This window comes from Paenibacillus sp. JT31N11 (assembly GCF_056269285.1).
Genome location: NZ_JBWDNQ010000005.1, coordinates 288,358 through 403,700, shown reverse-complemented (window position 1 = coordinate 403,700; position 115,343 = coordinate 288,358). Strand labels below are relative to the sequence as shown.

The 115,343-nt window shown below is 51.1% G+C and carries 97 protein-coding genes and 1 riboswitch (2 of these 98 only partly in view); of the genes, 5 read left to right on the top strand and 92 right to left on the bottom strand.

Annotated features, from left to right (window positions below; genetic code table 11):
• The 28 genes from csrA to AC0YNV_RS20235 all read right to left on the bottom strand — a co-directional run.
• Window positions 1-136, bottom strand: partial view of a carbon storage regulator CsrA gene (csrA, locus tag AC0YNV_RS20370; protein ID WP_475769649.1) — the 5' portion only. 92 nt of this gene lie to the left of the window's left edge; the window shows 136 of its 228 coding nt (coding positions 1-136); the start codon lies at window positions 134-136; its stop codon lies off the left edge, out of view.
• A gap of 16 nt (window positions 137-152) precedes the next feature.
• Window positions 153-587: a flagellar assembly protein FliW gene (gene fliW / locus AC0YNV_RS20365; protein ID WP_475769648.1), complete on the bottom strand. Its 435-nt coding sequence runs from the start codon at window positions 585-587 to the stop codon at window positions 153-155.
• Between the two features lie 116 nt (window positions 588-703).
• Window positions 704-1,273 (bottom strand): DUF6470 family protein, encoded by a 570-nt coding sequence (locus AC0YNV_RS20360; RefSeq protein WP_475769647.1) that lies wholly within the window; start codon window positions 1,271-1,273, stop codon window positions 704-706.
• Window positions 1,274-1,286: 13 nt separating this feature from the next.
• Entirely contained in the window at window positions 1,287-2,195 is a 909-nt protein-coding gene (gene flgL / locus AC0YNV_RS20355) for a flagellar hook-associated protein FlgL (RefSeq protein ID WP_475769646.1), read from the bottom strand.
• 18 nt (window positions 2,196-2,213) lie between these two features.
• Window positions 2,214-3,746: a flagellar hook-associated protein FlgK gene (gene flgK / locus AC0YNV_RS20350; protein ID WP_475769645.1), complete on the bottom strand. Its 1,533-nt coding sequence runs from the start codon at window positions 3,744-3,746 to the stop codon at window positions 2,214-2,216.
• A gap of 19 nt (window positions 3,747-3,765) precedes the next feature.
• Window positions 3,766-4,266, bottom strand: coding sequence for a flagellar protein FlgN (locus tag AC0YNV_RS20345; protein ID WP_210039011.1), 501 nt, complete (start codon window positions 4,264-4,266; stop codon window positions 3,766-3,768).
• A gap of 28 nt (window positions 4,267-4,294) precedes the next feature.
• Window positions 4,295-4,576 carry a flagellar biosynthesis anti-sigma factor FlgM gene (gene flgM, locus AC0YNV_RS20340; RefSeq protein WP_210039012.1) on the bottom strand — a complete coding sequence of 94 codons (282 nt, stop codon included), beginning with the start codon at window positions 4,574-4,576 and terminating at the stop codon, window positions 4,295-4,297.
• 174 nt (window positions 4,577-4,750) lie between these two features.
• Entirely contained in the window at window positions 4,751-5,173 is a 423-nt protein-coding gene (locus tag AC0YNV_RS20335; protein ID WP_475769644.1) for a TIGR03826 family flagellar region protein, read from the bottom strand.
• Window positions 5,174-5,293: 120 nt separating this feature from the next.
• Window positions 5,294-6,130, bottom strand: a complete 837-nt coding sequence (locus AC0YNV_RS20330) for a ComF family protein (RefSeq protein WP_475769643.1) — start codon at window positions 6,128-6,130, stop codon at window positions 5,294-5,296.
• A 12-nt stretch (window positions 6,131-6,142) separates the two neighbouring features.
• The gene (locus tag AC0YNV_RS20325) at window positions 6,143-8,233 is read right to left on the bottom strand and encodes an ATP-dependent helicase ComFA (protein WP_475769642.1); all 2,091 of its coding nucleotides are present in this window, start codon (window positions 8,231-8,233) and stop codon (window positions 6,143-6,145) included.
• A gap of 356 nt (window positions 8,234-8,589) precedes the next feature.
• Window positions 8,590-8,988, bottom strand: coding sequence for a glycosyltransferase family A protein (locus tag AC0YNV_RS20320; RefSeq protein ID WP_475769641.1), 399 nt, complete (start codon window positions 8,986-8,988; stop codon window positions 8,590-8,592).
• Between the two features lie 169 nt (window positions 8,989-9,157).
• Window positions 9,158-9,886: a response regulator gene (locus AC0YNV_RS20315; RefSeq protein ID WP_210039016.1), complete on the bottom strand. Its 729-nt coding sequence runs from the start codon at window positions 9,884-9,886 to the stop codon at window positions 9,158-9,160.
• A gap of 7 nt (window positions 9,887-9,893) precedes the next feature.
• Window positions 9,894-11,054 (bottom strand): sensor histidine kinase, encoded by a 1,161-nt coding sequence (locus tag AC0YNV_RS20310; protein ID WP_210039017.1) that lies wholly within the window; start codon window positions 11,052-11,054, stop codon window positions 9,894-9,896.
• A 73-nt stretch (window positions 11,055-11,127) separates the two neighbouring features.
• Complete coding sequence (locus AC0YNV_RS20305) at window positions 11,128-13,848, bottom strand: stalk domain-containing protein (protein WP_475769640.1); 2,721 nt, start codon at window positions 13,846-13,848, stop codon at window positions 11,128-11,130.
• A 187-nt stretch (window positions 13,849-14,035) separates the two neighbouring features.
• Complete coding sequence (locus AC0YNV_RS20300) at window positions 14,036-18,424, bottom strand: Ig-like domain-containing protein (RefSeq protein ID WP_475769639.1); 4,389 nt, start codon at window positions 18,422-18,424, stop codon at window positions 14,036-14,038.
• A 259-nt stretch (window positions 18,425-18,683) separates the two neighbouring features.
• Window positions 18,684-19,886 (bottom strand): methionine adenosyltransferase, encoded by a 1,203-nt coding sequence (gene metK / locus AC0YNV_RS20295; RefSeq protein WP_475769638.1) that lies wholly within the window; start codon window positions 19,884-19,886, stop codon window positions 18,684-18,686.
• A gap of 435 nt (window positions 19,887-20,321) precedes the next feature.
• Window positions 20,322-20,606, bottom strand: coding sequence for a small, acid-soluble spore protein, alpha/beta type (locus tag AC0YNV_RS20290; protein WP_475769637.1), 285 nt, complete (start codon window positions 20,604-20,606; stop codon window positions 20,322-20,324).
• Between the two features lie 99 nt (window positions 20,607-20,705).
• Window positions 20,706-21,260: a hypothetical protein gene (locus AC0YNV_RS20285; RefSeq protein WP_475769636.1), complete on the bottom strand. Its 555-nt coding sequence runs from the start codon at window positions 21,258-21,260 to the stop codon at window positions 20,706-20,708.
• Between the two features lie 218 nt (window positions 21,261-21,478).
• Complete coding sequence (locus AC0YNV_RS20280; RefSeq protein WP_475769635.1) at window positions 21,479-24,043, bottom strand: hypothetical protein; 2,565 nt, start codon at window positions 24,041-24,043, stop codon at window positions 21,479-21,481.
• Window positions 24,044-24,236: 193 nt separating this feature from the next.
• Window positions 24,237-27,116 carry an S-layer homology domain-containing protein gene (locus AC0YNV_RS20275; protein WP_475769634.1) on the bottom strand — a complete coding sequence of 960 codons (2,880 nt, stop codon included), beginning with the start codon at window positions 27,114-27,116 and terminating at the stop codon, window positions 24,237-24,239.
• 528 nt (window positions 27,117-27,644) lie between these two features.
• The gene (locus AC0YNV_RS20270) at window positions 27,645-31,850 is read right to left on the bottom strand and encodes an S-layer homology domain-containing protein (RefSeq protein ID WP_475769633.1); all 4,206 of its coding nucleotides are present in this window, start codon (window positions 31,848-31,850) and stop codon (window positions 27,645-27,647) included.
• 190 nt (window positions 31,851-32,040) lie between these two features.
• Window positions 32,041-33,174 carry a glycosyltransferase family 4 protein gene (locus AC0YNV_RS20265; RefSeq protein ID WP_210039277.1) on the bottom strand — a complete coding sequence of 378 codons (1,134 nt, stop codon included), beginning with the start codon at window positions 33,172-33,174 and terminating at the stop codon, window positions 32,041-32,043.
• 244 nt (window positions 33,175-33,418) lie between these two features.
• Window positions 33,419-34,192: a WecB/TagA/CpsF family glycosyltransferase gene (locus tag AC0YNV_RS20260; protein ID WP_210039026.1), complete on the bottom strand. Its 774-nt coding sequence runs from the start codon at window positions 34,190-34,192 to the stop codon at window positions 33,419-33,421.
• Window positions 34,193-34,210: 18 nt separating this feature from the next.
• Window positions 34,211-35,410, bottom strand: a complete 1,200-nt coding sequence (gene csaB, locus AC0YNV_RS20255) for a polysaccharide pyruvyl transferase CsaB (protein ID WP_475769632.1) — start codon at window positions 35,408-35,410, stop codon at window positions 34,211-34,213.
• The gene (locus AC0YNV_RS20250; RefSeq protein ID WP_475769631.1) at window positions 35,359-37,470 is read right to left on the bottom strand and encodes a DUF5693 family protein; all 2,112 of its coding nucleotides are present in this window, start codon (window positions 37,468-37,470) and stop codon (window positions 35,359-35,361) included. Before AC0YNV_RS20250 ends, csaB begins: the two co-directional genes overlap by 52 nt.
• A gap of 12 nt (window positions 37,471-37,482) precedes the next feature.
• Complete coding sequence (locus AC0YNV_RS20245) at window positions 37,483-39,195, bottom strand: phospho-sugar mutase (protein ID WP_475769630.1); 1,713 nt, start codon at window positions 39,193-39,195, stop codon at window positions 37,483-37,485.
• Between the two features lie 78 nt (window positions 39,196-39,273).
• Window positions 39,274-39,708 (bottom strand): 3-hydroxyacyl-ACP dehydratase FabZ, encoded by a 435-nt coding sequence (gene fabZ, locus AC0YNV_RS20240; RefSeq protein WP_210039279.1) that lies wholly within the window; start codon window positions 39,706-39,708, stop codon window positions 39,274-39,276.
• A 329-nt stretch (window positions 39,709-40,037) separates the two neighbouring features.
• A complete protein-coding gene (locus AC0YNV_RS20235) occupies window positions 40,038-40,565 on the bottom strand; it encodes a CDP-alcohol phosphatidyltransferase family protein (RefSeq protein WP_475769629.1) in 528 nt (175 codons plus the stop codon).
• 315 nt (window positions 40,566-40,880) lie between these two features.
• Between AC0YNV_RS20235 and AC0YNV_RS20230 the strand changes: the two genes are divergently transcribed.
• Window positions 40,881-43,226, top strand: a complete 2,346-nt coding sequence (locus tag AC0YNV_RS20230; RefSeq protein WP_475769628.1) for an Ig-like domain-containing protein — start codon at window positions 40,881-40,883, stop codon at window positions 43,224-43,226.
• Window positions 43,227-43,363: 137 nt separating this feature from the next.
• Here the strand turns inward: AC0YNV_RS20230 and AC0YNV_RS20225 are convergent, their stop codons facing one another.
• The 49 genes from AC0YNV_RS20225 to AC0YNV_RS19985 form a co-directional block, all read right to left on the bottom strand.
• A complete protein-coding gene (locus AC0YNV_RS20225) occupies window positions 43,364-43,729 on the bottom strand; it encodes a DNA-directed RNA polymerase subunit beta (RefSeq protein ID WP_210039030.1) in 366 nt (121 codons plus the stop codon).
• 16 nt (window positions 43,730-43,745) lie between these two features.
• Complete coding sequence (locus tag AC0YNV_RS20220) at window positions 43,746-44,567, bottom strand: flagellar hook-basal body protein (protein ID WP_475769627.1); 822 nt, start codon at window positions 44,565-44,567, stop codon at window positions 43,746-43,748.
• Window positions 44,568-44,639: 72 nt separating this feature from the next.
• Complete coding sequence (locus AC0YNV_RS20215) at window positions 44,640-45,710, bottom strand: flagellar hook-basal body protein (protein ID WP_475769626.1); 1,071 nt, start codon at window positions 45,708-45,710, stop codon at window positions 44,640-44,642.
• Between the two features lie 298 nt (window positions 45,711-46,008).
• Complete coding sequence (mreB, locus tag AC0YNV_RS20210) at window positions 46,009-46,998, bottom strand: rod shape-determining protein (RefSeq protein WP_210039033.1); 990 nt, start codon at window positions 46,996-46,998, stop codon at window positions 46,009-46,011.
• 103 nt (window positions 46,999-47,101) lie between these two features.
• On the bottom strand, window positions 47,102-47,389 hold the full coding sequence (gene spoIIID / locus AC0YNV_RS20205; protein ID WP_188997743.1) for a sporulation transcriptional regulator SpoIIID: 288 nt from the start codon (window positions 47,387-47,389) through the stop codon (window positions 47,102-47,104).
• A 216-nt stretch (window positions 47,390-47,605) separates the two neighbouring features.
• Window positions 47,606-48,361 (bottom strand): peptidoglycan DD-metalloendopeptidase family protein, encoded by a 756-nt coding sequence (locus AC0YNV_RS20200; RefSeq protein WP_475769625.1) that lies wholly within the window; start codon window positions 48,359-48,361, stop codon window positions 47,606-47,608.
• 135 nt (window positions 48,362-48,496) lie between these two features.
• Window positions 48,497-49,708 (bottom strand): stage II sporulation protein D, encoded by a 1,212-nt coding sequence (gene spoIID, locus AC0YNV_RS20195; protein WP_475769624.1) that lies wholly within the window; start codon window positions 49,706-49,708, stop codon window positions 48,497-48,499.
• Window positions 49,709-49,987: 279 nt separating this feature from the next.
• Window positions 49,988-51,454, bottom strand: coding sequence for a UDP-N-acetylglucosamine 1-carboxyvinyltransferase (murA, locus tag AC0YNV_RS20190; protein WP_210039035.1), 1,467 nt, complete (start codon window positions 51,452-51,454; stop codon window positions 49,988-49,990).
• A gap of 217 nt (window positions 51,455-51,671) precedes the next feature.
• Entirely contained in the window at window positions 51,672-51,923 is a 252-nt protein-coding gene (locus tag AC0YNV_RS20185; RefSeq protein ID WP_210039036.1) for a DUF1146 family protein, read from the bottom strand.
• A gap of 45 nt (window positions 51,924-51,968) precedes the next feature.
• Window positions 51,969-55,106, bottom strand: a complete 3,138-nt coding sequence (locus AC0YNV_RS20180; RefSeq protein WP_475769623.1) for a S8 family serine peptidase — start codon at window positions 55,104-55,106, stop codon at window positions 51,969-51,971.
• Between the two features lie 291 nt (window positions 55,107-55,397).
• Window positions 55,398-56,987, bottom strand: a complete 1,590-nt coding sequence (locus AC0YNV_RS20175) for an NADH-quinone oxidoreductase subunit N (protein ID WP_475769622.1) — start codon at window positions 56,985-56,987, stop codon at window positions 55,398-55,400.
• 3 nt (window positions 56,988-56,990) lie between these two features.
• Complete coding sequence (locus AC0YNV_RS20170) at window positions 56,991-58,622, bottom strand: complex I subunit 4 family protein (RefSeq protein ID WP_475769621.1); 1,632 nt, start codon at window positions 58,620-58,622, stop codon at window positions 56,991-56,993.
• Window positions 58,622-60,493 (bottom strand): NADH-quinone oxidoreductase subunit L, encoded by a 1,872-nt coding sequence (gene nuoL, locus AC0YNV_RS20165; RefSeq protein WP_475769620.1) that lies wholly within the window; start codon window positions 60,491-60,493, stop codon window positions 58,622-58,624. The genes AC0YNV_RS20170 and nuoL overlap by 1 nt, the downstream gene beginning before the upstream one ends.
• A gap of 6 nt (window positions 60,494-60,499) precedes the next feature.
• Complete coding sequence (nuoK, locus tag AC0YNV_RS20160) at window positions 60,500-60,802, bottom strand: NADH-quinone oxidoreductase subunit NuoK (protein ID WP_210039040.1); 303 nt, start codon at window positions 60,800-60,802, stop codon at window positions 60,500-60,502.
• 1 nt (window position 60,803) lies between these two features.
• On the bottom strand, window positions 60,804-61,319 hold the full coding sequence (locus AC0YNV_RS20155) for an NADH-quinone oxidoreductase subunit J (RefSeq protein ID WP_475769619.1): 516 nt from the start codon (window positions 61,317-61,319) through the stop codon (window positions 60,804-60,806).
• Between the two features lie 2 nt (window positions 61,320-61,321).
• Window positions 61,322-61,777: an NADH-quinone oxidoreductase subunit NuoI gene (gene nuoI, locus AC0YNV_RS20150; protein WP_210039042.1), complete on the bottom strand. Its 456-nt coding sequence runs from the start codon at window positions 61,775-61,777 to the stop codon at window positions 61,322-61,324.
• Window positions 61,778-61,791: 14 nt separating this feature from the next.
• Window positions 61,792-62,805: an NADH-quinone oxidoreductase subunit NuoH gene (gene nuoH, locus AC0YNV_RS20145; protein WP_210039043.1), complete on the bottom strand. Its 1,014-nt coding sequence runs from the start codon at window positions 62,803-62,805 to the stop codon at window positions 61,792-61,794.
• A complete protein-coding gene (locus tag AC0YNV_RS20140; RefSeq protein ID WP_475769618.1) occupies window positions 62,805-63,905 on the bottom strand; it encodes an NADH-quinone oxidoreductase subunit D in 1,101 nt (366 codons plus the stop codon). Before AC0YNV_RS20140 ends, nuoH begins: the two co-directional genes overlap by 1 nt.
• A gap of 6 nt (window positions 63,906-63,911) precedes the next feature.
• Window positions 63,912-64,925 (bottom strand): NADH-quinone oxidoreductase subunit C, encoded by a 1,014-nt coding sequence (locus AC0YNV_RS20135; RefSeq protein ID WP_475769617.1) that lies wholly within the window; start codon window positions 64,923-64,925, stop codon window positions 63,912-63,914.
• Window positions 64,922-65,440, bottom strand: a complete 519-nt coding sequence (locus AC0YNV_RS20130; protein ID WP_210039046.1) for a NuoB/complex I 20 kDa subunit family protein — start codon at window positions 65,438-65,440, stop codon at window positions 64,922-64,924. The genes AC0YNV_RS20135 and AC0YNV_RS20130 overlap by 4 nt, the downstream gene beginning before the upstream one ends.
• Window positions 65,425-65,796 (bottom strand): NADH-quinone oxidoreductase subunit A, encoded by a 372-nt coding sequence (locus AC0YNV_RS20125; RefSeq protein WP_210039047.1) that lies wholly within the window; start codon window positions 65,794-65,796, stop codon window positions 65,425-65,427. The genes AC0YNV_RS20130 and AC0YNV_RS20125 overlap by 16 nt, the downstream gene beginning before the upstream one ends.
• Window positions 65,797-65,939: 143 nt before the next feature.
• Window positions 65,940-67,289 carry a GerAB/ArcD/ProY family transporter gene (locus tag AC0YNV_RS20120; protein ID WP_475769616.1) on the bottom strand — a complete coding sequence of 450 codons (1,350 nt, stop codon included), beginning with the start codon at window positions 67,287-67,289 and terminating at the stop codon, window positions 65,940-65,942.
• Window positions 67,286-67,528, bottom strand: a complete 243-nt coding sequence (locus AC0YNV_RS20115; RefSeq protein ID WP_475769615.1) for a hypothetical protein — start codon at window positions 67,526-67,528, stop codon at window positions 67,286-67,288. Before AC0YNV_RS20115 ends, AC0YNV_RS20120 begins: the two co-directional genes overlap by 4 nt.
• A gap of 16 nt (window positions 67,529-67,544) precedes the next feature.
• A complete protein-coding gene (locus tag AC0YNV_RS20110; RefSeq protein WP_475769614.1) occupies window positions 67,545-68,807 on the bottom strand; it encodes a Ger(x)C family spore germination protein in 1,263 nt (420 codons plus the stop codon).
• On the bottom strand, window positions 68,807-70,414 hold the full coding sequence (locus tag AC0YNV_RS20105; RefSeq protein ID WP_475769613.1) for a spore germination protein: 1,608 nt from the start codon (window positions 70,412-70,414) through the stop codon (window positions 68,807-68,809). Before AC0YNV_RS20105 ends, AC0YNV_RS20110 begins: the two co-directional genes overlap by 1 nt.
• 245 nt (window positions 70,415-70,659) lie before the next feature.
• Complete coding sequence (locus AC0YNV_RS20100; RefSeq protein WP_475769612.1) at window positions 70,660-71,610, bottom strand: FTR1 family iron permease; 951 nt, start codon at window positions 71,608-71,610, stop codon at window positions 70,660-70,662.
• Between the two features lie 15 nt (window positions 71,611-71,625).
• Window positions 71,626-72,450 carry a hypothetical protein gene (locus AC0YNV_RS20095; RefSeq protein WP_475769611.1) on the bottom strand — a complete coding sequence of 275 codons (825 nt, stop codon included), beginning with the start codon at window positions 72,448-72,450 and terminating at the stop codon, window positions 71,626-71,628.
• A gap of 127 nt (window positions 72,451-72,577) precedes the next feature.
• Entirely contained in the window at window positions 72,578-74,410 is a 1,833-nt protein-coding gene (locus AC0YNV_RS20090) for an ArnT family glycosyltransferase (protein WP_475769610.1), read from the bottom strand.
• 41 nt (window positions 74,411-74,451) lie between these two features.
• Window positions 74,452-75,222 (bottom strand): glycosyltransferase family 2 protein, encoded by a 771-nt coding sequence (locus AC0YNV_RS20085; RefSeq protein WP_475769609.1) that lies wholly within the window; start codon window positions 75,220-75,222, stop codon window positions 74,452-74,454.
• A 139-nt stretch (window positions 75,223-75,361) separates the two neighbouring features.
• On the bottom strand, window positions 75,362-77,125 hold the full coding sequence (locus AC0YNV_RS20080) for an alkaline phosphatase family protein (protein WP_475769608.1): 1,764 nt from the start codon (window positions 77,123-77,125) through the stop codon (window positions 75,362-75,364).
• Between the two features lie 378 nt (window positions 77,126-77,503).
• Window positions 77,504-77,911 (bottom strand): F0F1 ATP synthase subunit epsilon, encoded by a 408-nt coding sequence (locus AC0YNV_RS20075; protein ID WP_210039057.1) that lies wholly within the window; start codon window positions 77,909-77,911, stop codon window positions 77,504-77,506.
• Between the two features lie 24 nt (window positions 77,912-77,935).
• Window positions 77,936-79,354 carry a F0F1 ATP synthase subunit beta gene (gene atpD / locus AC0YNV_RS20070; protein WP_210039058.1) on the bottom strand — a complete coding sequence of 473 codons (1,419 nt, stop codon included), beginning with the start codon at window positions 79,352-79,354 and terminating at the stop codon, window positions 77,936-77,938.
• A 33-nt stretch (window positions 79,355-79,387) separates the two neighbouring features.
• On the bottom strand, window positions 79,388-80,248 hold the full coding sequence (gene atpG / locus AC0YNV_RS20065; protein WP_379114452.1) for an ATP synthase F1 subunit gamma: 861 nt from the start codon (window positions 80,246-80,248) through the stop codon (window positions 79,388-79,390).
• Window positions 80,249-80,338: 90 nt separating this feature from the next.
• The gene (atpA, locus tag AC0YNV_RS20060; protein WP_475769607.1) at window positions 80,339-81,853 is read right to left on the bottom strand and encodes a F0F1 ATP synthase subunit alpha; all 1,515 of its coding nucleotides are present in this window, start codon (window positions 81,851-81,853) and stop codon (window positions 80,339-80,341) included.
• A 16-nt stretch (window positions 81,854-81,869) separates the two neighbouring features.
• Window positions 81,870-82,418, bottom strand: a complete 549-nt coding sequence (locus AC0YNV_RS20055; protein ID WP_475769606.1) for a F0F1 ATP synthase subunit delta — start codon at window positions 82,416-82,418, stop codon at window positions 81,870-81,872.
• The gene (gene atpF, locus AC0YNV_RS20050; RefSeq protein ID WP_475769605.1) at window positions 82,415-82,897 is read right to left on the bottom strand and encodes a F0F1 ATP synthase subunit B; all 483 of its coding nucleotides are present in this window, start codon (window positions 82,895-82,897) and stop codon (window positions 82,415-82,417) included. The genes AC0YNV_RS20055 and atpF overlap by 4 nt, the downstream gene beginning before the upstream one ends.
• A 101-nt stretch (window positions 82,898-82,998) precedes the next feature.
• Entirely contained in the window at window positions 82,999-83,214 is a 216-nt protein-coding gene (atpE, locus tag AC0YNV_RS20045) for a F0F1 ATP synthase subunit C (protein ID WP_036583039.1), read from the bottom strand.
• Between the two features lie 100 nt (window positions 83,215-83,314).
• Window positions 83,315-84,082 carry a F0F1 ATP synthase subunit A gene (gene atpB / locus AC0YNV_RS20040; protein ID WP_475769604.1) on the bottom strand — a complete coding sequence of 256 codons (768 nt, stop codon included), beginning with the start codon at window positions 84,080-84,082 and terminating at the stop codon, window positions 83,315-83,317.
• 10 nt (window positions 84,083-84,092) lie between these two features.
• Complete coding sequence (locus AC0YNV_RS20035) at window positions 84,093-84,470, bottom strand: ATP synthase subunit I (protein ID WP_475769603.1); 378 nt, start codon at window positions 84,468-84,470, stop codon at window positions 84,093-84,095.
• On the bottom strand, window positions 84,463-84,684 hold the full coding sequence (locus tag AC0YNV_RS20030; protein WP_210039063.1) for an AtpZ/AtpI family protein: 222 nt from the start codon (window positions 84,682-84,684) through the stop codon (window positions 84,463-84,465). The genes AC0YNV_RS20035 and AC0YNV_RS20030 overlap by 8 nt, the downstream gene beginning before the upstream one ends.
• Before the next feature lie 188 nt (window positions 84,685-84,872).
• Window positions 84,873-86,021 (bottom strand): non-hydrolyzing UDP-N-acetylglucosamine 2-epimerase, encoded by a 1,149-nt coding sequence (gene wecB, locus AC0YNV_RS20025; protein WP_379114449.1) that lies wholly within the window; start codon window positions 86,019-86,021, stop codon window positions 84,873-84,875.
• Window positions 86,022-86,104: 83 nt separating this feature from the next.
• Entirely contained in the window at window positions 86,105-86,734 is a 630-nt protein-coding gene (upp, locus tag AC0YNV_RS20020) for a uracil phosphoribosyltransferase (protein ID WP_210039064.1), read from the bottom strand.
• Window positions 86,735-86,997: 263 nt separating this feature from the next.
• On the bottom strand, window positions 86,998-88,038 hold the full coding sequence (locus AC0YNV_RS20015; RefSeq protein ID WP_475769602.1) for a glycine-rich domain-containing protein: 1,041 nt from the start codon (window positions 88,036-88,038) through the stop codon (window positions 86,998-87,000).
• A 175-nt stretch (window positions 88,039-88,213) separates the two neighbouring features.
• Window positions 88,214-89,461, bottom strand: coding sequence for a serine hydroxymethyltransferase (locus AC0YNV_RS20010; protein ID WP_475769601.1), 1,248 nt, complete (start codon window positions 89,459-89,461; stop codon window positions 88,214-88,216).
• A gap of 170 nt (window positions 89,462-89,631) precedes the next feature.
• On the bottom strand, window positions 89,632-90,279 hold the full coding sequence (locus AC0YNV_RS20005) for a TIGR01440 family protein (protein ID WP_475769600.1): 648 nt from the start codon (window positions 90,277-90,279) through the stop codon (window positions 89,632-89,634).
• Between the two features lie 107 nt (window positions 90,280-90,386).
• On the bottom strand, window positions 90,387-90,854 hold the full coding sequence (rpiB, locus tag AC0YNV_RS20000; protein WP_475769599.1) for a ribose 5-phosphate isomerase B: 468 nt from the start codon (window positions 90,852-90,854) through the stop codon (window positions 90,387-90,389).
• 131 nt (window positions 90,855-90,985) lie between these two features.
• Window positions 90,986-91,068, bottom strand: a riboswitch (ZMP/ZTP riboswitch).
• A gap of 87 nt (window positions 91,069-91,155) precedes the next feature.
• Window positions 91,156-91,737: a low molecular weight protein arginine phosphatase gene (locus AC0YNV_RS19995; RefSeq protein ID WP_475769598.1), complete on the bottom strand. Its 582-nt coding sequence runs from the start codon at window positions 91,735-91,737 to the stop codon at window positions 91,156-91,158.
• Window positions 91,738-91,766: 29 nt separating this feature from the next.
• Complete coding sequence (locus AC0YNV_RS19990) at window positions 91,767-92,327, bottom strand: manganese efflux pump MntP (RefSeq protein ID WP_210039070.1); 561 nt, start codon at window positions 92,325-92,327, stop codon at window positions 91,767-91,769.
• An 88-nt stretch (window positions 92,328-92,415) separates the two neighbouring features.
• Window positions 92,416-93,534: an L-threonylcarbamoyladenylate synthase gene (locus AC0YNV_RS19985; RefSeq protein WP_475769597.1), complete on the bottom strand. Its 1,119-nt coding sequence runs from the start codon at window positions 93,532-93,534 to the stop codon at window positions 92,416-92,418.
• A 253-nt stretch (window positions 93,535-93,787) separates the two neighbouring features.
• Here AC0YNV_RS19985 and AC0YNV_RS19980 point away from each other — a divergent pair, with 253 nt between their 5' ends.
• Window positions 93,788-95,239, top strand: a complete 1,452-nt coding sequence (locus tag AC0YNV_RS19980) for an MDR family MFS transporter (RefSeq protein ID WP_475769596.1) — start codon at window positions 93,788-93,790, stop codon at window positions 95,237-95,239.
• A gap of 123 nt (window positions 95,240-95,362) precedes the next feature.
• On the opposite strand, the gene spoIIR is transcribed toward AC0YNV_RS19980, so the two are convergent.
• The 12 genes from spoIIR to AC0YNV_RS19920 all read right to left on the bottom strand — a co-directional run bounded on the left by spoIIR (window position 95,363) and on the right by AC0YNV_RS19920 (window position 108,207).
• The gene (spoIIR, locus tag AC0YNV_RS19975; protein ID WP_210039073.1) at window positions 95,363-96,091 is read right to left on the bottom strand and encodes a stage II sporulation protein R; all 729 of its coding nucleotides are present in this window, start codon (window positions 96,089-96,091) and stop codon (window positions 95,363-95,365) included.
• Window positions 96,092-96,459: 368 nt separating this feature from the next.
• Window positions 96,460-97,647 carry a N5-glutamine methyltransferase family protein gene (locus AC0YNV_RS19970; RefSeq protein WP_475769595.1) on the bottom strand — a complete coding sequence of 396 codons (1,188 nt, stop codon included), beginning with the start codon at window positions 97,645-97,647 and terminating at the stop codon, window positions 96,460-96,462.
• Window positions 97,648-97,722: 75 nt separating this feature from the next.
• The gene (gene prfA / locus AC0YNV_RS19965) at window positions 97,723-98,790 is read right to left on the bottom strand and encodes a peptide chain release factor 1 (protein WP_210039074.1); all 1,068 of its coding nucleotides are present in this window, start codon (window positions 98,788-98,790) and stop codon (window positions 97,723-97,725) included.
• A gap of 100 nt (window positions 98,791-98,890) precedes the next feature.
• Entirely contained in the window at window positions 98,891-100,267 is a 1,377-nt protein-coding gene (locus AC0YNV_RS19960; RefSeq protein ID WP_475769594.1) for an MFS transporter, read from the bottom strand.
• 33 nt (window positions 100,268-100,300) lie between these two features.
• Window positions 100,301-101,515: an MFS transporter gene (locus AC0YNV_RS19955; RefSeq protein ID WP_210039076.1), complete on the bottom strand. Its 1,215-nt coding sequence runs from the start codon at window positions 101,513-101,515 to the stop codon at window positions 100,301-100,303.
• Window positions 101,516-101,614: 99 nt separating this feature from the next.
• Window positions 101,615-102,715 (bottom strand): redox-regulated ATPase YchF, encoded by a 1,101-nt coding sequence (gene ychF, locus AC0YNV_RS19950; protein WP_475769593.1) that lies wholly within the window; start codon window positions 102,713-102,715, stop codon window positions 101,615-101,617.
• Between the two features lie 180 nt (window positions 102,716-102,895).
• A complete protein-coding gene (locus AC0YNV_RS19945; RefSeq protein ID WP_475769592.1) occupies window positions 102,896-104,134 on the bottom strand; it encodes a molybdopterin-dependent oxidoreductase in 1,239 nt (412 codons plus the stop codon).
• Window positions 104,135-104,230: 96 nt separating this feature from the next.
• Window positions 104,231-105,283: a sensor histidine kinase gene (locus AC0YNV_RS19940; RefSeq protein ID WP_475769591.1), complete on the bottom strand. Its 1,053-nt coding sequence runs from the start codon at window positions 105,281-105,283 to the stop codon at window positions 104,231-104,233.
• Window positions 105,280-106,029: a response regulator transcription factor gene (locus AC0YNV_RS19935; protein WP_475769590.1), complete on the bottom strand. Its 750-nt coding sequence runs from the start codon at window positions 106,027-106,029 to the stop codon at window positions 105,280-105,282. Before AC0YNV_RS19935 ends, AC0YNV_RS19940 begins: the two co-directional genes overlap by 4 nt.
• Before the next feature lie 285 nt (window positions 106,030-106,314).
• Complete coding sequence (gene trxA, locus AC0YNV_RS19930; RefSeq protein ID WP_210039080.1) at window positions 106,315-106,626, bottom strand: thioredoxin; 312 nt, start codon at window positions 106,624-106,626, stop codon at window positions 106,315-106,317.
• Between the two features lie 83 nt (window positions 106,627-106,709).
• Complete coding sequence (locus AC0YNV_RS19925; protein WP_210039081.1) at window positions 106,710-107,135, bottom strand: RrF2 family transcriptional regulator; 426 nt, start codon at window positions 107,133-107,135, stop codon at window positions 106,710-106,712.
• Window positions 107,136-107,316: 181 nt separating this feature from the next.
• Complete coding sequence (locus AC0YNV_RS19920) at window positions 107,317-108,207, bottom strand: DUF72 domain-containing protein (RefSeq protein ID WP_475769589.1); 891 nt, start codon at window positions 108,205-108,207, stop codon at window positions 107,317-107,319.
• Between the two features lie 241 nt (window positions 108,208-108,448).
• On the opposite strand from AC0YNV_RS19920, the gene AC0YNV_RS19915 reads away from it, so the two are divergent.
• Together AC0YNV_RS19915 and AC0YNV_RS19910 are read left to right on the top strand one after the other, a co-directional pair.
• Window positions 108,449-109,447, top strand: coding sequence for a LacI family DNA-binding transcriptional regulator (locus AC0YNV_RS19915; protein WP_475769588.1), 999 nt, complete (start codon window positions 108,449-108,451; stop codon window positions 109,445-109,447).
• A 68-nt stretch (window positions 109,448-109,515) separates the two neighbouring features.
• Complete coding sequence (locus AC0YNV_RS19910; protein ID WP_475769587.1) at window positions 109,516-110,151, top strand: DsbA family oxidoreductase; 636 nt, start codon at window positions 109,516-109,518, stop codon at window positions 110,149-110,151.
• A 224-nt stretch (window positions 110,152-110,375) separates the two neighbouring features.
• On the opposite strand, the gene AC0YNV_RS19905 is transcribed toward AC0YNV_RS19910, so the two are convergent.
• The 3 genes from AC0YNV_RS19905 to AC0YNV_RS19895 form a co-directional block, all read right to left on the bottom strand.
• Entirely contained in the window at window positions 110,376-112,025 is a 1,650-nt protein-coding gene (locus AC0YNV_RS19905) for a copper amine oxidase N-terminal domain-containing protein (RefSeq protein ID WP_475769586.1), read from the bottom strand.
• A 273-nt stretch (window positions 112,026-112,298) separates the two neighbouring features.
• Window positions 112,299-113,648: a beta-N-acetylhexosaminidase gene (gene nagZ, locus AC0YNV_RS19900; protein WP_475769585.1), complete on the bottom strand. Its 1,350-nt coding sequence runs from the start codon at window positions 113,646-113,648 to the stop codon at window positions 112,299-112,301.
• A gap of 234 nt (window positions 113,649-113,882) precedes the next feature.
• A complete protein-coding gene (locus AC0YNV_RS19895; protein WP_475769584.1) occupies window positions 113,883-114,710 on the bottom strand; it encodes an alpha/beta hydrolase family protein in 828 nt (275 codons plus the stop codon).
• 441 nt (window positions 114,711-115,151) lie between these two features.
• Between AC0YNV_RS19895 and AC0YNV_RS19890 the strand changes: the two genes are divergently transcribed.
• Window positions 115,152-115,343, top strand: partial view of a nitrate/nitrite transporter gene (locus AC0YNV_RS19890; RefSeq protein WP_210039290.1) — the start only. It continues 1,050 nt past the right edge of the window; the window shows 192 of its 1,242 coding nt (coding positions 1-192); the start codon lies at window positions 115,152-115,154; the stop codon falls past the right edge of the window.

Genomic DNA, 115,343 nt, shown 5'->3' with positions numbered 1-115,343 from the left:
CTTTTCGTAAAATCTCCACATCCCGAGGTGCGTTAAATCCCAACTTTATCGTATCCGCATTCACTTCAAGAATCGTAATTTCAATATCATCTTGAATAATAATGGATTCACCCTTCTTACGCGAAAGAACAAGCATGAAAGCACCTCCTCTATCATTTCTCCGCAGTTGCAAATAACGGATGTCTGGTCATGTATGATGTTCTGCCCAGAACAACCTGCTTGGCAACCCGACGTCTGGTATTAAATACGACTGGTGCGACTAAATTAATTGTTGCCGAATCAAGACTGTTATCTATATTAATAATGGACCGCACCATCACCTGCTCAATGGAATCTACGTCCAGCTCCGCAAGTGCAGAACTCGGAATCTCAAAATCATATTCGGGATAAAAAAGAAACGGATCAGCAATCAGGAAGCTTAGCTTCTCATCAGTAACCGATTGTAAAAAAGCAAACGGTTGATCATCTTCTGGAGCAATAACAACAAAACCGGTATGATCCTCAAACCCTGGAATGCCTTTTGTGAAAATATAGATATCCTCTTTCGAAACGTTTATTTCGCCGAAGCGGCTCGTTCGCAGCTGCATGAATTTACTCACACTCCATTCTGATGACATCTTATCGAATTCGAAAGAAAAAAGCTATAGAATGAAACCGATTCCGGTTCTCTATAGCTTAAGCTTATTACTGATAATCACACTACCTAAACCAGCATGTCCAAATTCGCCACTTGAAAGCGTACGGATGCATACTGCTCCATATATACATTAATCTTGCCTCGCTGATATTCAATATCCGGCTTATGAGTTTGTACCTGTATATCTACACCCCCGACGTCAACCTGAACATCCGCGTAATGAGGGGTTATATATACATCTACATTTTTGTATGATGCAGGGCCGAATACTTCAACACTTGAAGGCCCTTCCAGCATACCCTCCAGTGCAATATCCGGAACAGGATCCTCCTTATTCCGCAGATCACCCATTCTGTTTCCTTTTTCCACAATGAGCGCAATTCCCTGCAGAGCGATATCCGGCATCTGCGAATATATGCGATTGATGAATTCGGTCGGCTTGCCGCCATTGAACGCCGCCCACATCCGGTCCGAGTCAATTTCTATCGAAGCCATCTGCGAATGTGTGTTCATTTGTGCGGGTGTCGAGTTTATTTGCATCTCTGCCTGCTGGGTCTGTATATCATACTGACCTGGCTGCGTCTCAATGCCAATTCGTCCTTTCACCGATTCCGCCTGGATATATGGCAGTTTCATTCAAACCCACCCTCTATCGAAGGAAATCTACCAGCGACGGCGAAATAACTTTGGCTCCAACGGACAAGGAAGCCTGATAAATATTTTCATTAACTTTAGAGTCGATCAGCAGCTTGTCGTAATCTGCATCTTCTACCTTGGATTGCATAGATGTCAGATTAAGACCCAAATCATCCAGGCGGTTTTGCATCAATTCCACACGATTGACTCTGGCGCCTATCTCGGAGGCGGCGTTGAGTACCTTGTTCGTTCTTGAATCCAGGTTATCCAATTGGGCTGATGTACCAGCGTAATCACCAGAAGACAAAGAAGAGATGATGTTATCCAGTACAGTGAACACATTGTCTGCATCGCCGGGATTACCGAAAACTTCGTTTCCTGAAACGTTAACCGGCAGTACAACTCCAACACCAATCGCATAAGAGACATCGCCGCCATCCGTAACAACAGCCTTGGCATCGAATCCTGCTGCGGTATCATCATAGGGCTTTTTATCATAGGTTTGACCATTAAAAACATATTTACCATTCACTTTGCTATTTCCGATATCAATAATCTGATCCTTTAATTGAATGACCTCATCTCTGATATTATCAAGAGCCACTTGAGGGTTCGTTCCCGTGGAACCTTGTACAACAAGCTCTTTTACCCTTTTCAGAACATCTCCCGCCTGATTCAGCACGGTATCGTTAAAATCCAGCCAAGAATGGGCGGAGTCCGCGTTCTTCTGGTATTGCTCATTAGATGCGAGCTCCCCGCGGTAACGCAATGCATAGGTGATACCGACTGGATCATCCGATGCTTTATTGATCTTACGGCCTGTTGTCAACTGATCCTGCAAACCTTCCATCTGGGAGAGGTTGCGGTTCAGGTTGCGCGAGAGCTGCATTTGCATCATGCTTTGAGTGACTCGCAGTGACATTATGATCCCCTCCTATTCTTAACGGCCGACCGTTCCGGTTCCGTTGATTAATTTTTCGAGCATTTCATCATAAGTTGTCATAAATCGCGCAGAGGCGCTGTAGGCATGCTGATATTTGATCAGGTCGGACATCTCCTCATCAAGTGAGACACCGCTGACCGACTGTCTGCTGCCTTCAACTTGATCGGTCTGTGCCTGCGCATTCTGGTATTGACGCTGGGATTCCTGCGACTGCACGCCAAGCGAACCCACCATCGAATTGTAAAAGTTGCTGATTGTCGCTTCGGAAATCCCGTTGCCCGTTGCGGACTGGTCAAATTTGAATTTTACGTCGCTCAGCTCGGACATCAAAAGAGCCATGCTGTTATTGCCCTTCACAACCGATGCAACGCCGCCTGTCGTAATCGTCCGCATGGAAGTTGCTATTTTATTGGCGTCATTGCTGATAGTCGTATTAAGCTGAATGGAGGATGCCGTTATAGCGGTCGTCCCCGCCTTGAAAGTAAAGAAATCCTGCCCTGCCGTTGCCGGCTCCTCGAGCGTATAACCCAATTTATGCAAGCCGTTGATTCCTTTAACCGTCATCACCGTATCTGCGGCAAGCGGAGTTGTCGTTCCCGGAAGAATGGAACCGGCAGGCACGGTGACATTAATATCGCCATTGGCGAGTGTATTGGCCAGCACGTCCAACTGGCGCTGATAGTCGGCCACGTAGACATCGCGGGAAACGATCATCCCAAATACTTCGCCGTTATTCAAATCTCCCGATTGATAAGCGGTTGCCACAGAAGCGGCGGTTAACGGAGTCGCTGTATCACCGGTCAATAGATTGGTAGCTCCCATAGCGATCGTGTAGCCATCGGGCGTGTTGGTCACTTGAATATTCACGATCTGCGACAGCTGATCTGTTAACAAGTCCCGCTGGTCCTGCAGATCATTGGCATTGTCGCCAAGAGATTCAATACGTTTGATTTCAGAATTGAGCGAAGAGATGGTACTGAGCAGCGTATTGGCTTGTGTTACCTTCACATCGATGCTGCTCGTTAGATCGGCGCTCAAATCGGAAAGCTGCTTGCTGGTCTGGTTGAAGGAATCCGTTAAAGCCAAAGCGGTTTCACGAACGATTTTACGTCCTGTAACATTCTCCGGGTCTTTGCTCAAATCGGACCACGATTGATAAAATTTATCCATAACCGTGCGGATCCCCGTGTCCGATGGCTCGTTGACGACAGCCTCCAGCTTGCTCAGCGTATCGGATTGGACCGACCAGCTTCCCAGATATTTGCTCTGATTGCGGAATTGATCGTCCAGATAAGCCGTACGGATCCGGTTGATTGCCGTGAACTCCACACCTGTCCCGAGCTGGCCCGGAGCCGTAGAGCGGTTCATGCCGAATGCTTCCATAGGCCGGCTCGCAACCATGGTCACTCTTTGGCGGGAGTATCCGTCCGTATTTGCATTCGAAATATTATGGCCTACCGTATTGATTGCCGCTTGTTGAGTCAATACGCTTCTTTTGGCCGTTTCAATGCCATGAAAAGTTGACGCCATTGCAGGTTGCCTCCTCTATCTACCCTCTTGTATCGAAAAAACCGTTTCGTTGATTCCCGTAGCCGGTATTCATCGGATGCTGGTAGGTAACCGAATCATTGGGATCCTCGATGACAAGATCAATTGAATAATCAATAAATTTGAGCGATTGCATCGTAAGCTCCTGGTTGAGTTTATTGACCTTCTGAAGCTCATCCAGCAATCCCGTCAGCTTTCCATGGAGCTCGGTTAATTCTTTTTTTTCCTGCGGAGATGTGATGGTTCGAATGATATCAATTATTTTGCCGCCCTTGTATCGGATCACGCCAATGCTTTGAAAATAGCTGTGCGAATACTGCATCCGCTGCAGCTCCAGCTTCTCGGCCTGCACCAGCAGCTTGCGCTCCTTTTGGATGATTGCATTCAACTGCTCCACTTCGTTCTTCACAAGCACGGGAGTTTTCAGCTTGGCCGTTTCCAAAAGCAGTGCATACAGCTCCGCCTGCTTCTCCAGCGTTTCGACGATGATTTCAACTGACACAGGGCTCACCTATTTTCATAATGGTTGTTTAGTTGTCTTTCTTCTTATCTGTCAGATACGGAAGCAGCTTCTCGGCAATTTTACCGGCGTCAACATGATAGCTCCCAGTGCTTACGGATTGCTTCAGTTCGTCGATACGCTTGCTTTGGTCGGCTTTGCTTGTGCGGCTGTATGATAGCATCTCTTGCGCCTCTGCTGAAATTTGTACCTCATCGATCTGCCGCTTGCGTCCTGCATTCTCAGTCCGCTGCTCGTTCTGCTTCTGATAAGGGTTCATTGCTCCAATTCTCTGTGTTTCATTGATTTTCATTGTAATCCCTCCAAATGTAAGGCAATCATCAGGATCGGCAGGCAGGTGCCGTCCCCTATATATTAAATCAAAGTACAGAGAAGATGTATATTTTACTACGTAAAAAAGCCGATAACTCTGTATAAGAGTATTATCGGCACTTTTGTATAAAAATTTATAGAAGAATGGATATCGTTATTTTCGATCGCGAAGACGGTCCATAATCCGGTAGGCTGCCGCTGCGGAGGAAGGCGGTTTCTCCGGCTCTTCTTTGGCTGTTTGCTGCACATTTGATTTTTTGACATCCGCCAGAAGCCGGGTCTTGCAGTCCAGACACATGTTGCTATCCCGAATGAGCGTTCCGCAAGCCTCGCATGGATAAGATAAATTAGGGGCATCGATGAGAGAGATCCGGCCCTCACGAATGAATTTGGTAATTTGTTTAATCGTAATCCCCGTCTCATCCGACAATTCGTTGATCGTTGTTCCTCTGTTTTTTCGTAAATAATCGGCGCATGTCTGGTATTCCTGATCGATGACTTTAATGCAGGCGGGACATACTTCACGAAAGTTCTTGGCAAACAATTTGCCGCATCGCGGGCAGTTGTCGAGCTCCATGCCTCTTGCCTCCTTCTACAGCACGTACACTTACCTTTATTCTAACTCATAATTTGACAATATTCATCATCTTTTTCAAATGATTGCGTCATCCCCATCTCCCATATAACGGTAATTAACTCAGGACCTGGCTAGTGTCAAAATAAAAATTTCGATTATGCCGTCTGAAGAGCTCCTGCGGTACGCGTCCTGGATCGCATGAGCACAGGCATTGACTGTGCTTCCCGTCGTATAAATATCATCAATGATCATCACCCGGGGTCTATGATTCTGTAAACTTCCCTCCGGACGAATCGATGAAAGCTGAAGCAGCATAGATGTAAAACTATCATGATCCACTGCAAATAGATTCTCGGCATCCTTTATACGGGCGCCCCTGGTTTTGAAGCTTTGCTTGCCGCTATGTCGCGTTCGTCTTAAAATATCGAATACCGGATGTCCGCTGCGTTCTGCCATAATCCTGGCGAGCCGCTCGGCCTGGTTGAACCCGCGTTCAAGAAGACGTTCTTCGCTCACCGGCACGGGAATAAATCCGTTGATGGCAAAAGCTTCCGACCTTCCTGTCATCTCTGTGACCGTCTGTGAATACGCAGTGAAGAGCATCTCTCCGAGCAGCGGCGCAATCGCTTCATGGCCGCGGTATTTATATAAAGCGAGCCATTCTCTTATGAGCGGACTATATCGAACCGCGCTGCGGTTGCATATAAATGCCGTATCCTCGCGGCGCATGCAGTCCGGACAGTGCTCGGGCCGTCCACAAACCGGGCAATGAATATGCCTGATCCACGGTATAGCCTGCTGGCAGTCTCCGCAAAGAGCGGAGAATGGGGCATCCGCCGCACGCCGTGACGCATTGCCGCACATCAGACACTGGCTGGACGATGGTGCCAACAGAGCGGTAATGCTATGAATAGCTTTCGGTAATGTTTGGTGCAGCAGGCTCCAAAAGGATGGCATGGGCTCTGATCCTTACTCCTTCCCTGGTGTAACAAGATAACCGTTTTTTCTTGCGATTCTATTCATTCCTCTGATTTGGGCAATCGCAGACTTCTGAGACTTTGTTCGTGCTGAAGCACAGAAATAGACATGACCTGCCGGGTCATCCTTGGATCGGCCTGCACGTCCTGCCATCTGTACAAGCGAAGCATCGTCGAATAATTTTCCATCGGCGTCAAGAATATAGACATCGCTTTTGGGAACGGTCACACCACGCTCCAAAATGGTCGTTGTAACCAATAAACGAATGCTGCGGTCGCGAAAATGAAGCACTTTGTCGGCACGGTCCCCGTCCTTGGAGGAGGTTCCCTCAATCGCAATGTCGGGAAATAAAGTCTGCAGCTTCCCGACAAGCGGCTGCACGTCACGGATTTGCTGGACGAACATAAAGACCTGAGCGCCCCGCCCAATTGATATTTTCAAAGCTGAGACGAGGAGGTGCGGCAAAGTTCGCTGCCGCAGCAGCTTGCTTACCGGCGGAATCCGGATTAGCTTTGGCACAGGCAGCGGATGCCGGTGAAATCTCACGGGAACACGGACATGCGCCAGGCCTCCAAGCTGTGCAGCACGTCTCAACTGCGCAGGCGGTGTGGCAGAAAGCAGGACTGTTGTTCCACCAGGCTTGCATACATGGCCTGCCGCATATTGAAGCATCGGGTCGTTATGGTAAGGAAAAGCATCGAGTTCGTCGATTACCACCAGATCAAAAGCATGAAAAAAACGAAACAGCTGATGTGTAGTGGCAATCGTCAACTCCCCATATTCCCAGCGCTGTGTACTCCCGCCATATAAGGTAACAACGGTTGTGCCTGGAAAGGCTTTGCGCAGCCTGGGATCCAGTTCAAGCACAACATCGCGCCTTGGTGTCGCAATAAGCGCCCGGCCCCCCTGCTGCAAGCAGGCTTCAATCAGCGGAAAAATCATCTCCGTCTTGCCCGCCCCCGTCACGGCCCACAGCAGGAAGCGTCGCTGCTGGCTGGCTGGCGCAGTGCCTCCAATAAGCCCGGCAATACGCTGAATCCATGTGGTCCGACCAGAAGCATCGCCGCCTTCCATATAACTTAGCGCTGCCGCAGTCGCAGCACTCTGCGCCGGACTCAGGCCCCAGCGTGCAAGCCGGTCATCCGTGCCCCGTGCTTGTGAAAGCGTATGAGGCGCGCCAAACTCAACAGCAGGCCTGACCTCGTCCTCTCTGGCCGCCCGCACCGGAGTGCCGCTGACAAGCAGGCTGCATTCGCGGCTTCGTCCCATGGTCAAGCACGCCTCGCAATAGGCGCACGACTGCCCGCATACTGCGCATGGCGTTCGTCTCATCCGGGCAGCCGTGCTGCCGCAGCGCCGGCATTGAAGCTGTACTCCCGCACCCTTACGCCGCATTGAACGCCATAACGGCTGCGAATCTGAGACTTGCTGGGAAACTGCGCTTTCCAAACCCATCAGACCTTGCAAAGCGGCCAACTGGAGTGCGGGGACAACAGCGTCCCAAGACGCCTGTACGGGCACGCCTTCAGAGATCTCACGGGCATCCGCCGCAATTAGTGCAAGGACTTCGCCGGTAAGAAGCAGCCGACCTTGCACTCTCATGGCGGCGCCGCATGCTTGCCGCGCCAATTCCCGGGCAGCCACCGCGTCCGTGGAAGTGGGGGAATCCGGTGTTCTTATCTCGACGGGTTGTGCCATTGGATGAGCGTGATCCATCTTCATGTCCATCAGCTTTGACTCGCGAATCTGACGTGTCAATTGGCTGATTATTTCCTTCTTGTTAGCCCCCTTGCGGACAGAATCCGGCCAATGTTTTGAAATCCTCTGCGCAAGACCAAGCGGCAGCATATATGGCCAAACAATCAGTTCTATGACCTTTGCCTCAAGCAAGCGCCCGTTCAATTCATTCGCGATAGTATTCATATTCCCATACCCGGAACCCAATAGAATCCCCTTGGTCTCCTGATCGGCCTCATTCCGGAAAGCGGTATCCAGCCAGTAGGCAAAATCAATCTCGGGCGCTATCGACCATGACGCACGGGATTCCTGCCCGGAACTCATTATGTATAAAGTAACTTTCAAAGGCTCCTCCTCCTCCATATCCGGTTATTCCGTGAAACAACCACTTTCAAACTGTCCTAAACCACATAAGTGGGCATCCTAACAGGCAAGCTCCTTCACCAGCCGCATGGAAAAACGATAAAAGCCGCTTGCATTCGTGGTCAGCCAGAAGATATCGCTGATACCGTCACTGATAGCGAAGCGAATCTTCCCTTCAGAATGTATAAATCGAACAAAAAAAGCACACCCGCCAGCTGCCTTGGGGCAGCGGTACGTGTGTGCTTCACTCGTCCGATAATTGTATATAGCTGATTATACCCCGCCCTCCTCTGCGTAAGCAATCCTCATGAATGGTTCTTTTCTTGTCCTCCAGGCTGTCATAGAGGAAGCTTCAACAGCTCCTCAGGTTTTCCCAGATCCACGAGCACCTGCTCTCCTTCATATGGTTCATCGTCCGATACGGCACTGGTGACGGCAGGCTGCATCCCGGCAGCTATGTCCACCTTCATCCCGCTTCTTGCAAATCTCCCCGCAATCTTCAAGGTATCGTCTTCGCTTCCCTGATTGATCACTGTAACCTTTACTTCTTCTCCTGTCCGGTGGGATAGCCGGCGGATTGACCGTATATACCATTCCATCATATGCTGTTCATTCCGGGCGAGCAGGACATAATGCCGCTCAGCTCGTCTCCTTTTCCTCGTGAAGACATAAGCCAGATGCACAGCAGCTGCCGCCAAGGCGTAACAACCGATGATTCCCAGCAAAATCGGGATCAAGGCGGCCACCTCCTTTTTGTGACATCATATGCCGCCAGCAGCCTATAAGTGCGGGACACCAACGGACAAGTCGGATAAAAAGGCCTCTGTACGGGATAGCTGATAAAAAAATGAAAAAAGCTTCCGCCTGATGCGGAAGCTCTTCTCCTTTGTATGTAAAACGTTAATGCTAGAGGGTCACCCAGCCGAACTTGATGGAGTTAATAACCGCTTGCGTCCGGTCGTCAACTTCCATTTTTTGCAAAATGCTGCTGACATGGTTTTTGACCGTCTTTTCACTGATAAACAAATATTCGCCGATCATTTTATTGCTTTTGCCCTCAGCCATCAAGCGAAGCACTTCCGCTTCACGGCGAGTCAGCGGATTATTCTCGCTGGGGACAAATTTCACACCGGCCTCACGGCTTGCCGCAGCGCCGGAAGTCGAACCGATTTCGTCCAGATAAGTCATCCGGCGCAGCTGATTGATCAGCTTGCCCGTCACTTTGGGATGAATGTATGCATAGCCGCTCACGACGGAGCGAATCGCATTCGCTAAGGCCTCCGCCTCCATGTCCTTGAGCAAATAACCGGATGCTCCCTTGCGAAGGGTCTCGAACACGTAGCTCTCATCATCATGAATGGATAAAATAATAACCTTCACATCGGGGAAAATGTCGCGCAGCCGCTCGGTTGCGACAACGCCGTTCTCGATGGGCATATTAATATCCATCAACACAACTTCCGGCTTGTTCTCGTTGCAGAACTCTAGCACCTGTATGCCATCGTTGCATTCGCCAATGACTTCCAAATCATCTTCCATATTAAGGATCCGCTTGAGTCCCTCGCGGAATAGTTGATGATCGTCTGCAATTAATACTTTAATCTTGCGTTTGGCAGTCGTTGCTCTTTGATCCATCGTCAGTTTACTCCTTTCTTTGCTCCGCGTTGATAGGGATATGAATCGTAATTCTTGTTCCCTCGTTGATTGCCGATTCGATCTCCATCCTCCCTTCCAACAGTTCCACTCTTTCACGCATTCCGATCAAACCGAAATGTGCGTTGTCCTTGGTCCGGGATTCAATCAGATCGACATGGAAACCGACGCCATTATCCTTAACGACAATCTTCACCATCTGTGCCTGAAACGTAAATTCAAGCGCGACGAAAGTAGGGTTTGCATGCTTGAAAGCATTGCTATAGGCTTCCTGAACAAGCCGGTACATGCCTGCTTCCATAGCGGAGGGCAATCGCATTTCCTTTCCGATTGTGTCGAATATCGTCCGAATCTTGGTCTTCTCTTCAAAATCCTGGACATACTTGCGAAGGGTCGGGATAAGTCCCAGGTCATCCAAGGCCATTGGGCGCAGATTAAAGATGATTTTACGGATCTCCTCAATTCCCGAGCGAACCTGTCCCTTCAAGTCTATTAATTCTTCTTGTACTAATTGAAATTCCTGCTTTCCCAGCATTCTTTCCGCAATTTCCGTCCTAAGAACTATATTTGCGAGTGATTGTGCGGGACCATCATGAATTTCCCGGGCAATCCGTTTGCGCTCTTCTTCCTGGGCCAAAATAATCTTCAGCCCGATCTGTTGGCGATTTTTGGCGGATTCCAGGATCCGGGTCACCTGATTCAGATCGCCGGACAGATACTCGAGGACGACATTGATCTGGGATCCGATCGACTCGGCCCGTTCAACAGACCGCTCGACATTGCGAACCCGCTTTTGCAAATCATCGCGACGCGCCTTCAAGTAGCTTTCTTTCTCCCGAAAAACCATAAGATCCAGCTGTAATTGGGTAGCCTTCTCATAGGCAATCTTAATGTCCTGCTCTTTAAACCTTACAAAATCACGGCTTACTTCCGTAAGCCGGATCCGGGCCCGACGATAGTCGAGCTCCAGCTTGTCCACTTTATCAATAATTTCAGCTGCTTCTTTAATGACCTGGGTAAGCTCCTGGCCGAGCGAAAAAAGCTCTTTGCGCGCGGATTCGCAAATTTCGTAAATTTGGTATTTACTGTCTTCCATCACAAGAACGGCGTTTTTGATCACGCGATCGATATCGTTAATGCGATAATCCACGTTAGACTCGGCCCACTTTCTTAAAAAATATCTACTTTCTATCATAGCACACAATTACGCAAACGCGTCACTATCATTCGACGGTAATCGTGCCCATTTTGCCATCCCAATTTACGGTAAGTCCTAGTTGTTCCGACACAAGGCGGATTGGGACCAAGGTCCGTCCTGACCGGGTAATTGGGGCTACTTCTGATTCCTTGAGCAGTCCGTTTAGCAGGAATTCCTCGCGTCCGATCCACATTTCCATCAGCTTGTCGCCGCGAAGGACGGATACCCGCTTATTCGCAGGCTCCCACACAACCTGTGCCCCCATCGCTTCGGTAACAAAGCGGAGCGGCAAATACGTGGTGCCTTTAATCACCAGAGGAGCCACATCCAGCTTCATCGCCACTCCTCCAACCTTCGCCGACTTGGAGCCGACCACCAGCTGGATTGTGGTGCGGGGGGGCTCCGCAACCAGTGCCGCATATTGGAAGCTTATATTATCGAACGCTACAGATCCTGCCAATGCCCGCTCATCCTGGCCATCCTCGAGTGAGGCCATATATATCCGTTTAAGCTTCACGGGGTACGCCATCTCGCCAGCCGGAAGATTGACTTTGAGCTGCTTCCAGCCTGTCCAGTCCACCTGTTTGGCAAGCGTCACAAGATGAGCTTTGCCCGTGTTATCAATGAATTCAGCGCGCAGCCAGTTCAGGCTGTTGTCGCCCAGGACATCCAAGGTAATGGCAGACGGTTTGCCCTCCAATGCCTTGCCGGTCGTGTTGAAGACGGCGTAGGCTGCTTTCGTGCCGCTGCCCCCTGTGAAATCATAAGTGAGCTGCAGCGCCTTCGATGCCGCATTTTCGGACAATCCGGCAACCAGGGTCGCAGACCCCACTACAGCATTCGTATTGGAGAAGGTGATTGGGTAGGTCGTCTGCTCGAAATCTTCAAATTTCTTATCCGCTCCGGCAGCCAGAACCGCTACCGAGGAGAAGCCGTCATAACGGGCGATCACATAACCTGCCTTGGCGCCTTCATCAATTGAATTTATGGTCAGTGTACCGTCGCTAATTGTGCCTTTGAAGCCACGGAGCTCCCACTTGATAGAGGAAGCGGGCACCGTCAATTTGCGACCGTCCTTAAGGACTGCCTCAACGGAAATCGTGCCGGTCTTGCCCTGCTCCAGGACCGGCGAACTCACATCGACGCTCATCTGGGCAAGCTGATCGCCGCCGACAATTTCCACTGGAAGCTCGTCGCTGCCGCTGCCGGATTTGACGGTTAATGTTGTTTTTCCCGCTTTTTGAGCTGTATACGTATTTCCCGAGAATGTACCCAGCGTATTGGATGACCTCCAGGTCGGCGTCAGCGTTCCGGGATCGATCGGATTATAGTAGGTATCGTAGGCTTTCATCTCATAGGTGGCCTGCTGACCGATAAAGAGGACGCCGCTCCCACTTGCTTTGATTCCTTTCACCTGTCCCTGCGGGGCTGTCGTAAATACACCCAAGCCGCTTGGAATCAGGCGCTGCACGGTGCCATATTCCGTAGGGAATGTGAGCCCTGCACTGAATTCACCGAGGGGCCGTGTGATCATCGTGGTCGATCCTCCGCCGTCCAGATTCACGCCCCGCCACACACCAAGCTGAACCATCAGCTTCTGAAGCTCGGCAATCGTGACCCCTTCGCTGTTATCGCTGTCTTCAACGGTGATGATATATACCTTGGTGCCATCCTTGCTGTATCCAACGGCAGTACGCGCACGATCGCCTGTGCCGCTGATCCCGCTGATGCTTCTGGAGTAAGCTGACGCTTTGCCATCATCAACCAGGATCGTATGTCCGCCAACCAGCATTTGCAGAGAACCCGGATCATATGTTTTCCCCGTTGTTTGCGAAACAAGGCCGTAAATGGAAGTAACGGGCTGACCTACTTGCAGATGATCCCGCACAAATTCTGCCGCTTTGCCGTGCGTCCGCAAAATATAGCCATTGGCCGGCGGAGTCCCCGGAATCATCGAGTTCTCGGCAATTTGAGTGACAACATTGTCCACTACCAGAACTTCCGTCGGTGTTGTGGAGCTCTCTTTGGCATCAGGGCGGGGAGCCGTCCAGGCACTCGTGTAGATATACATCGCATTCGCATGGCTGTATGTATTCTCCGGTTCGATCGTATAAGAGGCTTTATTGATGCCGGCAAGCGGAAATACCGTGCCATCCGCCGCGGTTACCGTTCCGTTGAAGTCAAACAGGTCAATCATCGGTTTGCGGTCGGCAGTCACCGCGAAGGCGTACATCCCCTTAAGCTTGGAGGGGCTTGCCACCAATGTGCCTCCGAGGACTTCAGCCCCCATGGGCACGCCTTTTCCCGACGTGTTGAAATAGTCCGCGTTCACGCCTGCGACAGCGCCGCTGTTCTTGACCATGTTTCCGGTCGAGGCATAGCCGGTAATCGCACCTGTCTTGCCGTTCATGACATCCAGTTTCACATTGGGATTGGTCAAATCCACCTCTATGACATGGACATTGGACTGCTCGGCGCCCGAGCCTGTTTTATTTGCCCATTTGTAATCCACACGCTTCGCTCCGGAGGTGATCATCTCCTCGTAGACACGCACCAGCTGCTCCTGCGTGCTCTGAGAGGCATTGGCGGACTTTGTATCGGTGGCGGCAGAGGCAACCGCTGGAATTGCTATAGAGAGCGGCTGAGCAAGTATAGAGACACCCAACGTTAAGATAAGTACCTGTTTTTTCGTCAAATTCCGTGTGTTCACGACATTTTTCTTTTTTATTCTATCAAGTTTGCGCATTTCTCCTGCAACTCTCCCATCATAAAAGTCTATTAGCTATAGACTATTACTAGTTGGAAAAAGTTACGCTTGATAGAAGAGTCCTATCAGCGGGCGAAGAACGAAAAGAAAAAGCTATCCGATTCTGGCTCTCGGATAGCTTTTCAGCAATTTTCATAGTATCACTATTATGGTAGAGAGGGTTGGATCAAAGATCCAGGAACTCGGCGTAATCCAACAGACGCTTAACCATAACGGTCGCTTGCGCCCGTGTCGCGTTGGATTTGCCGCCAAAGCTTGTGGAAGACATGCCGTTGATGATGCTTGCCTGAACGGCTTTGGCCACATCGCTTTGTGCCCAGGTGCCGATTTTGTTGGAATCGCTGAATTTCTTCAGCACGGCCGACACATCCTGCGAAAGAACCACCTGTACGCCGGCTGTATTGGATGCCCGGATCATCATCGAAGCCATCTGCTCCCGGGTCACCGGACTGTTTGGCATGAAGGTGCCATCCGGCATGCCCAGTATAATTCCGGCGTTCGCCGCTGCGCCGATATACGCCGCCAGTATCGAGGACGTGTTGACATCCTTGAACTTGGAGGCTCCCTGCTTATCGCCGGACAGACCCAGACCTTTGACGATAAGAACCGCAAACTCTCCACGGGTGATTGATTTATCCGGAGTAAAGGTAGTAGGAGAGGTCCCTTCAACCACATATTTATTCGCCATCAGCAGAATATCGTTTTGTGCCCAATGCTTGTTGATGTCTGAAAAAGCGACCGAGCCTTTTACTACAGTAAAAGCACCGTTGCTTCTGCTATTGAAGGTTACTGTAGATTGCCCATTTTCACTGGTTACTCTGGTAGGCACATAAGACAGCTTATTCGTTACCATATCCATCCAGACAACAGCCACTTCATGTCCGTTCAACGGCATAGTTGATTTCAAAGTCCGGGTTACATAACCGTTCAAGCTGTCCACTTTTTTCGTCAGGGCTCCATTGGTAACCGTAAGATCGAAGTTGACCGGACTTATCATCATCTGGGCCTTGCTCGCATTTAACGCTGTGGTAAGCGGCGAAGCCATGTTTGTGGCGCTGGTATCGATGGATATGACAAGCTGTCCTGCAGCACCGGCTGCATTCAACAATTTTGCCAGCTCTGTTAAATCCAGTGCACTAAGTGGAATCTCGTAGGTAGCACCTTTATATACAACTGCGACAGAAGCGTTGGAGGCAGCTTTTTTGGCTTCCTCCAATCCTCCCAGCGGCACAGAAACCATGGCGGCATTCTCGCTGTCCGGAACAACGAACACGACTCTTGGCGCCATTCCGCTGACTGTCCGTATCGTGGAGAAGGCTCTCGTAATCTTCTCCGATGTGATGGTATAAAGATGGGTTGATTGCCCAGCAGGAGAAACAGCGGTTGTGACGGCGGCGGCAGATGTCTTGATGGCTATTCCGCCGCCCTGGGCTTCTTCGAAATCCCCTGAAGTATTATCCGCCCAGGTTGTCTGGTTCGCTGCATTGATATCTGTAAACGATACTGCTTCCACACCGGAGGTGGAACGCAGTATCGTTCCTGTGGCCGTATAGCTTACCGTAATCGTATCGCCGATGGCCACAGGCGTGAACAGCGTAAGTGTAACAGCGGCGCCGTTTATTGCAATTGAAGATACCGGACGAGTCGTATTATTCACTTTAACCGTAAATTGAGTGGATGAAGGAAGATAAGACGCATTCAGCGTTGTCGAAAAGGTGACCGTGATCGTGCTTGCTTTGGCTAATACTCCACTAAGAGATATGGAGGCGGCCGATGACCCATTCCCTCCATTTGCAAGCTGTCCATTGAAGATGGCAGCGGCATTTCCGCTCATATCGGTTAATGCCGGTGAGCCCCCGGAGTAGGATACGTTCACATTGTCTGTTGTCTCCGTCGCAGAAGCCAAGGTGAGAACGACCTGAGGCCCTGAGATATTGATTGACGTTACCGCTCGCGCTGTCCCGTTAACCAGGACTTTAAAAGCCCTTGTCGGCGGCTTCATTGCCGGGTTCATGGTCTCATTGTAGGTCAGAGTTACGAGATTACCCGCAGCAGCTGTACTCTGCAGAACCGGAGGAAGGGTATCCTGCCCGTTCTGAATATAGAAGCTGCTAAAGGAAGGAACAGCATTCCCCGCCAAATCCTTCAACGCATAGGTTGAAGCGTAATAAGACAAAGTTACAGTCTCCGTGCTCGCTGCCGGACTGCCGTTAAACGTGATAAATACAATATTGCCGCTTCCTGATACCTGTGTAACCGTACGTGTAGAGCTTCCAATGGCTGCCGAGAACTGGCTGTAGGCGCCCGAATTAACAGCAGCCAGGTTCTCGCTGAAGGTCAGAATAATCGTATTGCCGTTAATTGTACCGCTGAGCTGTCTGGGCACGGTTGTGTCGGGATTATTGGAAACATCCCGGCCTGAGAAATTCGCAGCGGCTGTACCGCCTGTAGATTTAATCGGCCTCTCGCCTGCCGAATACGATACTTTGATCAGCTGTCCAGAGACCAGTGTCCCCTGCAGGGTCAGCACGACCGTCTGGCCGCTGACCTGTACATTCGTCACCGGTCTGGAAGCCGCGTTAACGGTAACATAGAAGTTGGCTGGAACGGGTACTGAGTTTGGATCAAGTGTATTATTGAAGGTGAGTACAATCTGATTTGTACCCAGCACCTCCGCTTTTGATACAGAGGGAGCGCCTGTAGAGGAGCTGGCTGTTTTGAATGTCCACTGATACTGATTCAGGATCCCGTCAAATTTATTTCCCGCCAAATCTGTAACCGTATCGCTTGCAATCTCCACAAAATAGTTCGTGTTAGCAGTCATTGCACTCTCTGGCGCTATAATCAGCTTCCGATTGTTTTGCGGATCAACGGATAGTTTCGTGGTTACCGTGTTTTCGTTGGCGCTGCCCGAATTGCGTTTTATCTTGACCGACGGAGCTGATCCGAGTTGAATCGGCTCGGTGAACAGCAGCTCCAGATTTACGCCGGACAAAGCTACTGCGGATTCATTATTAGGAGGAAGAAGGGTGACGATCGAAGGCTTCTCCGTATCCTGCGTCACGATAAATTGCCAATCGGTTGTTCCGCTTATTCCGGTAAAATAATTTCCTTTCAAATCGCGAAACGCCTGTCCGCCAATTTGTACATAATAAGAAGTATTATTCACAAAAACAAGACTGGTATCCTTAACCGTGATCTTGGACGTTCCTCCGCCGCTGACTTTATCTGAAGTAACCGGGATTGTTGCAAACACAGCATTGTTGGCTGCATTCTTGATGATGATGCTGCCCGAACCCTGATAGACCGGCTCACTAAAGTTCATTTCCATGTCCAGCGTGGTCGTTGTCTGCGTATTGAGAGGCTTCCGGTCTCCAACCAGCGTTGGCGGTGTCGTATCATTGCCGGCATCCGTTGTAAAGTTCCAGACTGACGCATCCGAAATGCCTTCATAAAGAAGTCCCGGATTACCGGTGTCCTTGAAGGCGCCGGAATCGATCAGCACATAATAGCCGGAACTGCCCAAGAGATCCTCCTGCGGATTAATCGTCACCGAGCCGCCGCTGACGCTTACCAGTGACGAATTGACGCTGATCGTTTGAACCGTGCTGTTATCTGAGATTTTGTTGATTCTGATATTTCCCGTATTCGCAGCTATGTTGACAGGAAAATTCATGATCAGATTACTCGCAATTCCCACAGAAAATGCGTTGTCAGCAGGCTGCAGGGAAGGAATTCCGAGAGGCGGAGCCGTCGTTGTAAATCGCCATTGTCCCGAGCTGACGCCCGCAAAACTATTGCCCGAGGCATCTTGAAAAGCACCGCTTGGAATGGTCACTTCATATGTGCTGCTTGGCCGCAGCGTAGTGCCAAGCTGCACAGTAATATTCGGGGACGCGCTTCCTGTCACGCTGCCCGAAACAACTCCAATCGATTGGCTGTCTCCGGATTGGTTGACATTGCTGATTTGAATATTGCCACTGGCCGCATAAACAGCCTTATTGAAGGATAATACAAGTGTTGTACCAATACTTGCAGATGCGCCATTTCCAGGGGATACAGACGTTAGGGCCGGAGGCGATGTGTCTGCTGTTGAAATTGTTGTGAAATTCCAGGCGGCTGTGCTTGTAAGCCCTGCAAAATTGGCATTATTGCCTTCATTCCGGAAGGCTCCTGCATCAATATACACATAATAGCTCATATTTGCCTCGAAGGATTTGCTTGGTGTTATGGTGACAACATTCCTGGACGCCCCTATTTGCACATGGCTGTCCGAAGATACGATATACGATTCAAAAAGCGTATTATCACTAAGCTTTCGAATCGATATGGCAGCCGATCCCGTTCCTTTTGCCACATTCTCATCAAAGGTCAACACCAATTTTTCACTTAACTGTACATTGGTTGCTCCGGCTGAAGGAGACTTACTCAGTACCTCCGGCCCTCCGGATGCGGCTGAAGCTGCGGATGGACCAGCCATAACCGATCCAAATCCGATTTGTACAACGAATATCATTACAGTTAAACAAAATAGCCAGCTACGATTTCGAACCAACTTTACCACTCCCCAATAGAAGACACTCGTATTATCTTTTTCGGTCAAGTACACCTTGAAATGAAGACTTTTAATGATTTTCAAGAATAAAGGGACTATACTCGCCTGCGGCAATCTCCATGTTGTTCGAATCCAGCCCTTCAAAAAAACGGATATGCCAATAAGTCAACAGAAAAAAACCGCCCCCAGCAATAAGGAGCGGCTTGTATTTGATCGATTATTTATTAAAGAGTACAGGTTGGTCCGGGAGGATAAAAATTTAAGCCAAGCCATCAGCTTTAAGCTGCTCGGCCTTGTCTACATTCTCCCACGGCAGCTCGATATCTGTACGGCCAAAATGACCGTAAGCAGCCGTTTTACCATAAATGGGACGACGAAGATCAAGCATTTTGATAATGCCTGCGGGACGAAGATCAAAATTCTTCTTGATGACTTCAACCAGCTTTTCTTCGCTGACTATACCTGTTCCATAGGTATCCACATTGATGGATACCGGGTTGGCCACGCCGATAGCATAGGCGAGTTGAATCTCGCATTTGTCCGCAAGTCCTGCAGCAACTAGATTCTTCGCTACATAACGAGCGGCGTAAGCTGCGGAACGGTCAACCTTTGTCGGATCCTTACCGGAGAACGCCCCGCCGCCATGACGAGCGTAACCGCCATACGTATCCACGATTATTTTGCGGCCTGTCAGACCGGCATCCCCTTGAGGACCGCCAATAACGAAACGGCCTGTCGGATTGATAAAATATTTGGTTTCTTCATCCAGCCACTCCACCGGCACAACCGGCTTGATGACATGCTCGCGGATATCGGATTGAATTTGTTCGAGCGAAATTTCCTCAGCATGCTGTGTCGAGACAACGATGGTATCCACTCGTTTCGGCTTGCCATCCACATATTCGATGGTAACCTGAGTTTTGCCGTCCGGACGCAGGTAGTCCAGTTTGCCATTCTTGCGCACTTCGGACAATTGACGGGCAATCCGGTGCGACAAGGCGATCGGAAGCGGCATCAGTTCCGGAGTTTCGTTAGTTGCAAAACCGAACATCAAGCCTTGATCGCCTGCGCCGATATCTTCGTTCTCCAAGAGCATATCCTTGCCGTCACGCGACTCCAGCGCAGCGTTAACGCCTTGGGCAATGTCTGCGGATTGCTCATTGAGCGAGGTTAATACGGCGCATGTACTGGCATCAAAACCATATTTGGCACGCGTGTAGCCGATATCTTTGATCGTACGGCGTACGATAGCCGGAATATCAACATAATCCGCCCTGCTGCTGATTTCACCAATTACAAGTACCAGACCGGTTGCAACCGAAACCTCACAAGCTACGCGGGCATATGGATCTACCTCCAGAAAAGCATCCAATACCGCATCCGAGATTTGATCGCAAATTTTATCGGGATGTCCTTCTGTAACGGATTCCGATGTAAACAAATGACTGCCTTTAAGCGACATTCAATATCAACCTCCTGCAACATAATAAGTTAAGTATCCATTCGAAGAAATGTTATCGTTATGCGAAAAACCGCTGACGCGGCCTTAAAATCGCGCATGGCTGAAATATTCAATTTCTTCTTTCAAAATATGAAAAGTATAAATGACTACTTTATTATATTTTGAATAAAACAGCAGTCGAATCGAGATTATAAAGAAATCAAGGTCACGTCAAATCTAACGTTGAACGTCCCGATTTAAGAAGAAATGGCTATCGGCACCATACTTCATAAGACCATCTTTCTCTAAATACTCAGAGAAAAGCCAAATGAAAATCCACACTTTCCTTTGGTTCAAAAAATGAACCTTTTCCAAGTGGAAAAGGTCTGGAATGACAAGTCTCTAGAACAGTATGATACCGAAACTGTCGCTTTGTGTCAATGGTTGTAAGTTTATTTACAATCCGTTCAGAGCTTGCTCTGCCTTCTGAATGAGCTGACGGGTCATCGAGCCTCCAACCGACCCGGCATCCCTGGTAGCCAGCTGTGACCAAGGCACGCTGTCTGAAGACGATGCCTGGCCGATACCGCCTAACTCGGTTGCAAACTCGGTATGACCCAAGCGATCCGCCGAAAGCAGGCCTATCGTTAATCCCAGCTCAGCTGCTATTTCATATTTCATTTGTTCAAGAGCAGCTCTGCTTTCTTTTACCAACACTTTATTAGAAGAACGTTTTGCCATCGTCTAAGCACCTCCAAAGTTTTAAAAAAGGATATGGCTTTATTGTGCCTCCATCCTTAAGCTTTGACGCGCTAAACAATTTGTCAGGACTTGCAAATGTTACTTGCCTTGGTCATCCAACACTTTAATTTCGTAGCCGCCCATTACCATGACCGTGAGGCTGTACTTTTGCCCTGGCTCAGGTAGTATGCCCCGTCCGCCGCGTGGAAACATAATAAGGTGATTGTTAAGTACGCGGCTGCCGCTCTTTATGTCTGCTCCGTCCGTTACATCAGCGATACCATTCGAATCAGGACTGTAAGCGATCGCTTTACCGGCCCTCACAACCATTTGTGCGCCATCCTTGGCGATGAGTGTTTTTCCAACAGGTACTGTAACAATATTGGTTGTGTTTGTGTTATTGGCTTCTCCCGGTTCTTGTTCCTCTGGAACTGGCTTATCCTCTGAAGCGGTGCCGCCACTATTTGAACTCCCACCACTTAATGCGGCAATTTTCTGATCCACGTAGCTTTTTGTTACTACCGGGTCATCCACACTGCCAGGTGTAACCGCAGTCACATCACCTTCGGCCATTGACGGCCACTGAAAACCCGCCCATAATCCGGCACCAATTACAACGGCTGCCGCTGTTAGTTTCCATCCTTTGTATCGCAATATCATTAATCTCCTTTCTACTTGAAGGTCCCCAGCTGCATTTGCATTTACAATCAATCATCTCAATTATTCTCATTTTTTCAACATCCGTGCTGCAACTAAGCTTGACTAAGCTAGTTATCTCTCATGTCAGTTTACTAGATTTCAAGTGTTTCTTCCACGCAAAAGGAAGAAAAACCCCGCACTGGTCCGTTTGACCCGTACGGGGTTCGCTGCTGTTATTCGGAAGGAGTAAACCATTTTAAATCTTTTGTTGCAATCAGCAGCTTGGTATTTTGGAAGACATCATACACATTCAGGGTATAGTCTTCATATTTCTGAACATTCGCCTGGATATCTTTATCCGCGAAAATGATGGTAAGAGGTGTGCTCTCCGCCGCTTCTTTCAGAAGCTCTTCATCGGTTCCTGCCGTTCCCAATGCAAATTGTTTAGAATAGGTCGTTTTCAACGTGTCTTTATTAACAAATTCAAACATCAATTTATGATCGCCGGCAATGTAATCATATTGCTTGTCTTTGGACAAATTATAGTCGAACATCATCTTCAAGCCCTGCACATCGTATTCACCCGCTACATTCAAGTAAGCATTAACGTGGTGAATATCCAGCGTATAGCCGCCAAACGTAATGCCTGTGAGACCTTGCTTCGTGCCTTGAGCATCCGTTCCGCTTAATGTGTAGGAGACAGGCTTCACAATAACAGGGATTTGAGTGGGCGAGCCTGTTCCGGTTCCTCCGGTGCCAGCACCCGTACCTGCGCCACCTCCCGTACCGCCTCCTGTATCCGGAGGAGATCCAGTGTCATTAGTAGCCACGAGAGACTGTCCAATAATGAATTGATAGGAAGTTGTGTCAAAATTTTTGGAAACCTGAGCCCATGCTGAGACCAGCGCTTTGCCATTTGGTGAAAGCTTCTCCTTCACCTCTGCAAACTGTACAGGTACGATGACGCCATTCTTATCCTGAATGTAACCACCCAAGTTAGCAATTAGCGCAGCTCGCGTCTCTTTATTGACAGCTTCCAGTTCTACATAGAAATTATTTTTCTGCTCACCGGCAAATACAGCCGAACGGGTAACTTTGACCGAAGCACGTTTTCCGACACTTGTGACATCATAAGGCACGTCAATATTGCGTACCGGAGTTTCGCTAAGCGTCTGGCCAGAGAATTGATAAAGCTGCTTGCCTTCTTTATCCTGTACCGGTTCTGTACTTACGAATGTAATTTTATCGATTGCGGTTGTATAAGGAATTTCTGAATATACGACTTCCTCATAGGATGCGCCTGGAGCAATTGTAACCGATTCATCAAGCCCGACAGCCTTTTGTTCAGTGCCTATTTTGACACCGTTCACCATAAAATAACCGCTAAGTGAAGGAACCTGCTTGCTTACATCGCTATTGTTTGTGATCGTCAGATTAGCCATCAGAACATCATTGTCTTCCAGCGGCGAACGTGCAACAGAATCGAGTTTAACGGTGTAATCGTTATAAGCAAATGAGCTTTGCAGCGATCCCTGCTGTGATGTCGATTTGAGATAGTAACTGCCGATAATATACGACTTTTCTTTCTCAGTGGCAGTTGTTTTTACGAGCAGCTGCGATGATTCCGGCTTGATCGTGGATGGGATTTCCCCGGTCAATGTAACCACCTTGTCGATCTTCGGCAGAAGCACACCATTTTCCTCTTTGGTAAACGTTAACGGATAGCTTGTTCCGGATGAGGTTACGAGAAAATAATCCAGATTCGGGTTGGCAATCGATGCGGTCCCCGTATTCGTCAATGTATAATCAATTGATACCTGGTTCTTATCCGATCCTTGTGTGAGAAAGGCAGAAGCTGTTTTCGTATTGATTGGTGTTCCATCCATGTAGAACATTCGAGTCGCTCCAGCGGGCGTTACAGCAGCGGCTTTGGTCGCAGGTAGAGCGAACACGCCGGAAGGCAGCTGAACCTTGGATACATCATCATTCAGTGATGCAATAAAGGAGAGCGGTTTATCAGCCACAACAAGCGGTAACGTCGCATGCAGGGTAACGATTTTGCGTTCTTTTGGCTGAATGGAGGCTCCTTCCAAGTTGGAGCTCACATTATAGACGGACATGCTATCTGTTTGAATGAAGAAATTCATTTTAGACAAATCCGCCGATTGAAGACCGACATTTTCCAGAAGGAAATTGATGGTCAAGTAAGCATTATTGGCATCCTTTGTTATGTAGGACTGTTTGATAGCGCTTCTGATTTTATTGTTGTTATAGAGCATAACCGTATCCTTGAAGGCAGGAATCTGATCGGTCGTATTCGCTGGATATTGAATCATTCCCAGTCTGCGCTCGTAATTCGCTACGGAAAAATCCCATTTGACAACTTCAAAAGTAAGATCTGAAATCTTTGTTTGGTTATCTACAACGGTGTAGTACGTCAAGTATTGCGTGGACTTCGGAGCGACCGTTGTTTTTGTTTTATCCGCTTCCGTAATGGTCGATTTAAAGGACTTGCCTGATTTTGTCTTCACTCGAAGCCAATAATCAATAAGATCCAATTGGGTGGAACCATTATTCGTAATCGCTACGGAAAAAGCCAGCACCTTTCCTTTTTCCTGCATTAAGAAATGAGCATCACGAATATTCAAATAGCTGGAGCCGGTCAGTTTTACAATTTTGGATGATATCGCCGATTGGGCTGCTGCTGATACTGAAGCCGCTGGCAATATCAGATTAGGTGTGAGTAAGGACGATGCCGTTAATGTCACGACACCATATTTGATCCATTTTGAATTCACGTTCATTCCTCCTGTTTCTGTATATTCTATTAGACGCTTGACAGCTTTACTTTGTTTCGTCCTTTCGATAAAGTTTTATAGTTTCACTATACAGAATCAAAATGAAATGAATGTGAAGCGCTTGGATCAAGTTCAAAAAAAAACAAAAAACAGGCGAGGACTTCCTCGCCTGTTTCTGTTAAAAAGGTATTAATTAAGGATTAACTACGATAGTAGCTGTGTCTTGTGTTCCGTTAGACGAAACAAAAGTCAATGTTGCGCTACCTTTTGCAATACCTTTTACATTCAAACCATCAACAGTAGCAACTTTAGTGTCACTGGAAAGGATTGAGAATGTTCCTGGTAGAACAACTCCATATTGGTCTTTTACAGTTACAGCAACTGTTGTAGTACCACCAACAGTAGTTGTGTACTCGTCAGCGCCGAATTCAACTGTTTTAACAACTGGTGCATCTTCGGAAACTGTTACTTCTTGTTCAGCAACTTTCGAGCCGTTGAAGTAAGCAGAAACTACCGATTTACCAGCTTTCAAACCGTATACGGATGATTTATCAGAGCTTACTTTAAGAATATCTTCATTAACACTGGTCACAAAGGTTGGAGTGCTTGAGAGCAATGCAACAGTTGTGCCACTAGCCGTTTTACCAATCAGTTTAACCGCTTTTTTATAAGCGTTGCCGTCGTCGGCTGCACTTGATTTACCGTATACAGTACCAACGGTATCAATTGCGTAAGTTTTGATATCGCTGGAAGCGACAACGTTCACTGTAAACGTGTATTTGCTGATTTCTTTATTACGGTTAGCAGGCACTGCATTATTGCTGTTTGCAGAGCTAGTTACTGTAATTGTTGCAGAACCAGCTTTGACGCCAACCAATTTACCATTTTCGTACTTAACAATACCTTCGTTCGAGCTCGAAACATTGTAAGTATTTGCAGTTACGTTCGAAACTCGGCCCAAGCTATCAACGATCGTGATGTTATCTGTATCAAATGCATTGCTTGCACCCTCTTCATAGGTCGTAGCAACATCTTTAATACCGTTGATTGCCGTGAAGTACGTTGGTTCTTGAATTGTTACTGGAACAGTTGTTGTTTGTGGTACTCCATTCACATAAACGATGACAGTAGAAGAACCTGATTGTGTGAATGTGAATTCCAATTCACCTTTAGCATTGATTGTTGGTTGATTGGAAGGGCTAAGACCTAAACCAGCAAATGTGATATTTGTAAGTTTAAGATCCTTACCAGCAATCGCAGCGCCGTAGGTATCAACCGCTGTGAATGGGAAAGCAATTTTCTCATTTACAACAACTGGTTTGCTAGGAAGTCCAAGTTGGAACTCTTTAGCAGTTGCAGCTGCATTAACTACAAAAGATGTTTGAGCAGTTGCGCCAGTCGCACCATTCGTTACTGTAATATATACAGTTTCAGATGGAAGTGCATTAGCTAAGTTTGCTCCAGTATTAAAGTGAATAACGCCGTCAGTGTCAACTGCCAGATTAGTAATCAGAGCTGGGTTGCTGACGAAGAAATACAATCCTTCGTATTCAAATGAAGTGCGTTTGTCAGGGTTAATATCAGTCTTATTCGGCAATTTAATTGTTTGACCATTTTGGTCAATCAACGTCAAAGGCAGAACCAAACCAGTTTGATTTACAGAAATACGAGCTGAATCTTTCAGCGGTTGTACATCAGTAAATTTAATCGACGTAGCAGCGCTGCCGTTGATAACTTTCAGGTCTTTTCTAACAGTCAATCCAGTTTGTGGATACACTGCATTAACGGAGATTGTATCGCCGATAACAGCATCGTTAGCTGATGACAGGTCTAGAGTGTTACCTGCAGGCAATGCTTTACCTTTTGTTAAGTTCCACGAAGTAATTTGTGGAGTTGCCACCATTTCTTCGTTAAACTGATTGTAGAGCTTAACGCCCAGACTTTGATTAGCTTTTGCTTGAAGAGCTGGTGCAGTGATGTCAAGTTTCGTTGCAGCCTCAGCAACTACTTTAACACTAAGTGCAGGGCTGTCTTTAACAGTCACTGTGTAATCACCAACTGGCAGATAAGCAAGAGACAGAACAACTGACTTACCATCTTCTGCGTACGTAGGTGTTACAGGGTAAGTACTCAGAGTGTTTTTCAGCTCATAAGTCAAGCTTGTTTTGTTAGCTTCTGTAACTGGTTGGTTAAAGCTAACTGTGATTTTCTTAGCGCCTGTTTGTTTTGCTTCAGTTGCTTGAAGAACATCCAGTTTAACTGTAACTTCGTAAGTTTTGCCGTTGTACTCAACGGAAACTTTCGTATCTTGACCAGCTACAAGAGCAGTATCAAGAGTTTTCTTAACAACTTGATCGTCGGAGAAGGTTACTTCAATGTTCTTGTCATCGATAACTTTCGTCGATTTAACAGTTACAAGGTTAGTACCGCTCTCTACCAGGTCGTAAGTAACGTTAACGAGCATTTCGCGCGTTGCGTTTGTTTTGTACGAAGGAAGTTCAGCAATCAGACCTGCTTGAATTGCTGCAGCTACATAGCCTTTAGCCCAAGCGGATACTGCACCGGATACTGCTGCATCGGATTGCTCCAAGCCAGCAACTTCGTCTGCTACTTTAGCAACTTGCTCGATTGTGACTTTGCCGGACGGGCCAAATTTGCCGCCGCCAAGACCTTCCATGATGCCATCAGCCGTTACAGCGCCGATAAAGCCTTTAGCCCAGTGAGTAGCGGATACATCGCTGTATACATTAGCTGCACTTGCGTTTTCTGTAAGGTTGGAGATTTTGCTAAGTACTTTTGCAAATTCTGCGCGAGTCATTTCGTTTTCAAGACCAGCGCCGCCCCCTGGATAACCTTCAAATACACCCAGTTCTTTCAGAGCGTTGAATTTCTCAAGTGCTGTCAGGTCTTTCTGCTCGTCAGCAGCAAATGCCGCGGAAGCGAACATCGAGAAAGCCATAGCACCGGCTACAATTACAGCTAAACTTTTTTTCATAACCTTTTTTTCTCCTCCTCTTAAATCCTTCGGTTGTTGAGAGTTGTGTTTGTAATATTGTTTGCCCGTTTCACTCATCTGTTGATTCACCCCCTTTCCAGAGTAGAGCACAATTCATATAAATGATGTCTGCAAGCATTAGGCGTTCCTTGTAGGAACATGTCGCAGAAACTTGTAAACTGATGAACGCAAGAAAATTTTGGTAGAGTCCCTCTGCCACTATAACATTATACAATGGGTCAATACTAGCGTAAAGAGGAATCTGTGAATATGTTCCAAAGTATTCTCCACCGGTTGTTGTCGGTGTTTGCGTCTCGTTCATGTAATTAAACGCAGCAGGTTTTAAAAAGTTGCGATACCGGAAAAAAATTTTCAAAATAATTTCATTCGGCATCTGCTTAGACATATCGTTTGGTGACGTATTATGTAGAAGTCTCCCTGCTTTCGCACATTGGTAAGTATAGCTTGAATACCCTGTTTCCGTCGATATCAAACATTTCCCATTCTAATGAGAGTTTGCCGCATACGTATTATGTCATTGTTGTAGTGGTCCTTATAACGGAATCAAGGCTGCCTGGCAATCCAGACAGCCTTGATTAGCTTTAATTAAGTTAATTTAGGTAAACGTTTCGTATCAGCAAGAAGCTTTCCGACGATAATGGATGCATCTGAGCGAAGCAGATTAGATTGCGGTTCAAATACATAACCTTTTTTCAAATCAGTTGCATCAACCGGTGAACCCTGAATATATCCTTTATTCGCCACAGCGAGCACAGACGCTTTGGCATAGTAACTGATATCGCCATAATCCTTAAATGTTTTCTGCAAAGCTTTATCGATCTTCGCTGGATCCGTTTCAAGCTTGAGATCCAGAGCGCGAGCTATAAATACAGCTGCATCTGCCCGGCTTAGATTAGCATTCGGTTCGAAGGTACGAGGCTGCGTTCCCCGGATTAACCCTTCTCTAGCCGCTGTTTCAATATAACTATAATCCCATAATGCATCCTGATTAATGATTGGCGCAACATCATCGAAATGCGGTTTGCTAAGTTCGTAGTTAAGCGGAATATCCAATGCTTTTACCATCATACGGGTAAATTCTCCGCGCGCCGTATACATGTCAGCTCCAAAGTCATCAAAATTTGCTGCGTTCATGACACCTTTGGAGAAGATAGCCTCCATATAATTTCTGGCGTATGGATGATTGGTAATGTCAGAGAATGAGTAAACCATTTTGGCAACAACATAATATCCAAACTGATCAAAAGGAACGGTAATGGTATTTTTCTTGGTATCCACAACACCGCCAAGATTCACCCAGAACTTGTTTTTCACATCATAACGGAACACCGTGATGATCGTTCCTGTTGTATCGCGAATACTTGGATCAAATGCCAATGTCAAGCTTCCGCGCTTGGATGATACAAGTTCACGATCATCCGGCCTGTCATCATAAGTTGGTATTTTAGTACCGCCTGGACCTTTGGCTCCTGGATATTGATATGGATCCACACCCATTGTTAGGGGGTCGTAGCCAGGTGTTGTCAAGTCATCCGCCAATCCGGCATCTACCCAGAAAACAGGACTTGATTTGGAGAAACGGGTTGGGAAGGAAACTTTAAATCTTGTCCCAAAGTTCTGCATAATCAAGTCAAAGTCTGCTGGCGGATTGTCATACTCGCGACGGTCAACCACGCCATCTTCCGGATTGGCAATTGCAAACAGCAGTTTATGGCCGGAGAAAACCTGGTTCTTGAAATTGCTTGGCACATTGAAATCACGTCGGATGAGGGCTGCACCTTTAGGGAAAGTAAGCGTTAAAGCTCCTTCAAAAACCTTGTTGGAGCTTTTCATATCGTCCAGAATTTCAGCACCGGGTATATTCGTTGGTGTGTATGTCACATTTATAAAGCTGGTGATTTTATCACTTGCATTCTCGATGGTGAAGCTAATTTTGTTCACACCGGCTTTGAGCCCGGTAACCGTTGATTTGAATGCATTCGGATAATCCAATTCGTCCGTGATAACGCCATCGTTATTGTAATCATATTCGAACTTCTCAGCTGCTATTTTATTAATTGTAACTTTATCAGCGCCTCTGGCATTGATAATCACATCAACAAAGTTTTTATTAACGATACCTTCAGCTGGCAGGTATGGACGTAAAACCTTGTATGGAAGCGTCGTTGGATCAACTTCCATGCGGTAGGTTGCTTTGGGACCGGTTGTACCGCTGTTATAAACATTAAACAGATAAACGCTCGAGCTGCCATCAGCATTAAGCTCCTGCCTCTTCAGAATAAAAGAGAACTGCTGGTTAGCCAGATTATACTGCACAACCAGATCGCCATTAATGGTTGCATTCGCTGGGTAGATGCCTACTGGCGTATCCCCATTAACAACCATAAAAGGGTCAGAGAGCTTCCATTGAATATCATTTGCAAGCGATGCTCCACTGATATTCAGGATATAATCGTCGGCAGGTCTATGACCATTACTATTCGGTACTCGAAGAGTATCCATCTTGCTTTTAACTGATCCCGAATTGTTTGTTGGATCATAGGTTTCACCAAGATCAATAAAATCAAAAGTTCCAAATATGTTCATATAAGGCTCTGTTGTTGTATAAATCGATCCCTGCTTAGGGAACTTCGGATCATTTGCGAGCGGTTTAGGATCTGTCACTGCACCATCGTATGTAAAAGGATAGACACCTGATGCTTGAGCCGGAATTACCGGTAAGTTGGTTGGCACGATGTTTACTTTTACAGTTTTTTCATAGTAGCTTGTTGTGCCTTGGAATACGAATTTGATTATATTTTCCCCACTGAACATTGCGTTAAATGCAGCAGTTGGATCGGAAGCCAATATAAAATGGGTGTCATGTTCCCCATCAACTGGGTCCAGAGCAAATGGAACATTATTAATGTAGAAGTAAACCGTACGTGGTCCAGTTGTTGTACCAGCTTCATATCGGATTTCATCTGTATTGTTAATATTCTGTAGCTCACCTCTAAACAATCCCAGCTTCGAATTGTCTGGATTAGCATTCGCTGTTGTACCAATAATTTCAGCTACACGATCCCCCAGCACTTTGGTGGAATCATCATAAATCGTCATTGTATCATAAATTTTGTTGTAGCTTGCGAATGGTCCGAATAACAGTGTGAATTTGGCAGTCGATTCTGCTCCTGTAGCGACTTTCATAAAGATCGTCTGAGTGCCCTCAAATGGCATTTTTGCAAACTCCAGCACAATGCGCCGGAATGAAACCGATTGCCCGTCAACCATTTTGGTGACGATCGTATTAGATTTCTCCACACCAAATGAATCTGCAGTCGGGGTCGATGATGTGTCTTTTTTGTTGCCATATAGATCCTGAATTTTCGTGATTATAAGATCATCACTATTAGCAGCATCGGGGTTCCCAATTAATACTTCCACCCCGATCGGAAGCCCGTAGATGCTTTTTCCCTCAAGAGGGACACCTTCTATTCCTTCAAAGGTTGTTGGTTTATAGCCAGGCAAATAATTGATTTGGCTGATGAATGGCGTATCTCCATTGCGGAGCGAGAAATATAAAGCGTCTGTCCCCTGCTGGATATCCGTCGACCCCACATGCCGATTGTATTCATTATCCGCAGTCAGTTTGACATTGTATAATTGGTCAAATGACATCCCTGATGCAGGGCCAAGATCAATTTGATATTCATAAATAAAGAAGCTGTCTGTTTCCAGCGGTGTGCCTACCACTGACACAGAAGATATATCACCTGTGATATCCGTATAAGTTCCTGCGGTTGTCAGCTTGATACCTGCTTTCAGTGAGCTGAGAGCATTTGGATCCCCCCCTATCGAAGCAATCGGATTCGGGTGCGGCAGCATAACTGTAGTGGGAGGGGTTCCACTAGTAACTTCGTATCGGCTGTTTGGGACTATAACCTTACCGGTAATCGTGAGCTCATTATTCTCGTCGATTACCAGATTCGGACTATATTCCATCTCTCCCGTATCAATCGTGCCCGTTGGTGAAGCGGGATCTGTCGTTTCATTGATATTTACATCGTAGAAGGTTACGTTGCCATTATAAAAGGCGATTTCACGTGTTGTCTGGATAATCTGGGTGCCATTCGCTATTTTGAAGGTAACCAGGTTTTTTCCTTTTTTAAGATTGATCGGTGCTGCGGCGAATGTATTGTCATTCGTATTATTAACCGAATAGGTTTTGCTGCTGCCATTAACAACAACCGTCACTTGCTGCGCATTTGGGGCTTTACCCGTGATGCTGATATCAGCCGTGTTGAGACCTTTTGAAGCATTGGACTGCACGACAGTCGTCCCGTTCTCGATAATCGGATACTGATTACCATCCAGACTTGCTGTTAAGTCATACAGCATTGGGCCATTGCGGTATTCAACAAAAATGGAGTTTGTTACTTCCCCGCCGCCCTGCGTACCTTTAAACGTAATCTTGTTCAGACCAGGAAAGAGTTGTACGTTGAATATCTGGATACTGAACCCGTTAAGGGAAACATTACTTGTTAAGTTTTCGCGTTCGCTGCCAACTTCTTCGGTCGAAGGATTGACAATTTGATAGACGTTATAAGAAATAGACGACGGATCTACGTTGTTAATCGTTCCTTGCAATGTGACACGCTCGTCTGTTGTAATACGCGGTGAACCGATCTGATCGCTCTCTGACGGGAATGTAAAATTCCCTGTCGCTGCTTCTGCCGTCTTAACGCTGCTCATAGGCAGTAGTGAAATGACTAAGGACAGCAACATAACCCACATGCCTAATTTCTTAATCACAGTAAGCCTCCTCACTCTTTTGCACCCAAATTTCAATTAGTTGTAATGTTGTTATCGGTGCGAAACTGGAAAAAGTTTAGACATTTCGGATAAAAAAAGCTCCTTTACAAAACAAAAAACTCCACTTCGCGATGGAAGAGGAGTTATATTTATCCAACCCTATTTTATTGGAAGCCAATTATAATTGGCATTATTTCGTTCGCGATTGCTCCGTCCGCATGAACAGGCGTTGAATGAAATTGATGAGCGGTCGCCTGGATTTGTCCACGATTCCAATCAGCTCAGCGCCTATCTGCAAGACGAAAACCAGGATCAGAATAACGACAAAGGTGATCCAGTTGGCCGCGACGGACTGTACGATCGTTGATTGAATAATCGCGCATAGCCCGAAGAAGGAGGCAATAGCATAGATAATCAGCACTGTCCGGCGGTGGCTGAATCCAAGCTCACGCAGACAATGATGCAAATGGCCTTTGTCCGGTGCGAAAATCGGTTTCTTGTTGACCCAGCGGCGCACAATGGCAAAGAAGGTGTCCGAGAGCGGCACGCCAATAATGAGAAGCGGCGTGACAAAGGAAACGACTGTCACTTGTTTAAAGCCCAGCATGGATAAGGTGGCTAAAGCGAATCCGAGGAATAAAGACCCCGTATCGCCCATGAAGATTTTGGCGGGATGAAAATTATAGACGAGGAAGCCAACTACACCGCCCAGCAATAACGCACATAACAGAATGACCGGTGCAAATCCCATGATAGCAGCCATAATCAGGATTGTGCCGATCGCAATACCTGATACGCCGGCAGCCAGCCCATCCAATCCGTCGATAAGATTAATGGCATTCGTGACGCCAACGATCCACAAAATCGTTAAGGGAATACTGATCCATGCGGCAATAGGCTGCATCGATTCACCGAATGGAATATTAAGCAGGTCGATCTTGACGCCAAAGCCAAATACAACCACACACGCTGCCGCGATTTGACCGAGAAGCTTTATTTTAGCGGAGAGCTCGAACCGGTCGTCAAGCATGCCAATTACGACAATAATGGAGCCTCCTGCGAGAAGGGCGTTGATAATATTCAAATCATAATGGCGAAGCATTCCTTCAGGAATGAATGGTTTGATGACGAAATAGGCAATTACAAAGGCCCCAAATATACCTAGTCCGCCCAAACGAGGCATTATACGCGTATGAACTTTGCGATGATTAGGCTTGTCTATAGCCCCGATCTTGAAAGCCAATTTAATAACAAACGGGGTTAACACAAGCGCTATACAAAGTGAAACTGCAAATCCGATTCCATAAAGAATGCCTTCAGCCATCTCCATCTCCCTTTCGTAAAACATAAGCATGATACAAGCTTCTGTCACGCTTACATTTGGGGCGAAGAAACAATTATCGTCGTCACTCGCAGCAGTACCGTACCGGGACAAAAGCTTTCATTATCAAGTCGGTCGTGCATGACGCCAGCCGTTTCTTCCAATACCGCCGGAATGAATTATACTCCGAATGAAAAAGAATCGCTACTCCCATTTTCAAGCGATTATAGCGATTTACTTGCGATTTCTAGGCAGCTTTGCGGTGTTTTCCAATGTTTCCTTTATCTCGCATCACTTTCACGACGAATTTCGGCAGAGCGAACATCCTCCGGTATCTTGAGGGCTGCTGCAAAAGCCGGTAGAGCCATTCCAAACGCAGCTTTTGAAAAAGCTTTGGCGCTCTTTTCAATACGCCGGCAATAACATCAAAGCTTCCTCCAACGCCCATCATAACCGGTACATGGAGTGCTCGTTTGTGTTTGGCTATCCATGGCTCCTGATTATCTACTGCCCGTGCGACAAACAGCATATCGGGCGCGCAGTCCCGGATTTGCCTAATGACCGCTTCGTCTTCATCCGGCCCGAAAAATCCGTTGCGATAACCCGCTATCGTTAGCCCCGGATATTGCTGCTGAAGAATATCGGCGGTCTTCTCAATGGTTTCTTGAGAAGTCCCCAGCAAAAACACACGCCATCCGCGAACATGTCCTTCTTCAAAAAGATGATGCATCAAATCAAAGCCCGGCACCCGCTCGGCAACCGGCTGGCCGATATGAGAGGCTGCCCATACAACACCCGTGCCATCAGGGACCACCAGGTCGGCACCCGCCATCACGTCGTGGAAATGACTTTGTTCCAATGCCGTCATCACCATAATGGGGTTCCCTGTTATAACTTGTGTCGGTTGGCGCTGTTCAATACATTCAGTTAGCAAATTTACAGTATCCTGCATATTCAGCTTGGAAAAACGGATGCCGTATAGCGAAACCGTCGGCACACTTGCCAAGGCAGACTGACTCATTTATGGTTGTCACCTCTATTAGATTAAACGCAAAAGCTCAATAATTTGTTTCGCGGGTCTGCGCGCTTCCTGTTTTAAGAGCTCAATCGCCCTGTCGTGCTTTGCATGCCAATCTTCGGGATCGTCCAGCAGATTGAGCATTCCGGCAACGAATTTCTCCGCATCCAGCTGCTCCGTTGTTCCAATCGGCTGAAGGTTGATACGGTTGAGAAATTGATCAATCTTGGGATCATAGGACAATCCCAGCATGGGCACCAATTGGTTGGCCGCGTAGATGAGCGCATGCAGGCGCATGCCAAGCAGAGCGTCGCACTGACTAACCTCCAGCAGCATCTGCTGGGGATCATCCAATGAGCCGGCGATCTCAACGGAGCTTCCGCTTCCGGTAAGATCGCCAAGCTGCTCGATCACCCGCTCTGATGCCTCTGCATCAGATGGCGTGTGAAAAGGCAGGAACCGCAGCCGCACCGGCCGGCTGCGGGCCAGCGCGCCCAGCGCGGCGCCCACGCGCGCAAGGTCGGCGCCGTCAGTGCGCCATGGGCGCACGGACACGCCGACCAGCGGCAATGCCGCCGCCGGCGCAGGGCCCGGGCTCGCGGCTCCGCCAGCGGTCCCAGGGCCGGTGGCCGCCCCGGCGCGCGAATGCGCCGCGCCGGGAAGCGGCAAGCCCATAACCGGATCGGGTACAACCTCGATCCGGTCCGCAGCCACGCCCATCCGCCCAAGCAAAGCGGCGGATTCGGCGTCCCTGACGCTGACGTATGCGCTGCGGCGCATCACGCCGCGGATCAACCGATCCATCCACCGGCGGTTGACCGGTCCGATGCCCTGGGAATAAACAAAGACCGGCTTGCGAAGCAGCTGCGCCAGGCGCATAACGCCGGTGTAATAAGGGATTGTCTTCGCGCCTGTCGCATCCTGCAGCAGGCTGCCGCCGCCGCTGATCAGCCCGTCGCTGCCGCGGAGCGCGCCCAGAACCGCGCCGGGACGCATGCGATGTACGGCTTCTACGCCGTACATCGCCGTGGTCCACGCCGGATCGACCGACAGAACGACCGGTACAATCCTGAGGCCCGCCTTGGCGCCTTCTTCTTCAAGGGCGAACAGAATCGATTTCAATACCGCTTCATCGCCGCTGTTGCGGAAGCCGTAGTAGCCGGAAACAACTATGCGCCGGGTTTGAACTTCATTTTCTCCTGCGCGGAGCGGGGTACCCATCGTTTCCAGACCCCCTCCAGAACCTGCCAGACCGCAATCATGACAAATCCGATAATAGCGCCCAGCACCAGACCAAGCAGCACGCGGATAATGGAAATATGCAGCGGCGTATGAATATGGGCGAAAGTATCGACCATAGACAGCTGCCCAACCGCTCCTATAATAAACAATACCCACGCCGCGCGATAACGAAGCGCCAGGAACAGGCCCAGGAAAAATAAGGGATGCGCAAACAGAAACTCTTTATTGCGCGGCCGCACGCCGAAGGTCGACTCCAACGTATTGCGCAGCAGCACTTCGATGGATGTCGTTTGTCCTTCATTGCCAGTCCGGGACAGATAATACATGCCGGCTGCGCCCACAATGACGGCCACAACAACGCCAAGAACCGTAATTTTCATCGTTAGCAGCCGGCGTAAATTGCTTATTACAGATTCGCCTGTGTAGAGAAATACATACAAGGCGGATAATCCGATTGGCGCCAGATGAAGCAGGCTTACGCCGCGGAACTGCTCAAGAACGAGCGAATATGTGATATTGTTCAATAAACCGGTGACAAATGGAATGCCTGCCAGAGAAATGACGGCCGTTGCGGCAAACAAAGCAATCGCCATGGCAAGACGGCGTCCGGCTCTGATACCAGGAAAAAGCCATTGTGCCTTCGCTTGCACGACGGACTCTGAAGCTCCGCCTACAGGCCTCCGGTTGCCCACCGTATGCGCCTGCACGCGCCGGATAGCCCATATTATAGCAAGCGTCGGGGCGCTGATGGCAGCTCCTAATGCCAGTCCCTGCTCCAGTGACGATTTGGAAAGAACATATAATCCTGCGCTGCCGATGAGACCCAATACGAATACCGGTATAGCAACACCCGGTATGAACGCACTGATCAGGAGCGTAATAAAGGCGATTGCGCCAAGGACGATAACGGCTTTAAGCGGTTTGTGCCAGGATGGCGTTTCATAATCGAAAGCCACTGCTTTGCCCGGTTGAAAACCAAGCTCACCGAGCTTCTTGATTGCCCCTTTTTCCTCGTCATTGCCTGCCAAAGCTGTGTACAGATTGTCCAGCGGATCCGTAATGGCGGATTTATTCGCACTGCTTATCGGCGATCCATTAATATAGAACATGCGGATGCTGCGGTCCTTCGCCGCCAGATGGAAGCGGTCGGCAATGGCCTCCGACTCCATTGAATAAGCATCACCCTCCGAAAGTGAGTATAAACGGGTTACATTATAATGCGTCAGATAGGCGAGGGTGCTCATCCCTTTTTGCTGCTTGGAGTTCTCAATTGCCGTAATGCCGATCCCGTTCTTGTTCAGAATTTCGGCAAAGGTATATAAGGTGCTCTTCTCGGCATTGTCCTCGTAACCTTTGACAGCATCTCCGTCAAACAATACACGCGTCACACCCAGTTCTTTATAACCGGCAAACAGTTTTTCAACCGCCGCGGCGTCAAAAGGCGTCCGGTCGGACAAACGCGGCAGAATTTGAAATCCGGCATCATGCAGCGTCTGCACAGCAAGCGGATCGGGATTCATTTGCTTTAACACCGCATCCTCCATCGGCGTTTCAATCACAAGCCCTTCGTGTCCTCCGTAGGACCATGGAGAAGCTTGGATATCCCAGCTTTTGAATGTACTTGTGATGAGATCCCGGTATGCCTGAACCTCCTGCGGCCCATTAAACAGAACATAGGTGAAATTCTCATCGCTTTCCGGTGCCTTGCCTTCCAATTCTCCTGCTTGGTCGGAATTATACAGGGAAAGGCGTCCAGCCCAGCGCAGTTCCTGGAGGGAGCTTTCATACAAAGCCATCGTCGTAAAGCCTGCATCTTTCATACGACCGAGCTGCTCCTGGATAAACGACTGCGGACGCGCTTTATAGGAAGCGATTTGCACCAAGTCGCGGTAGTCGAATATATATTCAACCTGCTTGGAGGTTTTCTCCATCTGCCAGCGGGTTACGCCGAGCGGCAAAGCCGCGATAATGCCAATTACAACAAGCGCCCACAAAACCGTATGCGCCTTGCGATTCCATTGCTGCCACCTTCGTTGCACGCCTTCCACTCCCTATGCCTTGTTGTCCACTCTAGCCATGACCGCTTGCGTCAAACGTTTGAGGGCATCCGTTGCTTCGTTCTGGTTATTTGACCGCACGGCAAAATATACTTTGATTTTCGGTTCTGTTCCGGAAGGACGCAGACAGAACCATGAACCGTCCTGCAGCATGTATTTCAATACATTTTCCCGGGGCAGACCGTCAATTCCAAGGGAATAATCCAGCACTTTGCCGACCGCCGTTCCGGCGATTTCCACAGGCGGATGATTACGCCAGTTTTCCATAATAGAGGTGATCTGCTGAACACCGTCGATCCCCCTCAGAGTACGTGATTCCAGGTGCTCCAGGTAAGTACCGAATTGTGCATATAATTCCAGCAGAACATCGTACAGCGTTTTGCCTTTGCTTTTATAGTAGGCAGCCGCTTCGCAAATATACAAGGATGCGATGACTGCATCCTTATCACGAGCATATGTACCTGCAAGATACCCGTAGCTTTCTTCATATCCGAACAGGAAAGAATGCTCCCCGGTTTTCTCGTATTGAGTCATTTTCTCGCCGATATATTTGAAGCCCGTGAGCGTATTAACAACGCCGGCTCCATAATGACGGGCGATATCAGCGCCCATTTCGCTCGTTACAATCGTCTTCACGACAACGCCGTTGTCAGGCAGCTGCCCGCGCTCCTTTAGGGTGCTTAGCAGATAATGAACCATGATGGCCCCCGACTGATTTCCGGATAATACCACGTACTCGCCCTCATTGTTGCGGACAACCGCGCCCATGCGGTCGCAATCCGGATCTGTTCCTACTATAATATCCGCTCCAACCTGATGAGCCAGCTCAATGGCCAGCGTGAATGCTTCACGCTCCTCCGGGTTTGGCGATTTCACTGTGCTGAAATAACCGTCCGGCTGCTCCTGCTGTGCAACCACATGAACATTGGTGAAGCCTGCTTGCGCAAGCACATGGCGAACCGGCATATTGCCTGCGCCGTGAAGCGGCGTATAGACAACCGAAAATTCTGCTCCCGCCCCGCTTTTAAGCAGATCGCTGTTCAGACTATGCGAAACGACCGTATCAACATAATCCTGATCCTCTTGATCCCCCAGCCAAATGAGCAGTCCGCTTGCCTCTGCTTCCTGCTGGCTGATACGAAGAACTTTATCAAAACCGCTCACCTGCTGGATTGCGGCGATTACCTGCTCGGCATCCTCGGGAACCAGCTGGCAGCCATCAGAACCATAGGCTTTATAACCATTATACTCCGGCGGGTTATGACTCGCCGTTACGACAATACCGCTTGTTGCACCGAGTGCTCTCACGGCAAAAGACAGCTGCGGAGTTGGACGCAATCCTTTGAACAAATAGGCCTTCACACCGTTTCCGGCGAGCACAAGCGCGGCTTCCAAGGCGAATTCCGGCGAGAAGTTGCGTGAATCGTGGGCGATAACAACAGAGGGAGTGCTGCTCTTGGCAAGCGTCCATGCTGCCAGGCCCTGTGTTGCTTTTCCAACTGTATAGGCATTCAGGCGATTCGTGCCCGCTCCCATAACACCGCGCAAACCGCCGGTTCCGAATTCAAGATCACGATAGAAGCGGTCTTCGATTTCTTTGTCGTTGCCTGCAATGCCTGCAAGCTCTTCCTTTGTCGCCGAATCGATGGCCGGATCGTTCAACCATGCCTCGTAGCGTTCCATTGCCGTTTGTACCATTCCTATCATTCCCTTCTCTCCACAAAAAATAAAGTCTCTTCTATATTATATAGTCGGAATGGACAAATCCATGGACCGTTTGACTCCTTATTCGTTGGGGTCTTTAAGGGCAAACATAATTTCGCCTTCTGCGACAATTTTCCCATCGACCTTGGCGGTAGCCTGTCCTTTGCCGATGATGCCTTTAAACCGGGTGATCTCAACCTCAAGCGTCAAGGTATCCCCTGGCGTAACCTGTCCCCGGAAACGGAAATTATCGATGCCTGCGAAAAACCCGAGTTTCCCCTTATTGGCTTCCACCATCAGAATGGCAACTGTCCCCACCTGGGCGAGCGCTTCAACGATCAGTACGCCCGGCATAACCGGATATTGGGGAAAGTGACCGGTGAAGAACGGTTCATTCATCGTTACATTTTTGATGCCTACAGCCCGTTTTCCCGGCTCCACTTCAAGAATGCGGTCAATCAGCAGAAACGGCGGACGGTGCGGAATAATCTCCTGAATTTGTCTAATATCAAGCAGCTGAAAAAACTCCTTTCGCGTTTCACGTTTAAAATCGCTCGAATTGTGCCACAATAATGTCATCCTTCATGAAACTGCAGTCGTGGAGGTTGAGATAAGGGGTTTGGCCAAATGACCGAAGTGTCATATGGCCAAGCTCCTTTTTTAATGTATAAGCAAAGTATAATTCCCATCATACTTTGCTTATAGTTCAAGGGGAAAGGCCTGCCTTCGCCAAAGGACGGCGCTTACTTATTTCTCTCTTGTAAGACGACGAGCCTCCTCAAAAGGATGGGGGCAAGAGAAGGAATGTCCATCGACACGTTTTCGGGAAGAGCCCTGAAGCCGATTTATTCGGCTTTGCCAAGTTTCTCCTCCCTGTTGAGAGCGACAAACAGGAAAATATAAATAAATGATGTGATAAACGAAAAAATAATAACAGCCCACAGATAGGCAGTGGCATATGAAAGCTCAAAGAAAATAAACATGATCGCCACGTAATAAAGCACCGTTGTCAACTTGCCCATCCAGTTGGCCGGTACCGTTTTTTTCCCCCGAAAATGAAAGAAAGCAGAACCTATGATCATCCCCAAATCTCTAATGAAGATAGCCGCACCCGCGCTCCAGGAAATAAGTTCGGTGAAGAGCAGCGACAAAATGACGGTGATCATCATCGTTTTATCTGCCAATGGATCCAGCATGGAACCCAGATTCGTCACTTGATTATTCCTGCGCGCTAAATATCCATCCAGAATATCGGTCAAACCGGCGGCCACCATGATGAAAAATGCCGTAATCATATGTCCTGCTGCAAAAATGAAGACGTAAACCGGAATTAATATAAACCGCAGCATTGTCAACATATTCGGCAGATTCAAACGCTCACGCCTCCTTATTTTTACTGGATGACGCTTCAAAGTTCCTCAACCATTATACCTCTAGCCCAGGAAAAATAAAACTACTTGGCTATGGCGCTGCCCTCGTTTCCCCACGGTTTTTATGCTTTTCATCCCATTTTCAATCCGCCCCGCCAAAGTCAATCCAAATGAAAACGTAACGCCCGTTTACAAAAAAGATACTGTCCTGGTCTAAACTTTCCTTCCATACTGACCGAAAATGATAGTACACCTAAGTGTATTACTTTGAATTCTGTCAAGAAAGCAAGCTAATTGAGTCAGGAGGATTAAAGCATTTTGAAAAAAACCATCCGTAAACTATCTGTTACCGCACTGGTCTTCGTTCTCTGCATGACCGGGCTCGCATCCGTCGTCGGTGCGGCAGCGGAAGTCACCTTGTCCAAATTATTGCTGTCCGTAAATGAGCTTTCACTGGAAGTCGGCGACAGCTCTACTTTGACAGCCACTGGGGTATATTCCGACGGAACGACCAAGAACTTGACGGCCCTCGCAGACTGGAGCGGCGAGAAGGCATCGGTAGCCACCGTATATAATGGAACCATTACCGCCAAATCCGAAGGTTCCGTAACCATAGTTGCTGCTTATGGAGACTTGGTGCAATCCGTTCAAGTTACCGTAACCAAGAAGGTTAAAGCCTTGACGAAAGATACGCAAATTCTCAATCTCCGCAAAAATGAATCGGGCGCGATCAAGTTGACCGCCACGTATAGCGACAACTCGACTCAGGATGTGGCAAGCATCGCGGATTGGTCCTCCAGCAACGAGAAGGTTGCGACCGTTCTGAACGGCAGCGTGACCGGAATCAGCTCCGGCTCGGCAACCATAAGCGCCACACTCGGCAAGAAAACGGTGACCATAGATGTCAATGTAGAGCTGGTCAATCGCATTGCCGTAAACAAATCCAAATTGTCCTTGCTGCTTAAAGGATCAGAAACCGTGGTTCTTACAGCGACATACCCGGACGGCACTACCAAAGATGTGACGGCCGATGCCAAATGGTCTTCCAGCGACGATCAGGTTGCTGATGCGCTTAAGGGCGTCATTACCGGCTATGCAGCGGGAACAGCTGTTATTACAGCCTCCTATGGCACAAAAACGACAAGCATCACTGTCGATGTCGACAAGACAATCGCATTGAATGTGGACCAGGACAGCATCTTCCTTCATATTAAAGGCACACCCCAGCAATTGAAGGTAACTGCCCAATACGCCGATGGCCGCAACTCAGATATCACCAATGACGCAGAGTGGACCTCCAGCGACGAAACGGTCGCATATGTCAGCAATGGACTGGTCACCGGTTACAAGTCGGGCTCAGCTGTCATAACGACCAAGTACAACGGCAAGTCGGTTGACATCGACGTCGATGTTGAAGTCGTCAATCATCTGGATGTCAGCCCGGTTAAAGTCGTAATGAGTGCTGGTGATACCGGCAATCTCGCACTGATTGCGACCTATGCCGATGGAAAACCCGAAGATATAACCGAAAAAGCCGATTGGAGCTCGGATAATGAGGATGTAGCCTATGCATCCAAAGGCTTGATAACGGCCTATAAGTCAGGTACCGCCCAGATTAGCGGCTCCTACGGCGGAAAAACGATCAAGGTAACCGTTTATGTTGATGTACCAAGTAAATTGACTACCAGCTCCAAGGAAGTGAATGTGGAGGTTAATGGTGAATACCAAGCTACTCTAACAGCCGTATACTCCGACGATTCGACCGCAATCATAACATCCAAAGCAAAATGGACAACATCGGACGAAGCTATTGCCGAAGTCGAGGCCGGCAAAATTACCGGACTTGCTGAAGGCACAGCTACAATAACAGCCGATTATAATGGCGTGACTGCCAAAATAACCGTCAAGGTTGGCTTAGCCAAAGAGCTTGAAGCCAATGTTACATTGGTCTCATTGGCTCTTAACGATACGGAGCAAATTACTTTGGAAGCAACCGACGCTTCCGGAAAAGTCACAGACGTTACTGCAGACGCAAAATGGAGCTCCAGCAGAGCTACGATTGCTGATGTGAAGAAAGGGCTCGTCAAAGCCATAGCGAAGGGAACAGCAACCATTACAGCCACCTACGGGGGGCAGAGCGCTGCTATCGCGGTTGAAGTCGACCAGATCACCAGAATCGAAGCATCGGTATTCAACGTTTCGCTCAAATCCGGCAAGTTCGAGCAGATTGCCGTTACAGTGACGTATAACAACGGTAAAATCAAGGATGTCACCGCACTCGCAGAATGGAAGACATCCAATTATTTGGTGGCCACCGCCAAAAGCGGTAAGATCATGGCAGTCGGCTACGGTAAAGCATCAATCTCTGCTACCTATGCGGGTAAAACGGTCAAAGTACCGATTGATGTGGACACCTTAAAATATTTTGAAACGAGCGAGGTCAGCCTGACGCTCACTCCTGGCAAGCAAGTACAGGTGATCTCAACAGCAACCTACGCCGATCAGACTGAAGCCGACGTTTCCAAAGCCGCACAGTGGGCTTCCTCCAAAGTGACGGTTGCCACCGCCAAGGACGGCATCATCAAAGCGACCGGGAAAGGGAAAGCGACCATAACCGTCAGCTTTGCAGGCAAGAAGGCCAAAATTCTCGTTACCGTCAATTAATCATATTTGACACAATTCAAAAAGCCGATCGCGGAATGCTCCGCGATCGGCTTTTCTCAGTCACCTGAGAACCTTACTCAGACATGCAAATAACCCTCTGCTCCAGGCGAGCAGAAGGAAATAAATGGGACCAAACTCTACGAATCAGCAAATATTAAATCATACATATGCTTCCAGGTGTCCCATACAAATATGTCTTCTCCAGGCCTCTTTCCGAGCATGGAATAGCCGATATACATCCCGCCGAGTATCGCAATGATACAAAGCGCGGGTACGATGCTTTTCCGCAGCAGCCAAAACAGGATGCGCAGCCCAAGATTCCTTTTGGAACGCGTATTCTTGCCCACCTGCCGCTCGTCGCCAGCCTCCTGGCCACGCTGCTTGCGCGAATCATCCTCCGCCTCCGGCGCTTTGACGTTATCCGGAGCGGCGCGGAGCAGACTTTTTCGTTCCGGCCGTGAAACACCTTCCGTTTCAATAGCCGTCTGTTTTTTTATTTCCATTTCAGTTCACTCATTTCTAAGCGCGCATGTTGTTTGCGAGTCCCATCATGGTATCACTTGAGGACAAAGCTCTAGCGCTTAACTGATAAGCGCGCTGCACGTTAATCAGTTCGGTCATCTCATCGGTTAAATCAACATTGGATGCTTCCAGATAACCCTGGTTTACAGAGATGTCAATGTCAGGAGCAGCCGTCACGGTGCGAAGAACATCCGCTACGTTTAATCCATCCGCAAGGGCGAATAGATTATCGGCAACCGGCGAGAGCAGAGCCGGTTTTACTGCTTGAACGAGCTTCAGCTGGCCAAGCGCCAATGTATTTCCGTCAGCCAATACTCCCAGTACGGAGCCATCCTTGTCAAACTTAACCGACTTCACTTCAGCCGGTATCTCAATACGCTGATCATTGGTATCCAAAACAGGATACCCTTCCTTGGTTGTTAATATATTCATGCCATTATTGTCAAATGTCAGCTGAAAAGCTCCGTTGCGCGTATACGCCAGATTACCCGCGTCATCGGCCATCACCTCAAACAATGCATCGCCTTGTATCGCCACATCGTAAGGCTGATCGGTTTGCTGCAGCTGGCCCTGCGACAGATCCGGCTGGACCATTGTAAGGCGCGAGCCCCATCCCTGGTTGAAGCCCAGCGGCGTGAGCCTGCCAGGCTGCGCGAAAGCCTCCGGCTGCTGCTTCAAGGTGGTAAGCAGATCCTCGAATGAGCCTTGCTTGCGCTTATAACCGGTTGTATTAGCATTCGCAATATTATCGGCGAGTATGTCCAGCTTCTGCTGCAATCCGTTCATGGATACCATGGCATTGATCATTGAACTGTTCATGCGCCGTCTCCTTTGTTATCCAGGCTTCCATCTGCTTGGAATGCCTGCGGGGCTTATACAATACGATAAGGTCTAAACACGGCCCACTTCGTTAACTGCTTTGTCCAAACTGCGGTCGTAGAATTGAACCACCTTCTGATTCGCCTCATAAGCCCGCATGGCTGACATGAGATCAACCATGGATTGTGCCGAGTCGACATTCGAACGCTCTATGTAGCCTTGGCGAACCTCCACACGGTCAGCCGCATTCACAGGACGCGCATTGCCGGCATTGCCATTCAACGCGAATTTGCCGTCACCGCCACGCACCAGTTCATTCGGATCGTCAACCCGTGTCAGCAGAAGCTGACCGACATTGGAATCGGGTCCATGAACAAGCTGATTCTGTCCATTCAACTCCAGCTGGTTCAATACGATTCCCTGCGGCAGCTGAATCGGCGCTCCATCGGTTCCAATCACTCTTGTTCCATTGGCTATCCGAACAAGAAATCCCTGCCCGTCCTGCCTGACCTGATTCATCGCAACACCCTGAGGAAACTCAATCGGCTCTCCACCCGCTCCCAGCACTTTTGAACCTGCCGACAGAGACAGGAAACCTTGATCCCCTAACGTCAGCTGGTCCATCGAAATCCCCTGCGGCAGCTGAATCGGCGCTCCATCCACACCAAGTACTCTTGAGCCGTCGGCCATAGCCAGAAATCCCTGCTCGTCCAGCTTAAATGAACCATCGCGCGTATACCGCGTTTCTCCGCTCACATCCTGTACCGTGAAAAAGGCTTGAGGCTGAAAAGTCAGTTGGCCATCAGGCGCTACATATTTGCCGGATTCATCAAACTGAATGCCCGGCACTTCGATATCCGATAGTATGGCAAAATCAGACGGCTGACCGGTTTGCGTCAAATCGCCCTGCAGCTGAATTTGCAAGCTCTCCTCGGCAAAAACACCAGTGTTGATTTTCCCGATCGGACCGTTTGAATTTTCTGTTCCTGTGAGCTGCAGCAGCATTTCCGGAAATGACCGGGTGACTGCGTTATTTTGCTTATAACCGGGGGTATTTATGTTCGAGATATTGTTCGTGACGGTATCATGGCGATGCTGCTGGGCAATCATGCCCGCTGCAGCCGTGTATAGACCTCTTAACATGGACTTGGAACCTCCCGAGAGCTTCTACCGTGAAAGCTGGCTTCGCAAACCTCAACTCAAGCTTTCGCTAGGAGCGCTGACTTCGTAAGTATATGCTGTGTTTGTTCAAAGAAACACATGAAACGGGCGAAACGAATACATATACCTATATATCGGCAGAAAAACGAGCAGGGTGAATAGTATATTCCTATGTCTTTAGGCTCATTTACGCTTCTCGGCACGCCCCCCTTTTGGCGTCCTACCCAAGCGCAGCGCAACCTGGCTCTGTTCATCTGTTGGCGAGCTTAGAGAACCTAGCTTATTTCTTCATCCGGTCCAAATGATCCAGCAGCAGCCCTGTTCCCTTTACTACACAATGCATAGGGTTCTCAGCGATAAGAACCGGAACGCGCAGTTCTTCTGCCAGCAGCGTATCCAACCCGCTGAGCAGTGCGCCGCCTCCGGTAAGAATAACGCCGCGGTCAATAATGTCTGCCGAAAGCTCGGGCGGAGTCTGCTCCAGCACGGATTTGGCTGCCGCCACGATGTGCGAGACCGGTTCCCAAAGAGCTTCCCTTACTTCTTCGGAGTGAATCGTGACTGTAAGCGGCAAGCCCGATACCATATCCCTTCCGCGAATATCGACTTCTTCCCTGCGGCCGTCCTGATAAACCGTTCCGATCTGTATCTTGATATGCTCGCTAGTCCGCTCGCCGATCAGGAGCTTGTACTTGTTTTTGATATACTTCATAATCGCCTCGTCAAATTTGTCCCCGGCGACCTTAATAGAAGAGGCGGTAACGACATCGCCCATAGAAAGAACGGCTACATCTGTCGTTCCGCCACCAATATCCACGACCATATTGCCGCTTGGCTGATAAATATCCATTCCGGCGCCGATCGCAGCCGCTTTAGGCTCTTCCTCCAAGAACACGTCCCTTGCTCCGCTCCGCTCTGCTGCCTCACGAATTGCTTTTTGCTCCACCGATGTTATATTAGTGGGGGCGCAAATAAGAATTCGTGGGCGGCTGTACCACGAACGGCCGCCCACACGATCAATAAAAGACTTCAGCATGATTTCGGTAATTTCAAAGTCTGCGATAACGCCGTCGCGAAGGGGCCGGATGGCAATGATATTGCCGGGCGTACGCCCCACCATACGATGCGCTTCTTCGCCAACAGCGAGCACGCGCTTTGTTTCGCTTTCGATCGCCACGACCGAAGGCTCATCCAATACAATGCCCCTTCCTTTCACATGAATGGACACATTAGCCGTGCCTAGATCAATTCCAATGTCCTTGCTAAACATAAGTCTGAAGTCCCCCAGAACGAATAGTAGTCGATGCAAAAATCATATCGTACTGTATTCGCTGAATTGAACGAAATTCCTCTATTTTTGTAGAAAAAATCGCTTACGATTTTGCTGCGGCAAGGACTTCGCGTTTACGACCGCTTGTTTTCTTATACTTTATTTTTGTCGCCTCTCCCCCCCTTAGGTGCCGGATCGATTTATGGTATTCCAGTATGTGTTTCACCTGGTCCGCCAAATCGGGATTGATTTCCGGTAATCGCTCCGTCAAATCCTTGTGCACCGTGCTTTTCGAGACGCCAAACTCTTTGGCAATCGTTCGTACCGTATGCTTCGTCTCGACGATACAACGGCCGATCTTTATGGTCCGTTCCTTGATGTAATCGTGCACGCTCCCGCCTCCCTACTCGAGATAGTTTGGTACATTATATGAGGGGTACGGGTATATATTCTTTATGTCCAAGCCTGACAAGCTCAACTTATGCAAATATTTTCAAAAACGCAGGCCGCAAGGCTTATCCCAAGGTCCCGAAAATAAGCAAAAAGACAGGGTTTCCCCTGCCTTTTCACACTTTCGCTCTTGACCTGCTCAATTTTATTCTGTTTTTTATTGAGCGGCGTCCGCGGAGGCCAGGGTCAGCAGCGTACTCGGGTTGATTGCCTTGCCGTCTTGACGAACCTCGAAGTGCAAATGCGTACCCAGATCCTTCTCAAGCTCGCTGCGGCCAGCTCTTGCAATCAGCGTGCCCTGTTTCACATCGTCACCGACTTTGACCTGTACATCGCTAAGGCTTTGGTACACGGTCACCAGACCGTCCGCATGCTTGATCTCAACAATGCTGCCATTCAGCGGATGCTGCTCCGCTACCGTTACTTTACCGCTGAGCGCTGCGTTGACATCAAAGGTTTTGTCATCCGCGTTGGCCAGATCAATCCCCATATTGCCCATAAACGTATTCCCTGATTGAATCAAAGCCGCCTGGCGTTCTTCACTTGGCGCCTTCTCATCATAGAAAGGGGACACTACTTCCAGCTGCGTGTAGTCAGCCGGCCACTGCATAGTCTCGTTCGCAGAAGCGATGACTTCCAGCGTGTCTTCCGTTTCGGTCGTGTCAGCAGTTTCATCCGTCGTACCTTGGCTTACCGCAGAGTCGGTGGTTGTCGGTGCAGTCGTAGTTGTTTCATCCGCCCCCTGGTAAATCCACATTAAGGTTACGATAATTGCTGCCGCGGCCATGAACGCTGCTGGTGCTGTCCATTTCTTCGACAGCAGCTTTCTCCATGCAGAAGGTTTGACGGCAGTTCCTCCCATAGCAGTTTTGGGAGAGTCTTCATTGAGCTTTGGTTTGTTTTGATCATTCATTGTTCTATCACCTCACTAGCCATTGTTGCCACAACCTAGCAGTTTATACGTGAGGGCCAAACATTTTTGAAAGATTGTCAGAAAGCGGGCGTGGCAGTTGATCTCGCGGCCTGCCTGGCCGCAGCGTACATCCTATTAACCTCCTGCGCCTAATAACCTGGATCTTTGCTGCAAGACTAGCGCCGATAACGGAAGCTTCGAAGCTTGCTCCACCTTTGTTCCGGAATAGTAGTGAGTCACAATTTGCACCGCACCGATGCCGTTCTTTGCCATTCCGTCGGCTCCCCATTGACTCATGCCCACGCCGTGTCCATAACCAAATGTGGTGAAAGTAATTTCATCATCGTCCTGGATAGACCACGAGAACTGTGAAGATGCAAGCCCAAGCTTCTCACGCACCTCGCGGCCGCTGAGAGTCTTTCCGCCTACAGCAACCGTTTTGATCCGTTTGCCCTCGGTGGTTTCCAGAATCCGCATCGATCTCGCTGCGCTTTTCTTCACTCCCAGCTTGTCTGCAAAGTCACCCAGCTTCATCGTTACCGTTTCTTTGTAACGCGGAGAGATCTCCTTATCCCAGGGACTCGCCACGCTTTGCAGATAGGGTACATCTATTTGCCAATAATCGGAGGCATTCTCGGTATAGCCGTTGCTGGTAGAGAAGAAAGCCGCCTCTATAGGCTCGCCTTTGTAGGTGATAATCTGCCCTTTCGTTTCCTCGACTGCACGGTTCAGCTTGTTCAGATTCGCTTCCCTCTCCGCCCCGTTCCAGCGGCTTAAAAGCTTGTTCAAGGACAAATAAACCTGATTCTGCACGGTGTCTGTCACATCGGCCGCTCCGCCTGACGGAGGAGTTATTCTCTCACCCGCGGCAAGGCGTCTGTAGATGTAAGTCCTGGCTGCTATCGCCTGCGCCTTGAGCGCCTCCAGTTCAAATTCAACAGGCATTTCCGCCGCAATTACGCCGCGCACATAAAGTTCAATGGGCAGTGTCTCGATACGCTTGTCCGCCGTGAGAAAAACCTGAACCCTCGTCCGTTCATACTCCGTTAGAGAATTCCCTTTGGAGCCTGTATAAACATCCCCATTGGGCCCATTGGCGGAACCTTTCCGGTCAGTTTCAGATGGTTGCGGGCTAACCTGTTCCCCTATACTCTCATCCGGCGCTTTTACAAGAGCAGACTCTATCTCTTCAATCTTCGTTTCCTTTATATCCCGCTGAGCGTTCATCAGTAAAGTACCTTTCCAAAGGACAATGGCTATCAGGCCCGCCGCAAACCCGCCCCACCAACGCCTTGCCCCTCTCCGCCAGCTGCGGCGCCGTCCGGTCTGCCATCTCATCTGATTCATTGCACACTCCTTCCCCGACCTGTCCGGTTCTATTCTTCCTGCTCTCTTAAGACATCCGCTGCTCTATAGTCTATGAGGTGTTTTAGTAGGATAGTACCGAAAGGAATGGGATACGGTCATTAGATACAGAGGCGTAAACGATAGAAAGAGGCAGCGAATCACGTTGATCAATGGGGGGGGGGATTTACCTTACCTGCAAAGCGATCTGGAGGCAAAATAAATACCCCCTTCACCGCCTGTAACAAGCGGTGAAGGGGGTATTTTGTAAATAATGTCTGATTACGCCCAGGTTGGCTGAACCTTCATGCGGGCAACTTCTTTTTCGCGTTTGTAATCATGCTTCTCGGCAGCTGGCTCGGCCGACACTGCCGATATGATGACCTCGGGCGTCATCTCAGGCTGGGCCGGAAACATAATGACATCCTCCAGCGCCTTCGCATAAACCGGTTCCTGTGTGACGGCTGCCACTTCCGTGTCCCGCTCTTTATTCTCGTCGATACGGAAAATCGTGGCGCCCAGTCCCGCCAGCTTGCCCGTAATATCCACGTAACCACGGTCGACATGATGGATACCGGTAATTTCCGTTTCCCCCTCGGCACAGAGCGCTGCGCATACTAGCGCCGCACCCGCCCTCAGATCGGTGGCGCATACTTTGGCGCCCGTTAGGGCAAATCCGCCGCTGACAATCGCTGTGCGGCCTTCTACCTTGATTTGAGCACTCATCTTCTGGAACTCCTCCACATGCATGAAGCGGTTCTCGAAGACGGTCTCCGTCACGATGCTTGTGCCCTCCGACATCATCAGCAGCGCCATCATCTGCGATTGCATATCCGTCGGAAATCCGGGATAAGGCAATGTCTTGACATCCACAGCCTTCAGCCTGCCCGGGGCACTGACACGAAGACCGTTATCAGTCTCCATGATCTCGACGCCCATCTCCTGCAGCTTGGAGATCACAGGGGCCAGATGGTCGGCAATCGCACCATCTATATGTATATCTCCACCGGTTATTGCCGCTGCAATCATATAAGTCCCCGCCTCAACGCGGTCGGGAATCACCGTATGTGCAACGCCGGACATTTGTTCAACGCCTTCAATCCGTATAATTCCGGTTCCGGCTCCGCGGACCTTTGCGCCCATCGCATTCAGATAATTGGCAAGATCCACGATTTCGGGTTCCTTGGCCGCATTCTCAATGGTTGTCGTTCCCTGCGCCAATGCTGCAGCCATCATAATATTTTCGGTCGCGCCGACACTGGCAACGTCCAGATATATTTTGGCACCTTTAAGACGGTTGGTTGTACGTGCTTCAATGTAGCCTTGACCTAAAATGATTTCTGCACCCATGGCCTCAAAGCCCTTCAAGTGCTGGTCAATAGGGCGCGTACCGATCGCGCAGCCGCCCGGCAGCGAAATTCTGGCACGGCCAAGACGGGCAAGCAAAGGCCCCATTACCAAAAATGATGCCCGCATCTTGCGGACCAGCTCATATGGAGCTTCAAAGGAGGTTAACTGCTGCGCGGATATCCGCATCGTCTCATTGTCGTATGTTAACTTGCCGCCTAATGCGGTAAGCACTTGTTGTATCGTTGTAACGTCGTCTAGATTAGGCACGTCATAAATGACGCTGTCGCCTTCTTGTGCCAATAACGTGGCAGCGAGAATCGGCAGAACGGCGTTTTTTGCCCCGCTCACTCGTACATTTCCGGATAATCGCTGGCCGCCGCGGACGATTATTTTGCTCATCTTAGGTTTCCCTCCGCGCGCAGTAGATTCGTCTAACTGATTGTGTAATATATGATACCATGTTTTCGGCACCCAACTTTCATCATAACATTTACCAACATAAAGCGACAAGCTTTATTTTCAGAATGTCAAAATTACCGTCATTTTATACCATTCGGAGCATGATTGGTTTTTGGTGCCGTCATATACTACCCATTGTTGACATGTTCCCTCGATGTTATTCGACAATTCCTCTAAGCAGATTGGACCATTGCCAGTAATCAATGACAAATCCAGCGAACAGATGTCCCAAAATAACAGCGATCATGACCTGCAGGAGACGGGCCCGGGTGCTTTTGGGACGACGCATGAATAAATCCAGTTTGACATCTTGAATGACATACCAAGCCAGTGTAATGCACATCAGCTCGATGACGATGGACACCAGCGCGTGCAGGCCTGCAGTGGCAACAACATTGTCCATATCCATTTCCTTGTTCACCTGACCTCATAGGTTTGACCGTACGTGCAAATACTATTGTAAAGCCCGCAGCAGCAAAGAAGCAAATTCAGCCCTGCTCGCGGTTTGCTCCGGTTTAAACTCCTGATCGGGATAACCGCCAATCAAGCCTTTTTGCTTCAGTGCAGCAAGAGATGCAGATGACCAGTGATTCATGTCCACGTCATTGTAGGGTGCCTTCAGCGGTTTGACTGTACTCAGACTTAGCGCCTTGACGAGCATAGCGGCCATCTCCTCGCGTGTAATGAAACGCTCCGGTCCGAATGTGCCGTCCGGATAACCGCTCGCCCACCTGGCTGTTACCGCCTGCGCGATAGCTCCGGCTGCCCAATATTTCGCGGGAACATCCCTATATTGTACCGCACCTGCCTTAGGCGGTTTAAAAGCGCGGACCAGCATGGATACCGCTTCGGCTCTGGTAATGCTCTCATCCGGCCGGAATTGGTAAGCGCCGCTGCCGGCGATAATCCCTTTTTTATTCAAGGCAACAATCGCTCCTTCGGCCCAATGTCCGGCAATATCGCGGTAACCCGCTACGATTTGATCCGCATCGATGCGAAGTCCGTAATATTGTTTGTCGAACGGGGCGCTTGCAGTCACTTTAATGTAATACAAGCCTGCTTCAAGCTTGGTCTCTGCGACGATTCCGGTCTCGCCCGGTTTGGATTGAAGAGTGGAAATTATTTTTTGGTGCTTATCCATGATAACTGCCTTTAATCTTACATCGGCAGGGATGCCGCTTACCTTTAGACCTACGACACTTCCAGCCCCAAGACGCAGCTGATACCAGTCTACATCCTGCGCATCGCCAATTACACCTGTGTAATCAGAACCTGAACTGACTGCTGTCGCTTCATAGGTTTTGTTGTTCGGTTCATTGGGATCCGTATATTTGGTTCTGAAATCCATTGCCAGCGTATACTGCCCGATGACCGGACTTGCCTGTGCGGACATGGCGTTATATACGCGAAAATAATAAGTCCCCGGAGTAATGCTCATCAGTTCGGAGGTCTCGATTGCACCTTCGCCATTCTCGTCCACTTCAAGCAGCGGCCCATCCTTTGATTGAATGGAAAGCGAGGGGTCGATCCGGACAGAATCCGTCGATAACGACAGCTTGAGCGTGCCTCCGGTCTCGAAATGGACCACATACCAGTCACGGTCACCCGTTTGATGAAAATTGCCGGCAATGGTCTGGGACCTTGGAGACAAAGTGAATCCCGAATACTGTTTATCATTGTTCTCATAGGCGTCTGCGCTCATCTCAAAGCTCGAGGTAAGCAGATAAGGAAGCACTGTTTGATTCTGGTTGTCTGTTAATTGAAGCTCAAAATAATTAATCCCTTTCCTAACCTTCCAGTCTGCGGTTTCATTGCCCAGCCTGGTCTCCTTCGTGCTCTGGGCATCGTCCCCGGTATAATGCGTCATGGTAACCGATGGCTGCGAGCCCTCTCCAGCCGTAATCCCTTGAAACTGGATAGACATTGTGCCATCATAAGGCGCATCAATTCTATACCAGTCACGGTCGGCATTCCCGCTGATTTCTGCGGCAATTTTGGTTCCTGCAGGGAACGCTGCCGCTTTATCACGGGTATTATTTGGCTCATATTGATCGGTCTTGAGCGAAGCTGTAACGGCCCGGTCAACGCTGAGCAGCCCATAGCCCGAGGCGTCATCGACACCCTTTTTCCCGATATCTTCCGCGCTCTGCCTGAGCGTCTCCCGGATTTGGTAAGGCTTGTAATCCGGATGCACCGCCCAGATAAGCGCGGCAGCAGCAGCAGCCTGCGGAGCAGACATCGAGGTCCCCTCCTCACGCGTATAACCGCCTCCAACCGCAGTAGTATATACGCTCCAAGGAGCAACGATATCCAGCTCCGGCCCTTTATTGGAACGCGGTTCCGCTTTGCCATCAGCCGTTACACCGCCTACAGCCAGCACGCTTGGATAAGCTGCGGGATATTTCACCTTGGCTCTGGATCCCAATGTTGCTCCGTCATTGCCGCTTGCGGCAACCAGCAGCACGCCTTTGGATTCGGCATACAAGGCGATGTCCTTCATATAAGGCGAATATCTGTACAGTCCAACGGAAAGAACAACAATCTTCGCGCCATGCTTCACGGCATACAAGATCGCCTCACCTAGACGCTCCTCATCTCCGTAGCCCTCTTCATCCAGCGCCTTGATAGGCATAATCCTGGCCTTCCACAGAATCCCGGATATCCCCTTTCCGTTATTGCCACTACCCGCCAGAACACCTGCCACTGCCGTGCCGTGACCATTATCATCTTCAGGGGCGTAGCCAGGATGAACGAGATTGGTGCCCTCAACAAGATTGTCCTTGAGATCCGGATGGTCCAGATCGACTCCGGTGTCTACGAGCGCAATCGTCAGACCAGTCTGGTCATGCACGGTCGACCATGCTTCCCTGGCCCCGATCTGATCCAGAAAATGCTGCTTGGGCAGCTCAGGGTCATTGGTGCTGACCACGCCGAGCAGCGTGACAGTGCTGCTCGGCTCCACATACGCAACACCTGGCGTTTGACGAAGCGTACGGAGCCATTCCCCGGTGTCGGTCCCCGGATCTTCAGGGCGAACGACATCCACGGCTGCAGACAATGACTGCCGGCTTATGACATGGGTCCCGGGAAGTATTCTCTCCTGCCCGGGGTCCCATTTGAGGAGCCAGCTTTGCGTTTCCCCTGAGGAGCCTCCTGCCGTCGTCAGCGGGCCTTCAGCAGCAGATAGATCAACTTGTACAGACTCGCCTCCCGGACGGCTTAGAACTGGAGATATAGTGCCCAGAGTGAGACTCCAGACTAGCAGCACGGCCAGCATAAAAAACCATCTGCGTGCAGCACGTCCTGACTGTGCTTTATGGGCATTCACAGTGACTGCGGAATCAGATCTCCGCTTCAAACGTTTCCACTCGTCCAAACGTTTATTTCCATACTGGTCAACTTCCGAGGCTGCATGTATATTCCCGTTGATCAGGGCCTGGTGAACCCCTGGCGGACAGAAGTAACCGGATTGGAGCATGGGCAAACAAGCCTGGCCAATACGGCCTTGCGCTCCAGTTGCAACCCTTCCGGCTTCGCCCTCTGGACTTCGGTTATTATTCGAATGCGGATCCCAGTATGGTTCGTTCATCATATTCTGCCTTTAACCTGCAAATTAGTGTTATGAAACCTTTTCGCGTTTTATGGTACATTCTCCTTTTGCCAATTTCTTTAAATCTTCATAAAGAGACCATAGACCTACATGGATTCCATTTACTTATCGATACTATGCATCTGCAAACCCGCTTCATTACCTTTTTGAAATATCCGAAATGTTAAATTTCACGGAAAGGTCCGGGATAAGGAAAAAAAAGCGGTCCAAGTCCCCTGTTCAGGGCCTGAACCGCTTTCCAGATCAGCGTACTTCATGTAGGTTGCAGACAAGCTAACTGCCAATACGCGTAAACAAGTCATTGACGACGGAAAAATGCTCATTGATCCAGCCCAGAACAGGACCGGGAACAATACCAAGCGCAACTGTCAAAACCGCGCTCAGCCAAATCACAATGCCTGTCGTCACCGGCACGGGAACCTCAGTATCCTGAGTCGCCGAGCGCATGAACATTTGCCGGACAATTCCGAAATAGAAATAATACGAAATGGCGCTGGTTGCCACCATGACCGCCACAATCCAGTAAGCCTGGGACTGGGCAGCGCCAAGCAGGATGAACAGCTTGCCGAAAAACCCGCCTGTAACCGGCAGTCCCGCCAGTGAAAGCACGAATACAATCATGGCCGCCGCTGTCCAGGGCGCCCGGTAATACAATCCGGCGAACCCGTTCAACTCATCATTGCCGGATGCCTTGCTCACAACAGTGATGACGGCGAACGCTCCGATATTCATCAACATATATACCGCCAGGTAGAACAGAAACTCGCTGAAATTGGACGTGTGATAGCCTTTGAAGGAGATCCCCAGCGGCACGAGCAGGTATCCTGCATTGGCTACACCCGAGAGCGCCATGAGCCGTTTCAGATTCACCTGACGCAGTGCTGCCGTGGAGCCGACGATCATCGCAGCGGCCGCCATAATAAGCAGCACGAGCAGCATATCGTCGGCAATGGGGGCATCCGGTGTATTGGCGAAGATCACGACATTATAGACGATCCGAAAGACAACAGCGAGCGCGGCGCCCTTGGAAACAACCGCGAGAAAAGCCGTAATCGGCGTCGGTGCGCCTTGATAGACGTCCGGAGCCCAAAGATGAAACGGCGCTGCTGCGATTTTGATGCCAAGCCCTGCGATAATGAAGAAAAAGGCGATATAGAGCAGTTCTTTGAAATCCGCAGCATGCTGCTGGACACCAATCGCAATGGCACCCAGATTCGTGGCGCCTGTGATCCCGTACAGATAAGACATTCCAAACAGGATCAGCGCGGATGAGATACCGCCGGTCACCACATATTTGAATGCAGCCTCGGCAGACTGGACGGCATGCTTTCGAATTCCAACCAGCACATAGGTTGTGATGCTGAGCAGCTCAAGACCTAGATACAAGGTGATCAAATCACCGGAAGAGGCCATCATCATGGCACCGACGACCGCCGGCAGCAGCAGGTAGTAGAATTCGCCTTTGTCGGGAATCTCCGCGCGCTTGACTGTTCCCAGGCTCAGGAGCACAATCAGCACCGTCGCCACCAGAAAAACGATTTTCAACAGGCTGGAGAATTGATCGATCCGGTAGCTGTCAGCCAGCAGACGGATCGCACCGCCTGTTGGCTCACCGTTGGCATTCGCAGAAAGCGGATGATTGACCAGATCGATTAACCGCCATATCACAAAACCAAGCGACGTCAATAGACCGGCAAGCGTGATCCAGCCAATAACCGCCCGGCTGGCTTGTCTTGGCATCGCCAGATCAATAATGACCAATACAATTGTGAAAACAATGAGAATCCATTCCGGGGCGAGATAGGCCGCATCGCTCCAGGTAAGAGGTTGAAGAGCCGGAAGCGGCTGTTGGGTAACATCCATTGTCTATCTCCCCACCTTCCCGTTAAGTTGCTGCAGCAAAGCGTCGAAGCCATGCTTCATCGGCTCGGTCAGCACGGCGGGGTACACCCCGATCAGCACAATGAATGCCAGCAGGGCAATCATCGGCACAGCCTCGATGAGCCTGGCATCGCGCAGTGATCCATAACGCTCCGATATCGGACCGAATGTAATCCCGAGCACGCTTCGCAGCACATACACTGCGGTCAGAATCACACCAAGCACAGCGACCGCCGTTAGGATACGCATCGATTCGAACAATCCCAGAAGCGAGAGGAACTCTCCGATAAAGCCCGATAATCCTGGCAGTCCCAGCGAGGCCATCCCAGCCGTCAGAAGAATGCCGCTGATAAACGGCAGGCTCTTGGCCAGGCCGCCCAGCTCGCTGAGCTCCGTGGTGCCGGTCCGCTCGTAGAGAATGCCGACAATAAGGAACAATAGCGCAGAGATAAAGCCGTGTGACACAAGCTGGACCATAGCCCCCTGCAGGCCAATTTCATTCAGGGAAGCAATACCCAGCATGACAATCCCCATATGGCTGATCGACGAGTAGGCAAGCACCAGCTTGAATTCCTTCTGCACCAGCGCCAGCACCGCACCGTACAGTATATTGATGACACCCAATATGGCGAGCACCACGGCCCAGTGGCTCGTCTGGAGCGGGAAGAGAAACACGCCGAAGCGGATAAGCCCGTAAGCCCCCATTTTGAGCAGGATGCCTGAATGAATCATGACAATCGAAGGGGGAGCCTCCGCATGGACACGCAGCATCCAGGTATGAAATGGAAAGATCGGCAGCTTGATGCCAAACGCAATCAGCAGCAGAATGAAGATCGACCAGCGCATCGTATCCGTCATGTAAAATGGATTGGACTGCCCTTGCGCGGCATCCGGCGGCATATTGACATACGAGTCGGGGTTGACCATGTTATCCTTGATCACTGCGTAATCACCGCTGTAGGACAGATGCGTGACCTGACCGCCTCCCGGCTGATCGACGGTGAAGCCTGCCGTGGATACAAGCAGAACAAAGGCAATCAGCATGATTGCTGAGCCGACACCATTATAAATCAGAAATTTATTGGCTGCCTTCTCCCGGTTCATATAGCCCCAGATTCCGATCAGGAAGAACATCGGAATCAAGGTGAGCTCGAAGAAGACGAAGAAGAGAAACACGTCTCTGGCCAGAAATACGCCGAGCATCCCGATTTCCAGCAGCAGAAACCACAAGTAGAAGGATTTCCAGCGTTTTTTAATATTGACTGAGGCGAGCGCCGCCATCGCGGCAACAATGGTTGTCAGCAGCAGCAGCGGCAGCGACAGCCCGTCGACGCCCAAATGATATTGAAATTTGAAAGCATAGGACGTCACCTCGCCGACTACTTCTTTGCTCAGCGACGCATCAACCCAGGTTGAATTCTCTTCATACGGCTTCCCGCCGCTCGCTCCTTCAAAATCGGCATACAGCCAGAGACTGAGCAGAAGCGGAATAAATGTAGCGGTGATCGCCGTTACCTTCAGCCAGCGGCTGCTCTGCTTGGGAAGCAAAAGCAGCACAATGATGCCCAGCAGCGGCGAAAAAACAATAAAGGACAGGATAGGAAGATCGGACAGCATTACCAGAACCTCCTTCCGACTACTGCAGCAATGAGAATTACAAGTCCAAGCACTGAAATCAGGCCATATGTCTGCACCTGGCCATTCTGCAGCCGGGTACCTCCGCGGCCCAATTGCAGCGCGGCTCCGCCAACCAGACGGACAATGCCGTCAACGATATAATGGTCAAAGGCGACCAATCCAGCTCCGAACGCCCGCAAAGAGCGGACAATAAGCACATGGTACAGCTCATCGATATAATATTTGCGTTCCAGCAATCTGACCAGCCATGCGGCACGGGATGATACAGCGTCGCGGGAAATCGTCCCTTTCACAAACACCAGCCAGCCCAGGTAAATGCCCAGCACTCCGATCGCCGTAGAGATGATCATGACAAGGCCCCCGCCCCCATGCTCGGTCTCCGCTCCATCGGTCAGCCATGAACCAAGCGTGTTATTCCACGGCGTCTGCACGAAGCCGGCAATAACTGCGAATACCGCGAGAATAATAAGCGGCAGCGTCATGGAGGAAGGCGACTCATGCGCATGCTGCTCTCCCTTGGGCTTGCCGGTGAAGACCAAGAAGAAGAGCCGGGACATGTAGAATGCGGTAAAGAAGGCAGCCGCCACGCCGACAACAAACAGCACCGGCTTCTCGTGCAGCGCCGTTGTCAGGATCGCGTCCTTGGACCAGAATCCGGAGAATGGCGGTATGCCCGAAAGTGCCAGTGCGCCAATGCCGAAGGTCCAGGCGGTAATGCGCATTTTCGAACCCAGACCGCCCATTTCATGGATATTCTGGGTATGCACGGCATGGATGACGCTGCCCGCTCCAAGGAACAGTAGCGCTTTGAAGAATGCGTGCGTAAACAGATGAAAGATTCCGCCGGTAAGCGAGCCAAGACCAAGCGCCATCATCATGTAGCCCAATTGGCTGACGGTCGAGTACGCCAGGATGCGTTTGATATCGTTCTGCGCAACACCAATCGTCGCCGCGAAAATCGCCGTAAAGGCACCCACATAAGCGACTGTATCCATTGCGGCCTGCGAAGCCTGGAAGATATCAAACGTGCGCGCAACCAGATACACGCCGGCGGCAACCATCGTTGCGGCATGAATCAGGGCGCTGATCGGCGTCGGACCTTCCATGGCGTCGGGCAGCCACACATGCAGCGGAAACTGCCCTGATTTGCCGATAGCGCCGACAAAAATAAGAATGGCAATCAGCGTCGTGACGCTTGCGGCGATTGCGCCTGTCTGTCCGTCGAAGACGTTCTGAATATGTACAAAATCCAGCGCGTGGTCCGGCATATACCAGTAAAGCAGCAGAATGGCAATCAGCAAGCCGGCATCGCCAATCCGCGTCACGATAAAGGCTTTCTTGGCCGCAGCCACGGCCTCGGGCTTCGTATACCAGAAGCCTACGAGCAGGAACGAGCATACGCCGACAAGCTCCCAGAAGACGTAAAGCGTCAGCATGTTGTCCGCGAGCACAAGTCCCAACATCGAGAACGTGAACAGCGCGACATAACTGAAGAAGACGGATATCCTCTCGTCGCCTTTCATATAACCGGCTGAATAGACGTTCACCAGGAAGCTGACTGCCGTCACCACAACAAGCATGAGGGCCGTCAGGTTCGTTACCTCGAAGCCTGCATTGATTTGAATGCTACCCAGGTCAATCCATTTGAAGCTGTACTGGTAGTAGGATGCGCCGTCGCTCATATGCTCCACCAGCACAAGAATGGACACGACCAGCGAAGCAAGGGAAGCGACAATGCCTACTGTTGTGCCAATGAGGCTTTGATTGCGGCCAAAGGCGAGCAGCAGCAGAAAAGCGACGAACGGAAACAGCGGAATGAGCCAGGCAACCTGTGAGAACATGGTTTCCAAATCGGTTTACCTCCTCATCTCGTCGAAATCATCGGCATTGATCGAGCCCCGCGCCCGGAACAATGCGATCAGAATCGCAATGCCAACCGCCACCTCTGCAGCGGCAACCGTAATGGTAAAGAGCGCAAACATCTGCCCGGTCAGCGACGGAACAACGCCGTATTTGGAGAAGGCGACAAGGTTCAGGTTGACCGCATTGAGCATCAGCTCGATACACAGCAGCACGACAATCGCATTCTTCTTGACAAGCGCGCCATACAAGCCGATGCAAAAAAGAATAGCCGCCATCGTCAAATAGGAAGATAACATGCTAGTCCGCCTCCTTCTTCGCAAGCACAATGGCTCCGATAAACGCAACCGTGAGCAGAACCGAAACCAGCTCGAACGGCACCACGTAAGCAGTGAACAATTGTTTGCCGATTTCCATCGTGTTGTCCGCAGCAGACTGTGCTGCCGGGGGAACCGGGAAATCGCTCTGGCGGATCGCGTAGAACAGAATGCCGAACAGCGCCAGGGCGCCTACCGCCGTGAGCGTCTCCTGAAGCGGTCTGGATTTCTCCGTTTCACTATCCTCATGTCTGGTCATCATGATGCCGAAAATCATCAGAATGGAGACAGCCCCCGCATAAATCAGCACCTGCACGAAGGCGAGAAACTCCGCATTCAGCAGAATGAACATCCCGGCAATTCCGATGAATACAGCCGCCAGAGAAACAACCATATACACAACCTTGGTAAAGCTTACCATGAGTACCGCGCCGCTGATAATAATAATGGAGAAGAGGAAGAACGCGACGAACTCGCCGGTCAAATCCACATTGAACATGGTTATTTGGCCCCCCCTTTGGCTGCTTGAGGGGCACCGATGTTGTTGTTGTCCTGACGGACGAGCTTGTTATTCTCATCCAGCCATTTGCGGTCCTTGAACAGGTCATCGCGGCTGTAGGAAGCCAGCTCGAAGTTCCCCGTCATGACAATCGCTTCCGTCGGACAAACCTCCGTACAAAGATCGCATAGAATGCAAATTTCAAAATTGATATCGTACGTATCGATCACTTTACCCTTTTTATCCGGATCAGGGTTGGCAACGCCCGTAAGTGTAATGCATTCCGTCGGACAAACCCGCACGCACTGATTGCACACGATGCATTTGTCCGGCTCGAAATGCTGAATGCCCCGGAAGCGGTCCGGCATAATAATCGGCTTGTCGGGATAGGAGGTGGTAACCTTTTTTGCTGTCATGGATTTGAATGTAACGCCCAGCCCTTTAAAGAGACCCTTCATACCTTATCCCTCCGTTACCCTTTAATAAACAGCTCGAGATAAACGGCTGTTATGAATACATTGAGTATAGCCAGCGGCAGCAGCACTTTCCACCCGAAGCCCATCAATTGATCGACCCGGATACGCGGCATCGTCGCTCTCAGCCAGAACAGGAAAAACACAATAAGGGAGAACTTGAGCAGGAACCAGATGATTCCCGGCACAAAATCAAGAAAAGGGGCGGGCGCATGCCAGCCGCCCAGGAAGAGCACAGTCGTCAGCGACGCGATCGCATAGACGTAAACATACTCTGTCAGCATGAAGAATGCAAAACGAAAGCCGCTGTACTCGACATGATAGCCGGCTACCAGCTCCGACTCCGCCTCCGGCAGGTCGAACGGGGTACGGTTAAGTTCCGATACCGCTGCAATCACGAACACGACAAATCCGATGATCTGGGGCAGGAAATTCCACTGCCAGAACCAGTCGCCCTGCTGCTCCGCGATGGAGCGAAGATTCAGACTGCCCGATACCATAATGACACCCACTACCGATATGACCAGAGGCACCTCATAGCTGATCATCTGCGCAGCAGAGCGCATTCCTCCAAGCAGCGCATATTTATTGTTCGACGACCACCCGCCGAGCACAATCGCGATCGTGGATATGCCGGACAACGCCACATAATACAGCAAGCCGACATTAATATCGGCAAAATACAGCTTCTGCGTGTAGGGGATGACCGCCAGCACCGCAAAGGCGGGAACATAGGCCAGCGCAGGCGCGAGAATAAACAGCATCCGGTCGGCCTTGCGCGGTATTGTATCTTCTTTGATCAGCAGCTTCGTAATATCCGCCACCGTCTGCAGCAGCCCGAATGGCCCTACACGGTTCGGTCCGATCCGCAGCTGCATCCAGCCGATCACCTTCCGCTCGAAAAAGATCGCATAGGTTACAAAACCAAGCACAACCGCAAGCAGCACAACGCCCCATAGGAAGAAAATAAGGGCATTGCCCCATGTCAGAGTTTCATCCAGCCAGGCTCCCATTAAGCATCTACCTCCCCGACGACGATATCGATGCCGCCCAGAATCGTAATGAGGTTGGTCATCGTTTCGCCAACCAGCAGCTTGGGCAGAATTTGCAGGTTCACGAAGGACGGACGGCGGAATTTAAGCCGGTACGGCTCCGCCTTCCCTTTGGAGACGATATGACAGCCGATCTCTCCGCGGGGCGATTCGATACTGACATAAGCCTCACCTGCCGGAGGCCGGATCACACGGGGCACTTTGCCCATGACTTCGCCGCCCGAAGGCATCTGCTCCAGCGCCTGCTTCAGAATACGCAGGCTCTGGCGGATCTCCTCTAGCCGGATAAGATAGCGATCATAGCAGTCTCCTTTGGAGCCCAGCGGCACATCGAATTCGAACCGGCTGTACAAGCTGTATGGCTTCGCCTTGCGCAAATCCCAGTCTACGCCCGTGCACCGCAGGTTAGCGCCGGACAATCCATAATCGATTGCGGTCCGGGCGTCGTATTGTCCGACTCCTTTGATCCGGGCCAAAAAGATCTCGTTACCGCTGACGAGACTGTCATATTCCTTCAGCTTCTTCTCCATGTACGGGATAAATTCACGCACTTTGTCGAGCCAGCCCTCCGGCGCATCCCACTTGACTCCGCCTACACGCATATAATTGTAGGTCAGCCGTGCGCCGCACAGCTCATTGAAGAAATCAATGATCATTTCGCGGTCGCGGAACGCATACAGGAACGGGCTCATCGCCCCGATATCCAGCAGATAGGTGCCCCACCAGACAAGATGGCTTGCGACCCGCTGAAGCTCCATAACAATGAGCCTCATAAATTCGGCGCGCTCAGGAATTTCGAGCCCCATCATCGTCTCAACCGCATGGCAGAGCACATAATTATTTGTCATGGCCGATACATAGTCCATCCGGTCGGTATAGGGAATGATCTGGGTATAGGTCAGGTTCTCCGCAAGCTTCTCGGTGCCCCGGTGCAAATAGCCCATGACAGGAATCGCTTCGGTGATCACTTCGCCGTCCAGCTTCACGATAATACGGAACACACCATGGGTGCTCGGGTGCTGCGGCCCGACGTTAAGCAGCAGTTCTTCAGTACGGATCACAGCTGATTACACCTCCGGATCAAGCGGTTCATAATCTTTGCGCAGGGGGTGACCCACCCAGTCATCAGGCATCATAATGCGCCGCAGATCGGGATGGCCGGTAAAACCGATGCCAAGCAGATCGAATATTTCCCGCTCGTTCCAGTTTGCAGTGGCCCACAGAGATACAACCGAAGGGATCTGCGGCGCCTCCCGGTCCGTTTTGACTTTAAGCGCATATTCATGCCTGGTCGCCAGTGAAACCAGATGATAAACAACTTCAAGATGCGTCTCGTAATCGATGCCGGAGACATTGCGAAGATAGCTGCAGTCCAGCGTCGGATGCGTCTTGAATACTCTGGCGACGTCAAGCAGACGATCTCCCTTCACGACGATCGTCGGCATATGGTCATTCATTTCGTTGATCAAGGCTTCATCAACCGCATCTTCCGCCACAAGAGCCCGGACGTGGCCGACTGCCTCATCGAGCTGGGGCTGTCTGTGTGAAGGAGCCTTGGGCTCCTCGGGCGCGGCTTCGCTCTCTGCCTTGGCTTTGGCTGCAGCGCGGGCCTCCCTGGCCTCTGCCGCTGCTTTCAGCTTGGCCTCCCGCTCCGGATCGGTCCCTGCCGCCGGAGCGGACGCGGGCGGCTCACCCGCTGCACCGGCAGCCGCCGCTTTGGCCGCGGCACGCGCGGCGCGGGCCTCCGCTGCCGCCTTCAGCTTGGCTTCGCGCTCCGGATCGGCTGCCGCCGGCGCTGGCGGTTTACCTTCGCCCGCCGAACCTGCAGGAGAAGCGGACTCATCCGCAGTCGGCGCGATATACTCTTGCGCCGCACCCTCCGGAGCCCCGTCTGCTGAAGCTTGGCGCACAGCAGCGGCACCGCCTTCCTGCGCCGCAGCTGCAGCCGGATCGCTCCGCTCCTCCGCAGGACGATCCGGAGCGGCAGCCGCGCCTTGTTCCGGCTGCCCGCCGCTTTCCACAGGCTCCTTTTTCTCCTGATCAGCCTGCTGTCCAGGCTCTTTGTCCTTCTCGTCGCTCATCGGCTGGTCACCCGCTTCCCGGTCTTCGCCTCATAGCGGATCTTCTCCTGCAGCTTATTGATCCCATAGATCAGCGCCGCCGGGTTAGGGGGACAACCGGGAATATAAACATCCACCGGAACAATCTGGTCAACGCCTTTAATCACCGCATACGACTTCACATAAGGTCCGCCTGCAGTCGCGCAGGAGCCCATGGCAATCACCCACTTGGGCTCAGGCATCTGGTCATACAGCCTTCGCAGCAGGGGCCCCATCTTCTTCGTAACCGTACCGGCTACGATCATGACATCCGACTGCCGCGGCGACGTGCGGAACATAACTCCGAACCGGTCCAGATCATAGTGCGAAGCCCCGGTACCCATCATTTCGATTGCGCAGCAGGCAAGTCCGAAGGTAAGCGGCCACAGCGAATTGCTGCGGGCCCATGCCTTCAGCTCCTCAAGCGTGCCCATAAATACATTGCGCTCCAGCTCTTTCCGCTCTTCAGGGGAGATCGACTCTAAATTGAATTCCATTTGAGCACCTTCTTCTTCCAGGCATAGATAAGGCCGATCAGCAAAAGTCCCACAAATATCGCCATTTCAACAAGCACAAAAAGGCCGAGCTGCTTATATGCAACGGCCCAGGGGTATAAGAAAACGGTTTCCACATCAAAGATGACAAACATCAGGGCAAACAGGTAGTAGCGTACATTAAACCGCACTTGCCCTTCCCCTACAGGCTCATTTCCACTTTCGTACGTCGTCTTTTTCTCATCTGTCGGCTTATGGGGACGAAGCAGTCGGCCGGCACTCAAAGCCACCACCGGAAGAAGGATTCCAAGCAGAATGAAGATGGCTACAATCACATAATTATTGATGTACTTCTCCACACCATCGCCTCCATAGAACAACCGTTTGCAGGTGGGAAGGACCGCACCGCTTGGTCAAATTTCCATCACAATTATAACAAATGCTCCCATCCCCGTCTATGTCGGAGTTGAATGCGTTTCCTTTATCTCTCCCGCCCATATCGTCACTGCTGCTTTTCTTCCCCGGAATTCTCCATATTCCCGCTGATATCCTTGCCATCCTGTGTCAAAACGAGACTGCTTTGGGTCCGGTTGTAGGCAGGCTCCGAATCCCCCTTTTCGGCTTCCTGCGATTCGGTACCGCCCGCCTGCCCGTCCGCTTTGCTGCCCGCTTGAGCATCAGGCTGCCCTCCACCGGCGTTCCCCCCAGCCCCCGGTATTACATTGATAGCGGGATGTGAGGCATCCCTCAGGCCCCTCATAGCCGCAATGGCAAGCAGTACCAGCGGCATAACCAGTCCTTGGAAAACGCTGAGGACCGGCCATGAATCAAAAGCAAACTGGGTAATTTGAGCAGAGTTCCGGTAAACCACCAGGGATAACGGAACCACGATAAACGCAAGCGGCACGGTGAGCGACCGGTAGGTTGAGAACCGCAGCAGCTCTGCAGCAGCGAGATTGGCGACATAAAAGCAAAGTACAAATTTCGTAAACACCGTGCTTATCCAGATGACGGCAATCGTAATTTCGACGCGCTCCACAACGTCGCCAAGATCGATTTCCTTGGCCATATCGTAAACTGCATAGGGGCTTCGCGTTGCCAATTCAACTCCTAGAACCGTCAACAGCAAAAACGTCATCGCTAATGCGGATACCCCGATAACCACAGCGTATGACCATAATTTACGGCGAAGCTTGGGACGGTCCTCCGGCCGGACGAGCTGCAGCAGCATCATGATGAAAGTATATTCACCAAGCGGAAACCCGACAACGGGGTAAAGCCCTCCCAGCGGCGGACCCCAGCCATTGGCCAGAATCGGAAACATATTGTTGAAATCCATTTTATTGAACAGCAGCAGGAAAATGACTCCCGTCACAATGAAAATCCACATAAACAGCAGCTCACCTGTCCGCCCGATCACTTCCGCTCCAAGCAGTACCCCATAAGCGATAACAATCATAAACGTAATATGGGTAAACCAGCGCGGCGTTTCCGGAAGAATCGCGGTTCCGATGAAATCACCCATGTTACGAAGTGTAAAGGCGCTCAAGAGAATGAAGAATCCGATATACATCAACATGTAAAGGGTTCCGCCCCATCGCCCCAATATTTTCTGGGAATAGGTCACCACGGAAAAATTGGGGAACCGCTTATTTAATGCCAGGGGCGCAAACAGAAATATATAATTCAACGGCCATGCCAAAGTCAAGGTTATCCAGGAATCCTCCTTCGCCACCAGGACGACAAGCGTCGGCAGAATAAGAACAGCGGTGCCAAGCGCGAAGAGTACATGCAATTTTCCCAATTGGCTGCCCGACAGCAGCCCATTATTAATTTCGTCCCTGCCGCTCATAAAGGGGTTATCCCTATAGCCTCGAGGACTACTCTATATACAGGCTCCGTCATTCTGTCGATAACATCGACCGGATTGGGCATAGGGATTTTAAGGATAACCACACAGGAATAAGCGACCCCGAGCGTCAAAATCGCGATGGCCCAGACGGCTTCTCTTGTTTTCTCTTGAATCAATTGGGTCCATATCCGGATGCCAATAATGATTCCCATAACCACTACAACCCCGCAAACAATCATCTGTCAGATCCCTCCTTCATTTCACAATCGATTTGCCCCGGAGACCCGTGCCGCCGATCTTGACATCTACTTTCAGTTGATGAGGAATATGCACAAATTCATCATCCCACCTGGGCTTAAGCTTCTTCCATGTCTGCGGCATTCCCTTATAAATCACGGTTGACCAACCGAAGGTATCCGTATGATAAACTTCTTGAATTTGCTTGATGGCCGCTTCGATCTCAGCGGTAATCTTCTTCTCGCCTTTAGCTTGAAAAAGCTCAAAGGTCGTCTCGTCAATCACATTCAGGTCCCTGCATGTAATTTCAGAGATGATCCCCTTGGTTTTCACGGAGATCATGATTTCCGGATAGGCGGATTTCTTGGAACGGCGTACACTGAGCTTCGTTACAGCGGATTGAATTTCAATCGTTACTTCCCCCTGCGACTTATCATTGTCCATGCATGGCACCTTAACAATCGTATCGTTTACTTTATTCATGATCCATCCCAACCCCAGCGATTGCTGCTGATTTAAATATCCGATGAGTTCACCGCTGCGGAAGATGGCCATTGTGGACAGCTTGGGAATTACATCCGGTTTGATTTTCTCCACATTCTTGCTGTCGTTGCCGCTGCTCTTATTTCCTACTAACAGGATTGAAGGCATCGTCGATTGCTTCATGTCATCTACCGCATCCCTGATCAATTCCTGTGCGGTTACTTTATATGATTGGGGCCAGGATTTCTGGGTGGTCTCCACCATGCTGTGAATTTGCTGGACAGGTATGGGCTCCATAAGCGTCGTTGTTTTCAGCAGCTGCTCTGCACGCGTACCTCTGGCAATCAGCATCTGGATATTGGTTCTGACTTCCGGATTGCGGTCGACAAAATCAAGCAGCGGCCAGAATCCCTGTCGTGCTATTGCATCCCCTATGACAAACAATTGAGTGTGTGAAAAATAAAGTCTTCTCGAGGTCATCGTCCCCATATGGCGAAGGCCCTCAAACATGGTGTCGGCGCTCTCCCTGAACGTAATCACCGCAGGCCCTTGTGCCGATGAGCCCCTGCTGCCGCCGCTAACGTTCTGCGGCAGAACTACCTGAACGCTTAGTAAAAGCTTGTGCTTGCCCGTCGGATCATCATCTACGCCAATCGCAAACACAACCCCGATCCGATCCAGATAGCGAACATCCCAGCAGCCTGAAATTAGCGGCGTCAGCAGCAGCAAACAGAGAACAACGGCCATGGTTCGGACTCTTTGCACGCGGAACAAGCCGTAGGCTGCGGATGCAATCATCACGAATCTCCACCTTTGGATTTGTTGATGTCAGTCGATTCCCTGACTTTATTTTTAGGTGCAGCTCCTTGCGGACGCTGCTTCATCATCCAGAAGGGAACCCGAATGATGCTATCCTTCATGTCCTTCCAGAACAAGGGAGCAAAAGGCTTCAAATAGGGAACACCCAGCGTGCGTAAACTTGTCAGATGCAGCAGCAGAGCAAGGACAATTAGCGCAATTCCATAAAAACCCAGTGAAGCAGCGGCAATCAGCAAACCAAAACGCAGCAGCCGGGCGGCGATGGCCAGGTTATAGGCAGGAGAGACAAAGCTCGTAATGGCCGTCAAGGAAACAATGATGACAACGGCTGGAGAGAAGAATCCCGCTTCCACGACCGATTGCCCGATAACGAGACCTCCTACAATGGAAATCGTATTGCCTACGGCAATGGGCATCCGTACAACCGCTTCCCGCAGCACTTCAAATATAATCTCCATCATGAAGGCTTCCACGTAGGCAGGAAACGGCACACCCTCCCGCTGTGCGGCAAGCTTCAGCAAGAGCGGTGTCGGAATCATTTCCTGATGATAACCGACGATAGCGACATAAACAGAAGGAAGCAGCAAGGCCATCGCAAACGAGAGAAAACGGAGCATACGCAAAAAGGTGGAAATATCATAGCGCTGATAATAATCCTCCGCAGCCTGAAAGAAGACATTGAAGGTTGCCGGAGCCATCAGGACGAAGGGGGTGCCGTCGACCAGAATGGCAATACGTCCCTCCAGCAGCCCTGCCGCTATAACGTCAGGCCGCTCATTATAAAAAATCGTCGGAAATGGGGTAATCTTCTGATCCGAGATCAGTTCTTCGATATATCCGCTCTCCAGGACGCCGTCAATGGATATGGCATCCAGCCGGATAGACAACTCCTCAATCAAGGAATCATCCGCAATACCTTTCACATACATGATTCCGACCGGCGTTTGTGTGACACTGCCGATGGTCCGCTGATCAAGCCAAAGCTTGGGACTGCGTATTTTGCGGCGCAGCAGTGCGCTGTTTGTACGGATGGACTCGGTAAACCCCTCCCGCGGTCCGCGAATAACCATATTGGTTTGCGGTTCCGTTACATCACGCTTCGGTCCTCCAATCGTACCCGCAGATATAGCCTTATTCAGTCCATCGACAAACAAGATGGTGTTGCCGACAAACAGTGACTGAAAAACCTTCGCCCAGTTATCTACTGCCTCCACATCGCCTACCTGCAGCAGACTCTTGTTAATTTGGTTGAGCGTTTCGTCCGCGTTAACCGCAGGAGCCGTCAATCGGGCGCGCTGAACCGGCTCAAGCACATGCTCATTGAGCCGGTTATCATCCACAAGCCCTTGTATGTATAGAACCGCAGCCTGAAACGGAATCTCCCCCATCAGGGTTATTTCCTTCACAATGACATCGTTGCTTCCGCCCATCTCCTCCTCAATAAGCTTTAATGTCGCCTTCAGGTCAGGATCGATTTTCATATCTTCAAAGGCTTTCATATGAGGCTCTACAGCCCGATCACGAATCTGCTGCTTCTTGTCGCCTCCGGATTTTCCGCTGTGACTGCTTAAGAACGGGCCTTTCATATATCCACCTTCTTTCGTTGCCGCTTCATGTTGTATGGGATCAGGAAATTAATATTTAAAGCCTGCAATACGTTCATGATTGGAACCTTGCAGCATAGTGAACGCAATTCGACAAATTCCTTTCTTCTTACTAGAATGGCTTATATTGGACAAATCTATTCAGAGGATTGTCTATCCAAGACAACGCAAAAAAGCTCCCCACCGACTCGAAAGACGGGTAAGAGCCTTGATATTAAAGCAAATTTCTATTTTTCATCCCGCAGGGCGGCTCTCGCAGTGAGAACGGATTGACCGGAGACGCCTTGCGGCGATTCCACTTTCCTCTGGCGGACAATAAGCACAAAAACCAGCAGGAAGTACATCCAGTAGGCGACAAATTCTTCTACAGAGGGCGCCTCCGAATAGCCGAGGAAAGCCTTGAAGAATACACCTACCTGTCCGTTAACGAGCGGGTGCCGGCCCGTATCCCGTATGTAATTCGCCTCATCGATGGGATGCTCGGGCATGATCCATGTGATATCGTAGACTTCTCCGATCTCGCCGCCGGATGTATGATACACCGTACCCATCAGCTTCAGATCCTGCATAACCCCGATCGCCTGTACGAACAGCCCCGCTGCAATAAGAATCAGAAACAGGCTGGTCGCTTTAAAAAAGGTGGCGAGCTGGATCTTCTTACTCCCCTTGAAGACAAGAAATCCGAGCGCGGCTGCGCAAATCAGGCCCAGAACAGCGCCCCAGCTCTGCAGCGCCTGCGAAAGATCGCCCTGCGAGATAGCAGCGAAGAAGAATATCGTTTCCACCCCTTCCCTCAAGGTTACGAGAAACGAATGGACGACCATATTAATGGCGCCGCCGGTCGTCAAAATTAGAGCGACTTTATTCTGCAGCTTGCTCCGCATATCACGGCTCTGCTTGCTCATGAACATAATCATATGGGTAAGAAGCATGGAGGAAACAAGAAGAATGCCGATGCGCATGTAGTCCTGGCTGCCCATGGTGGAATAGCCGTCGAGCACGGTTTGAAAAACCAGCGCTACGCCAAGACTGGCGAGAACCGCACACCCTGCGCCAAGCCAAACCCACCTGCTCCATTTCGATTGGCCGATGCGCTTCAGATACGATACAATAATGCCCACGATGAGAATCGCTTCGAAGGCTTCACGAAATGTGATGAGAAATGCCTGCACATTCATGGTGTCTCCACTCCTTTAGAAAATACCTTTGCGCCGGGCCCACCACACCACGCAAATACCGACGACCGCGACCCCGCCTATTACACCAATCGTAACGCCCGCGTTGGTCTTCTCCGTGCGTTCCATGGGAGCATGCTCTTTGTTGCCTTGTATGGTCTCCCCGCCTGCTGAACCCTCACCCGGCGATGCTGCGGCATTGCCTGTGTCGCCTTCTGTCGGCTGACCGGTCCCGGGCTTCCCGCTGTAGGGAAATAAAGGGACCAATATATCGTAAATCCGGTTGACTGTCGTTTTGAGAGCCTCGGGATCGGCTTCTTTCTGGCCTACGCCGAACAGACCGGGATTGCCGATGGCATCCAGCGCTTTCTGGAAATCATCCGTTATGCCGTCCGTCTGCTCCTTGGTGAGCTTGGCTTCCGCATAAGGCTTGAGCACCTCGAAGGTTGCCTTGGCTTTGGCCAGCAGCAGCTTAGTCTGTGTATATTCATCTATGGACTGGATGACACTCTCGAACCGCCGGTCCAGATTCATGACGAGCAGCGCCTTGTAGTTGGCTGTGAGCAGTTCCGCGTCGCGTGAGGCAATGTCTGCGTCCAATTCAGCGGCGACCTCTTCGCCAAAATGGGAGGCAATTTCGGATCGGCGCGCCTTATGCGCATCCTCTACGCCTTTCCAGTCGACCGGCGATACGGTAAGATCGGCCACCACCAGCTTGAAGGTTTCCGCAACATCTTCAGTGTTGGCATCGCCATACGAATAAGCCCGGACGCTGGCTGGCGTCAGAGCGAATATAATCACAACAGCAAGCATTGCGGTTATAGTAAATGAGATTGTGCGCATATTCTCACCTTCTGTTGTGAAATCGTAATGCTATAATCACGTAGACAATGATAATCATTTTCAATAATAGTGTCAATATGAAAAATCGTCCGAGACCTGCTGCATTTTCAGCGCGTACGGGTTGGCGTCAACGTATCCATTCATATAATTGGATATCATGATAAACCGGATCAAATAAAGCCTCGCTATGAAAAGCGGCTGCAAGTCTGACCTTATCGCGCAAGGGGCCCGCCTGGGCTTCAAACCCGCTTAATACGTGGTCCGTCAACAAAATCTCCGCCTCCGGATTCGCCTTCACATCGGCCAGGAAATACGAATAGGTCAGAATTTGCCGGTGGCTCACCCCGGTATGCAAATAATCCAGCACTCTTGATTCCTCCCACGTATACACGACAGCCCGGTTCTTTGTACCTGAATGGCTTTGCATGCCATCAAGGGCGGCTGCCAGCTGATAAACAGCCGGCTGTTCTTCCGCCTGCCGCTTGAGCAGCGTACTGCCCTGCACGGTCTGCAGTACGATGATGCTTGCGGCGAGGACACCGCCCGCCGCCCGCAGGACACTTCCGATCTGCGCTGCTAGCGCGGAGGAGACGGCGTATTTCCGTGCCCCGGGGTCCGGGACAGTCCGGGGCGAGAAGCTTGCGGGCGCCCGGTCTGCGAAGCCGCCGGGCTGGGGAAGACCCGCGCTGCCGGGCTGCGGCGGGCAAGCGGGGTCAGGCATGCAGGCGGGAGCGTCCATGACCCGCCCGCCCGATAGGCGGGTCTCGGCCGGCGGCTCAGCTCGCGGAGCCGCCGGCGGTCCTGGGGCGGGCGCAGGTTTCGGCGCCGCCGCGCGGAACAGAGCAAGCAGCAGCAGCCACATCACACCGATTAACGGTGTGATGTGCCGCGGCTTGTCGATGTTCTGCGCCAGCAGTGCCCACGCGGCGTAGGCGAGTGACAGCGCAGCCAGGGCCGCCGGCAGCGGCGGGTGGCGGAGCCATGCCGCCGCCCGGGCCAGAGCTTCGCGGCGCGGGCCGTCGCCAGCGCTCTGCGCAGGCGGCCTGCTGCCCGCGCAGAGCACGGCCGCCAGCAGCAGCGCAGCCGCAGCCGCCAGCAATGAATTGGAACGGGCAAACATGCCGGTCCAGAGCAGATTGTCGCCGGCGAAATGCAGCAGCCGCCCGGCAAACGAATATTCGCCGGTGGCCGCAACCCCGCCCCCCCACTCACTGAAGTGACCGGCGGTAAAAGCCGCCGCCAGATTCACAAAACCGGCCAGCCCGCCCTCGCTCATAGCCAGACCGGCCACCCACAGCAGCTGGAAGAGCACAGCCGCAAGCCCAAAAAGCAGCAGTCTCGGCAGCACCCGCTTGCCCTCTTTGCGCCAGATGGCACAATGGTTGACAAGCAGCCATACAACAGCCAGGCCAAATGACGCAAACGACAGTCGGACGCCCATCAACAGCCCAAACCCAAACAAGGCAATGACGGACCACCGCCAGCCCGGATGCTCCATCGCCCGCCACCAGCACCACAGGAACCACCATAACAAGGCAATACCCGCCGCCTCCGACATAGGCCGAACGGTTTGGAGCCACAGGCAGGGAGAAGTCAGCACCAGGCAGCCAACAATTGCTGACCAGAAGCGTGATAAAATCCGCCGCGCCAGCAGCCACAAAGGCACGCACGAGGAGGCTGTCAGAAGCAGGTTCCACGCACCATAGGCCTGGATGGGTTCCGGCATAAAGCGGCTGAGTCCCATGCCCCCCAATACAAAATAAGGATACCCGGGAAAATGGGGCTGCATGGTGAGCAGATCAAAGCGCGTCAGGGCAAGCGCAAAATCCACCTCATCCCAGGTGGCGGCGAACGGACTGATATGCATGAAACCGTACAACGTCCATATCAATACCAGAACAGCGGCCACGGCCGGGAACAGCATGGACCACAGCCGCTTCTTTCGCTCTCTTGCTCTCAAACAGTCAATCCCCCTTGTTTCACCGGAAGTCGCGTTGGCCTTTAATCTCCCGTACGCTGTCCGGGGTTTGCCAGAACCCGCTTGCTGTTATCCTTTACCGCGCGATGATGCTTCTTCACCGGACGGCGCAGCTCTCTCCAGACCGCCGGAAGCACTGCCGTCACATAACGGCGGAATTTGATAAAGGATTCACCATGAAGGCGAACCTGATAGCGGATAGGCACTTCCTCCATCCGAAAGCCCTGCCTGACCAGATTAAGAGTAAGCACCTGCGCATAATTATAGTCATGGATAATTTCGGCATGCTCCATCGCCTCTCTGGAAAAACCCCGCATACCGGACTGGCCGTCCCAGATCATCCGCCGCAGAATGAGCGCTTGCAGGAGGGTGAAGCCTATATTGCCGAGCCGCCGCATCAGCTTCATGCCCTGTATTTCGCCTTTGAAACGCGAGCCCATCGTATAGTCGGCCCGTCCTTCCCAAATCGGTTGTATGACCTCCGGTATTTGTTCCGCAGGATACTCATTATCCGCATCAATCATCAGTCCGATATCTGCGCCAAGCCGCACACAAACAGCCAGTCCCTCACGAACTGCCGCGCCGAGCCCCCGATTTTCGCCAAATGACACCACATGATCGGCTCCTGCCCTCCGTGCTGCAGCAGCTGTACCATCTGTGGACCCGTCATCAATTACGGCCACTTCAACCTGCCAGCCCGTCTTGATTTCCCGGGGAATACGGGCAATCACATGGCCAATATTCAATTCTTCATTATAAGCGGGCAAAAAAACAATCAGCTTCCGCACAACCATCGTATGTCCAACTTCTTTCCCGTCATTCTTTCCTGTTCAGCATCCCTTAAGAAGATAGGACTCTCATTTCAGCATGCGCAACGCCGAAACTTCCCAAGCATCCAGCTAAGCCACGCGCAACATCCATTAACCTAACAGCTTATTTCTTCCGGACAGGCTTGCTTGTCCTCTCCGGCAGAGCTGCTGTATTCCTGGGTACAACCGATAATTCCCCTGACTTCGCTGCCCCGATCCTGGCTGCAGGTCCAGCAACCACCTCACTGACAGCTTCATCCTTGGTTCCCGGTGCCCTCCTGGCGGCAGACTGCTTATCCCCACCGGAAGCCGGTTCCCTATTGACTGCAGACAAACCACCTTGTTTTGCTGCTTCACTCTTGGCAGCAGCCGCTGCCTTCTTGGATTCTGCTCCTCTGCTTCCAGGTATTCCCGCTGCTGCTCTGGCTTTGATCGCTTCCATCAGAACGGGCCCCCGGCTGTGGTCCGGAAACGGCGCTCCGAGGAGATAACTCAGCGTCGGGGCAACTGATACCAGTGAATGCTTGTCCTCAACCTTAACGCCCCTGTTCACAGCAGGCCCATGGATGAAGAACGGCACGTAACGTTCTCCTTCGTCCAGATGGCCGTGGCCGCCGATGCCGTCTGCTTGTCCATGATCGGCGCAGACAATAAATGTTGCGTTGTCAGCATGGCCTTCACTTCTAAGCCATCCGGCGAACTCGGCAATCAGGCGGTCGGCCTCCTCGATTTTGACGCGGTATTCATCATACAGCGCCCCCATACTGTGTCCTGTCTGATCGGTGGCAATAAACTGCACCACCAGCAGATCCGGATTCTGCTCCGTCATGATCAGCTTGGCCCTCTCCATAATATTGCGGTCCGCTTTATCGTTATGCATAACAGCTGTTACACTTTCCACATCATCGCCCATCGAATCAATCAGATGCGCGATGCCGAGCAGCCTTCCCCGTTTGCCGACCTTTCGCAAACTGTCAAATATCGATTCCGTCTTGATCCCAAGACTCCACACCATGTTGGAGGTGATGCCGTGCTCCCTCGGGTAGGTTCCCGTAAACATGGAAGAGAAGCAGACGACCGTTCTTGCCGGATACACCGTCTCCATCTGTGTATATTCGGTACCTTCTGCCCGCCATTTCTTGAGAAAAGGCGCGTCCGCCTCCTCGAAGCGGTCCTTGCGCATCCCGTCAATAACCAGCACAAACACTTTATCGCTGATTCCTTTCTTCGGCACTGTCACATTCGAGGTCCGTGTGGCAATCTCCCGCGGTTTCCAGTCGAACAGATAACGGTGCAGTACCCACGTATATACCATCAGGCCGATCACAAAACAGGCATAAGATGTCCAACTATATAAGAGCCTCGACTGCTCTCCGTCGAACTGCCAGCCCTGCGCCGTCATATCCACGATAAACAGCAGCAGCAGGAATTTGGGCATCTGCTCCTGGGCATTGCCGCTGGTGGAGTCGCTGTTTTTCAGGACAAGCTTCCAGAAGCGTCTAAAATTCCACCACGACGTGCCGATTCGCAGATGATAATAGAAGGTCCCCCAAAAATATACGGTAAAGAAGAAGAACAATCCCAGCGCTGTGCCATACAAGCCCAAATCGAGCGGCACATCCCGCCACAACACTAAAGCCGCCACAATCGGCAGCCACAAATAATTCCGCAAAAACAAAGGGAAGTCATACACAAAATAAAGCCCGAACACCGGCAGCCCAACCAATAATCCAAGCGCGAACGCAATCCAGAAGGAGGGCTCCGACAAATCCCGCACATGATAAAGCAGATAAGCTCCTATAACAAAAATCGGTGTAAACGGCCGACCCTCATTCAACAAATTCCAGCAGCGCGCCGCGACAATCTCAAACGCTGATGCTTTCTTCATAGCCAGTCCGTCCTTCCGCCATATGTACTGAAAAGAAGAACAGCATGGCTCCGTCCCACGGCGGCGCTAACATGATTCTTCCTTTGGATTCTTTTAAAAAAACAACTGCTAAGCTAAAGCTCAGGCCGACTCAAACTAATGAGAACTATTCTCGATTCAGTATAGACGGCATATCGTATATCGTCAATTTTTTTAACGGTGTACTGCCGTATTGATAGGCACGGATCATGCAGCTGGTGCGGTGCCTCCAAATTTGCAGCAGGAACCTCCAGCCATTCCGTTGCGGCCGCGCCTATTCTTCCCTTGTCCTTGGAATGAAACGATTAATTGCTAAAAGGCCAAAAAAAAAGCCACACAAAAGTGTGGCGGTCCATCTTGTTATCGATTAATCCGATTCTTGACTTCCAGACGGTTGATCGCCCGCTGAAGGGCAAGCTCTGCACGCCGGTGGTCATATTCGTCACGTTTGCTGTCCAAACGTTCCTCAGCCCGCCGCTTTGCTTCCTGTGCGCGATCAATATCGATATCGCCAGGCAGTTCCGCGCTTTCAGCCAGTATGACAACCTTGTCCTTGCGAACCTCAAGAAACCCGCCGTTCACGGCAATGACCTCTTCGGATCTGTCTTTCTTAATCACAATCGGAGCGATCCTGAGCGGCGTGACAAGCGGGATATGATTCGGTAGAATCCCCAGCTCGCCTTCCTGCCCTTTGACGATCACCATATTGACATCCTCAGCGTAAACCTTCCGCTCAGGCGTGACGATTTCTAATAAAAAGGTGCTCATCCCGATACCTCCATAAGCGGCTTATTACAGCCCTTGTGCGAGCTTTTTCGCCTTCTCGACTGCTTCTTCAATCGATCCGACATTGTGGAACGCCGGTTCAGGAAGATCGTCATGTTTGCCATCAAGAATTTCTTTGAAGCTGCGTACGGTGTCTTTAACCGATACGTAAACACCAGGTATACCATTGAACGCTTCGGCAACGTGAAGAGGCTGCGACAGGAACAGCTGGATACGGCGAGCACGCAAAACGATACTTTTATCTTCCTCGGATAATTCATCCATACCCAGGATCGCGATAATATCCTGAAGCTCTTTGTAGCGTTGGAGCAATTTCTTAACGCCCTGCGCCACTTGATAATGCTCTTCGCCCAGAATTTCCGGTGTCAGAATCCGGGAGGAGGAAGCAAGTGGATCAACGGCCGGGAAAATACCCATTGCCGCGATATTACGCTCCAGGTTAGTCGTTGCATCCAAGTGGGCAAACGCTGTTGCCGGCGCCGGATCGGTATAGTCATCGGCAGGAACATAGATCGCCTGAATCGATGTAACGGATCCTTTTTTGGTCGAAGTAATACGCTCCTGCAGCTGACCCATTTCTGTCGCCAGCGTTGGCTGGTAACCAACCGCTGATGGCATACGGCCCAGCAAAGCGGAAACCTCTGAACCGGCTTGAGTAAAGCGGAAAATATTATCGATGAACAGAAGCACGTCACGGCCTTCTTCATCACGGAAATATTCAGCCATAGTCAGACCCGTCAACGCAACGCGAAGACGCGCGCCTGGGGGCTCATTCATTTGACCGAATACCATGGCTGTTTTACTGATAACGCCGGAATCGCTCATCTCGTGGTACAGGTCATTACCTTCACGGGTACGCTCGCCTACACCGGCGAAAACGGATATACCGCCGTGCTCTTGCGCAATATTATGGATCAGCTCTTGCATCGTTACGGTTTTACCAACGCCCGCGCCGCCGAAGAGACCGATCTTACCGCCCTTGGAGTATGGAGCCATCAGGTCGATAACCTTGATACCCGTCTCCAGCATTTCCTGGGAGGTAGAGAGTTCTTCAAATGGAGGAGCCTGACGGTGAATCGGATTCGAAAGCGTCCGGTCAACATCGCCATTGTTATCAATCGGATCGCCTAGCACGTTAAACACGCGGCCTAGTGTAGCTGGTCCAACCGGTACAGTAATCGGTTTGCCAAGGTCAACAACTTCCGTTCCTCTGACCAAACCGTCTGTGGAAGACATGGCTACACAGCGCACCATATTGTCGCCCAAGTGAGTCGCTACTTCGACGGTCAGATTAATGTCGCGTCCGCCAGCGTCTTGAGCTTTTGTTTCAATCTTTATCGCATTTAGGATGTCCGGCAAATGACCGTTTTCGAAAGCAATATCGACAACTGGTCCCGTTACCTGGATAACGCGTCCCTTGCTCATTGATGTCCCTCCTACTACATAAATTGACATTTCTTATTGCTGGGCGTTCGCTCCGCCGACAATTTCCGCTATTTCCTGGGTAATAGCCGCTTGACGCGCACGGTTGTACGTAAGCGTTAAGCCGGCGATCATCTTGGTCGCGTTTTTCGTCGCGCTGCCCATTGCCGTCATTTTTGCTCCGAACTCGCTTGCTTTACTTTCAAGAATCGCACTGTAAATGACCGTTTCCGCATATTTCGGCAGCAGAACGTCAAGCACTTCCTCGGCAGACGGTTCATACTCGTAATTGGCTTTAGCGCCAGTTACTTCAATCTGCTCCAGCGGCAGCAAACGCTTCACAACAGGGATCTGGGTGATGGCATTATGGAATTGATTATAGACAACATGCAATTCGTCATACGCACCGCTCTCAAAGCCCTTAACGGCCGCGTTCGCAATGGATTTGATGTCGGCAAACTTGGGGGAATCCGATAAGCCTGTGGTTTCCTGAACGACTGCAATATCCCGGCGTTTGAAGTAATCCCGGCCTTTTCGTCCAATGACAAAAAGCGCATATTCGTTGGCGGAAGAGTGTTTCTCCTTCAATGTCAAAGCTATTTTACGAAGCACGTTGACATTGTAGCCGCCGGCAAGTCCGCGATCCGACGTGATGACCAGGTAGGCCGTCCGCTTCACTTCACGGGTTTGCAGCATAGGATGCTTCACATTGCCGCCGCTGTTTGCGATGCTGGCGACGACTTCGCGGATTTTGTCCGTGTAAGGTCTTGAAGCGACTGCCGCCTCCTGAGCCCGTCTGAGCTTGGCTGCAGCAACCATTTCCATTGCTTTCGTAATTTGTTTGGTATTCTGCGTACTCTTGATCTGACGCTTAATCTCGCGCATACCCTTAGCCAATTCGTTGTCACCACCTTATTGCCGGACTCCCTTAACGAAGTGAATCCGGCTCTATTCCGCTTAAGTCCAGGCTTATATGCTTGCCCCGAATTAAGCCGATGCGGAAAAGCCTTTTTTGAACGTATTAATCGCTTCAATAAGAACCTTCTCGTTATCGGAAGTTAAATCCTTGGTATCGCGGATCGACGACAAAATCTCGGGTTTGCTTGCATCCACGTAAGCCAGCAATTCAGCTTCGAAACGACGAATGTCTTGAACCGGAATATCGTCAACATGTCCCCGGGTTACCGTATAGAGAGATACAACCTGGCGTTCAACAGGCAGCGGCTGGTTAACGCCCTGCTTAAGAATTTCCAGTGTCCGCTCACCGCGGTTCAGACGGGATTGCGTTACTTTATCAAGATCCGACCCGAATTGGGCAAATGCAGCGAGCTCACGGTATTGGGCAAGATCAAGCTTGAGCGTACCCGCAACCTTTTTCATCGCTTTGATTTGCGCCGAGCTACCTACCCGGGATACGGAGTTACCGACGTTAACAGCCGGACGTTGGCCGGAGTAGAACAAATCGGACTCAAGGAAAATCTGTCCATCCGTAATCGAAATTACGTTGGTTGGGATGTAAGCGGAGATATCGCCCGCTTGCGTCTCAATGAATGGCAGTGCTGTCAGCGAACCGCCGCCGAGCTCATCATTCAGCTTGGCTGCACGCTCCAGAAGACGGGAATGCAGGTAGAAAACGTCGCCCGGATAAGCTTCCCGACCTGGAGGACGGCGGAGCAGCAGGGACAACTCACGGTATGCGGCAGCCTGTTTGGACAGATCATCATAGATAACCAGTACATGCTTGCCGCTGTACATAAAGTACTCACCCATCGTACAGCCTGTATAAGGGGCAATGTAGAGCAATGGGGATGGCTCGGATGCGCTAGCGGTAACGACGATTGTGTAATCAAGCGCACCTTGCTTGCGAAGCGATTCTACTACCGTACGGACAGTGGATTGCTTTTGTCCGATTGCCACATAAATACAGATAACGCCGTTGCCTTTTTGGTTAACGATCGTATCGATGGCAATTTGGGTTTTACCGGTTTGACGGTCGCCGATGATCAGCTCCCGTTGGCCGCGGCCGATCGGAATCATCGCATCGATTGCCTTGATACCTGTTTGCATCGGCTCGAATACCGATTTACGGGCCATAACGCCCGGAGCCGGCGATTCGATCGGGCGCGCCTCTGTCGTGTTGACAGGACCGTTGCCATCGACTGGCTCACCCAGTGCGTTAACAACGCGTCCAAGAAGCGCCTCACCTACAGGAACCTCCATAATACGACCGGTTCTCTTCACTTGATCGCCTTCACGAATACCTGTGTAAGGTCCCATGATAACGACACCGACATTGCTTTCCTCAAGATTGAGGGCCATGCCGATAACGCCGTTGGAGAATTCGAGCAGTTCTCCTGCCATACAGTTTTCGAGTCCATGAACGCGAGCAATACCGTCACCGACTTGGATGACCGTACCGACATCGACAACTTGAATCTCGGATTTAAATTGTTCGATTTGTTGTTTAATCAGCGTGCTGATTTCATCAGGTCTGATACTCAATTCCGCTCACCCCTATCTACAATGCTTGAGTTTTCAATGATTGTTCCAAACGAGAAAGCTTGCCTAGCAGGCTGCCGTCATAAAGACGGTCGCCGATGCGCACCTGCACACCGCCGAGCAGCTCCGGTTTCAAGATTTGTTCCGCAACAATTTTTTTGCCGGCAATTGCACCGAATCTCGCTTGTACTTTGGACAACTCTTCCGCGCTTAACAGCTTAGCTGTATACACCGTTGCATGGGCTTGGCCCAGCGCTTCGCCAGCAAGCTTCGTATACGCTTCGTAGACGCCGCTAATGATTCCCTGACGGCCGCGGATAATAAGAAGTTCCAGTGTGCTGAGAACGGATTCTGAGATTTTATCGGAAAAAGCGCCTTTGACCAAAGCGATTTTTTTGGATGTTTCTATGTTGGGAAAGCTGAGAAATTTGCGAATTTCCGCATTCTTCTCAATAACCTCAACTACTAATTTAAGCTGTTCCTGGTTTTCAGCAATCGTTTGATTCAGCTGTGCAATTTGGAACAACGCCTTCGCATAACGTTTTGCAACTACGCCGTCGCGGCTCATTTGCTTTCTACCTCTTTCAGATATTGCTCAACGAGCTCTTCTTGCGATTTCTCATCGATTTGCTTCTCGATGATTTTGGATGCGATCATGACAGACATGCCGCCAACTTGACTGCGAAGTGCGGCAATTGCCTTATTCTTTTCGATTTGGATATCGCTGACCGCTTCATTTTTCAAACGGGTTGCCTCAGCTTTTGCAGACTGCATAATGTCATCCGCCTGCTTATTACTGGTTACTTTTGATTGCTCGATAATTTCATAAGCCTCTTTGCGTGCCTGCTGAAGAGCTTGCTTCTGTTCTTCAAGATGCTGGCTTGCTTGCAGACGGCTCTCTTCTGCTGTTTTTATTTGATCCTGCACCAGCTGTCTGCGCTGTTCCATAATGCCCATCAAGGGTCCGAAGGCATATTTGCTCAGCAACCATAACAACACCAGGAACGCTATAATGGTAAATACTGTCGATTCCCACACAAACTCCATAGTTGACACTCCTTTCCATAAACCTGAATCATAATAATTGTGCCAATCAAAACGAAGGCGTGGATGGCCTTGGCCAACCCCGCCAACCCGTTATATGGATACTAAGCTCCGAAATAAAGAAGGAAGCCGATTACAACGCCAATGATTGGAACAACCTCGACGATACCAACACCGATGAACATAGTGGTTTGAAGTGTACCGCGAAGCTCAGGCTGACGGGAAATCCCTTCAACTGTTTTACTGACGATCATACCGTTACCAATACCTGCACCCAATGCTCCCAAACCAATTGCCAATGCTGCTGCCAAAAATTCCATTTTTGAAATCCTCCTAATAGTAGGTTATTTTTGTCGTGCCAATATATATGACTCCCGCCAGAAGAGCTCGAAGCCTCCTAAGTAGCGGGATTTGTGCCTGTTAATGATCCTCTTCATGAACTGTCGCCTGCGAAATGTAAACCATTGTAAGAATGGTAAACAGGAAGGCTTGAATCGCCCCAACAAACAAACTGAATGCCTGCCAGGCGGCGAGGAGTGGAATACCGACTACTCCCAGCATCAAAATCGTGGAAATCAGAACCTCACCAGCGAAAATGTTAGCGTACAAACGGAGTGAGAGGGTAAGCGGTTTAGCTAGTTCCTTCAGGATATTGAGCGGGAGGAAAATAGCATACGGTTCAATGTAATGCTTCAGATAGTGTTTACGATTCTGCTTCAGACCAAGGAAGTGAACCATAAAGATCACTATAATCGCAAGTCCCGCTGTACAAGCCAGATCGGCTGTCGGTGATTTCCACCAACCAACATGCGCGTGACCTCCATCCTCGACCAACTGGGCTTCGGAAACGATTTCAGTTCCCGCGAAAGTAAACGGTTCATGATGCTCGGTAATGATACCGAATGGGAGCCCTAATAAATTGGATACAAAGATGAACAGAATCAGGGTCATACCCAAGTTAATGAAACTCTTTGCCTTGCTGAGCGGCATCGTGCTTGCAATGGTATTGTGAACGAATTCAATAACCCATTCCATAAAATTTTGTATCTTTGAAGGATTGGTCACCGATAGATTACCCACTGCCACCCGTGCCAGAATAAAAACAATCAGGCAGGACACGATGATGGACAACCAGGTGGAAAGATCAATGTGAAAGCCTCCAACGTCAATAATCGGAAATAAATGCATGCTTTTGTTTTCACCCCTTTCCGCTATGCTTTGAATAGGTTACGGCCGTGATTAGAAAAACAGCTATCTGTACAAAGAAAGATGCAGACAATGTAGCGGCTACATTCAGATATTGAGGAAACTTATTGGCAATCATGACGACAAACAGAACAGTAGCAAGCCTTCCGGCCATGCCGATGCTCATCCTTCTTGGCCCTTGATCAACAACGATCTGTCCGAGAAGATCAATACGCCTTCGCAGAAGATATGCATTGAACAAACTTGCCGCGCAGCCTGCAACGATTCCGGCGGCTATCGCCTTCAAAGATGGAACAAGCAGCCATACTACAATGCAGAGTGACATCAGATAGAGAGCTGATCGCATTGCTTTCCTAAAGATCTCATTCATCGGTGTCCTCCAATACAACCTTGACAAGCAACACGCAGGACAGAATACCGGCAGCCAGACCAACAAGCAAACCGCCAATGATCCAAGCTTGCGAACCACCTATCCATTTGCCGACAAAATAGCCCAGTAAGATGCAAATTGCGAAGTCAAGCCCCATTACACCAACCAGCCCTGCAGCTCGCCAGGGGTTGTCTCCCATACCCTTTTTATTCATGGCTTTACCTCTGTTAATCCTTATACATTTTATCCAAGCGAAGCGACGTTTGTCAATCGATATAAATTCAAACAGTTTGTGAACGCGAACCCGGAAAGCCTTGCTATATCAAGGTTTTCCAAGATTGCAAACCATACAGTACCACTGTATGCTGTGGTGTTTGGCGACATGCGGCGATTTGGACTTAACTATGAACGTTGTGTGAACGGGACAGGCCGTTCTTTCCTTCTCCCAAAATGATGCAAAATCGCCTGTACAATCCTTTGGGAAGCTTGACCGTCGCCGTAGGGATTTGCCGCTTTGCTCATTTTCTCATATAGTCCGGCATCCTTGAGAAGAGCACGGGCGCGTGTATATACAACTTCTTCGTCCGTACCGACAAGCTCCAGCGTTCCGGCCTCGATTCCTTCCGGACGCTCCGTTGTATCCCGCAGCACCAAGGTCGGAACGCCGAATGAAGGCGCTTCTTCCTGCAACCCGCCCGAGTCGGTCATAATCATGTAGGTGTGAGGATAGAAATTATGAAACTCAAATACATCGAGCGGATCGATCAGCTTGATCCGGGGATGATCGCCCAGAATTTCATTGGCAGGCTCGCGGACAGCCGGATTCGGATGAACCGCATAAACGAAAGCCACATCTGCAAACTCGTCGGCAATCCGTTTCACCGCCTGGAAAATATTGCGGTGAGGCTGTCCAAGCGCTTCACGGCGATGCGCCGTCATGAGCACCAGGCGTTTTCCGTCCGCCCAATCGATAATGGGATGGGTGAACGACTTGTCCACCGTATACTCGAAAACATCCGTAGCTGTATTTCCCGTTACATAAATGGCGGACTCCGGCTTGTTTTCCTGGCGAAGATTGCTGGCCGCCTGCTCGGTCGGGGCAAAATGGATATCGGACAGGACGCCTGCGAGCTGGCGGTTCATCTCCTCGGGATAAGGCGACATTTTGTTCCACGTACGCAGGCCTGCCTCGACATGACCCACCTGAATCTGCTGAATGAACGAAGCATAGCTGGCCAGAAAAGTGGTTTGCGTATCGCCATGGACGAGCACGATATCGGGCTTCGATTCCCGCAGAATAGGCTCAAGCCCTTCCAGCACCCGTACAGTCGTTCCCGTCAGCGTCTGGCGATCCTGCATCACGTTCAGGTCATAATTCGGTCTGATCTCAAAAAAGTCGAGCACCTGATCCAGCATTTGCCTATGCTGCGCCGTCACACAAACAATCGATTCAATCTCATCCGAATGTTTCTGCAGCTCCAGAACAAGCGGAGCCATCTTTACTGCCTCCGGACGCGTACCAAAAATAGTCATTACCTTCAGTTTAGCCAATGATTGTCACTCCTATGATAAATTAATGCGTTATGTGTGTTCTCCGGTGACATTGAAACTGCGTATGCCGCAAAACTTCTCCGCTATTTCGTACCGTACATGCGGTCGCCGGCGTCTCCCAGACCGGGAACAATGTAACCGTGCTCATTCAAGCGCTCGTCAAGTGCGGCAATGAAAATATCCACATCGGGATGGTCTTTCTGGACGGCTGCAACACCTTCAGGCGCTGCAATCAAACACATCAGCTTAATCTGGAGACAGCCGCGCTGCTTCAGAGTCTCGATCGCCGCATTGGCCGATCCGCCAGTGGCGAGCATGGGATCAATGACGATCAGCATCCGCTCGGTTGCATCCGCGGGCAAATTCACATAATACTCGATCGGCTCCAACGTATCCGGATGCCGGTACAGACCAATATGCCCAACCTTGGCCGCCGGAATCAGCTTAAGCATGCCATCCACCATTCCAAGGCCCGCGCGAAGCACGGGGATAAGACCGAGCATGCGGCCGGATATCACCTGGCCAACCGCTTCTGTGACCGGCGTTGTTACCGGCACCGGTTCCAAGGGAACATCCCGTGTAATTTCATAGGCCATTAACGTTGCCACTTCGTCCACCAGCTCGCGGAAATCCTTCGTATTGGTACCTTTGTCGCGAATATGCGTCAGCTTATGTTGGATAAGCGGGTGGTCACAAATCGTCAATTTGCCCATTGGTTTCATCCTCCTGTAAAAGCTTTGCGTCCCTTCTTGGAACATCCTCATTCTTTACAATCCTATCACAACCTCGTCTATTATAGCATCGGTAGCTTCATTATGCACTGCACAGTAAAAATCAAGAAGAAACGGTTCTTTTGAATTATTTTTTCCTGTAAATATTAAAAAACCGGCCAGTCCGGATTGACGGACGCCGGTTGATCGGTGAGTCGAAGGACCTCCAAGATTTGGTGCGATTCCATGGCTTTGGGAATATAGACTCAGTCTCCTCCGCCTCCACAGCCGCCTCCCCCGCAGGAAGAGCCGCCGCCGTCGCTGCCCGATCCGCAGGAAGAACCGCCTCCATCGTGGCCCCCGCTACCGTTACCTGAGCTGTCGCTGTCGCACACATAAGAGTTTGATCCGCAGCTGCTCGCGGAGCCTCCCTGTTCTTTCCTGTGAGCGGCATCCATCTCGTTCGCAAACTGATCGGGCGGGAGCATAGAGGATATGAATAACGCACCTGATAGCGCTCCAGTCATCATGAGCGGATCAGACCATTGGGTGCCCCGGCCCGTTTCGTATCTATCGTATGGATTGCCGGTGCCGCTCCGTGCATCTGCTGCAAGTTCCTGGCCCCTTAGAATTAAATAGTCAACCGCGGCACTTAAATCGGGAAACTTCTCTGCAGCCTTTACATTAAAATAATGTCCGCGGAGTTCATCCGCGCTTAGCTGCTCCAGCGCTTCCATCCGCTGCGGTGAAAGCGGAGTCCGGTAGAAGGTTCCCCACAGCTGGCTGCTCACAGGCGTCTGCACAAACAGCTCCCCGTAAATCCAATCAAACCAAGCCCGTTCGCCCTGTTCCGGCCCTGCTCCCTCCCCATGCGGCGCATGATGAATAAATCCGCCGCTCAGCTGGATGCAAAACTGTTCATACTCCCGGGTAAACATCAGCATTTCATGCCAAACCTCATCGACCTTCTCACTATACATCGGTACGCCCCTCATAATGGCGCACATCAGGAAATAACGTTTCAATTCAAACCACAGCCACTGCCACTCGCCGTCACGCATAGAAGGCCTGTTTCTCAAGACGCGGTCCTTCACCCTGGCTTCCATATCGGCGGTCAGCACAGCTTCAAGACGCTCTGCCGCCGGTCGTGCGGGATGTCCTGAAGGTACGCCGAGAGCCTCCGGCGGCTTGCGCTTGGCTGAAGCCACCCTGCGCGATCCCCTGCTCTGTGATTTCTGATTGTTCAATCGCGATACGATAAAAAAGATAATAATGACAGCGAGAACAATGATAAGGAAACCACCCATAGCTATCACCCGCTTTTCGTAGGATTAGTTCCATCATAGCATGAATAAACCATGTCTTTCTGCCGTTTTTGGTAAACATTAGGGCTGTATCAGGCCGGTGTTGTAAAAAAAGGCTGCTGCGCTGTCCTCGTGGACTTGCGCAGCAGCCTCTTCGCTTTCCTTTTATGAGCTTTTTTTAATACTTCAAACCGGGATAAAGCGGGTATTGGGACGTCAGGTCGCTGACCATGCCGCGTGCTTTGGCAAGCACCGCCTCATCTTTCGGGTTTTTCAAGGTCATGGCGATAATTTCTGCAATGGTCTTCATCGCTTCGACGCCCATTCCCCGTGAAGTTGCCGCAGGAGTACCGATACGCACGCCGCTAGTAATGAACGGGCTGGTCGGATCGAATGGAATGGCGTTTTTGTTGACTGTGATTTGCACGGAATCCAGTACATGCTCCGCATCCTTGCCGGTAATGTTCAGACTGCGCAGATCAATCAGCATCAGGTGATTGTCTGTTCCGCCGGATACGATATTAATGCCTTGGGCCATCAACGATTCAGACAGCGCCTTGGCGTTATCGACGACGTTTTTGCCGTAGACTTTGAATGATGGATCCAGCGCTTCGCCGAAAGCAACCGCTTTGGCAGCAATAATATGCATCAAAGGTCCGCCCTGGGAACCAGGGAATACGGCTTTATCGATCGCTTGCGCCCATGGCTGACGGCACAAAATCAAGCCGCCGCGGGGTCCGCGAAGCGTTTTATGCGTCGTGGTGGTAACGAAATGGGCGTGCGGCACCGGGCTTGGATGCAGACCGGCTGCAACCAGACCGGCAATATGCGCCATATCGACGAACAGCAGAGCGCCGACATCATTTGCGATTTTGCCCAGTGCTTCAAAGTCAATGATACGCGGGTAAGCCGAGGCGCCTGCTACGATCATCTTCGGACGGTGCTTGAACGCAAGCTTCCGGACTTCTTCATAATCGATCGTGAATGTATTCTCATTGACGCCGTAAGAGACGAAATTATACAAAATACCGGATGCGTTAACCGGGCTGCCGTGCGTCAAATGCCCGCCATGCGCCAGATTCATGCCAAGCACGGTATCGCCCGCATTCAGCGCTGCAAGATAAACCGCCATATTCGCCTGGGCGCCGGAATGAGGCTGTACGTTGACATGCTCTGCGCCGAAAAGCTCCTTGGCACGGTCGCGGGCAATGTTCTCGGCGATATCCACATGCTCGCAGCCGCCGTAGTAGCGTTTGCCCGGGTAGCCTTCGGCGTATTTGTTCGTCAATACGGTTCCCATGGCTTCCAGCACAGCTTCGGAGACAATGTTCTCGGATGCGATAAGCTCAATGTTGTCGCGCTGACGCTGCAGCTCAAGTCCGAGTGCTTTTACCAATTCAGGGTCTTGTTTGCGTAAATGTTCCATTGTTTTGTTTATCCTCCTTAAATGTAACGCCTTCTATAACAGTCCCTTGCATTGCGCTGACAGGCCTTTGCAGCTTCTTGAGCAGCCATGGGTCAGAAACAATTCGCAAAACATGTTCATTGGCGGTTGTTAATTAACGCGGTATGTGGTCAAACGGCGAATCAACTTCTCTAGTCGCATGTGCCGCCCGGAGACTCCGGGCCACCTGGGGATGTATCAGTAAAGGCTTCAGCAGCTGAACTGCCCGGAATGCCGGCCTCTTCCTCCGTATATACAGCGCGAATGCCGCCGATCAGCTTTGGACGCGTATAAGCCATTGTCAGATGCGCTTCTCCAATGGAACGGATTGTCGGCCTGACGGGAACAGCAACACGCCGCAGATGCATGCCGATGAACGTATCGCCAATATCCAGTCCGGCATGCGCCTGCACCGACTCCGTCAGGCAGGGATCGGACAGCTTCCGATAGGCGTAGGAAGCCATCGAACCGCCGGCTTTCGGCACGGGAATGGCTCCTACAATCTCCAGGCCATACCGCTCTGCGATATCCCTCTCCATCACAAGCGCCCGATTCAAATGCTCGCAGCACTGATAGACGGGGTGAAAGCCGATGTCACGGCGGGCCGCCTCAACGCCTTCGTAAACCGCTTTGGCTGTCTCCAGCGTGCCTGATGTGCCAATCCGCTGACCGATGATTTCGCTTGTGCTTGCGCCAATTACCAGAAGCTGTCCGCTTCGAAGCTGAGCGGCATGCGCCAGCTCACGGACAACAGCTTCAACATCACCTGCAATCGTATCCAGCTTCAGTTCCCGGTTCATCACCTGACACTCCTTCGATTCGGATCTTCCGCTTGCTGCTAAGTATGGTGCTTCCCTCTGAAAAACAATCCCGGAACGGCAGCTTGCGCCGGAAGGCAAAAACGGATTCAAATAACGGTTGAGGGAGAAGACGCATTTTCTTCAAGCTTCATGACCTTGCCGATCCTGCCAACATGACGCTGCTCCCCTGAGAACGGGGTTTCCAGCCAGATTCGGACGATCTCCTGGGCAAGCCCGGGTCCGATGACGCGTTCTCCCATTGCCAGCACATTCGTATCATTATGCTCACGGGTTGCCTTGGCCGAGAAGGTATCGTGCACAAGTGCGCATCGGATGCCGGCCGTTTTATTGGCCGCAATTGACATGCCGATTCCTGTGCCGCAGACAAGAATTCCGCGTTCCGCCTTCCCGCTTGTTACTCTTTCGCAGACAGGAAGCGCATAATCAGGGTAGTCCACGGATTGCTCGCAATCGCAGCCGACATCTTCGATTTCATGACCGAGCGACCGTATGAAGGAAGCGAGCTCCTCCTTGAGGCGGTAACCGCCGTGATCGGCGCCGATGGCGATTTTCATAACATATAATCCTCCCGGTTTGACCGCCTTGGATGGCGAAAAATGTCGATGAATCATGTTACTAGTATACCTGAAATCATGCTGAAATCGCCTGGAAGACGAAAAAAGAGCATGACATGCTTTCGCACGCTGCTCTTTGCCCAGGCGACCGGCCGTATGATCTGATGCTCCACCGTGGTTTGATCCACTTTAGTCGCCAGTTACATCAGAAACCGTCTTAGTTGTTTTTATCATAACGTATTGCCTGTTGAAAATCAATCATCGAACGTCAGGGGCTGATGCGGATATTTTGTAAACGATCTTATCGGGAAGGGCCAAGCTTATCCAGCAGCTTCCTCAATGCATCCTCGATTTCGTCGGCGCTGCGCTTATACATCTCCATCGACCCGCCAAAGGGGTCGGCTATGTCAAAATCGGGAATCCGCTTCTCAAGCTCAAGCAGGCGGTCGCGCTCGGCACTGGTCATCTGTTGGCCAAGCGCCTGCTTCATCTGCCATTCCGTGTAAAGCCCCTCCAGCTCCGAAATATCGGCCAGCACCTTCTCGTCGCAGCCGACGAATTCCTTGAGCGTGTAAGTTTTATCCACCGCTTGCGGGAAGCGCTGCAGCAAATTGCGTTTATGGCTTGTCGTCATGGTCAAAATCAGATCCGCCCAAACGACTGAACCGCCATCAAGCGCTTTGGAGCCGCCAGTACATGAAACCTCCCTTTGACGCAGCACGCCTACAGCATTCGAAGAAACAGGAAGTCCATCCACCGTGGACACACCTGCCGAGCGTACCTCCAGCTGCCTGCCCTGCTTTCTCGCAAGCTCCTTAAGAATGGCCTCCGCCATCGGGGAACGGCATGTATTGCCGGTGCAAACGAACAAAATCCGTTTCATAGCACTCGCACTCCTTTTCCTCCATTTATTCAAAATAAAACAAGCAGCCCGAACGTGAACAAAATAACACCGCCTAGCGCTTCCCCGTACTCGCCCATGCTTGAACTGACCCGCCGTCCGATGAGCAGTCCAACCGTGGACATGATTCCGCCGAAGAAGCCGAACAGAAGCACCGTGACCAGCACATCCGCCGCAAACATGCCCAGTGAAATGCCTACGGAAAATGAATCAATGCTCACGCTGAGCGCAAACAGCAGCATCCCCCAAACCGTGCTGTGATCAAGGGATTCCACGGATTCGCCCCGCAGGGAGCTGTAAATCATGTGGCCGCCCAAGAGCAGCAGCAGCACACCGGCGGCGGATGAAGCCACATCGCCGAGCAGGGAGCTGACGTATTTACCGGTAAGCATGCCCATAAGAGGCATTATTATATGAAACAGCGCGATAACCGCACTTAATTTAAGAATGTCAACAAGCCGAATACCCTTCATTCCTATACCGACCCCGAGTGAAAAAGCGTCCATCCCAAGAGCTATCGCCATAAGTAACAGCGTCAGCAGTTGTCCGGCATGCATACCCGCTTCGACCATTCTTTTTCCCCCTTGTCCGCATTCTTTTCCAGCATATGCGGACAAGGGGTTAAACATGACCTGTAAAAGCGGCAGCCCGGGAAGGGCGTTATACGCGGATGATCTGCTGGGCTGCCGCTTTGGCAAGCCGGTTCATCAAGGCATGCCCGATGCCGGCCTCCGGACAGGTCTCCGCCCAAATTCGGCTCACGCCGAGATCATCAAATGAACGCAGGGCGGCATATAAGCCCTGAGCCGCCCGCTCCAGATCGCCGAGGCTGCCGATGACCAATACATGATCGGCATCGAAGCGGTCGGCATGCTCACGGAACGCGAGCACACCCGTACGTTCACCTTCCGCCCGGGCATCCCGGCTCTGCTTGCCGATATAAGCGGCAACTTCGTCGATGCCGCCCTGAACCAGCTGCATGATTCCCCTGGGCGCATAATGGGCATACTTCATTCCTGGGGATCTCGGAGCGATGCCGGCTGCCGGGTGTTCATGCGCTCCCAATTCAACGGAACCTGGGGTGCGTTCCTGTCCATTATCATGAGGGGCGGCAGCTACATCATATTCGACCTGCACCCCCGCTGCGCGCAGCGATTCAACTGTTATCCCGCCTGGTCGCAGAATCCGTACAATGCCGCCTGCTTCAACCTCAACAACTGTCGACTCCAGTCCCACGCCGGCCGAACCTCCGTCTATAACGGCATCAATCCGTCCGTTCAGATCATCCAGAACATGCGCCGCTTCTGTCGGACTGGGGCGGCCCGAGCTGTTGGCGCTGGGCGCCGCAACCGGACACCCGGCTGCCGTGATCAACGCCAGTGCCACGGGATGCGCAGGCATCCTGACGGCAACGGTGTCCAGCCCTGCCGTGACATGCTCCGATACCGAGGCCCGCTTCAGGGGCAGAACAATCGTAAGCGGCCCCGGCCAGAAGCGGTCCATCAGAAGCTGGACCAGCTCCCCGCATGGAGCGGTAAACGAATCAAGCTGCGCAGAGTCGGAAATATGCACAATGAGCGGATTGTCCGAAGGTCTTCCTTTGGCTTCAAAAATTCTGCTTACTGCATCGTGATCCAATGCGTTGGCTCCGAGCCCGTACACCGTTTCAGTGGGAAATGCCACCGTTCCTCCCTGCCGGAGAGTACGTGCGGCTTCTCTGATGATCTTATCGTCGGGGCTTGCGGGATCGACTTGATACACCTTGGTTTTGCTCGTCATTATGCAACCAATCCTTAGACGTCAATTAATCATTTTTATTTCTTCCATTATATCATACATGGCAAATTTCACATCCTCTCCGATAACCGGAGTACTATGGAATCTTTTCTGACATTTGTTAGGAAGCTATCCGGAAAATCATGTAATTTCCTTTGACTTTAACCTTTTGCGGATGTATGATAACTACGATTATTTATATATAAATTCAGATATATCAGCTTCGCATTTTTACATGCGCAATGGAGGATTACAGATGCAGACAGAAGAAGCCAAGCAGGTCCGTTTCCTGCCCATTATGATTGCCATTTTCTTCGGCAGTTTTATTTCTACGCTCAGTGTCAGTACGATTAACATCGCCATTCCTGTTCTGCAGGTTGACTTTGCTTCCGATCTGAACACTATTCAATGGACACTGACAGGTTTTATGCTTGCCATGGGCACATTTGCCCCGATTAGCGGCTATTTCGGCGAACGGTTCAGCTATAAATGGCTTTATCTCGTCTCCCTGCTGGGCTTCACCATTGCCTCCGCCTTATGCGCGCTGGCATGGAGCGCCCCGTCGCTCATTGCATTCCGTATTTTGCAAGGGGCCTTCAGTGGTCTCATCATTCCAGCTACCATGTCGATTATTTATCAGGTCATCCCCCGCGAGAAGCAGCCGATCGCAGTCAGCTTCTGGGCCATGTCGGCCATGCTGGCTCCTGCAATCGGACCGACGCTCAGCGGCTGGCTGCTTGACAATCTCACCTGGCAGTGGCTGTTCTGGATGAATGTGCCGATCGGCATTATCGGTGTTCTGCTCATCCTACCATTCATTCCCTACTACAGGCTGAATGTGCCCAAGTCCTTTGATCTGATCGGTTTTGTCACTGTTATCGTCAGCAGCTCCTCGCTTCTGGTAGCCTTATCGCAAGGCCATGCCTGGGGGTGGTCATCGACAAAGGTGATCAGCTTGATCGCAGCCGGTTTCGTGTTTCTGGCCCTATTCATCTGGCGCGAGCTTACTGCACAGACACCGCTCTTGAATCTGAGGGTATTCGGCAATGCCCGCTATACGATTTCATTGATTACCATTTGCATCATCACAATCAGCCTTTATTCAGGAACATTCCTGACTCCAATCTTCCTGCAAAACATCCAGCATGTCACGCCGCTTGATACGGGGCTGATTTTGCTTCCGGCTTCGTTGGCCATGGCCATACTGACCCCTTTTGTGGGCAAGTTTTACAGCAAGTTCGGTCCCCGCGTTCTGCTTATTATCGGGGTCGTGCTGATGGGTGCGGGAACGCTGCCGCTCAGTTGGCTCAGCGTCGACATCCCCCACGGCTATATCGTCTTCTGGATGATCGTGCGAAATTTGGGGATTGCCTTTGCCATGATGCCCGCCAGCAACTCCGGGATGGAGCAAATATCACCGCAGCTGAGCGGACATGCTTCCTCGATCAGCAACTGGCTGCGCAATGTATTCGGCTCCTTCGCTATTGCGATTTTTACGACCTTGCTGGCGTCGCATTCGGCCTCGCATGCAACAGATTTGGTCAATGCAGGTTCAAGCGATCAAGTCGGCATACAAATGATGTCCTTTACAATGAGCGTAAACGATGTGTATCTCATCGCGACCATTATCGTATTGGTCGCACTGCCGATTTGCCTGTTCATTCCCAAGCTGCGCCCGGATAAGCTCGCCCGCAAACAGGCGGCTTAACTCTTGCTGCGGGCGGGTCCGATAGCAAAGCAAACAACAACCTCCTTCGGCAGAAGGGGGTTGTTGTTTGTTTGTTTGTTTGCGGATGTTCCGGACCGGGACTGGCCTCTAAGAAAGTCAGCCTTAGCTGAACAGGTTTTTGAAGAAGTGAACAATGGACTGAATCAGCTCCCAAATGAAGAACTTTACCTCGGGAGTATCGGCACCCGTTTCTTTCGCTTCGGTGCCGCTCGACTGATCTGTGCCGCCTGCAGTGCCTGTCGTCTGCACATTGCCGCCCTTCGGGGCATCTTTGTCGACAGCGGCGGTGACGGCCGATGCCGCGGGTGCCGAAGCTTCTCCATTGACCGCATCCACGAAGCAGAGCGGCGGGAATAAGACGCACCACCAGTTTTGCCCTTCAGCCTTGCCCAGCGAAATCCGGAGCGCTTCGTAATTGCCCGCAGGGTAAACTTCACTGCCGTATATTTTGGTTGGAAATGGCACACTGCCAAGCTCCGCTTTATAGTCGTAAGTGAATCCGCGTTTATGCAATTCATTGGCTATGACCCGTTCGATGTCGCCCATATGCGAGAGGATCGTGCCCCGGGCTTCTTCAATCGTTTGCGGGCTGGTTACCCATTGATCGATTTCGGCGACAACGGCGTCGCGGACATACCGCTTAACCGCCTGATCTGCCGCGCTGTCGGAATTGGCGAGAATACGAAGCCGAATGGATTCCTTGGGAATCTCACCGCCTGCAATGGCTGCATCTGCACGCTGGCTTTCCCAGCTCATAATAAGAATGATAATGGCAAGAAACAAGTAACCATAAGAAGGGCGGTAAGGAAAACGGGAATAAGGGCGGATCATAACGTTAAGCTCCTTTTCGTCACCCGTCGGTGCGCTCAGCTTTACGTTCCGGAACGATCATATCCCTAAGTATGTCCACTCTGGCAATCTTTAAACCTAGCAGCCGGAGAATAAGAAAAACTAGAATTCCAGCACAAATATAAAACACATGGAGCCCTCTTCGAGGATGGAAGCGCAGCGTTGGATTCAAGGATTATTCGGAGCCGGCTATGCATGAAGCCTATATATTTCGGTATGCCTAAGAAGTATAAAATCTTGCCCTTCCCTTCGATATACACTCCATAAGTTAAAAAAAAGACTCTAGTAACGAAAGAGAAATAAACTCTTTACGTTACTAGAGTCTGCCTGTTATAACAGCTTTTCATACCTCATGCCCTGTTGTTCACGGCAATTACATGCCGTTCAATGCCGGCATAATCGTCAATGATCCGAACCTCGTCCCATTCGCCGAGCTGTTCCAGCAGTCTTGCAACCTCACGGGCTTGGCCCATACCAAGCTCGAAGGCAATAATCCGCGGCATCTGTGCCAGCCGCGGAAGCTGCTCCAGCATACGGCGGTAAGGGTCAAGGCCGTCACCGCCGCCGTCCAGCGCAAGCCGGGGTTCATGGTCCCGAACCTCCGGCTGCAAGCCCGCGATGTCTCCGGCCGGGATATACGGCGGGTTGGAGACAAGCACATCGATCCGCAGCCCGGCTGGGTCATTCTCCTCGCCGGGAGCACCAACTTCGCCCTCGCGCCGCAGCCGGAACGGCGCGAGCAGGTCGCCCTGCACGAACGCCATGCGCGCCGCTGCGCCATGGCGCGCCGCGTTCGTGCGGGCGACCTCCAGCGCTTCCGGCGACAGATCGGACGCGCTGACGCGCCAGAGCGGACGCTGCACCGCAAGCGTCACGCCGATGGCGCCACTGCCCGTGCCGACGTCAAGCACCGTCGGCACACCTGCGCTGGCTGTGCGGCCCGTCAGCGCCGGTTCCCCGGCCCTGGTCCCGCTCTCGATGTTCGCCTCAGCCGCCGCTTCACCAACCTGCTGTGATTCATCTCCGGCCACAGCACCGATTTCTGCTTGCCCCGCACCGGTTGTGCGGCTGCCTCCAGCCTTCAATGCAGTTTCGCCACCCTGCCCCGCTCCGCGGCTGCCAGCTCCGCTCGCATCCGGCCACAGCCTGTCGGCCTCGGCAAGCACCGCCTCGACGAGCAGCTCCGTCTCCGGCCGCGGAATCAGCACGGCCGGCGTCACAGCGAACGGCAGGCCATAGAACCACTTCTCGCCAATCAAATACTGCGCCGGCTCGCCGGCTGCCTTGCGCGAGATCAGCGATTCCCACTCCGCTGAACGCTCCACCGGAAACGGATCCCGCCAATCCCGCAGCAATCCCGCCTTCTCCAGGCCGAGCAGATGCATCAACAGCAGCTCGCTGTTGGATCTTGGCTCCATAATCTCATGCCTCTCCAAAAACAAAGAAGCCTGCAAGCAGGCTTCTCCAATGGTAAACAGCCGGTCCGCTTCTCCCATCCGGAAGTCTGCAGGACCGGGGCCATTCATGCTGCGCTCCATAATCCATTAGCGCCCCTCTCTATATGCCGTCAGCCTCACGCCATGATGCGGCGGTCAAGCCGGTTTCCCGATGAATCAGCTGATTTGCTCGATCAGCTCTGCTTGAGCCGTTACCGTGAGGGCATTGATGATTTCACCCATATCGCCGTTCATAACCGAATCCAGCTTATGCAGCGTCAGGCCAATCCGGTGGTCGGTTACCCGGCTCTGCGGATAGTTGTAAGTACGGATCCGCTCGCTGCGGTCGCCGGTACCCACTTTGCTTTTGCGCTCGCCGGCGTATTTTGCTTCTTCCTCCTGGCGGCGGATGTCGGAAATGCGCGCCCGGAGAACCTGCAGCGCCTTGGCTTTGTTCTCATTCTGCGACTTGCCGTCCTGACACTGCGCCATAATGCCTGTCGGCACATGAAGCACGCGGACAGCCGACTTGGTCGTATTAACGGACTGACCGCCGGCGCCGCTGGAGCAGAACGTATCCACCCGGATATCCTTGTCGAGAATTTCAATCTCGAGCTCTTCCACCTCAGGCATAACCGCAACGGTTGACGTGGACGTATGAATCCGTCCGCCTGACTCTGTTACGGGAATACGCTGAACCCGGTGCGCGCCACTTTCGAATTTCATTTTGCTGTAAGCGCCCTTGCCGTTGATCAGGAAAATAACCTCTTTGTAGCCGCCCAGATCGCTTTCATTGGCTTCCATCAGCTCCACGCGCCAGCCTTGGGAATCGGCAAATTTCATGTACATCCGGTACAGATCGGATGCGAACAATGCCGCTTCATCGCCGCCTGCCGCGCCGCGGATCTCCACAATCACGTTCTTGTCGTCATTGGGATCCTTCGGCATAAGCAGGATATGAATGTGATCCTCAAGCGCTGTCTGGCGCTCGGACAGTTCTTCAATCTCCATCTTCACCATCTCGCGCATTTCATCGTCGAGCTTCTCGGCCTGCATAGCCTTCGCATCGTCGAGCTGCGCCGATACTTCCTTGTATTCCGTATATGCTGTGTAAGCGTCCTGCAGATCCGACTGCTCCTTGGATAAGTCGCGCAGCCGCTTGGGGTCGCTTGCCACATCCGGATCGCACAACAGCTCGCTTAATTTATCATACCGGTCTGCGAGTGCCTGTAAACGGTCTAACACATTCATTCACCTCTACATGTAATAAGATTTCGCTGATTGTTGTCTTATTATTATATCATAACGCGGGGCTTTCCATAAATGTGACTTTAACTAAATATTTTCAGCGTCCAATTTCAAGGAGATATGGATCCTTGCCCCGCCGGTTTTGCTTGGCCTCCACGGCCTGCCCCTGCACCCGGATCATCAATGAGCTGGCCAAGGCGATCAGGCTGACGATAAAGCCGTAGGCGAACATATGGGAGAAGCCTGTCATCAGATCGGCATTCTTCGCCAGGAAGGCGCCCATTATCGTCACACCGACAGCTGTCCCGATATTGCGTGAAAATATTTGCAGAGAGGTGGAGACGCCTTTTTGCTTGCCATCCACCAGCTGCTGCGAACCGATCATGGAAACGGCGGACAGCAGGCCGAAGGAAAGGCCCATCAGCACCGAGCCGGCAAAGGTGAACCAGAATCCCGAGGCTGGGGAGAGCTGCAGAAACCAGATGCCCGAAGCCACGAGAATGGCATTGCCGGCAATCATCAGCCAGCGGTAGCCGAAGCGCCCGATCCACTTGCCCGCAGGCACGGACATGGCCATCCAGCCCACTGACATGCCCAGCATCGCCACACCGCTCATAAACAGCGAATAGCCATGCTTCTGGAGAAACATCGGCAGGTAGCTGGCGCCCCCGAATATCGACGCATAAGCCAGGAAAGAATTCAGGTTCATCCAGGCAACCGGTTTATTGCGGAACAGGTTGAGGGGAACAATGGGCGAAGCCAGCTTTTTCTCATACTTGTAAAACACAATAAGCAGCAGCACGCCCGCCGCTCCGGATAAATAGAACAAGGTGCCGATGTCGACCACGGTCATAAGAAGCAGAAGACTGATTCCGGCGGTAAAAACCAGCGCCCCCGTATAGTCCACTTTGGAACGCTTGGGTTCATATACTTCGCGATACGGCAGCAGCAGCAGAACCGAAAGCAGGCAGATCGGGATATTGATGTAAAAGATCCAGCGCCAGGTGGCGTACTCCACAAACATGGAGCCGAGCAACGGGGCAAGCACAGCCGAAATTCCCCACATCGCGGTAAACAAAGCCTGGATTCGCCCCCGCTTCTCCACCGTGAACAGATCCCCTGCAATAATCATCGGGAAAGGATTCATCACCCCCGCGCCTATTCCCTGGACAGCCCGGAAAATAACGAGCTGCACCATCGTATGCGCACTCCCGCACAGGATCGAGCCCAGCATAAATAAAATAATGCCGACGGCAAACACTTTCTTGCGTCCGAAGATATCGGAAATCCGGCCCGCAATCGGGGCCATTACGGTCGAGAAAATCATATAGCTTGCGAAAACCCAGGCATACAATTCAATACCGCCCAGCTCCTGGGCAATAATAGGCATCGTCGTATTGGCAATGGTGGAATCCATTGAGGCGACAAGCATCGCCATAACAATGCTGGCCAGCACCGGTATCCGATTTTTCATTGAGCAGCACCTTCTATTGGAGGAATAAGGAGCTTAAGCATACAACTGTTTATCCTTGGGCAGCAGAATTGCCAATATCCCAAGCAGCGGCAGGTAAGCGCACAGCTTCATAATGAATGCAATCGTCGTCGCGTCGGCGATCCAGCCCAGCACAGCCGAGCCCAGACCTCCTATGCCGAAGGCCAGGCCAAAGAACAGACCGGAGATCAGACCCACCTTCCCCGGCATCAGCTCCTGCGCATACACAACAATAATGGAGAAGGCGGAAGAGAGAATAAATCCGGCAAGCACGCATAACACACCGGTCCAGGTCAAATTGGCATAAGGCAGTAAAATCGAGAAGGGCGCCGTCCCAAGGATCGAGAACCAGATAATATTTCTGCGGCCGAAACGGTCCGCCAAAGGTCCTCCAAGAAATGTTCCCGCCGCTGAAGCAGCCAGAAAGGCAAACAGGAACCACTGCGCATGCTTCACTGACACGCCGTAATAATCAATCAAATAAAAGGAATAATAGCTGGAAATGCTCGACATGTACACATGCTTCGAGATAACAAGGAAGACCAGAACGACGACTGCCCACATCACCTGCCGGGAGGATAGGCCTGTCAGACGCAGCGGTTGGGCGCCGCTCTTGGCTTTCTTGCGTCCGGGAACGTTCTGATCGCGATACCAGCGGGCCACATAGGTCTGAATGATGATTGCGGCGGCGGCAACAAAAGCAAACCAGATGACGCCATGCTGACCCACTCTGACAAATATCACTGCTGTCATAATGGGACCCAGGGCGCTCCCGATATTGCCACCCACCTGGAAGATCGACTGCGCCAGACCGCGCTTGCCTCCAGCGGCCAGATAAGCTACACGGGACGACTCCGGATGAAAGACAGCAGAGCCCACGCCGATTGCAATAACAGCTAGCAGAATAACGGAATAATGCGGAGCCAGCGCTAAAGAAACGATCCCCACCAGCGTGAAGCAGACGCCGATGGGCAGGATATAGGGCCGGGGCTTGAGATCGGCGGCATAGCCGACCGCTGGCTGCAGAAGCGAAGCCGTCATATTCATCGCGAATGCGATCAGACCGATCTGCTTGTAGCTCAAATCGAGAGAATCCCGGAGAATCGGGAACAGTGCGGATACGGTCGACTGCATCGAATCATTCAGCAGATGGACAATACTGATCGCGAACAAAATCGGAAATACCGTTGCAGCCGCGGGTTTGGTAAGTGGAGCTGTAGAGGTTGCCATGGTTTAACTGTTTTCTCCCCTTCAAACGATACGAAGGAAGGACCCTTTTAGACTTCAGGCCCTTCCTTCATTCGAAAATAATGTCGGAGTCTTCAGGTCCTACACATTGAAACGGAAATGCATAACATCTCCGTCTTTCACCGTATAGTCCTTGCCCTCCAGGCGAAGCTGGCCTTTCTCCTTCGCCGCATTCATGGAGCCGGCATTCGTCAAATCCTCATAGGATACGACCTCCGCCCGGATAAAGCCCCGCTCAAAATCGGTATGAATGACGCCCGCTGCCTGCGGCGCCTTCGTCCCTTTGCGAATCGTCCAGGCGCGAACCTCCTGAACCCCCGCTGTAAAATACGTGTAGAGCCCCAGCAGCTTGTAAGCTGCGGCGATCAACCGGTTGAGCCCGGATTCCTGCAGGCCCAGCTCCTCAAGGAACATCGCTTTATCCTCGCCCTCAAGCTCGGCGATTTCCGCTTCCACCTTGGCGCTGATCGGCACCACCTCGGCGCCTTCGGCTGACGCAAATTCACGGACGAGCTTCACATAAGGATTCTCATCCGAATTGGCCGCTTCGCCTTCGCTCACATTGGCCGCATACAGAACCGGCTTAAGCGTCAGCAAATGAAGCTCACGGATCAGATACTGCTCTTCTTCGTTCAGCTCGATGCTGCGCGCAGGCTGATCGTTATAGAGAGCCTCCTTGACCCGTTCGAGCACCTCGACCTCTTGGGCAACCTTCTTGTCGCCGCCCTTCATGTTCTTGCGGCTGCGGTCGATCCGCCGGTCGACGGAGTCGATATCCGCCAGAATCAGCTCCAGGTTAATCGTCTGAATATCGCCGATCGGATCCACCTTGCCGGAAACATGGGTAATATTATCATCCTGAAAGCAGCGCACGACGTGAACAATCGCGTCCACTTCGCGAATATGGGCCAGAAACTTGTTGCCAAGTCCTTCCCCTTTGCTCGCTCCCTTCACGATGCCTGCGATATCGATAAATTCGAATGCTGTCGGCACCGTTCTGTTCGGTACCACCAGCTCTGTCAGCTTGTCAAGACGCACATCCGGCACTTCCACGACGCCCACATTGGGATCGATCGTGCAGAACGGATAATTGGCGGACTCGGCGCCAGCTTGCGTTATCGCATTAAACAACGTTGATTTCCCGACATTCGGAAGACCAACAATACCTGCTTTCAAAGCCATTGCTGTACACCCCTGCTTTCGAAATAAACATTTCTCAGGTCATTATACCCGATGCGGCAGGGGAAGAAAAGAAAAAAGGAAGGAGGCCCGCCGCGCATAAGCGGCTTTCCTCCCTCCCGGGTTGAAGCTTTTCCATTCGTAGTCTGCGGCCTTTTTCACGAACAGGAACAGGTTGTCTGATCAGACCCAGGCGTCATTGGAGTAGCCCCGCTGCTCCCAATACCCGATATGTTCATCGGGGATGAGTTCAATCCGGTTGAGCCACTTGACTGATTTGTAGGCATACATTTTTGGCACAATCAGACGGACAGGCCCGCCCAGATCGCTTGGGATCGGCTTGCCGTCATGAAGCACGGCCACCATCACATCGTCCATATCCGCCTGCTCCAGCGTCAGCGAATCCGTATATACCCCATCGCCGGAATAAAACTTGACGTTCTTCGCCTGCTGCTGCACACCCGCTTCCTTGAGAAACTGCTTGAGCGGTATCCCCTCCCAGGTATTGGAGTAGACGGACCAGCCGGTTACACAGTGAAAATCGCTCACCTGCACTTTGCGCGCCAGCTTCACGAACTGCTCCCAATTGTAATTCATCTTCTTGTCAACCAGTCCGTCCACGGCAAACGACCAGTTGCTGTTATTGAAGGAGGGAATCTGCGTCACGGTGTACACGCGGAACGAACCGCGGCCTCCCCCGCCCGTGGGCGGAAGCGATGCGGGAAGCGGCTGGGGTGCGGGAATCAGATTGTTGGCATCGGCTTCCACCAGCTTCTCTATGTCGGCTCCCGTTCCGATGGAATTGCCGATCCAGCGCAGGAACGAAGGACCCAGCGTGATGGCAAGACCCGCTCCAATCGCGGTCTTAATGAATGCACGCCGGGAATAAAGCGCTCCAGGGGAAGCAGCCGGGTGGATTTCCTTCTCTTTATCCGGCTTGCCGCTCTTCACCGTACGGCGGTGCGGCTCCTCCTTGAGCCATTTCGCACGCGTGATGGAATGATAGATAATATAGGGAAGTCCGATCCATGTGAGCAAATCATGCGCCAGCAGAGCTCCGTTGGACCATCCGGGACCGACCAGCCTGAACTGCCAGAGCAGCAGGCCCGACAGCAGCCAGCCAACGAGCAGCGCCAGCACCACAATGACGTTGGCCCGCTGCGACGACTTGCCCCTCAGCTGCTTCCAATGCTTGCCGGCCAGCAGCAGATAATAGACAACCGGAAGCAGCGAAGCAATCCCTACGACGATATGAATCCAGCGGATCCACACCCTTCCTTCACCCAATATGCCGCGCCAAAAACCGCCAAACAGCAGAAGTCCGGAGATCGTCAGAATGACAACGATCCAACCGTTCCATGCATGCAGCGCGTGAAGCTTCTTCCCGTAGCCCTTACGCAGTGACGCCAACCAATTGCTCATGCGTTCCTCGCCTCCCGATCGTGATTCCAAGCGCTAATGATCTACCGCTAATGATCCTGCATTCTTATACAATCATGTCATGAATCCTCGCGGATTCTAAACGGCTTCAGGTATGGTAAACCAGAATATGCTCCCGCCTGCCGGGGGACAATCAAGACCGATCTCTCCGCCTGCCTGCTCAACCAGGGATTTGGCAATGGAAAGCCCCAATCCCGCGCCGCCGCTCTCGCGTCCCCTGGAACGGTCCACCCGGTAGAAGCGCTCGAATACCCGCTCCCGGTCCGGTTCCGGCACACCTTCTCCCTGATCCGATATCCGGATGCGAATGCGATGTCTCTCCTCCGCCAGCCCTTCCACGGCTATAGCACCACCCTGCGGGGAATAACGGATCGCGTTCTCGAGCAGATTCTGCATAATCCGTTGAAGCGACTGCGAGGGCAGCCGGCAGTAAAGAGGCTGGTCCGGAAGCTTGACCTCAAGGGTGATCGAAGCCGCTTCCAATTGAGGAGCGAACCGCGGCAGCAGCTCCAGCAGGCTGTCTTCAAGCAGGCTCTGCGACGGCAGCTCATATTCATCCTCGCGTGGAGAATCGCCTCTGTCCAGCATGGACAGCTCGAATAATTGCTGCATCAGATGCCCAAGACGAATCGTCTCCGTGCGGATGGTTCCCATATAACGGCGGACCGCAGCTTCATCATTTACTATGCCGTCCTCCAGCGCTTCGGCATACGCCTGCAGGGAAGCCAGCGGCGTTCTGAGATCATGCGCCATATTGGCTACGAGCTCGCGCCTGGCGACTTCAGCCGCCTGCAGCTGGTGGAAGCTTGCTTGCAGCTTGTCGCCCATCTCGTTGAATTGGCCGGCCAGCAGCTTCAGCTCCACAGGTCCGACGAGCGGGACGCGGGCCTGAAAGTCCCCGTCCGCAATACTCGCCGATCCTTCGCCGATCCGCTTCACAGCCGCTTCAATCGGACGTATAAGTAGATAATGCAGTATGCCGGACAGCAATCCCGCACCCAGCGAGACGATTGTCAGCCAAATGAACTGCTCCTCTGACAGCAGCATGAATCTGTAGAACAGAATGAGCAGCACAATAATAACGAGAATACTTATGGCATTGGTCAGCAGCAAATAAATACGCAGCTTCATGACTGCCTCTTGCCTTCAAATTTATAGCCAATGCCCCAAACCGTCTTGATCCAGCTGGGCTCGGAAGGCGTTGGCTCCAGCTTTTCCCTCAGTCTGCGGATATGTACAGTCACCGTGGTCGTATCGCCATCGAATCCGGTATCCCAGATGAGACTGAGCAGCTGGCTGCGCGAGTACACCCGCCCCGGGTACTCCGAGAGCGTGAGAAGCAGGTCAAATTCCTTTACGGTGAGCTCCGCTTCCGTGCCGCCTACGACAACGCGCCGTTCATCCGGATAAACGGATAAGCCCTCAAAATGAATCTCCGCCCGAACAGACTGCGCAATTGCCCCTTGTGCTCCGCCTGCTCCCGGCAGGGAAGCGTTTGAAGCAGCCGCGCTTGTGCCGACACGGCGCAGTATATTTTTCACCCGCAGGACAAGCTCCCTTGGACTGAAGGGCTTCGTCATATAATCATCCGCGCCCATCGTCAGCCCAAGCAAACGGTCAGGCTCCTCGCCCCGCGCTGTCAGCATAATAATCGGCACATCGCTTGCTTGCCTGACCGCTTCGCATACCTGCCAGCCGTCCATGCGCGGCATCATCAAATCGAGCACAAGCAAATCCGCTCTGCGTTCCTCCCATAGCTCCAGCGCAGCGGCTCCGTTATGGGCAATGCGGACCTCGTAGCCCTCGCGTTCCAGATACCGGCGGCACACATCGGTTATGTTGCTTTCGTCATCGGCAATAATGATGCTGCCTGCCACATCGGCGCCCCCTCCGTGCCCCATTTTTGATGCTTCTATTATACCCTGCTTACAGTTATAACGAATATTTCTTCTATATCATAACGCGGGAACGTTATTTTATTACAAGCATAACGGATAACCGTAAACGAAGAAGAACGAAAAGATTATAGAGTTCTAACGAATGTATTACGAAAGTATGAACGGAAGGCCGGATGATGTTAAGACGAGGATCAAATAAAGCAAAAAAAGCCCCATACCCCGCAGGGTATGAAGGCTTTTCGAAAGAAAAGAAAGGCAGAGCGATTAGATTTGGCCTTGAATTTTATTTTTCAAGGAATCTTTGGATTGCAGACCAACCATTTTGTCAACCGGTTGTCCGTCTTTGAAAAGGATCAATGTCGGAATGCTCATGACTCCGAATTGGGAAGCCAGTTCAGGCTCTTCGTCCACATTGATTTTACCGATGGTGGCTTGGCCGGTCAGTTCCGTGGAAAGCTCTTCAACGATCGGAAGCTGCATTTTGCAAGGTCCGCACCATGGAGCCCAGAAATCTACAAGGGTTACGCCGCTTTCGATGCTTTTCGTGAAATTATCTTTTGTCAATGCTACTGCCATGATAATCATCCTCTCAATTATAAGTTCCGGGTGCTCCGGCTGCTTGGAGGGAGCTGCCCGTTATACCTTGTTTCTTAAAAAAATCAACAATCCTCGCACTCGTGAATTTGACCGAGTACATCCGTAATCGTAATGCCGCCGAAGTACTCCTCCAGCTGCTTCTCCGCCTTGCAGAAGATACCATCCATAACCTCCCGCATATTGGAGCCGACTACACAATCCATATCAGGATTGCCGGAACACCAATTAGGGATGACGGATCCTTGAGCCAATAAGCGGTACACATCGGCCAAGGTAACGACCGAAGGATCGAGCGTCAGCCGGTAACCACCGCCTGCGCCTTCCCGCGTATCGACATAGCCGCCGCGCCGCAGATAGCTCATTACTTTACGTATTCTGGCTGGATTCGTGGCAACATTGTCGGCGATTGCTTCGCTCGAAGCCATTCGGTCCGGACGATATGCCAAGTATACCAAACTGTGTACGGCTATCGTAAATTCGCTGTTCATGCGTTACGGCCACCCCGCTTTGTACTGTAATAATATCAGTTACAGTTGAAAATGTCAACAGGGCAGGCATTGATTATTTCAGATTACCTCGCATGAAATTCATACCTTCTCTATAGTTTAAAATACCCTGTTCAGATGGAGCCTACTCAAACTTTTTTCAGCGGAGGCCAGGGAAAGGCATTTATTCCTCCCCGGGCAGATCGAACAAATCAAGCTGCTCCACCGGATCCGCCTGCGGGTCCTCACCGAAGAATCCGCGCGGCGGCGTCTGGCCCAGCATGGCCATCAGCTGCAGCGCATTATCCGCCGCATCCCCGCCGGAATTGTTATTGAACAAAATACATACCGTCTCTGACAGCTGCTCCAGCCTGATCAGCCGCTGAGCCCATTCCTCAAGCTCCTGCTCGTTATAGCGATACAGGTACCGCACCTCCCGCCAGTTCGGCTGGCCGCTCGACAACCAGCCGTCATTGCTGCGTCCATGCAGCCGCACAAGCGTAAGCTGCGGATCCACCGCCGCTTCCACAATCGGCACGGAGCCGTCGCCGACCTGGGGCTCATCGCATACCGTATGAATCCACCCTTCCTCGCGCATGAAAGTCAATGTCTTCTGCATCATATCGGGCTTGAACCAGCTTTGATGACGAAATTCAAGGGCGACCGGAATATCCTCCATCCTTTTCTTGGCTGACCGCAGTACGGCGATGTTGTGACGATTGCAATCAAACCATGGGGGATATTGAAAAAGGACGGCTTTCAGTTTGCCTGCCTCAATAACAGGACCGATCGACTCACGAAAATCACGAAACATAACCTCCAGATCATCTCCAGAATATGCCTGGCGCGTATGCCCTGTCATGCCCTGATAGGCTTTAACGACGAATGAGAAATGTCCGGAAGTGTCTCCGGCCCACTTCCTGTACAGGCTGTCTTTGTGAATTGCGTAATAGGAGCTGTCCACCTCTACTAATGAAAAAAATTTGCTGTATTCCTTCAGTCTTTCCTGCGGCTTGATGCCAGCCTTATAAAGCTTGGCATGGTCTCCCCATCCTGCCAGTCCAATTGAAATCACGGTTATGCCACCGCCTTTACACAAAAATGAGGTTGAAATTATTTTATAATACCCCCATGCCTGGTGAACACATGGGAGTATTTTAATATAGCCCTGAATATAATTACATCATGTTGATACAAGCTTAACAATCAAACGTTAAAATATACTGAATTGATTAGAAAACAGTCATATAAAATGGTAATTTTATCAAGATTGGACAACGGTGTCGGATCAAGTTTTGCAATATAAGGAGAAAAAAATGAATCATCGATATACGATTAGGGACATCGCCCGGATATCGGGTTTTTCATTCAAGACCGTGTCGCGGGTGATCAACGACGAGCCCAGTGTGAAGCCAAGCACTCGGGAGAAGATATTGCAGGTGATTTCCGAGACGAACTTTAAGCCGAATATGTACGCCAAAAACTTGAATACCAAAATCAATAAAAATATCCTCGTCTCCATCCGCAAGATGCGGGGGCAGAACACGACGCAATGGTTCGATTACCTGATGTCCTTCATGATCAAGGAAGCCCGCGATAAACAGTACATGCTTATTCAGGAAATAATCAGCGACGATGCAGACCTGCAAAATTCGATGCTGGAAAAATCCGGCGGCTATATCGATGTTCTTGTGCTGTTCTACGTGGATGATCATGACAAGCGAATCGAAATGGCGCAAAGAAACCATATCCCCTATATCTCCTTCGAAAAAAACCCGCTTGCTCCAATCTCAATCGCCAACAACAACAGACTGGGTATGACCCAGGCAGCGGAGTTTCTGTTTGCAAGAGGTTTAACGACCATATGCCTGCTGCTCGGTGCGGCAATCGATGTCAACCTCGACCGGGCCGAGGCTATTAAGGAAGTATATAAGCTGCACAACATTCCTCTGGATCGGCTGGAGGTCATCTACAACATGAATAACCTGGAGAATATCAAGCGGTTTGTGGACAGGCGGATTGAAGACAACAGGCTGCCTGATGTTTATTTTGTATCGGGGGATGAAAAAGCGATTGCGGTGTACAACTCGGTATACGCACACGGACTGTCCATTCCGCAGGATGTGTCCGTCATGGGCTTCGATAATATTCCGATCTCAAAGTATTATTATCCTCCGCTCACCACTATGGGACAGGATTTCGAGAGACTCGCGAGCGAGATGTTCATTGTCATTGAAAAGCTGATCGGACAGGAGCAGGACATCCAGCCTGTGAAAGTAGATCCACAGCTGATCGTCAGGGAAAGCGTCAAATAACTGCGGAAGCGAAGCTGTGCGCGAAATGGTACAATAGTAGAAAAATTACGATTGCGAGAGGATCATAGATGATGCATATTGACTTATATTCCGATGTCGTTTGTCCCTGGTGCCGCATAGGCAAGCATAATTTGTTCCAGGCGCTTGAGCTGTGGGCAGAGAAGGGCGGGGAACCGGTTACGGTGTCCTACCATGGATATCTGCTTGACCCGGCACTTCCCGAGGAAGGACTTCCCTTCAATGATGTGATGAGATCGAAAATAGGAACAGAAGCCCAATTGAAGCAGATGACCGAGCATGTGACACAGGCCGGCGCTGCAGTAGGCGTCACATTCCGTTTTGACCTGATGAAACGGATGCCCAGCACCCGGCTGGCCCACCGCTTCGTAGCTTTGCTGCCCGCAGAGCTTCAGGCAGCGGCGATAGATGAGCTGTTCCGCGCATATTTCGAGGAAGGCCGGGATGTCGCCCAGCTCGACGAGATCCGTGCAGTCCGTGCCGCCATCGGGGCTGAAGAGTCCATCATCACCCGATTGCAAAACGGCGAAGGCGCAGATGTGCTGGAAGCTGATCTGGCGCAGGCCCGCAGTCTTGGCATCACAGGCGTTCCTTTCTTCGTATTCAACAACCGTTACGCCCTGTCCGGCGCCTATCCCGCAGATAAGATTGTTCAGCTGCTGGAACGGGTCAGCAAAGGGGAATAATCAGCTATTACAGTCAGGAAGAAGCGGCTGTCGCCGTCCTTTAGCGGCTAAGCCAAGAAAATATAAGCAAAGTATGGAGGAAATTTATACTTTCTTATATTTGAACAAAATAAAGCAGGTGACAAAAAAATCAGTCACCTGCTGGCCGCTCGGAGAGCAAAGAAACTTGCAAGTGCCACCAAAGGCTGGCGCGCGCTGCAAGTTTCTTTTTCATTCAAGCTGACTTACATATTCGCTTCATACTGCTTCGACATCATGATGGATTGGTCCAGACTGTTGAATTGAACCGTCCAGCCATAGAATTCGGAAATCGAGCGGACCGGGATGTACACACGGCCGTCTACGACAACAATGGAGGTTCCTGTCACAGCCGAACCGTTCAGCGTGATCTGCTTGGGATTGACTGTGCTGTATACCGAAACATTGTAACCATTGGTCACGGTTGTCGTTCCGGCCGCCTTATCGAATGTAATGGTTCCTCCCGTTGCTTCCGCCCAGTAACGGACCGGAATATATGCCGTTCCGTTTTGAAGAATAGGCGTGGAATCCATAGCAGTGACTGTACCGTTCACGGTGAGATTCTTGCTGTTGACTTTCATCGAAACGCTGGAGGTCTCGAATATCGTTCCCAAACCGCCAACGCTTCCGGTTGAACCGCCGCCTGTCCCTGTTCCGGGAAGCGTACCGGGCATTTGGAATTTATCGCTGTTCTGGGCAATGATACCGCCAGTCAGCGAATCAGCTGTCATGAACATATGGTCGTAGGCTGTGCGCAAGTCGTTGTAGGCAGCCGCATAGCTCGCCTGATCATAATGATTGAAAGAATCCAGCAGCTGATTGATATGCAGTTTCAAGCCCTCGGCAATTTCATTCTCATTGAAATAGGAAGGATTGGCGGCAGCGAAGAAGCGCGCCTGATCCATGCGGTATTTCTCCAGCTCAGCCGCAGCCGCCGCACGGTCTGTTTCACTGTTTGCAGCCGTCGCTTTCACATAATCGGCAAAGTAGCCGATATGCGAAGACCAGAGAGGCCGGAAAGCCTCGCCTGCCGCATTGCCATAAACGCTGGTGATCGCCGCCGTCAGATCAGCGGTGTTATCGCCGAGCGATAAGGATGCCGCTTCAAAATCCGGTTTGGCATCATTGCCCTTCTGCATGGTCAAAGCTGCAAGCAGAGCATGCTCGCCGAGCAGACGGCCAAGTGTGGAACGCAGATCGGAAGCCTCCTGATTGCTGCTGAGTGAAGGGAATTTGGCCGGGTATTGAGCAGAGATTCCTGCCGCAAGAGCATCGCCGGTTTCGAACATATGCGCATAAGCTGCGCGGGTATCCGCATAAACCGCGGAGTAATCCTTGTTCACATAGGCATCAAAAGCATCCAGCAGATGATGAATATGCATTTTCAAGCCTTCGGCAATAACCTCCTGCTTGAAGTTGTCGGGGTTGGCGTTTGCAAAAAACGCAGCCTGCTTCGTCCGGTAATCCTCCAGATCGGCAATCGCCTTCTGGCGCCCTTCCGGATCATTGGCCGCTGTCGCCTTGACATAGTCGACAAAATAGCCGATATGCGTGGCCCAAATGGTTTTGAACTCTGCGCCTGCGCTTGCTCCATAGACGGAGGCAACGGCCGCTGTCAGATCATCCGTATTGGCGCTGAGCGCATTCGCGGCATCGTTGAAATCCGCTGAAGCATCGTAGCCCTTCTGCATCGCAATAACAGCAAGCACGGCATGCTCGCCAAGCAATTGTCCAAGACCAGCCCGCAAATCCTGAGTAGCCCCTTTGGCATTCTGGGCTTGCGCACCCGCCAATGCTGGAACGACGAGCAACAAACAAGCTAATAATACCCCGACCTTCGCTTTCAAACCCTTCACTGTTCATCTCTCCTCGATATGTAGGATGATTGCCGTCTTAACACTTATGACTTACACCGCGGATTAGAGACTGAAACTGCTTTCATTAAAAAAATGTGAAGGCTCTCATCATCCAGAAGTTGCTAGTTTTTCGAATATTAACAGGTATATAATTGATTTTATGGGAGTTTTTACAGGTTCTTTTAGGCTCCGTAAAACAGCAAAAAACCTCCCGCCATAAGGCTGGGGGAGGCTGCAATTGCAAAGAAACCGTGAAGCTAAAACCGGACAAAATTAATGCGAAGCCAGAGTTTGCTTTATCGCGGCATTAAGCTGCGTAAGCTTTGGCGTCTGAATTTTCACATCGTCGGTTAGGGCATATTTGTTCTTCAGGGCAAGAATCCGCGTCACACTTTCGTTGATCCGTTCTTCGGTAATGTCTCCCTTGCCCACACTCTTCTTCAGCGCCTGGATCACGCTGGCCACATTATCATATTCATGGGCCACCAGCAGAATATCGCTGCCCGCCATAACGGTCCTTACGGCTGCCTCCCCCATCCCGAAATGCTCAGCGATCGCTCCCATGGTCAGGTCATCCGTGATCACCACTCCATTGAAGCCAAGCGTGCCCCGCAGCTCGTCGGTAATGACGGTTTTGGATAGAGAGGCCGGATATTTGGGATCCAGCTTGGGAAATAAAATATGGGCGATCATCACGGCATCCACACCCTCATCGACCGCTTCTTTAAAAGGCAGCCATTCAAAGGACTGCAGCTGGGTCAGACTTTTGTTCACCACAGGCAGCTCCAGATGGGAATCTACGGAAGTATCGCCGTGACCGGGAAAATGCTTCACAACCGGAATGACCCCGGTCGATTGAATCCCCTTCATCACTTCCATCCCCGTGTCCGTCACCAGCTTTGCCGTCGCCCCATAAGAACGGTCCCCGATAACGGGGTTATCGGGATTGCTGTTAATATCCAGAACGGGTGCAAAATCGACGTTAATCCCCATTGCGCTGCAGGCCTCGCCGAGAAAAGAGCCGATCTTGGCAGCATAGTCCGGCTGGTTCACTTTGCCCACGGCTCTGCCGGTCGGCAGATCGCTGACCCCGGGCAGACGGCTGACCCTGCCGCCTTCCTCATCGACAGAGATGAACAAGGGCGCCGAATTGCTGCCGCGGCTCCATTCCTTGATCCGGTTCACATAAGCTGCGACTCCTTCCGGGCTCGTCAGATTGTTTTTGTAGAAAATAATGCCCCCTACATGCTCATCCGCAATCATTTTCCGCGTCTGCTCCGTGGCGCTGCTTCCCTCTACGCCGGCAATAATCATCTGTCCCAGCTTTTCCTCCAACGTCATCGCCTTCACCTGAAGTCCGATTTCATCGGAGGGAGATGAGTTACCCGGCTCAGTCTCCGGCTCATTGCCGGAACCGCTGTTGCTGCCGGTATCCGGGAGAGCGGAGCCCTCATCCGGCTCAGGCTGGTCACCGGCATTCCCATGCTCCTGAGCCGGCTGCTGTTCCACTGATCCGGCGGACCCGCCCGTTTGATCCGATTGCCCTGCCTGTTTATTGCCGCATCCTGTCGTGAAGCAGCAGATGCATATGATAACGGCTAGCCATCCCGCTTTTAATCTCATAAACTGCCCTACCTCCGTTATGTCGTCCTTCACTGCATGTCAATCCATGTTAGTTTACACTTAATCCCGGCTGCTTATAATCGGCCCACATGCTATAGACGTGCGCAGCATCAATTATGTTCTGGATTTTATAGATTGAAAAAAACAACAAAAAGCCCTCCAGCCGGAATTGAAGGGCTTCTTGTTTATTTGTGATTGTTGCTATAACCGCCATTACTTTGCGGCTCAACACTGCTAGATGGTCCACAAGCTCCAATCATTGCGGCGTTTGCCGAGGACATCGATCCAGCGGAAGGTAATGTCAAACAGCTGCTCTCGGGCAGCCCTCGAGGAGAAGGTATGATCTGCCTGCAGAATGACCTCCTTGTCGCAGCTGCCTTCCTTGCGCAGCCAGAACATCTTCTGGTACAGGAAGCAGTAATCGACGGGCACTACTTCATCGGCAGTGCCGTGGACGACAAGCACATCTCCGTTGAAGCTCCGAAGCTCGGTCAGAGGCTGGAACTGCGCCAGGGAATCGGTGAAGTGCTTGGTCAGCTCGTAATGCATATAGTCGCTTTTTCCCGAAAGTTCAATCTCTTCGATGGTGCGGGTGCCGACGATGTTGCGGATATCCATGAAGGGATGTGCCACACCTGCCCATAGAACCAGTGACTTCACCCGCGGGTCGCGGGCTGCCGTCAGCACGGCAATCGCGCCTCCCAGACTGTGGCCGAGCAGAATAATCCGGTCCGGATCGACCAGATCCAGGCAGTAGCCGTAATCAATTACCGTCCGGGTCTGCTCAATCATATCCTCAAGTCCGCCGCTCCCGTAATCTCCTGTGCTCTCGCCGCATCCTCCATAGTCGAAGCGCAGCACCAAATAGCCGTTATTCGTCAATCGTTCGGCTGCCTCGACAAAAAGCCTGTCGGTTCCCATCCGGTTGCCGATAAAGCCATGGCATATAATAATAAGCGGAAATTTATCCGCCGCTCTACTGCCTTCCCGATCCAGCACCGGATACTGCAGTACTCCGGATAAAAGAAGATCGCCGCTCTTAATCGTTATGGGATGATTCATGAATCGCACCGCCTAACCCTATAATTCCTACCTTTATACTATGAATTAAGATTAACATGATAATTCAATCCCGTCAATATGTGAATACCTGATATGTTTGATATCCGCTTTACGTCAGTTTTATTTCAAGCCTCTGGTCATTTAGTATTTCCCCCGCATCTGGAAATTTACCCGGCTGCAACCTCGGAATTTATATCGCTTATTTTTGTGTAAGATATATTGACATGTAATTGACGCAAAGAATATAATGCAAATAAGATCACAATGACGTGAATCGAAAAATGTAATTGGCCTGCACACTGACGTGCAGCTCAATTTGGCAAAGAGGCCGCAGATACAGTTGATTACAACTGTGCTGGGGCCTTTTATTGTGTTTTGGAGCCTGTTCAACAAGCCGGCCCACTAACGAAACGATGAGAATTGGAAGGGGTTTTTGCCATGATGGATCGGAAAAGCTTTTTGAAAAGCGGACATAGCCCTACGCTTTTGAGTTCATTTTTGTACTTTGATGTCAGCTTTATGGTATGGGTTCTGCTTGGTCCGCTCGTTGTTGTCATTATGAGCGATTATCCTATGGACGCCTCGCAAAAAGCCAATCTGGTGGCGCTCCCGGTACTGGGCGGCTCTGTACTG

Excerpts from the sequence above, each read along its gene's own strand:
- fliW (WP_475769648.1), bottom strand. The coding sequence starts at position 587 with ATGCAGCTGCGAACGAGCCGCTTCGGCGAAATAAACGTTTCGAAAGAG.
- AC0YNV_RS20360 (WP_475769647.1), bottom strand. The coding sequence starts at position 1,273 with ATGAAACTGCCATATATCCAGGCGGAATCGGTGAAAGGACGAATTGGC.
- flgL (WP_475769646.1), bottom strand. The coding sequence starts at position 2,195 with ATGTCACTGCGAGTCACTCAAAGCATGATGCAAATGCAGCTCTCGCGC.
- flgK (WP_475769645.1), bottom strand. The coding sequence starts at position 3,746 with ATGGCGTCAACTTTTCATGGCATTGAAACGGCCAAAAGAAGCGTATTG.
- flgM (WP_210039012.1), bottom strand. The coding sequence starts at position 4,576 with ATGAAAATCAATGAAACACAGAGAATTGGAGCAATGAACCCTTATCAG.
- AC0YNV_RS20335 (WP_475769644.1), bottom strand. The coding sequence starts at position 5,173 with ATGGAGCTCGACAACTGCCCGCGATGCGGCAAATTGTTTGCCAAGAAC.
- AC0YNV_RS20330 (WP_475769643.1), bottom strand. The coding sequence starts at position 6,130 with ATGCCATCCTTTTGGAGCCTGCTGCACCAAACATTACCGAAAGCTATT.
- AC0YNV_RS20315 (WP_210039016.1), bottom strand. The coding sequence starts at position 9,886 with ATGGATCAAAGAGCAACGACTGCCAAACGCAAGATTAAAGTATTAATT.
- AC0YNV_RS20305 (WP_475769640.1), bottom strand. The coding sequence starts at position 13,848 with ATGCGCAAACTTGATAGAATAAAAAAGAAAAATGTCGTGAACACACGG.
- metK (WP_475769638.1), bottom strand. The coding sequence starts at position 19,886 with ATGTCGCTTAAAGGCAGTCATTTGTTTACATCGGAATCCGTTACAGAA.
- AC0YNV_RS20290 (WP_475769637.1), bottom strand. The coding sequence starts at position 20,606 with ATGGCAAAACGTTCTTCTAATAAAGTGTTGGTAAAAGAAAGCAGAGCT.
- AC0YNV_RS20275 (WP_475769634.1), bottom strand. The coding sequence starts at position 27,116 with ATGAGTGAAACGGGCAAACAATATTACAAACACAACTCTCAACAACCG.
- AC0YNV_RS20265 (WP_210039277.1), bottom strand. The coding sequence starts at position 33,174 with ATGGCTGAAGGCATTCTTTATGGAATCGGATTTGCAGTTTCACTTTGT.
- AC0YNV_RS20260 (WP_210039026.1), bottom strand. The coding sequence starts at position 34,192 with ATGAGTCAGTCTGCCTTGGCAAGTGTGCCGACGGTTTCGCTATACGGC.
- csaB (WP_475769632.1), bottom strand. The coding sequence starts at position 35,410 with ATGGGTACCCCGCTCCGCGCAGGAGAAAATGAAGTTCAAACCCGGCGC.
- AC0YNV_RS20245 (WP_475769630.1), bottom strand. The coding sequence starts at position 39,195 with ATGATAGGAATGGTACAAACGGCAATGGAACGCTACGAGGCATGGTTG.
- AC0YNV_RS20225 (WP_210039030.1), bottom strand. The coding sequence starts at position 43,729 with ATGGAAATAAAAAAACAGACGGCTATTGAAACGGAAGGTGTTTCACGG.
- AC0YNV_RS20220 (WP_475769627.1), bottom strand. The coding sequence starts at position 44,567 with ATGAACAGTTCAATGATCAATGCCATGGTATCCATGAACGGATTGCAG.
- AC0YNV_RS20215 (WP_475769626.1), bottom strand. The coding sequence starts at position 45,710 with ATGTTAAGAGGTCTATACACGGCTGCAGCGGGCATGATTGCCCAGCAG.
- mreB (WP_210039033.1), bottom strand. The coding sequence starts at position 46,998 with ATGTTTAGCAAGGACATTGGAATTGATCTAGGCACGGCTAATGTGTCC.
- AC0YNV_RS20200 (WP_475769625.1), bottom strand. The coding sequence starts at position 48,361 with ATGAATGATCAAAACAAACCAAAGCTCAATGAAGACTCTCCCAAAACT.
- spoIID (WP_475769624.1), bottom strand. The coding sequence starts at position 49,708 with ATGAATCAGATGAGATGGCAGACCGGACGGCGCCGCAGCTGGCGGAGA.
- murA (WP_210039035.1), bottom strand. The coding sequence starts at position 51,454 with ATGAGCAAAATAATCGTCCGCGGCGGCCAGCGATTATCCGGAAATGTA.
- AC0YNV_RS20185 (WP_210039036.1), bottom strand. The coding sequence starts at position 51,923 with ATGGATATGGACAATGTTGTTGCCACTGCAGGCCTGCACGCGCTGGTG.
- AC0YNV_RS20180 (WP_475769623.1), bottom strand. The coding sequence starts at position 55,106 with ATGATGAACGAACCATACTGGGATCCGCATTCGAATAATAACCGAAGT.
- AC0YNV_RS20175 (WP_475769622.1), bottom strand. The coding sequence starts at position 56,987 with ATGGATGTTACCCAACAGCCGCTTCCGGCTCTTCAACCTCTTACCTGG.
- AC0YNV_RS20170 (WP_475769621.1), bottom strand. The coding sequence starts at position 58,622 with ATGCTGTCCGATCTTCCTATCCTGTCCTTTATTGTTTTTTCGCCGCTG.
- nuoK (WP_210039040.1), bottom strand. The coding sequence starts at position 60,802 with ATGTTATCTTCCTATTTGACGATGGCGGCTATTCTTTTTTGCATCGGC.
- AC0YNV_RS20155 (WP_475769619.1), bottom strand. The coding sequence starts at position 61,319 with ATGTTCAATGTGGATTTGACCGGCGAGTTCGTCGCGTTCTTCCTCTTC.
- nuoI (WP_210039042.1), bottom strand. The coding sequence starts at position 61,777 with ATGAAGGGTCTCTTTAAAGGGCTGGGCGTTACATTCAAATCCATGACA.
- nuoH (WP_210039043.1), bottom strand. The coding sequence starts at position 62,805 with ATGGGAGCCTGGCTGGATGAAACTCTGACATGGGGCAATGCCCTTATT.
- AC0YNV_RS20135 (WP_475769617.1), bottom strand. The coding sequence starts at position 64,925 with ATGAGCGACGAGAAGGACAAAGAGCCTGGACAGCAGGCTGATCAGGAG.
- AC0YNV_RS20130 (WP_210039046.1), bottom strand. The coding sequence starts at position 65,440 with ATGGAATTCAATTTAGAGTCGATCTCCCCTGAAGAGCGGAAAGAGCTG.
- AC0YNV_RS20120 (WP_475769616.1), bottom strand. The coding sequence starts at position 67,289 with ATGAGCGGCAGGGACGAAATTAATAATGGGCTGCTGTCGGGCAGCCAA.
- AC0YNV_RS20115 (WP_475769615.1), bottom strand. The coding sequence starts at position 67,528 with ATGATTGTTTGCGGGGTTGTAGTGGTTATGGGAATCATTATTGGCATC.
- AC0YNV_RS20110 (WP_475769614.1), bottom strand. The coding sequence starts at position 68,807 with ATGATTGCATCCGCAGCCTACGGCTTGTTCCGCGTGCAAAGAGTCCGA.
- AC0YNV_RS20105 (WP_475769613.1), bottom strand. The coding sequence starts at position 70,414 with ATGAAAGGCCCGTTCTTAAGCAGTCACAGCGGAAAATCCGGAGGCGAC.
- AC0YNV_RS20100 (WP_475769612.1), bottom strand. The coding sequence starts at position 71,610 with ATGAATGTGCAGGCATTTCTCATCACATTTCGTGAAGCCTTCGAAGCG.
- AC0YNV_RS20095 (WP_475769611.1), bottom strand. The coding sequence starts at position 72,450 with ATGCGCACAATCTCATTTACTATAACCGCAATGCTTGCTGTTGTGATT.
- AC0YNV_RS20085 (WP_475769609.1), bottom strand. The coding sequence starts at position 75,222 with ATGGTTGTGCGGAAGCTGATTGTTTTTTTGCCCGCTTATAATGAAGAA.
- AC0YNV_RS20080 (WP_475769608.1), bottom strand. The coding sequence starts at position 77,125 with ATGAAGAAAGCATCAGCGTTTGAGATTGTCGCGGCGCGCTGCTGGAAT.
- AC0YNV_RS20075 (WP_210039057.1), bottom strand. The coding sequence starts at position 77,911 with ATGAGCACCTTTTTATTAGAAATCGTCACGCCTGAGCGGAAGGTTTAC.
- atpD (WP_210039058.1), bottom strand. The coding sequence starts at position 79,354 with ATGAGCAAGGGACGCGTTATCCAGGTAACGGGACCAGTTGTCGATATT.
- AC0YNV_RS20055 (WP_475769606.1), bottom strand. The coding sequence starts at position 82,418 with ATGAGCCGCGACGGCGTAGTTGCAAAACGTTATGCGAAGGCGTTGTTC.
- atpF (WP_475769605.1), bottom strand. The coding sequence starts at position 82,897 with ATGGAGTTTGTGTGGGAATCGACAGTATTTACCATTATAGCGTTCCTG.
- atpE (WP_036583039.1), bottom strand. The coding sequence starts at position 83,214 with ATGGAATTTTTGGCAGCAGCATTGGCAATTGGTTTGGGAGCATTGGGT.
- atpB (WP_475769604.1), bottom strand. The coding sequence starts at position 84,082 with ATGCATTTATTTCCGATTATTGACGTTGGAGGCTTTCACATTGATCTT.
- AC0YNV_RS20035 (WP_475769603.1), bottom strand. The coding sequence starts at position 84,470 with ATGAATGAGATCTTTAGGAAAGCAATGCGATCAGCTCTCTATCTGATG.
- AC0YNV_RS20030 (WP_210039063.1), bottom strand. The coding sequence starts at position 84,684 with ATGAATAAAAAGGGTATGGGAGACAACCCCTGGCGAGCTGCAGGGCTG.
- upp (WP_210039064.1), bottom strand. The coding sequence starts at position 86,734 with ATGGGCAAATTGACGATTTGTGACCACCCGCTTATCCAACATAAGCTG.
- AC0YNV_RS20015 (WP_475769602.1), bottom strand. The coding sequence starts at position 88,038 with ATGGGTGGTTTCCTTATCATTGTTCTCGCTGTCATTATTATCTTTTTT.
- AC0YNV_RS20010 (WP_475769601.1), bottom strand. The coding sequence starts at position 89,461 with ATGGAACATTTACGCAAACAAGACCCTGAATTGGTAAAAGCACTCGGA.
- AC0YNV_RS20005 (WP_475769600.1), bottom strand. The coding sequence starts at position 90,279 with ATGAACCGGGAACTGAAGCTGGATACGATTGCAGGTGATGTTGAAGCT.
- rpiB (WP_475769599.1), bottom strand. The coding sequence starts at position 90,854 with ATGAAAATCGCCATCGGCGCCGATCACGGCGGTTACCGCCTCAAGGAG.
- AC0YNV_RS19995 (WP_475769598.1), bottom strand. The coding sequence starts at position 91,737 with ATGAAACGGATTTTGTTCGTTTGCACCGGCAATACATGCCGTTCCCCG.
- AC0YNV_RS19990 (WP_210039070.1), bottom strand. The coding sequence starts at position 92,327 with ATGGTCGAAGCGGGTATGCATGCCGGACAACTGCTGACGCTGTTACTT.
- AC0YNV_RS19985 (WP_475769597.1), bottom strand. The coding sequence starts at position 93,534 with ATGACGAGCAAAACCAAGGTGTATCAAGTCGATCCCGCAAGCCCCGAC.
- AC0YNV_RS19980 (WP_475769596.1), top strand. The coding sequence starts at position 93,788 with ATGCAGACAGAAGAAGCCAAGCAGGTCCGTTTCCTGCCCATTATGATT.
- spoIIR (WP_210039073.1), bottom strand. The coding sequence starts at position 96,091 with ATGATCCGCCCTTATTCCCGTTTTCCTTACCGCCCTTCTTATGGTTAC.
- AC0YNV_RS19970 (WP_475769595.1), bottom strand. The coding sequence starts at position 97,647 with ATGGAGCGCAGCATGAATGGCCCCGGTCCTGCAGACTTCCGGATGGGA.
- AC0YNV_RS19960 (WP_475769594.1), bottom strand. The coding sequence starts at position 100,267 with ATGAAAAATCGGATACCGGTGCTGGCCAGCATTGTTATGGCGATGCTT.
- AC0YNV_RS19955 (WP_210039076.1), bottom strand. The coding sequence starts at position 101,515 with ATGGCAACCTCTACAGCTCCACTTACCAAACCCGCGGCTGCAACGGTA.
- ychF (WP_475769593.1), bottom strand. The coding sequence starts at position 102,715 with ATGGCTTTGAAAGCAGGTATTGTTGGTCTTCCGAATGTCGGGAAATCA.
- AC0YNV_RS19945 (WP_475769592.1), bottom strand. The coding sequence starts at position 104,134 with ATGAGCAATTGGTTGGCGTCACTGCGTAAGGGCTACGGGAAGAAGCTT.
- AC0YNV_RS19940 (WP_475769591.1), bottom strand. The coding sequence starts at position 105,283 with ATGAAGCTGCGTATTTATTTGCTGCTGACCAATGCCATAAGTATTCTC.
- trxA (WP_210039080.1), bottom strand. The coding sequence starts at position 106,626 with ATGGCAGTAGCATTGACAAAAGATAATTTCACGAAAAGCATCGAAAGC.
- AC0YNV_RS19925 (WP_210039081.1), bottom strand. The coding sequence starts at position 107,135 with ATGAACAGCGAATTTACGATAGCCGTACACAGTTTGGTATACTTGGCA.
- AC0YNV_RS19915 (WP_475769588.1), top strand. The coding sequence starts at position 108,449 with ATGAATCATCGATATACGATTAGGGACATCGCCCGGATATCGGGTTTT.
- AC0YNV_RS19910 (WP_475769587.1), top strand. The coding sequence starts at position 109,516 with ATGATGCATATTGACTTATATTCCGATGTCGTTTGTCCCTGGTGCCGC.
- nagZ (WP_475769585.1), bottom strand. The coding sequence starts at position 113,648 with ATGAGATTAAAAGCGGGATGGCTAGCCGTTATCATATGCATCTGCTGC.
- AC0YNV_RS19895 (WP_475769584.1), bottom strand. The coding sequence starts at position 114,710 with ATGAATCATCCCATAACGATTAAGAGCGGCGATCTTCTTTTATCCGGA.